This window comes from Streptomyces cyaneofuscatus (genome assembly GCF_042718795.1).
GTDB lineage: Bacteria > Actinomycetota > Actinomycetes > Streptomycetales > Streptomycetaceae > Streptomyces > Streptomyces cyaneofuscatus_A.
Genome location: NZ_JBHXOX010000016.1, coordinates 1 through 114967, shown reverse-complemented (window position 1 = coordinate 114967; position 114967 = coordinate 1). Strand labels below are relative to the sequence as shown.

105 protein-coding genes and 2 riboswitches (1 of these 107 cut by a window edge) are annotated in these 114967 nt (G+C 71.4%); of the genes, 69 read left to right on the top strand and 36 right to left on the bottom strand.

Annotated elements, in window-relative coordinates; translation table 11 throughout:
• Positions 1 to 1452 carry the 5' portion of a tetratricopeptide repeat protein gene (locus ACFWRT_RS19910; protein WP_380952571.1) on the bottom strand. 942 nt of this gene lie to the left of the window's left edge, so the window shows 1452 of its 2394 coding nt (coding positions 1–1452); its start codon is at positions 1450 to 1452; its stop codon lies beyond the left edge, outside the window.
• 217 nt (positions 1453 to 1669) lie between these two features.
• The gene (gene nadA, locus ACFWRT_RS19905; RefSeq protein ID WP_161267213.1) at positions 1670 to 2848 is read right to left on the bottom strand and encodes a quinolinate synthase NadA; all 1179 of its coding nucleotides are present in this window, start codon (positions 2846 to 2848) and stop codon (positions 1670 to 1672) included.
• 251 nt (positions 2849 to 3099) lie between these two features.
• Here nadA and ACFWRT_RS19900 point away from each other — a divergent pair, with 251 nt between their 5' ends.
• Complete coding sequence (locus ACFWRT_RS19900; protein WP_003969624.1) at positions 3100 to 3456, top strand: HesB/IscA family protein; 357 nt, start codon at positions 3100 to 3102, stop codon at positions 3454 to 3456.
• Between the two features lie 118 nt (positions 3457 to 3574).
• Here the strand turns inward: ACFWRT_RS19900 and ACFWRT_RS19895 are convergent, their stop codons facing one another.
• Entirely contained in the window at positions 3575 to 5011 is a 1437-nt protein-coding gene (locus tag ACFWRT_RS19895; protein WP_380952572.1) for a hypothetical protein, read from the bottom strand.
• Positions 5012 to 5167: 156 nt separating this feature from the next.
• Positions 5168 to 5401: a hypothetical protein gene (locus ACFWRT_RS19890; RefSeq protein ID WP_380952573.1), complete on the bottom strand. Its 234-nt coding sequence runs from the start codon at positions 5399 to 5401 to the stop codon at positions 5168 to 5170.
• 156 nt (positions 5402 to 5557) lie between these two features.
• Between ACFWRT_RS19890 and ACFWRT_RS19885 the strand changes: the two genes are divergently transcribed.
• Complete coding sequence (locus ACFWRT_RS19885; protein ID WP_380952574.1) at positions 5558 to 6532, top strand: carbohydrate kinase family protein; 975 nt, start codon at positions 5558 to 5560, stop codon at positions 6530 to 6532.
• Positions 6533 to 6535: 3 nt separating this feature from the next.
• Here ACFWRT_RS19885 and ACFWRT_RS19880 read toward each other — a convergent pair whose 3' ends face one another.
• Complete coding sequence (locus ACFWRT_RS19880; protein WP_380952575.1) at positions 6536 to 7918, bottom strand: cysteine desulfurase/sulfurtransferase TusA family protein; 1383 nt, start codon at positions 7916 to 7918, stop codon at positions 6536 to 6538.
• A gap of 273 nt (positions 7919 to 8191) precedes the next feature.
• Here ACFWRT_RS19880 and ctaC point away from each other — a divergent pair, with 273 nt between their 5' ends.
• The 4 genes from ctaC to ACFWRT_RS19860 all read left to right on the top strand — a co-directional run bounded on the left by ctaC (position 8192) and on the right by ACFWRT_RS19860 (position 12668).
• Positions 8192 to 9160, top strand: coding sequence for an aa3-type cytochrome oxidase subunit II (ctaC, locus tag ACFWRT_RS19875; protein ID WP_380952576.1), 969 nt, complete (start codon positions 8192 to 8194; stop codon positions 9158 to 9160).
• Complete coding sequence (gene ctaD, locus ACFWRT_RS19870) at positions 9157 to 10893, top strand: aa3-type cytochrome oxidase subunit I (protein WP_380952577.1); 1737 nt, start codon at positions 9157 to 9159, stop codon at positions 10891 to 10893. The genes ctaC and ctaD overlap by 4 nt, the downstream gene beginning before the upstream one ends.
• Positions 10890 to 11288 (top strand): cytochrome c oxidase subunit 4, encoded by a 399-nt coding sequence (locus ACFWRT_RS19865; protein ID WP_380952578.1) that lies wholly within the window; start codon positions 10890 to 10892, stop codon positions 11286 to 11288. Before ctaD ends, ACFWRT_RS19865 begins: the two co-directional genes overlap by 4 nt.
• A 126-nt stretch (positions 11289 to 11414) precedes the next feature.
• Positions 11415 to 12668 (top strand): L,D-transpeptidase, encoded by a 1254-nt coding sequence (locus ACFWRT_RS19860; RefSeq protein WP_380952579.1) that lies wholly within the window; start codon positions 11415 to 11417, stop codon positions 12666 to 12668.
• Between the two features lie 60 nt (positions 12669 to 12728).
• On the opposite strand, the gene ACFWRT_RS19855 is transcribed toward ACFWRT_RS19860, so the two are convergent.
• On the bottom strand, positions 12729 to 13130 hold the full coding sequence (locus ACFWRT_RS19855; RefSeq protein ID WP_326706264.1) for a DNA-binding transcriptional response regulator: 402 nt from the start codon (positions 13128 to 13130) through the stop codon (positions 12729 to 12731).
• A gap of 187 nt (positions 13131 to 13317) precedes the next feature.
• On the opposite strand from ACFWRT_RS19855, the gene ctaE reads away from it, so the two are divergent.
• From ctaE to ACFWRT_RS19825, 6 genes are all read left to right on the top strand, one after another.
• The gene (gene ctaE / locus ACFWRT_RS19850; protein ID WP_026241469.1) at positions 13318 to 13938 is read left to right on the top strand and encodes an aa3-type cytochrome oxidase subunit III; all 621 of its coding nucleotides are present in this window, start codon (positions 13318 to 13320) and stop codon (positions 13936 to 13938) included.
• 55 nt (positions 13939 to 13993) lie between these two features.
• Positions 13994 to 14803 carry a cytochrome bc1 complex diheme cytochrome c subunit gene (qcrC, locus tag ACFWRT_RS19845; RefSeq protein ID WP_380952580.1) on the top strand — a complete coding sequence of 270 codons (810 nt, stop codon included), beginning with the start codon at positions 13994 to 13996 and terminating at the stop codon, positions 14801 to 14803.
• Complete coding sequence (gene qcrA / locus ACFWRT_RS19840; protein ID WP_380952581.1) at positions 14800 to 15852, top strand: cytochrome bc1 complex Rieske iron-sulfur subunit; 1053 nt, start codon at positions 14800 to 14802, stop codon at positions 15850 to 15852. The genes qcrC and qcrA overlap by 4 nt, the downstream gene beginning before the upstream one ends.
• The gene (qcrB, locus tag ACFWRT_RS19835; protein WP_380952582.1) at positions 15849 to 17495 is read left to right on the top strand and encodes a cytochrome bc1 complex cytochrome b subunit; all 1647 of its coding nucleotides are present in this window, start codon (positions 15849 to 15851) and stop codon (positions 17493 to 17495) included. Before qcrA ends, qcrB begins: the two co-directional genes overlap by 4 nt.
• Before the next feature lie 123 nt (positions 17496 to 17618).
• A complete protein-coding gene (gene trpD, locus ACFWRT_RS19830; protein WP_380952583.1) occupies positions 17619 to 18683 on the top strand; it encodes an anthranilate phosphoribosyltransferase in 1065 nt (354 codons plus the stop codon).
• Positions 18684 to 18758: 75 nt separating this feature from the next.
• Positions 18759 to 18876: riboswitch (SAM riboswitch) on the top strand.
• A 208-nt stretch (positions 18877 to 19084) separates the two neighbouring features.
• On the top strand, positions 19085 to 20467 hold the full coding sequence (locus ACFWRT_RS19825; protein ID WP_380952584.1) for an aminotransferase class V-fold PLP-dependent enzyme: 1383 nt from the start codon (positions 19085 to 19087) through the stop codon (positions 20465 to 20467).
• A gap of 56 nt (positions 20468 to 20523) precedes the next feature.
• Here ACFWRT_RS19825 and ACFWRT_RS19820 read toward each other — a convergent pair whose 3' ends face one another.
• Together ACFWRT_RS19820 and ACFWRT_RS19815 are read right to left on the bottom strand one after the other, a co-directional pair.
• Positions 20524 to 20805, bottom strand: a complete 282-nt coding sequence (locus ACFWRT_RS19820; RefSeq protein ID WP_003969641.1) for an Lrp/AsnC family transcriptional regulator — start codon at positions 20803 to 20805, stop codon at positions 20524 to 20526.
• Positions 20802 to 21566, bottom strand: a complete 765-nt coding sequence (locus ACFWRT_RS19815) for a rhomboid family intramembrane serine protease (protein ID WP_380952585.1) — start codon at positions 21564 to 21566, stop codon at positions 20802 to 20804. Before ACFWRT_RS19815 ends, ACFWRT_RS19820 begins: the two co-directional genes overlap by 4 nt.
• 194 nt (positions 21567 to 21760) lie before the next feature.
• Here ACFWRT_RS19815 and ACFWRT_RS19810 point away from each other — a divergent pair, with 194 nt between their 5' ends.
• The 5 genes from ACFWRT_RS19810 to ACFWRT_RS19790 all read left to right on the top strand — a co-directional run bounded on the left by ACFWRT_RS19810 (position 21761) and on the right by ACFWRT_RS19790 (position 27322).
• Positions 21761 to 22003, top strand: a complete 243-nt coding sequence (locus ACFWRT_RS19810) for a hypothetical protein (protein WP_003969643.1) — start codon at positions 21761 to 21763, stop codon at positions 22001 to 22003.
• A 39-nt stretch (positions 22004 to 22042) separates the two neighbouring features.
• On the top strand, positions 22043 to 23404 hold the full coding sequence (locus ACFWRT_RS19805; RefSeq protein WP_380952586.1) for an NYN domain-containing protein: 1362 nt from the start codon (positions 22043 to 22045) through the stop codon (positions 23402 to 23404).
• 290 nt (positions 23405 to 23694) lie between these two features.
• Positions 23695 to 24729 carry a C40 family peptidase gene (locus ACFWRT_RS19800; protein ID WP_380952587.1) on the top strand — a complete coding sequence of 345 codons (1035 nt, stop codon included), beginning with the start codon at positions 23695 to 23697 and terminating at the stop codon, positions 24727 to 24729.
• Positions 24730 to 24971: 242 nt separating this feature from the next.
• Positions 24972 to 26000, top strand: a complete 1029-nt coding sequence (locus ACFWRT_RS19795; protein WP_380952588.1) for a C40 family peptidase — start codon at positions 24972 to 24974, stop codon at positions 25998 to 26000.
• A 56-nt stretch (positions 26001 to 26056) separates the two neighbouring features.
• Positions 26057 to 27322: a hypothetical protein gene (locus ACFWRT_RS19790; RefSeq protein WP_380952589.1), complete on the top strand. Its 1266-nt coding sequence runs from the start codon at positions 26057 to 26059 to the stop codon at positions 27320 to 27322.
• Here ACFWRT_RS19790 and ACFWRT_RS19785 read toward each other — a convergent pair.
• Positions 27298 to 28548: a glycosyltransferase 87 family protein gene (locus ACFWRT_RS19785; RefSeq protein WP_380952590.1), complete on the bottom strand. Its 1251-nt coding sequence runs from the start codon at positions 28546 to 28548 to the stop codon at positions 27298 to 27300. The two genes, ACFWRT_RS19790 and ACFWRT_RS19785, sit on opposite strands and share 25 nt — an antisense overlap.
• Before the next feature lie 120 nt (positions 28549 to 28668).
• Here ACFWRT_RS19785 and ACFWRT_RS19780 point away from each other — a divergent pair, with 120 nt between their 5' ends.
• Positions 28669 to 29811 carry a glycosyltransferase family 4 protein gene (locus ACFWRT_RS19780; RefSeq protein WP_380952591.1) on the top strand — a complete coding sequence of 381 codons (1143 nt, stop codon included), beginning with the start codon at positions 28669 to 28671 and terminating at the stop codon, positions 29809 to 29811.
• An 87-nt stretch (positions 29812 to 29898) separates the two neighbouring features.
• Here the strand turns inward: ACFWRT_RS19780 and ACFWRT_RS19775 are convergent, their stop codons facing one another.
• Positions 29899 to 31695 carry an AMP-dependent synthetase/ligase gene (locus tag ACFWRT_RS19775; protein ID WP_380952592.1) on the bottom strand — a complete coding sequence of 599 codons (1797 nt, stop codon included), beginning with the start codon at positions 31693 to 31695 and terminating at the stop codon, positions 29899 to 29901.
• 279 nt (positions 31696 to 31974) lie between these two features.
• Between ACFWRT_RS19775 and ACFWRT_RS19770 the strand changes: the two genes are divergently transcribed.
• From ACFWRT_RS19770 to ACFWRT_RS19745, 6 genes are all read left to right on the top strand, one after another.
• On the top strand, positions 31975 to 32784 hold the full coding sequence (locus tag ACFWRT_RS19770) for a metallophosphoesterase family protein (protein WP_380952593.1): 810 nt from the start codon (positions 31975 to 31977) through the stop codon (positions 32782 to 32784).
• Between the two features lie 109 nt (positions 32785 to 32893).
• Positions 32894 to 33343, top strand: coding sequence for an SRPBCC family protein (locus ACFWRT_RS19765; RefSeq protein WP_018511953.1), 450 nt, complete (start codon positions 32894 to 32896; stop codon positions 33341 to 33343).
• A gap of 5 nt (positions 33344 to 33348) precedes the next feature.
• A complete protein-coding gene (locus ACFWRT_RS19760; RefSeq protein ID WP_380952594.1) occupies positions 33349 to 34602 on the top strand; it encodes an ArsA family ATPase in 1254 nt (417 codons plus the stop codon).
• A 148-nt stretch (positions 34603 to 34750) separates the two neighbouring features.
• Positions 34751 to 35230 (top strand): DUF5304 domain-containing protein, encoded by a 480-nt coding sequence (locus tag ACFWRT_RS19755; protein WP_380952595.1) that lies wholly within the window; start codon positions 34751 to 34753, stop codon positions 35228 to 35230.
• A 134-nt stretch (positions 35231 to 35364) separates the two neighbouring features.
• Complete coding sequence (locus tag ACFWRT_RS19750) at positions 35365 to 36306, top strand: ROK family glucokinase (protein ID WP_352243953.1); 942 nt, start codon at positions 35365 to 35367, stop codon at positions 36304 to 36306.
• Positions 36307 to 36385: 79 nt separating this feature from the next.
• Positions 36386 to 37138 (top strand): endonuclease/exonuclease/phosphatase family protein, encoded by a 753-nt coding sequence (locus ACFWRT_RS19745; RefSeq protein ID WP_380952596.1) that lies wholly within the window; start codon positions 36386 to 36388, stop codon positions 37136 to 37138.
• A gap of 33 nt (positions 37139 to 37171) precedes the next feature.
• Here ACFWRT_RS19745 and ACFWRT_RS19740 read toward each other — a convergent pair whose 3' ends face one another.
• On the bottom strand, positions 37172 to 37888 hold the full coding sequence (locus ACFWRT_RS19740; RefSeq protein WP_380952597.1) for a hypothetical protein: 717 nt from the start codon (positions 37886 to 37888) through the stop codon (positions 37172 to 37174).
• Positions 37881 to 38660: an alpha/beta hydrolase gene (locus ACFWRT_RS19735; RefSeq protein ID WP_380952598.1), complete on the bottom strand. Its 780-nt coding sequence runs from the start codon at positions 38658 to 38660 to the stop codon at positions 37881 to 37883. The genes ACFWRT_RS19740 and ACFWRT_RS19735 overlap by 8 nt, the downstream gene beginning before the upstream one ends.
• Before the next feature lie 194 nt (positions 38661 to 38854).
• Here ACFWRT_RS19735 and ACFWRT_RS19730 point away from each other — a divergent pair, with 194 nt between their 5' ends.
• The 4 genes from ACFWRT_RS19730 to ACFWRT_RS19715 all read left to right on the top strand — a co-directional run bounded on the left by ACFWRT_RS19730 (position 38855) and on the right by ACFWRT_RS19715 (position 42802).
• Positions 38855 to 39628, top strand: coding sequence for a lysophospholipid acyltransferase family protein (locus ACFWRT_RS19730; RefSeq protein ID WP_380952599.1), 774 nt, complete (start codon positions 38855 to 38857; stop codon positions 39626 to 39628).
• 32 nt (positions 39629 to 39660) lie between these two features.
• Positions 39661 to 40911 (top strand): MacS family sensor histidine kinase, encoded by a 1251-nt coding sequence (macS, locus tag ACFWRT_RS19725; RefSeq protein WP_380952600.1) that lies wholly within the window; start codon positions 39661 to 39663, stop codon positions 40909 to 40911.
• A 152-nt stretch (positions 40912 to 41063) separates the two neighbouring features.
• Complete coding sequence (locus tag ACFWRT_RS19720; RefSeq protein WP_359368040.1) at positions 41064 to 41708, top strand: response regulator transcription factor; 645 nt, start codon at positions 41064 to 41066, stop codon at positions 41706 to 41708.
• 98 nt (positions 41709 to 41806) lie between these two features.
• Complete coding sequence (locus ACFWRT_RS19715) at positions 41807 to 42802, top strand: 2-hydroxyacid dehydrogenase (RefSeq protein ID WP_109977374.1); 996 nt, start codon at positions 41807 to 41809, stop codon at positions 42800 to 42802.
• Positions 42803 to 42832: 30 nt separating this feature from the next.
• Here ACFWRT_RS19715 and ACFWRT_RS19710 read toward each other — a convergent pair whose 3' ends face one another.
• Together ACFWRT_RS19710 and ACFWRT_RS19705 are read right to left on the bottom strand one after the other, a co-directional pair.
• A complete protein-coding gene (locus tag ACFWRT_RS19710) occupies positions 42833 to 44731 on the bottom strand; it encodes an anthranilate synthase family protein (protein WP_380952601.1) in 1899 nt (632 codons plus the stop codon).
• A 130-nt stretch (positions 44732 to 44861) separates the two neighbouring features.
• Positions 44862 to 44930, bottom strand: coding sequence for a trp operon leader peptide (locus tag ACFWRT_RS19705; protein WP_106429850.1), 69 nt, complete (start codon positions 44928 to 44930; stop codon positions 44862 to 44864).
• A gap of 102 nt (positions 44931 to 45032) precedes the next feature.
• Between ACFWRT_RS19705 and ACFWRT_RS19700 the strand changes: the two genes are divergently transcribed.
• Entirely contained in the window at positions 45033 to 46379 is a 1347-nt protein-coding gene (locus ACFWRT_RS19700) for a class II 3-deoxy-7-phosphoheptulonate synthase (RefSeq protein ID WP_026241475.1), read from the top strand.
• A gap of 177 nt (positions 46380 to 46556) precedes the next feature.
• Positions 46557 to 46889 (top strand): (2Fe-2S)-binding protein, encoded by a 333-nt coding sequence (locus ACFWRT_RS19695; protein WP_380952602.1) that lies wholly within the window; start codon positions 46557 to 46559, stop codon positions 46887 to 46889.
• Positions 46890 to 46911: 22 nt separating this feature from the next.
• Here the strand turns inward: ACFWRT_RS19695 and bfr are convergent, their stop codons facing one another.
• The gene (gene bfr, locus ACFWRT_RS19690) at positions 46912 to 47391 is read right to left on the bottom strand and encodes a bacterioferritin (RefSeq protein ID WP_018511967.1); all 480 of its coding nucleotides are present in this window, start codon (positions 47389 to 47391) and stop codon (positions 46912 to 46914) included.
• A 152-nt stretch (positions 47392 to 47543) separates the two neighbouring features.
• On the opposite strand from bfr, the gene ACFWRT_RS19685 reads away from it, so the two are divergent.
• Positions 47544 to 48176 carry a sulfite oxidase-like oxidoreductase gene (locus ACFWRT_RS19685; protein ID WP_380952603.1) on the top strand — a complete coding sequence of 211 codons (633 nt, stop codon included), beginning with the start codon at positions 47544 to 47546 and terminating at the stop codon, positions 48174 to 48176.
• Positions 48177 to 48189: 13 nt separating this feature from the next.
• Here ACFWRT_RS19685 and ACFWRT_RS19680 read toward each other — a convergent pair whose 3' ends face one another.
• The 5 genes from ACFWRT_RS19680 to thiO form a co-directional block, all read right to left on the bottom strand.
• Positions 48190 to 49056, bottom strand: a complete 867-nt coding sequence (locus ACFWRT_RS19680) for a deoxyribonuclease IV (protein WP_380952604.1) — start codon at positions 49054 to 49056, stop codon at positions 48190 to 48192.
• A 2-nt stretch (positions 49057 to 49058) separates the two neighbouring features.
• Positions 49059 to 50987, bottom strand: a complete 1929-nt coding sequence (pknB, locus tag ACFWRT_RS19675; protein WP_380952605.1) for a Stk1 family PASTA domain-containing Ser/Thr kinase — start codon at positions 50985 to 50987, stop codon at positions 49059 to 49061.
• A gap of 150 nt (positions 50988 to 51137) precedes the next feature.
• The gene (locus tag ACFWRT_RS19670; protein WP_380952621.1) at positions 51138 to 51878 is read right to left on the bottom strand and encodes a thiazole synthase; all 741 of its coding nucleotides are present in this window, start codon (positions 51876 to 51878) and stop codon (positions 51138 to 51140) included.
• Between the two features lie 56 nt (positions 51879 to 51934).
• Positions 51935 to 52156, bottom strand: a complete 222-nt coding sequence (gene thiS, locus ACFWRT_RS19665) for a sulfur carrier protein ThiS (protein WP_380952606.1) — start codon at positions 52154 to 52156, stop codon at positions 51935 to 51937.
• Positions 52153 to 53361 (bottom strand): glycine oxidase ThiO, encoded by a 1209-nt coding sequence (gene thiO, locus ACFWRT_RS19660; RefSeq protein ID WP_380952607.1) that lies wholly within the window; start codon positions 53359 to 53361, stop codon positions 52153 to 52155. Before thiO ends, thiS begins: the two co-directional genes overlap by 4 nt.
• A riboswitch (TPP riboswitch) is annotated at positions 53359 to 53471 on the bottom strand. It overlaps the preceding gene by 3 nt.
• A 52-nt stretch (positions 53472 to 53523) precedes the next feature.
• Here thiO and ACFWRT_RS19655 point away from each other — a divergent pair.
• The 6 genes from ACFWRT_RS19655 (at position 53524) to ACFWRT_RS19630 (ending at position 58368) form a co-directional block, all read left to right on the top strand.
• Positions 53524 to 53865 carry a hypothetical protein gene (locus ACFWRT_RS19655; RefSeq protein WP_380952608.1) on the top strand — a complete coding sequence of 114 codons (342 nt, stop codon included), beginning with the start codon at positions 53524 to 53526 and terminating at the stop codon, positions 53863 to 53865.
• Between the two features lie 29 nt (positions 53866 to 53894).
• Positions 53895 to 55139, top strand: coding sequence for an NAD(P)/FAD-dependent oxidoreductase (locus ACFWRT_RS19650; protein ID WP_380952609.1), 1245 nt, complete (start codon positions 53895 to 53897; stop codon positions 55137 to 55139).
• Between the two features lie 70 nt (positions 55140 to 55209).
• A complete protein-coding gene (locus ACFWRT_RS19645; RefSeq protein WP_326706291.1) occupies positions 55210 to 55575 on the top strand; it encodes an Rv2175c family DNA-binding protein in 366 nt (121 codons plus the stop codon).
• An 80-nt stretch (positions 55576 to 55655) separates the two neighbouring features.
• A complete protein-coding gene (gene thiE, locus ACFWRT_RS19640) occupies positions 55656 to 56306 on the top strand; it encodes a thiamine phosphate synthase (protein WP_380952610.1) in 651 nt (216 codons plus the stop codon).
• A 121-nt stretch (positions 56307 to 56427) separates the two neighbouring features.
• Positions 56428 to 57345, top strand: coding sequence for a methylenetetrahydrofolate reductase [NAD(P)H] (gene metF / locus ACFWRT_RS19635; protein WP_380952611.1), 918 nt, complete (start codon positions 56428 to 56430; stop codon positions 57343 to 57345).
• 48 nt (positions 57346 to 57393) lie between these two features.
• Positions 57394 to 58368 (top strand): SCO2102 family sporulation regulator, encoded by a 975-nt coding sequence (locus ACFWRT_RS19630; RefSeq protein ID WP_380952612.1) that lies wholly within the window; start codon positions 57394 to 57396, stop codon positions 58366 to 58368.
• A gap of 40 nt (positions 58369 to 58408) precedes the next feature.
• Here the strand turns inward: ACFWRT_RS19630 and ACFWRT_RS19625 are convergent, their stop codons facing one another.
• The 5 genes from ACFWRT_RS19625 to ACFWRT_RS19605 form a co-directional block, all read right to left on the bottom strand.
• A complete protein-coding gene (locus ACFWRT_RS19625; protein WP_380952613.1) occupies positions 58409 to 59911 on the bottom strand; it encodes a phytoene desaturase family protein in 1503 nt (500 codons plus the stop codon).
• Between the two features lie 64 nt (positions 59912 to 59975).
• Positions 59976 to 60593: a DUF4126 domain-containing protein gene (locus ACFWRT_RS19620; protein WP_380952614.1), complete on the bottom strand. Its 618-nt coding sequence runs from the start codon at positions 60591 to 60593 to the stop codon at positions 59976 to 59978.
• A gap of 364 nt (positions 60594 to 60957) precedes the next feature.
• A complete protein-coding gene (locus ACFWRT_RS19615; RefSeq protein WP_018511982.1) occupies positions 60958 to 61569 on the bottom strand; it encodes a TetR/AcrR family transcriptional regulator in 612 nt (203 codons plus the stop codon).
• Between the two features lie 29 nt (positions 61570 to 61598).
• Entirely contained in the window at positions 61599 to 63695 is a 2097-nt protein-coding gene (locus tag ACFWRT_RS19610) for a YhgE/Pip family protein (protein ID WP_380952615.1), read from the bottom strand.
• Positions 63667 to 64449, bottom strand: a complete 783-nt coding sequence (locus ACFWRT_RS19605; protein ID WP_380952616.1) for an ATP-binding cassette domain-containing protein — start codon at positions 64447 to 64449, stop codon at positions 63667 to 63669. Before ACFWRT_RS19605 ends, ACFWRT_RS19610 begins: the two co-directional genes overlap by 29 nt.
• Before the next feature lie 199 nt (positions 64450 to 64648).
• Here ACFWRT_RS19605 and ACFWRT_RS19600 point away from each other — a divergent pair, with 199 nt between their 5' ends.
• The 3 genes from ACFWRT_RS19600 (at position 64649) to ACFWRT_RS19590 (ending at position 66770) form a co-directional block, all read left to right on the top strand.
• Positions 64649 to 65176 (top strand): SAV_6107 family HEPN domain-containing protein, encoded by a 528-nt coding sequence (locus ACFWRT_RS19600; RefSeq protein ID WP_380952617.1) that lies wholly within the window; start codon positions 64649 to 64651, stop codon positions 65174 to 65176.
• 125 nt (positions 65177 to 65301) lie between these two features.
• A complete protein-coding gene (locus ACFWRT_RS19595; protein WP_380952618.1) occupies positions 65302 to 66060 on the top strand; it encodes a class I SAM-dependent methyltransferase in 759 nt (252 codons plus the stop codon).
• A 302-nt stretch (positions 66061 to 66362) separates the two neighbouring features.
• The gene (locus ACFWRT_RS19590) at positions 66363 to 66770 is read left to right on the top strand and encodes a DUF3040 domain-containing protein (RefSeq protein WP_380952619.1); all 408 of its coding nucleotides are present in this window, start codon (positions 66363 to 66365) and stop codon (positions 66768 to 66770) included.
• 223 nt (positions 66771 to 66993) lie between these two features.
• Here ACFWRT_RS19590 and ACFWRT_RS19585 read toward each other — a convergent pair whose 3' ends face one another.
• From ACFWRT_RS19585 to ACFWRT_RS19570, 4 genes are all read right to left on the bottom strand, one after another.
• Positions 66994 to 69414: a transglutaminase TgpA family protein gene (locus ACFWRT_RS19585; protein WP_380955666.1), complete on the bottom strand. Its 2421-nt coding sequence runs from the start codon at positions 69412 to 69414 to the stop codon at positions 66994 to 66996.
• Complete coding sequence (locus tag ACFWRT_RS19580) at positions 69411 to 70790, bottom strand: DUF58 domain-containing protein (RefSeq protein WP_380955664.1); 1380 nt, start codon at positions 70788 to 70790, stop codon at positions 69411 to 69413. Before ACFWRT_RS19580 ends, ACFWRT_RS19585 begins: the two co-directional genes overlap by 4 nt.
• A complete protein-coding gene (locus ACFWRT_RS19575; protein ID WP_380955667.1) occupies positions 70790 to 71845 on the bottom strand; it encodes an AAA family ATPase in 1056 nt (351 codons plus the stop codon). The genes ACFWRT_RS19580 and ACFWRT_RS19575 overlap by 1 nt, the downstream gene beginning before the upstream one ends.
• 209 nt (positions 71846 to 72054) lie before the next feature.
• Positions 72055 to 72618, bottom strand: a complete 564-nt coding sequence (locus ACFWRT_RS19570; protein ID WP_380955663.1) for a beta-class carbonic anhydrase — start codon at positions 72616 to 72618, stop codon at positions 72055 to 72057.
• Between the two features lie 435 nt (positions 72619 to 73053).
• On the opposite strand from ACFWRT_RS19570, the gene rsmH reads away from it, so the two are divergent.
• From rsmH to ACFWRT_RS19490, 16 genes are all read left to right on the top strand, one after another.
• Complete coding sequence (gene rsmH, locus ACFWRT_RS19565; RefSeq protein ID WP_380955662.1) at positions 73054 to 74019, top strand: 16S rRNA (cytosine(1402)-N(4))-methyltransferase RsmH; 966 nt, start codon at positions 73054 to 73056, stop codon at positions 74017 to 74019.
• 19 nt (positions 74020 to 74038) lie between these two features.
• Positions 74039 to 74680, top strand: coding sequence for a cell division protein FtsL (ftsL, locus tag ACFWRT_RS19560; protein WP_380955660.1), 642 nt, complete (start codon positions 74039 to 74041; stop codon positions 74678 to 74680).
• A gap of 4 nt (positions 74681 to 74684) precedes the next feature.
• The gene (locus ACFWRT_RS19555; protein ID WP_380955659.1) at positions 74685 to 76667 is read left to right on the top strand and encodes a peptidoglycan D,D-transpeptidase FtsI family protein; all 1983 of its coding nucleotides are present in this window, start codon (positions 74685 to 74687) and stop codon (positions 76665 to 76667) included.
• Positions 76668 to 76707: 40 nt separating this feature from the next.
• On the top strand, positions 76708 to 78426 hold the full coding sequence (locus ACFWRT_RS19550; RefSeq protein WP_380955658.1) for a UDP-N-acetylmuramoyl-L-alanyl-D-glutamate--2,6-diaminopimelate ligase: 1719 nt from the start codon (positions 76708 to 76710) through the stop codon (positions 78424 to 78426).
• 4 nt (positions 78427 to 78430) lie between these two features.
• Positions 78431 to 79852: a UDP-N-acetylmuramoyl-tripeptide--D-alanyl-D-alanine ligase gene (locus tag ACFWRT_RS19545; RefSeq protein WP_380955656.1), complete on the top strand. Its 1422-nt coding sequence runs from the start codon at positions 78431 to 78433 to the stop codon at positions 79850 to 79852.
• Positions 79849 to 80919 carry a phospho-N-acetylmuramoyl-pentapeptide-transferase gene (gene mraY / locus ACFWRT_RS19540; protein WP_380955654.1) on the top strand — a complete coding sequence of 357 codons (1071 nt, stop codon included), beginning with the start codon at positions 79849 to 79851 and terminating at the stop codon, positions 80917 to 80919. Before ACFWRT_RS19545 ends, mraY begins: the two co-directional genes overlap by 4 nt.
• Positions 80901 to 82343 (top strand): UDP-N-acetylmuramoyl-L-alanine--D-glutamate ligase, encoded by a 1443-nt coding sequence (murD, locus tag ACFWRT_RS19535; RefSeq protein WP_380955653.1) that lies wholly within the window; start codon positions 80901 to 80903, stop codon positions 82341 to 82343. Before mraY ends, murD begins: the two co-directional genes overlap by 19 nt.
• Before the next feature lie 61 nt (positions 82344 to 82404).
• Positions 82405 to 83733 carry a putative lipid II flippase FtsW gene (ftsW, locus tag ACFWRT_RS19530; protein WP_380955652.1) on the top strand — a complete coding sequence of 443 codons (1329 nt, stop codon included), beginning with the start codon at positions 82405 to 82407 and terminating at the stop codon, positions 83731 to 83733.
• A 6-nt stretch (positions 83734 to 83739) separates the two neighbouring features.
• Positions 83740 to 84834 carry an undecaprenyldiphospho-muramoylpentapeptide beta-N-acetylglucosaminyltransferase gene (murG, locus tag ACFWRT_RS19525; RefSeq protein WP_380955651.1) on the top strand — a complete coding sequence of 365 codons (1095 nt, stop codon included), beginning with the start codon at positions 83740 to 83742 and terminating at the stop codon, positions 84832 to 84834.
• Positions 84835 to 84883: 49 nt separating this feature from the next.
• Positions 84884 to 85678 carry a cell division protein FtsQ/DivIB gene (locus ACFWRT_RS19520; protein WP_380955650.1) on the top strand — a complete coding sequence of 265 codons (795 nt, stop codon included), beginning with the start codon at positions 84884 to 84886 and terminating at the stop codon, positions 85676 to 85678.
• A gap of 276 nt (positions 85679 to 85954) precedes the next feature.
• A complete protein-coding gene (ftsZ, locus tag ACFWRT_RS19515) occupies positions 85955 to 87178 on the top strand; it encodes a cell division protein FtsZ (RefSeq protein WP_380955649.1) in 1224 nt (407 codons plus the stop codon).
• On the top strand, positions 87175 to 87915 hold the full coding sequence (gene pgeF, locus ACFWRT_RS19510) for a peptidoglycan editing factor PgeF (RefSeq protein ID WP_380955648.1): 741 nt from the start codon (positions 87175 to 87177) through the stop codon (positions 87913 to 87915). Before ftsZ ends, pgeF begins: the two co-directional genes overlap by 4 nt.
• A 6-nt stretch (positions 87916 to 87921) precedes the next feature.
• The gene (locus ACFWRT_RS19505; protein ID WP_237325387.1) at positions 87922 to 88641 is read left to right on the top strand and encodes a YggS family pyridoxal phosphate-dependent enzyme; all 720 of its coding nucleotides are present in this window, start codon (positions 87922 to 87924) and stop codon (positions 88639 to 88641) included.
• 126 nt (positions 88642 to 88767) lie between these two features.
• Positions 88768 to 89391, top strand: a complete 624-nt coding sequence (locus ACFWRT_RS19500) for a cell division protein SepF (protein WP_380955647.1) — start codon at positions 88768 to 88770, stop codon at positions 89389 to 89391.
• Between the two features lie 90 nt (positions 89392 to 89481).
• Positions 89482 to 89766 (top strand): YggT family protein, encoded by a 285-nt coding sequence (locus tag ACFWRT_RS19495; protein WP_006123846.1) that lies wholly within the window; start codon positions 89482 to 89484, stop codon positions 89764 to 89766.
• A gap of 49 nt (positions 89767 to 89815) precedes the next feature.
• A complete protein-coding gene (locus ACFWRT_RS19490) occupies positions 89816 to 90961 on the top strand; it encodes a DivIVA domain-containing protein (RefSeq protein ID WP_380955646.1) in 1146 nt (381 codons plus the stop codon).
• A gap of 321 nt (positions 90962 to 91282) precedes the next feature.
• Here the strand turns inward: ACFWRT_RS19490 and ileS are convergent, their stop codons facing one another.
• Positions 91283 to 94426, bottom strand: coding sequence for an isoleucine--tRNA ligase (ileS, locus tag ACFWRT_RS19485; RefSeq protein WP_380955692.1), 3144 nt, complete (start codon positions 94424 to 94426; stop codon positions 91283 to 91285).
• Positions 94427 to 95002: 576 nt separating this feature from the next.
• On the opposite strand from ileS, the gene ACFWRT_RS19480 reads away from it, so the two are divergent.
• The 5 genes from ACFWRT_RS19480 (at position 95003) to ACFWRT_RS19460 (ending at position 99828) form a co-directional block, all read left to right on the top strand.
• On the top strand, positions 95003 to 95875 hold the full coding sequence (locus ACFWRT_RS19480) for a TraR/DksA family transcriptional regulator (protein ID WP_380955691.1): 873 nt from the start codon (positions 95003 to 95005) through the stop codon (positions 95873 to 95875).
• A gap of 58 nt (positions 95876 to 95933) precedes the next feature.
• A complete protein-coding gene (gene lspA, locus ACFWRT_RS19475; protein ID WP_380955690.1) occupies positions 95934 to 96524 on the top strand; it encodes a signal peptidase II in 591 nt (196 codons plus the stop codon).
• Positions 96525 to 96567: 43 nt separating this feature from the next.
• On the top strand, positions 96568 to 97509 hold the full coding sequence (locus ACFWRT_RS19470; RefSeq protein WP_380955689.1) for an RluA family pseudouridine synthase: 942 nt from the start codon (positions 96568 to 96570) through the stop codon (positions 97507 to 97509).
• Positions 97506 to 97991: a GNAT family N-acetyltransferase gene (locus ACFWRT_RS19465; protein WP_380955688.1), complete on the top strand. Its 486-nt coding sequence runs from the start codon at positions 97506 to 97508 to the stop codon at positions 97989 to 97991. The genes ACFWRT_RS19470 and ACFWRT_RS19465 overlap by 4 nt, the downstream gene beginning before the upstream one ends.
• Before the next feature lie 250 nt (positions 97992 to 98241).
• A complete protein-coding gene (locus ACFWRT_RS19460; protein ID WP_380955686.1) occupies positions 98242 to 99828 on the top strand; it encodes a Na+/H+ antiporter in 1587 nt (528 codons plus the stop codon).
• A 12-nt stretch (positions 99829 to 99840) separates the two neighbouring features.
• On the opposite strand, the gene ACFWRT_RS19455 is transcribed toward ACFWRT_RS19460, so the two are convergent.
• Positions 99841 to 100992: a mechanosensitive ion channel family protein gene (locus ACFWRT_RS19455; RefSeq protein WP_380955685.1), complete on the bottom strand. Its 1152-nt coding sequence runs from the start codon at positions 100990 to 100992 to the stop codon at positions 99841 to 99843.
• 37 nt (positions 100993 to 101029) lie between these two features.
• Between ACFWRT_RS19455 and ACFWRT_RS19450 the strand changes: the two genes are divergently transcribed.
• Positions 101030 to 101608: a dienelactone hydrolase family protein gene (locus ACFWRT_RS19450; RefSeq protein ID WP_109166157.1), complete on the top strand. Its 579-nt coding sequence runs from the start codon at positions 101030 to 101032 to the stop codon at positions 101606 to 101608.
• Between the two features lie 70 nt (positions 101609 to 101678).
• Here ACFWRT_RS19450 and ACFWRT_RS19445 read toward each other — a convergent pair whose 3' ends face one another.
• The 3 genes from ACFWRT_RS19445 to ACFWRT_RS19435 all read right to left on the bottom strand — a co-directional run bounded on the left by ACFWRT_RS19445 (position 101679) and on the right by ACFWRT_RS19435 (position 104698).
• Positions 101679 to 102494 carry a DsbA family protein gene (locus ACFWRT_RS19445; RefSeq protein ID WP_380955684.1) on the bottom strand — a complete coding sequence of 272 codons (816 nt, stop codon included), beginning with the start codon at positions 102492 to 102494 and terminating at the stop codon, positions 101679 to 101681.
• Positions 102495 to 102561: 67 nt separating this feature from the next.
• A complete protein-coding gene (locus tag ACFWRT_RS19440; protein WP_380955682.1) occupies positions 102562 to 103293 on the bottom strand; it encodes a hypothetical protein in 732 nt (243 codons plus the stop codon).
• A 79-nt stretch (positions 103294 to 103372) separates the two neighbouring features.
• On the bottom strand, positions 103373 to 104698 hold the full coding sequence (locus ACFWRT_RS19435) for a DUF2252 domain-containing protein (protein ID WP_380955680.1): 1326 nt from the start codon (positions 104696 to 104698) through the stop codon (positions 103373 to 103375).
• A gap of 203 nt (positions 104699 to 104901) precedes the next feature.
• Between ACFWRT_RS19435 and dnaE the strand changes: the two genes are divergently transcribed.
• On the top strand, positions 104902 to 108438 hold the full coding sequence (gene dnaE, locus ACFWRT_RS19430) for a DNA polymerase III subunit alpha (RefSeq protein ID WP_380955679.1): 3537 nt from the start codon (positions 104902 to 104904) through the stop codon (positions 108436 to 108438).
• Positions 108439 to 108521: 83 nt separating this feature from the next.
• Here the strand turns inward: dnaE and ACFWRT_RS19425 are convergent, their stop codons facing one another.
• Positions 108522 to 108701: a hypothetical protein gene (locus ACFWRT_RS19425; RefSeq protein ID WP_380955677.1), complete on the bottom strand. Its 180-nt coding sequence runs from the start codon at positions 108699 to 108701 to the stop codon at positions 108522 to 108524.
• Positions 108702 to 108992: 291 nt separating this feature from the next.
• On the opposite strand from ACFWRT_RS19425, the gene ACFWRT_RS19420 reads away from it, so the two are divergent.
• The 4 genes from ACFWRT_RS19420 to ACFWRT_RS19405 all read left to right on the top strand — a co-directional run bounded on the left by ACFWRT_RS19420 (position 108993) and on the right by ACFWRT_RS19405 (position 113192).
• Entirely contained in the window at positions 108993 to 110267 is a 1275-nt protein-coding gene (locus ACFWRT_RS19420; protein ID WP_380955675.1) for an NYN domain-containing protein, read from the top strand.
• Positions 110268 to 110420: 153 nt separating this feature from the next.
• Positions 110421 to 111404: an ABC transporter ATP-binding protein gene (locus tag ACFWRT_RS19415; protein ID WP_084753379.1), complete on the top strand. Its 984-nt coding sequence runs from the start codon at positions 110421 to 110423 to the stop codon at positions 111402 to 111404.
• 115 nt (positions 111405 to 111519) lie between these two features.
• Positions 111520 to 112365: an ABC transporter permease gene (locus ACFWRT_RS19410; RefSeq protein ID WP_380955673.1), complete on the top strand. Its 846-nt coding sequence runs from the start codon at positions 111520 to 111522 to the stop codon at positions 112363 to 112365.
• Between the two features lie 92 nt (positions 112366 to 112457).
• A complete protein-coding gene (locus ACFWRT_RS19405; protein ID WP_380955672.1) occupies positions 112458 to 113192 on the top strand; it encodes an ABC transporter permease in 735 nt (244 codons plus the stop codon).
• A gap of 391 nt (positions 113193 to 113583) precedes the next feature.
• Here ACFWRT_RS19405 and ACFWRT_RS19400 read toward each other — a convergent pair whose 3' ends face one another.
• Positions 113584 to 114009: a Rid family hydrolase gene (locus ACFWRT_RS19400; protein ID WP_380955671.1), complete on the bottom strand. Its 426-nt coding sequence runs from the start codon at positions 114007 to 114009 to the stop codon at positions 113584 to 113586.
• Positions 114010 to 114293: 284 nt separating this feature from the next.
• Here ACFWRT_RS19400 and ACFWRT_RS19395 point away from each other — a divergent pair, with 284 nt between their 5' ends.
• Together ACFWRT_RS19395 and ACFWRT_RS19390 are read left to right on the top strand one after the other, a co-directional pair.
• The gene (locus tag ACFWRT_RS19395) at positions 114294 to 114425 is read left to right on the top strand and encodes a hypothetical protein (protein ID WP_380955669.1); all 132 of its coding nucleotides are present in this window, start codon (positions 114294 to 114296) and stop codon (positions 114423 to 114425) included.
• Between the two features lie 166 nt (positions 114426 to 114591).
• A complete protein-coding gene (locus ACFWRT_RS19390) occupies positions 114592 to 114768 on the top strand; it encodes a hypothetical protein (protein WP_380955668.1) in 177 nt (58 codons plus the stop codon).
• Positions 114769 to 114967 lie beyond the last annotated feature (199 nt).

The following is a 114967-nucleotide window of genomic DNA, read 5'->3' as shown; positions in this document are numbered from 1 at the left end:
GCCCAGGCGCCGGGCGGTCGCCGGGTCGGTCTCCTCGAACTCCTTGACGGTCTCCTCGAACTCCTCGATCGCCGCCGTGTGCTCACCGGTACGGGCCAGCGCCCGGGCCAGGTCGTCCAGCGCCGAGACCAGGCCGGTGACCGAGGCGGCGTTGGTCCCCGGGTGCTCCAGCGCCAGGGACCGGTGGAGCGCCACCGCCTCCCAGAACGCCTCCACCGCCCCCTCCGCGTCGCCGTCCAACTCCACATACGTACCGAGCACCTGGAGGGACCCGGCCAGCTTCGCCAGGAAGGCATCCCCGAGCTCCCGCAACAGGTCGACGGCCTCCCGCACCGGCGGCAGCGCGCCCACCGGGTCCCCGGTGGCGGCCAGGCACCGGGCCCGCGTCAGCAGGGCGGCGGCGAGGCCGGGCCGGGACGCCTCGGGGTCCTGTGCGGCCGGCTCACGGTGCAGGGCCACGGCCTCCTCCGCCGCCCGCAGGCCCGCCGCCGGGTCGCCGGCCTTGCTCAGGTGACCGGCGAGGCCGTCGAGCGCCCTGGCCAGCTCCGGGCGGACGGCGTCCGGCCGTTGACCGGCGAGTTCGCGGAGGATGCCGCACGCCTCCTGTGCCGCCTCGACCGCCCCGGACACGTCGCTCACCGCCGCCCGGTGGCCGCCCAGCGCGTGGAGGGCGGCCGCCAGCCGGGGCCGGAACGCCTCCGGGTCCTCCGCGGCGAGGCTCCGGAGATGGCCGACCGCCTCCTCGGCCCGAGGTACCGCCTCCACCGGCTCTCCGGCTGCCGCCAGATGCCGGGCGTAGTTCAGCAGGTAGGCCACGAGCGCCGGTACGGATGCGTCCGGCCGCTCCTCCTCCACCAGCTCCCGCTGGAGCCGCACGGCCTGCTTCCCGAACGGCACGGGGGTCGTCCGGTCCCCGGTGTCGGCGATCCGGTCGCCCAGGGCGTCCATGGCCTCGGCCAGCTCCGCCTGGTAGCGGTCCGGGCGCTTCATGCCGAGGTCGGCGTACAGCTTCGCGGCCTCCTTCGCCGGAGGCAGGGCGGCTGTGTGGTCCCCGGTGGCGGCGATCCGGTTCGAGAGCTGGTGCAGGGCCCCGGCGAGTGTGGGTACGAAGCCGTCCTCGGGGTTCTCGGAGAGCGCCCGGTAGATCTCGACCGCCTCCCGGGCCGGGGCCACCGCCCCTTCCCGGTCCCCGGTCTCGGCCCGGAGCACGGAGAGGACGCCGAGAGCCTCGGCCAGCCCGGACCGACCGGCGGCGGCATCGCGCTCGACCGCGCCACGCCGACTCCGTACCTCCTCCTCAGCCTGCGTAAGGCCGCCCGCGCCGCCGGAATCGGCAGCTTCCGCCTGCGCAAGGCCACCAGCCCCGGTCGTCTCCGCAGCTTCCGCCTGCGCAACGCCCCCCGCCCCCCGCGCCTCGTCGCCCGCACCCGTCCCACGGTCCTCGTAACTCATGCCCGCCCCACCGTCCTCGCCGTCCTCGCCGTTCCATCCGGTCAGTCCCGCGCACGCCCAAGCCCACTGCGGTGAGTAGCAGCGTAGTTACGGGGAGGAGGGGTCGGAGGTCGTATGGAGAAGATTCAGCCTGCTCGCGGGCGCGCGAAAAGCCCCGGTATGCCACACCTGCGGCATACCGGGGCTTCCGGCGAAGGCGGATCAGGGGCGGTGCCCGTTACGGCAGCGCCAGCATCCGCTCCAGCGCGAGCTTCGCGTACTTCTCCGTCTCCGGGTCGACCTCGATCCGGTTCACCAGCTTGCCGTCGGCCAGCGACTCCAGCGTCCAGACCAGGTGCGGCAGGTCGATCCGATTCATCGTCGAGCAGAAGCAGACCGTCTTGTCGAGGAAGACGATCTCCTTGTCCTCCGAGGCGAAACGGTTCGCCAGGCGGCGGACCAGGTTCAGCTCCGTGCCGATGGCCCACTTCGAGCCGCGCGGAGCCGCCTCCAGGGCCTTGATGATGTACTCCGTCGAGCCGACGTAGTCCGCCGCCGCCACGACCTCGTGCTTGCACTCCGGGTGCACCAGCACGTTGACCCCGGGCATCCGGGCCCGTACATCCTCGACCGACTCGACCGAGAAGCGGCCGTGGACCGAGCAGTGGCCGCGCCACAGGATCATCTTCGCGTCCCGCAACTGCTCGGCGGTGAGGCCGCCGTTCGGCTTGTGCGGGTTGTAGAGGACGCAGTCCTCCAGGCTCATCCCCATGTCCCGCACCGCCGTGTTGCGGCCCAGGTGCTGGTCGGGAAGGAAGAGGATCTTCTCGCCTTGCTCGAAGGCCCACTCCAGGGCCCGTTTCGCGTTGGACGACGTACAGATCGTGCCGCCGTGCTTGCCGGTGAAGGCCTTGATGTCGGCGGAGGAGTTCATGTACGAGACGGGCACCACCTGGTCGGCGACCCCGGCCTCCGTCAGTACGTCCCAGCACTCGGCGACCTGCTCGGCCGTCGCCATGTCGGCCATCGAGCAGCCGGCGGCCAGGTCCGGCAGCACGACCGCCTGGGCGTCCGTGGTCAGGATGTCCGCGGACTCGGCCATGAAGTGCACGCCGCAGAAGACGATGTACTCCGCCTCCGGGCGCGCGGCCGCGTCCCGGGCGAGCTTGAACGAGTCGCCGGTCACGTCCGCGAACTGGATGACCTCGTCGCGCTGGTAGTGGTGGCCGAGGACGAAGACCCGGTCCCCGAGCTTCTCCTTGGCCGCGCGGGCGCGCGCGACCAGGTCCGGGTCGGAGGGGGAGGGGAGGTCGCCGGGGCACTCGACGCCCCGCTCGCTCCTCGGGTCGGCCTCGCGGCCGAGCAGCAGCAGCGCGAGGGGTGTCGGCTGTACGTCCAGGGGCTGGGCCGTGGTCACGTCACGCACCCTTTCTTCTCTGCGTTCTGCTCTGCGCTTCTGCGAACGCGCCTTTTCGTCTATTTGACGCTATCTATCATAGCTCCTTCGTGTCACTTTGACGATGCCGATAGCGTCGATGTGACGCATCCCCCGGGCGACCGGGTGTGCGAGCATGAAAAGGAACAGACAAGCGCTTGGCCCGGAATGAATCCGCGGCGCAGGCGGTTGAACCGTCGGCAAGCAGTCCGTACAACCCGGGAGAGAAGCAGATGTCCGTATCGGACGAGACCACCACCGTGAGCGACGGCATCCTCCTGTCCGACGCCGCCGCAGCCAAGGTCAAGGGCCTGCTGGAGCAGGAAGGCCGCGAGGACCTGGCACTGCGCGTCGCCGTCCAGCCCGGCGGTTGCTCCGGCCTGCGCTACCAGCTCTTCTTCGACGAGCGTTCGCTCGACGGCGATGTCGTCAAGGACTTCGACGGCGTCAAGGTCGTCACCGACCGGATGAGCGCCCCGTACCTGGGCGGCGCCTCCATCGACTTCGTCGACACCATCGAGAAGCAGGGCTTCACGATCGACAACCCGAACGCCACCGGCTCCTGCGCCTGCGGCGACTCGTTCAGCTAATCGCTGCGCGGATCCAGACGTACGAGGGCGGCCCCGGGATTCAGTCCCGGGGCCGCCCTCGTACGTCCTGCGCGGGAAACCGTCCTATGCGGAAAACCGTCCTGCGCCGGAAACCCGCTCAGCCGCGCGGCACCGTCGCCCCGCTCTCCGCGTCGATCACCGTCCGGTCGCCCAGCGGCTTCTCCAGCGTCACCGTCCGCTTCAGCTCCTTGGCGATCATGATGCAGGCGCCCTTCTTCTGCTTCCCCTCCGTGATGGTGATCCGCACCTGACCCGCGCTCTCCTCGGCGCTCGCCGCGTACGTGGAGCAGACGCCGCCCCAGAAGGTGACCTCAAGCGTCCGGCCGTCGGCCGCGTACGAGGTCGCCTTACGGTCGCCCGAGGGCGTCGGGGCCGTGGGCTTCTCGACGAACTCCGGCGCCACCGCGATCTGCGTGACCGTGCTCTCCGGCCCGCCCGTCCCCTGGCGGACATGGAACAGCCAGGACGGTACGAGGGTCTGCCGGCCGTCCACGTACTGGAGGGCCAGGCCGAACTCCGCGTGCTCGACCGTCTGCGTCACCGGCGCCCGCTTGCCGTTCGACGGCACGCACTGCGGGTCCGACGGCTTCGGCTCACCCTCCAGCGGTACGGGAGTGGCGCAGCCGCCGATGTCCCGGCTCGCGTCCCCCTTGGCCTTCCCCGCCTCGTTGAGCTGCTTCAACGCGGCCTCGGCGCCGACCACGGGATACGTGTCGCCCTTCTCCAGCGCCTTCAGCTGCCCGCTGCCCCCGGCCACCTTGCCGTCCGGGCCGACCTGCACCCCGGTCGACCAGCCGTACGTGGGCAGCCCGTCCACCTCGGGGTCCGCGTTCACCACGCGTACGTCGCCCATGAGCTGGCCCGCGTTCAGCGCGGCGTCGTCCTGGCCGACGGCCTTGAGCACCGGCACCGCGGCGGCCTTCGCCGCCTTCTCGCTCACCGGCTGCCCGTCGGCCTCCGGCGGGCTCTGGTTCGCGCACATCGTCCCCGGGTCGCAGGGCTTGGGGGGAGTGGAGCGGGCGAACGTCCAGGTGCCCGGGGCCTGCTTGGTGACCTTCAGGAGCGCGCCGGGCCCGTCCTCGTCACCGACCACCCAGGACGCGTCCACGGTTCGCGGGGTCCCCGGAATGCCGAGCGCCTCCGCCAGCCGGGCCACCTCCGCCGACGCCACCGTCCCCGTGGCGCGGTGGACCGCCGCCTCGTCGGGGCCGTCGGGGAGCTGGCCCGCCGCCCGGTAGACCACGGGCGGACCGTTCGGGTCCGGCTCACCCGGGGCGATGCCCGGGGGCGGTGTGCTCGGGTCGCCGGGCGTGGCCGGGGCCGCCTCGGCGGCGGAGTCCAGGGCCAGCACCGGGGCCTTGTCGCGGGAGGCGGAGCCGCTGTCCCCCGGGCTGTTGTCGCCGGAGGCGGTGGAGGCCCAGTAGGCGCCGCCGCCCCCGGCCAGCAGCACCGCCGCTGCCACCGAGGCCACCGCGAGCGGCGGACGCCGCCGCCGGGGGCCGGTCACGTCGTTGTCGGGTCGCTCGGTGCTCACCGGATCGCTCCTTCGACTGCGTTGCCGTCGCGTTCACTACCGCGTGCCCCCGGACGGGGACACCGGTGGGACGGAGCGGAGGAGCATGCGGTTCCCCGGTGACGGCCGATCGGCTCGGAGCCCGTACAGTTCCAGCCGAAAAACGCGCCGAAGTGGTCAGTCCCCGTACTCGCCCATCGCGTCGATCAGCCGCGCCGACGAAGGCGGCACCGTCACCCCGTGGATCAGGGACGGCTTCACCGGCGTGGTCACGGCCTTCTTCGGCGCGGCCCAGTGCGGGGCCATGCGCGCGCAGTCCCCGCGCAGCTCGGCCAGGCTCACTTCGGACTCGCGCGATGCGGTGGACTCTCGCGATGCGGTGGACGCGCGCGCTGCGGTGTGGTTCGACATATCCGCACCGTAACCACGGTCTCGCTCAGGTAGAAAGCCCTACTATCGGGTAGTTTTCCCTTTTCCCGCCCGGAGGGCTCACCCGGTAGCGTGAACTGTCACGCCGTCCCGGAGGGCGCACCTCGGCCCTTCGCCTTCCGCAGGAGAAGCCTCCCCGTGCGTATCGCAGTCACCGGCTCCATCGCCACCGATCACCTCATGACCTTCCCCGGCCGCTTCGCCGACCAGCTGGTCGCGGATCAGCTGCACACGGTCTCCCTCTCCTTCCTGGTCGACAACCTCGATGTGCGCCGGGGCGGTGTCGCCGCCAACATCTGCTTCGGCATGGGCCTGCTCGGCACCAAGCCGATCCTCGTGGGCGCGGCGGGCTCCGACTTCGACGAGTACCGTGCCTGGCTCGACCGGCACGGCGTCGAGACCGGGTCGGTCCGGATCTCCGAGGTCCTGCACACCGCCCGCTTCGTCTGCACCACCGACTCCGACCACAACCAGATCGGCTCCTTCTACACGGGCGCGATGAGCGAGGCCCGCCTCATCGAGCTGAAGAACGTCGCCGACCGCGTGGGCGGCCTCGACCTGGTCTCGATCGGCGCGGACGACCCGGAGGCGATGCTCCGCCACACGGAGGAGTGCCGCTCCCGGAACATCCCGTTCGCCGCGGACTTCTCGCAGCAGATCGCGCGGATGAACGGCGACGAGATCCGCATCCTGCTGGACGGCGCCACGTACCTCTTCGCCAACGAGTACGAGAAGGGGCTCATCGAGTCCAAGACCGGCTGGAGCGACGAGGAGATCCTCTCCAAGGTCGGCCACCGGGTCACCACGCTCGGCTCGCGCGGTGTCCGGATCGAGAAGGCCGGCGAGCCGGTCATCGAGGTCGGCTGCCCCGAGGAGGACGCCAAGGCCGACCCGACCGGCGTCGGCGACGCCTTCCGGGCCGGGTTCCTCTCCGGTCTCGCCTGGGGCGTCGGCCTGGAGCGCGCCGCCCAGGTCGGCTGCATGCTCGCCACCCTGGTGATCGAGACGGTCGGCACCCAGGAGTACACCCTGCGCCGCACCAACTTCATGGACCGCTTCACCAAGGCGTACGGCCACGATGCCGCGGCCGAGGTCCAGCAGCACCTCGTCTAGCACTCAGGAGAGCCGGCGGACCACATAGGCCGAACCCCGGTCCGCCGGCTCCTCGCCCACGTACTCCTGCTCCCGCATCTCGCACCAGGCGGGGATGTCCAGCCGCGCCGCCTCGTCGTCGGCGAGTACCGTCACGGTGGCGCCCACCGGTACCTCCCCGATCACCTTTGCGAGTTCGATCACCGGGATCGGGCAGCGCCGCCCGAGCGCGTCCACCACCAGAGAGCGGGCCGGAGGAGGGGAGAGAGGCGCCGACACGGGCGCGCCGAGCCGTTCCCGTACCTCCGCGACCACCCCGGGCACCACCTCCAGGAAGCGGTCCACATCCGCCTCCGCCGTACCCAGCGGGAGCGAGATCCGGACGTTCCCCTCCGACAGCACGCCCATCGCCTTCAGTACATGGCTCGGCTCCAGTGTGCTGCTCGTGCAGGACGAACCGGACGATACGGAGAAACCGTGCCGGTCCAGCTCATGCAGCAGGGTCTCCCCGTCGACATAGAGACAGGAGAAGGTGACCAGATGCGGCAGCCGCAGCTCCGGATCGCCGACCACCTCCACATCGCCGACCCGCTCGGCCACCGACGACCGGATCCGGCCGACCAGCGCCCGCAGCCGCACCGCCTCGGCCGCCGCCTCGTCCCGTACCGCGCGCAGCGAGGCAGCCGCCGCCACGATCGCCGGCAGGTTCTCGAACCCCGGCGCCCGGCCCGACTCCCGCTCCCCGGCCGGTCCCTGCGGGGCGAACCGTACCCCCTTGCGTACCGCCAGCAGCCCCACCCCGGCCGGCCCGCCCCACTTGTGCGCGCTCGCCGTGAGCAGCGACCAGCCGCCCGCCACCGGCCCCCACCCCAGCGACTGGGCGGCGTCCACCAGCAGCGGCACCCCCGCCTCGGCGCAGAGCGCGGCCACCTCCGCCACCGGCTGCTCGGTCCCCACCTCGTGGTTGGCCGACTGGAGGCAGGCCAGCGCGGTGTCGGGGCGCAGCGCTCCGGCGTACGCCGCCGGGTCCACCGCCCCCGACCGCCCCACCGGCACCTCGGTGAAGGAGCCGCCCGCCGCCTCGTGGGCCGCCGCCGCATGGAGCACCGAGGAGTGCTCGACGGCCGAGAGGGCCAGATGGCGGCCGACACGCCGACGCCCCGAAAGAGCTCCGGCAATTCCCGCGTGCACCGCGGTCGTCCCCGAAGAGGTGAAGACCAGCTCGTCCGGACGGCAGCCGACGGCATCCGCGGCGGCCTCCCGGGCGGCGTCCAGCAGCAGCCGGGCGCGGCGCCCCTCCCGGTACAGGCGGGCGGGATCGGCCCAGCCCTCGTCCAGCGCGGCAAGCAGCGCCTGGCGTGCGACGGGGTGCAGGGGGGCGGCGGAGGCGGCGTCGAAGTAGGGCACGCCGCCACGCTAGCCCGCACCGGTCCCCGCCCCGCCGCCCGCCTGTCCGCCCCGGCCGGGAGAGAGGGCGTCAGATGGCCGCCGGAGGCCCGGATTCCACCCCTTCGGGGAGTCGGGCGGCGCGTTGGGCACCCTCCCCGCGCGACCCCAAATAGCGTCCAGTAGGGTTTGGTCCGCATAAACATCCAAACCCCTGCCCGCGACAGGGACGGCGACCGACCAGTAGAGACGGGCGCGCCGACCGTGCGGGCGAGACTCTCGGGAAGGCGCTACGTGAGTCCCAACGGCTCCGACCGCTCGTCGCGGCGCCCGATGCGGCGGAAGCTGCCGCAGGTGCTGACTGCGGGCCTGGTCCTGGCGACGGCCTCCGGTTGTTCATACAACTGGGAGGATTTTCCCCGCCTCGGTATGCCCACCCCGGTGACGGAAGAGGCCCCTCGGATCCTCTCCCTCTGGCAAGGCTCGTGGGCGGCAGCGCTCGTCACGGGTGTCCTTGTCTGGGGGCTGATCCTCTGGAGCGTCTTCTTCCACCGGCGTAGCCGCACCAAGGTGGAGGTACCTCCGCAGACCAGGTACAACATGCCCATCGAGGCGTTGTACACAGTGGTTCCCCTCATCATCGTCTCGGTGCTCTTCTACTTCACCGCGCGTGATGAGTCGAAGCTCCTCGAACTCTCCGACAAGCCGGCCCACACCATCAACGTGGTCGGCTACCAGTGGAGCTGGGGCTTCAACTACATCGAGAAGGTGGAAGGCCAGCCCGCTGCGGGCAACGAGATCCCCAAGGAGCTCGACGCCATCCCCCAGAAGTTCCAGGACGACTTCCCGAAGGACGCCACCGGCGTCTACGACGCGGGCATCCCCGGGACGCGCAACCCCCAGAACGGCAACCCGGGCCCGACCCTGTGGCTGCCGAAGGGGGAGAAGGTCCGTTTCGTCCTCACTTCGCGTGACGTCATCCACTCCTTCTGGGTGGTGCCGTTCCTCATGAAGCAGGACGTCATCCCGGGCCACACCAACGTCTTCGAGGTGACTCCCAACCGGGAAGGCACCTTCATGGGCAAGTGCGCCGAGCTCTGCGGCGTCGACCACTCCCGGATGCTCTTCAACGTCAAGGTCGTCTCCCCGGAGCGGTACCAGCAGCACCTCAAGGAGCTGGCTGAGAAGGGTCAGACGGGCTACATGCCGGCAGGCATCGAGCAGACCGACCCGGCCAGGAATTCGGAGAAGAAGCAACTGTGAGCATCCTCAACGAACCTCAGGGTGCGGCACCGGCAGACGACTCGTACGAGGACGAGCTGCCCGTGCGCCGCAAGCAGCCGGGAAACGTCGTCGTCAAGTGGATGACCACCACGGACCACAAGACGATCGGCTCGCTCTACCTGATCACGTCGTTCGCCTTCTTCATCATCGGCGGACTCATGGCGCTCTTCATGCGCGCCGAGCTCGCTCGTCCCGGCACGCAGATCATGTCGAACGAGCAGTTCAACCAGGCGTTCACGATGCACGGCACGATCATGCTGCTGATGTTCGCGACGCCGCTGTTCGCCGGATTCGCGAACTGGATCATGCCGCTCCAGATCGGCGCGCCCGATGTGGCGTTCCCGCGGCTGAACATGTTCGCGTACTGGCTGTACCTCTTCGGCTCGCTCATCGCGGTGGCCGGCTTCCTCACGCCGCAGGGCGCCGCCGACTTCGGCTGGTTCGCCTACGCGCCGCTGAACGACGCCGTCCGCTCGCCGGGCATCGGCGCCGACATGTGGATCATGGGTCTGGCCTTCTCCGGCTTCGGCACGATCCTCGGCTCGGTCAACTTCATCACCACGATCATCTGCATGCGCGCCCCCGGCATGACGATGTTCCGCATGCCGATCTTCACCTGGAACGTCCTGCTGACCGGTGTCCTGGTCCTGCTGGCCTTCCCGGTTCTCGCCGCCGCGCTCTTCGCGCTGGAGGCGGATCGTAAATTCGGTGCGCATGTCTTCGATTCCGCCAATGGCGGCGCGTTGCTGTGGCAACACCTCTTCTGGTTCTTCGGACACCCAGAGGTGTACATCATCGCCCTGCCGTTCTTCGGAATCATTTCCGAGGTCATTCCGGTATTCAGTCGCAAGCCGATGTTCGGCTACATCGGGCTGATCGCCGCGACGATCGCCATCGCCGGTCTTTCGGTGACGGTGTGGGCGCACCACATGTATGTGACGGGCGGCGTGCTGTTGCCGTTCTTCTCCTTCATGACCTTCCTGATCGCGGTGCCAACCGGTGTGAAGTTCTTCAACTGGATCGGCACGATGTGGAAGGGGTCGTTGTCCTTCGAGACACCGATGCTCTGGGCCGTCGGCTTCCTGATCACCTTCACCTTCGGTGGTCTGACCGGCGTCATCCTGGCCTCGCCCCCGATGGACTTCCACGTCTCCGACTCGTACTTCGTCGTCGCGCACTTCCACTACGTCATCTTCGGCACCGTGGTCTTCGCGATGTTCTCCGGCTTCCACTTCTGGTGGCCGAAGTTCACCGGCAAGATGCTGGACGAGCGGCTCGGGAAGATCACCTTCTGGACGCTGTTCGTCGGCTTCCACGGCACCTTCCTGGTGCAGCACTGGCTCGGTGCCGAGGGAATGCCGCGTCGCTACGCGGACTACCTCGCCGCCGACGGCTTCACCGCGCTGAACACGATCTCCACGATCGCGTCCTTCGTGCTCGGCCTGTCGATGCTGCCGTTCTTCTACAACGTCTGGAAGACCGCCAAGTACGGCAAGAAGATCGAGGTCGACGACCCCTGGGGTTACGGCCGCTCGCTGGAGTGGGCGACCTCCTGCCCGCCCCCGCGGCACAACTTCATCACCCTGCCGCGGATCCGTTCCGAATCCCCGGCGTTCGACCTGCACCACCCGGAGATCGCGGCGCTCGAACAGCTTGAGCACCACTCCGAGTCGGACAAGGCCCTCGCCGGCGGCAAGGAGGCAGGCAAGTGAAGATCCAGGGACAGCTGTTCATCTGGCTGAGTGTCTTCATCCTCATCATGGCCGGCGTCTACGGCGTGTGGTCGAAGGAGCCGGTCGGCACCACGGCGCTCTTCCTCGCCTTCGGCCTCTCGATCATGATCGGCTTCTACCTGGCCTTCACGGCCAACCGGGTCGACGCCATGGCCCAGGACAACAAGGAAGCCGACGTCGCCGACGAGGCGGGCGAGCTGGGGTTCTTCTCCCCGCACAGCTGGCAGCCGCTCGCCCTGGCCATCGGTGGCGCCTTCGCCTTCATGGGCGTCGTCTTCGGCTGGTGGCTGATGTACTTCTCGGCTCCGCTGCTCCTGATCGGCCTCTTCGGCTGGGTCTTCGAGTACTACCGGGGTGAGAACCGCACCCAGTGACACCCTTCCGAGGGTGACACCGCACTACCCCACAAGGGGCCCGCGTCGCAGGAAGCGACACGGGCCCCTCGCTCGTTCGGAGTCATTGAACGCGCTGGATCGGATGAATCTTCTTAGCGTGATGACATGAACCACACGCCGCGCATCCGCACCGTAGTGAGCTGCACCCTGCTGGTCGTGACCCTTGGCGCGGGTGCGACCGCCTGTGGCGAGCCCGACGGACACCCGCTGTCGACGAAGCCGTACGACGCGGGCGACCAGGTCTCCTTCAACGGCCCCTCCAAGAACGAGAAGGCCGACCCCGACAAGCCCCTGGAAGTCACCGTCAAGGGTGACGACGGCCGCATCACCGACGTCAGCGCCGTGGACACGGGCGGCCGCCACCTGGCGGGCGAGCTCTCCGCCGACGGCAGGAGATGGCGCTCCACGTCCCCGCTGGCCGCCGGCACCGGATACACCGTCAGGGTCTCCACCGAGAACGGCGACGGCGCCCCCGGCACCCGTACGCTCTCCTTCGACACCTCCTCGCCCAAGAAGCTGCTGAAGGTCGCCTTCGGCCCGCAGGCGGGCACCTACGGCGTCGGACAGCCCATCACGGCGGAACTCAGCGCTCCGGTCACCGACAAGGCCTCCCGCGCCACCGTCGAGCGCGCCCTGAAGGTCCGCTCCACCCCGGCCTCCACCGGCTCCTGGTACTGGGTCGACGACAAGAAGCTGCACTACCGGCCCCAGGAGTTCTGGCCCGCCAACGCCACCATCGAGGTCCGTTCCAACCTCACCGGCATCAAGGTGACCAACGCCCTGTACGGAGCCGAGGCCAAGCCCCTGAAGATCACCACCGGCGACCGGGTCGAGGCACTCACCGACGCCTCGACCCACACCATGACGGTCCTGCGCAACGGAGAAGTGATCAACACCATTCCGGTCACCACCGGCAAGCCCGGCTTCTCCACCCGCAACGGCGTCAAGGTGGTCCTCGCCAAGGAGCAGTTCGTCCGGATGCGCGGGGAGTCCATCGGCATCGCGGCCGGCTCCTCGGAGTCGTACGACCTGCCGGTCTACTGGGCCACCCGGGTGACCTGGAGCGGCGAGTACGTCCACGCCGCGCCGTGGTCCGTCGGCTCCCAGGGCAGCGCCAACGTCAGCCACGGCTGCACCGGCATGAGCACGAGCAACGCCGAGTGGTTCTTCGACACCGTGCGCCAGGGCGACATCGTGAAGGTCGTCGGCAGCGCGGGGGAGACCATGACCCCGTTCGACAACGGGTTCGGCGAGTGGAACCTCTCCTGGGCGAAGTGGCAGAAGGGCAGCGCCCTCAACGAAGGGGTGCCGGACAGCCCGCAGACGCTCCAGGCCGCCCGCCTGCGCCCGCATGTCTGACCGGACACAGCAGGAGCGCCCCGCACGGCGGGGCGCTCCTCACGGGCTGACAGGGCCCTCTCAGGCCTCCACGGCGAGCCGGGCGCGCAGGAGGGCCGCCAGCGCGTCGGCGAACTCCACCGGGTCCACCGGCAGCGTCACCGCGGCCTCCGCCCGGCTCCAGGTGGCCAGCCACGCGTCCTGCGGGCGGCCGATCAGCAGGAGGACCGGGGGGCAGTGGAAGATCTCGTCCTTGATCTGACGGCAGACGCCCATACCGCCGATGGGGGCCGTCTCGCCGTCCAGGACGCAGACGTCGACCCCGCCGCCGTCCAGCGCCGCCAGGACGGCCGGAAGCGTCGCGCACTCCAGGAACTTCACCGGTGGCACGTCGGCGGCAGGCCTGCGACCGGCTGCCAGCTTCACCTGCTCGCGGATGTTGGCGTCGTCGCTGTAGACCAGGACCGTGGCGGTCGCCTGCATTGTTCCTCCGTGACATCTGTGTCTTCGGGGCTCTCGGGGCATGAACCGATGCGCGGATCGTACTCCGGTCCACCGGCCGTCAGCACCGGTAAGGACACCGATTCGATGGGCCGTTCGGGCAGGACACACGGGACTGACACACCGAACGGCACCCCCCGGAGTGAGGGCGGGATAAGCGACCGACATAATGTCGGTCGTGGCGACAGCAACGACAGTAGAAACCGGGCACGCGCACCCGTCGGTCAATCGGCCGAACCTCACCAGCGTCGGAACCATCATCTGGTTGGCGTCCGAGCTGATGTTCTTCGCGGCCCTCTTCGCGATGTACTTCACCCTTCGATCGGTGATGGGACCCGATTACTGGAAGGAGATGGCCGGGCATCTGAACTTCCCGTTCTCGGCCACGAACACCACGATCCTGGTGCTCTCCTCACTCACCTGCCAGCTCGGCGTCTTCGCCGCCGAGCGGGGCGATGTGAAGAAGCTCCGCACCTGGTTCATCGTGACGTTCGTGATGGGCTCGATCTTCGTCGGCGGCCAGGTCCTGGAGTACGTGGAACTGGTCAAGGAGGCGGGGCTCTCCCTGTCGTCCGACCCGTACGGCTCGGTGTTCTACCTGACCACCGGCTTCCACGGACTGCACGTGACAGGCGGGCTCATCGCCTTCCTGCTGGTCCTCGGCAGGACGTACGCGGCCAAGAGGTTCACCCATGACCAGGCCACCGCGGCCATCGTCGTGTCCTACTACTGGCACTTCGTCGACGTGGTGTGGATCGGCCTGTTCGCAACGATCTACATGATCAAGTAACCGGGCTCGCACCCACCCACCATCGACGCAGAAGATCCTGACACCGGGGTAATCCGTGAAAAAGCTCTCCGCACGACGACGCCATCCGCTGGCGGCGGTCGTCGTACTACTCCTCGCGCTGGCGGCCACCGGGGGGCTGTACGCCGCGTTCGCGCCTGCGGGCAAGGCGCAGGCCGATGAAACCGCCCAGTCCCTCGCCATCGACGAGGGCAAGAAGCTCTACACCGTAGGCTGCGCAAGCTGCCACGGAACCGGCGGTCAGGGCACCACCGACGGGCCGTCCCTCGTGGGCGTGGGCTCCGCCGCCGTCGACTTCCAGGTCGGTACGGGCCGTATGCCCGCGCAGCAGCCGGGCGCCCAGGTACCGAAGAAGAAGGTCATCTACACCCAGGCGGAGATCGACCAGCTCGCGGCGTACATCGCGTCGCTCGGCGCCGGTCCGATCACGCCGACCGACAAGCAGGTCGACCCGGCCGGCGCGGACGTCGCCAAGGGTGGCGAACTGTTCCGCAACAACTGCGCCCAGTGCCACAACTTCACGGGCAAGGGCGGTGCCCTGACCAAGGGCAAGTACGCCCCGGACCTCGAAGGCGTGAGCCCGAAGCACATCTACGAGGCCATGCAGACCGGCCCGCAGTCCATGCCCTCCTTCCCCGACACGACGATGCCGGAGCAGGAGAAGAAGGACATCATCGCGTACATCCAGACCGTGAACAGTTCTGAGTCGGAGAGCCCCGGTGGCCTCGCCCTCGGCGGTCTGGGTCCGGTCAGCGAGGGCCTGTTCGCCTGGATCTTCGGACTGGGTGCGCTCGTCGCAGTTGCCATTTGGGTCGCGGCCCACACCGCTAAGGCCAAGAAGTCATGAGTAGCCAACAGATTCCAGAAGACAACCTGCCCGTAGTGCAGGAGACCGCGCACGGCGCGGTGGAGGTCAAGGACGACCCGTTCGCCGACCCTGGTCTGCCGGCCCACAAGCCGCGCATCCAGGACCTCGACGAACGCGCCGCGAACCGCTCCGAGCGGGCCGTCGCGTTCATGTTCGTCCTCTCGATGCTGTCGACGGTGGGCTTCATCGCCGCCTACGTCATCTTCCCGGTGGACAAGATCGTCTTCATCTGGCCCTTCGGCCATGTGAGCGCGCTCAACTTCTCCCTGGGACTGACGCTCGGCTTCGCGCTCTTCTTCATCGGAGCGGGCGCCGTCCACTGGGCGCGCACCCTGATGTCCGACGTCGAGGTCGCCGCCGAACGGCACCCGATCGAGGCGCCTGCCGAGGTCAAGGCCCAGGTCATGGCCGACTTCAAGGCCGGTGCCGAGGAGTCCGCGATCGGCCGGCGCAAGCTCATCCGCACCACCATGTTCGGCGCGCTGGCCCTGGTGCCGCTCGCCGGTGTGGTGCTGCTGCGCGACCTCGGTCCGCTCCCGGAGAAGAAGCTCCGGACCACCCTGTGGGCCAAGGGCAAGCTGCTCGTCAACATGAACACGGGCGAGCCGCTGCGTCCCGAGCACGTCGCCGTGGGGTCGCTGACCTTCGCCAAGCCCGAGGGTCTTGAGGACGAGGCGCACGACTTCCTGTCGCAGATCGCCAAGGCCGCCCTGATGATCGTCCGCATCGAGCCGGACGACATCAAGGACAAGCGCCAGCGCGACTGGGCCCACGAGGGCATCGTCGCGTTCTCCAAGATCTGCACCCACGTCGGCTGCCCGATCAGCCTGTACGAGCAGCAGACACACCACGTGCTCTGCCCGTGCCACCAGTCCACCTTCGACCTCTCCGACGGCGCTCGCGTCATCTTCGGTCCGGCCGGCCACGCGCTTCCGCAGCTGCGGATCGGCGTGAACAGCGAGGGCAACCTCGAGGCGCTCGGTGACTTCGACGAGCCCGTCGGCCCCTCGTTCTGGGAGCGCGGATGAGTACTGCGACAACCAACCCGCCCGCCGACCAGGCGGGAGCGCGCAAGGCACCCGCGGGCGAGCGGGTCGCCGACTGGGCGGACGGCCGGCTGGGCATCTACGGCCTGGCCAAGGCCAACATGCGCAAGATCTTCCCGGACCACTGGTCCTTCATGCTCGGTGAGGTCGCGCTCTACAGCTTCATCATCATCATCCTCACGGGTGTGTATCTGACGCTGTTCTTCCAGCCGAGCATGAACGAGATCGTCTACCACGGTCCGTACGAGCCCATGCAGGGCATCCGGATGTCGGAGGCCTACGCCTCCACGCTGAAGATCAGCTTCGAGGTCCGCGGTGGTCTGCTCGTCCGGCAGATCCACCACTGGGGCGCGCTGATCTTCCTGGCCGCCATGTTCGTGCACATGTGCCGGGTCTTCTTCACGGGTGCCTTCCGCAAGCCGCGCGAGGTCAACTGGGTCTTCGGCTTCCTGCTCTTCGTACTGGGCATGTTCACCGGCTTCACCGGCTACTCCCTCCCGGACGACCTGCTCTCCGGTACGGGTGTCCGCTTCACCCAGGGCGCGATCCTGTCCGTGCCGATCGTCGGTACGTACATCTCGATGTTCCTGTTCGGCGGCGAGTTCCCCGGCCACGACTTCGTGGCCCGGTTCTACTCGATCCACATCCTGCTGCTGCCGGGCATCATGCTCGGGCTGCTGGTGGCCCACCTGATCCTGGTCTTCTACCACAAGCACACGCAGTTCGCGGGTCCCGGCCGGACCAACAAGAACGTGGTCGGCATGCCGCTGCTGCCGGTGTACATGGCGAAGGCCGGAGGGTTCTTCTTCCTGGTCTTCGGCATCATCGCGATCATCTCGGCCATCGCCACGATCAACCCGATCTGGGCGCTCGGCCCGTACCGCCCGGACCAGGTGTCCACCGGCGCCCAGCCCGACTGGTACATGGGCTTCGCCGAGGGTCTGGTCCGTGTCATGCCGGGCTGGGAGATCAACTTCTGGGGCCACACGCTCAACCTGGGCGTGTTCATCCCGCTGGTCCTCTTCGGCCTGGTGCTCTCGCTGCCCGCGGTGTACCCGTTCGTCGAGTCCTGGATCACCGGGGACAAGCGCGAGCACCACATCCTGGACCGCCCGCGCAACGCCCCGACCCGTACGGCGCTCGGCGTCGCCTGGATCACGGCGTACTTCATCGGCCTCGTCGGCGGTGGTAACGACCTGTGGGCCACGCACTTCCATCTGTCGCTGAACGCCATCTCCTGGTTCGTCCGGATCTTCTTCTTCCTCGGACCGGTCATCGCGTTCATCGTCACGAAGCGGATCTGCCTGGGCCTCCAGCGCCGCGACCGGGACAAGGTGCTGCACGGTCGCGAGACCGGCATCATCAAGCGCCTGCCGCACGGTGAGTTCGTCGAGATCCACGAGCCGCTCTCCCCGGCGCAGCTGCACACGCTCACCGCGCACGAGCAGTACAAGCCGGTCGAGCTCGGCCCCGAGGTCGACGAGAACGGCGTCAAGCGCAAGATCTCCCCGGTCCAGAAGCTGCGCGCGAAGCTCAGCAAGGGCTACTACGGCGAGAACAACCAGATCGCCAAGCCCACCGCGCAGGAGTACAAGGAGATCAGCGAGGGCCACGGCCACCACTGATCGTCCGACCTGTTCGCCACCGTGAGAGCCCCGTCCATCCGATGGACGGGGCTCTTCGCGGTCCCGGCGGCTGGATAGGGTGGAGCCGTATCTCTTCCGGCTGTGGACCCCCTGGAGCGGACCATGAACGTTGTGACCCCGAGCGGCGGCGACAGCGTGGCGGACCGTTCCTGGCCCGGCCTGCTGAACCCCCTGCTGCGCGGCGAGAACCTCTCCACCGAGGAGACCGCCTGGGCGATGGACCGCATCATGAGCGGCGAGGCTACCGACGCGCAGATCGCCGGCTTCGCGGTCGCGCTGCGGGCCAAGGGCGAGACCGTCGAGGAGGTCACCGGTCTGGTGCGCGCGATGTACGCGCACGCCAACACCATCCACGTGCCCGGCCGCACCGTCGACATCGTCGGCACCGGCGGCGACCTCGCCAAGACGGTCAACATCTCCACCATGTCCGCGATCGTCATCGCCGGGACCGGCGCCAAGGTCGTCAAGCACGGCAACCGGGCCGCCTCCTCCGCGAGCGGCTCCTCCGACGTACTGGAGAAGCTCGGCGTCAACCTGGAGCTGACCCCGCAGCGGGTGGTCGAGGTCGCCGAGGCGGCGGGCATCACCTTCTGCTTCGCCGTGAAGTTCCACCCCGCCCTGCGGTACGCGGCCAAGGCCCGCCGGGAGCTCGGCGCGCAGACCACGTTCAACATCCTGGGCCCCCTCACCAACCCGGCCCAGGTGCGCTCCCAGGCCATCGGCGTGGCCGACGCCAAGATGGCGCCCATCGTCGCAGGCGTCCTCGCGGAACGCGGCAACTCGGCCCTCGTCTTCCGCGGCGACGACGGGCTCGACGAGCTGACCACCACGGCCACCTCGCGGGTCTGGGTGGTCCGCGACGGCACGGTCCGCGAGGAGCCCTTCGACCCGCGCGACGTCGGCCTCCCGCTGGTCCCCGTCGAGGCGCTGCGCGGCGCCGACGCCTCGTACAACGCCGATGTGGCCCGCCGGCTGCTGGACGGGGAGACCGGCGCGGTACGGGAGGCGGTGCTGCTCAACTCGGCGGCGGCGCTGGTCGCCCTCGACCCGGGGCCCGGCACGCTGACCGAGCAGATCGCCGCGAAGATCCAGGTGGCCGCCGAAGCCGTCGACTCCGGTGCGGCGAAGCACGCGCTGGAGCGGTGGGTGGCGGCCAGCAACGCCTGAGATCGGCCAGGGGCGCAGTCCGGATGCCGGACTGCGCCCTTGCGTGTACGCATACATATGGCAAGATGCTGCGCAGGTCATGAGTGACAGCGACTACGGCCCCGGCCCGCTGTCCGGCAACCCTCCGTCCGTGGCGGGGTGCCCCGGGTGAAGACCAGGCCGTAGGCAGCGAGGTCTGCGGCAAGCGCGGGCCCCTCGGCGTCCAGTGGACGCCAGCCCCCGGGGTCCTGGTCCCTAGGGAGCCTTCTGTGAGCAAGCGAATGCGTTAGGGCTCGTCCCAGGGCTTCTTCACGCCCTGAGCTGGACCGCCCTTCTTCAGCGCACCTTCTTTTCCTTCCCTCTCCTGCGCTGCCGCGTACCCGCCGGCGCTGGATTTCGCCTGCCTGTTACGGGAGTTCGCCATGTCTGTCTCCACCGCTGCCATCGACCCGTCGGTTTGTGCCCCGCTGCCCGTTCTGGGGCAGGATGTCACCGTTCCGCTCGTCACCGGCGGTGAAGTCACCTACGCCGCACTCGACTACGCCGCCAGCGCCCCGGCCCTCCAGCGGGTCTGGGACGACGTCGCCGCGTACGCCCCGTACTACGGCAGCGTCCACCGCGGGGCCGGATACCTCTCCCAGCTCTCCACCGACCTCTTCGAGAACAGCCGCCGCACCGTCGCGGAGTTCCTCGGCTGCCGCGCGGATGACCAGGTCGTCTTCACCCGCTCCACCACCGACTCGCTCAACCTGCTGGCCGCCGCGATCCCGGCGGACTGCCAGGTCTTCGTGTACGAGACCGAGCACCACGCCTCCCTGCTGCCCTGGCGCGACGCCCAGGTCACCTACCTCAACGCGCCCCGCACCCCCGGCCAGGCGGTGGAGAGCCTGGAGCGCGCGCTGGCCGAGCGCGACCCCTACGGCCCGGCGCTGGTCTGCGTCACCGGCGCCTCCAACGTGACCGGCGAGCTGTGGCCGGTGAAGGAGCTGGCCGCCGCCGCCCACGCGCACGGGGCCCGGATCGTCCTCGACGCCGCGCAGCTCGCCCCGCACCACCCGGTGGACATCGCCGAACTGGACGTCGACTGGGTCGCGTTCTCCGGCCACAAGCTCTACGCGCCCTTCGGCTCCGGGGTCCTCGCCGGCCGTGCCGACTGGCTCCAGGCGGCCGAGCCGTACCTCGCCGGCGGCGGCGCCTCCCGCAAGGTCGCCCGGCGCGCCGACGGCGGCGTGGACGTCGACTGGCACACCACGGCCGCCCGCCACGAGGCCGGTTCGCCCAACGTCATCGGCGTCTACTCCATCGCCTCCGCCTGCAAGGCCCTCACCGAGGCGGGCTTCGACAGCCTGGTCGCCCGGGAGCAGGAGCTGGTGAGCCGCGTACGCGAAGGGCTCGCCCAGGTCCCCGAGGTCCAGGTGCTCTCGCTCTTCGGCGACGACGCGCCCCGGGTCGGCGTCATCTCCTTCGTGGTGCGCGGCTGGAACAGCTCGCACTTCGCCGCCGCGCTCTCCGCCGAGTACGGCATCGGCGTCCGCGACGGCCTCTTCTGCGCCCACCCGCTCGTGCGCACCCTCCTCGGCAGCGACCCGCAGGACCCGGGCGAGTGCGGCGCCCCCGAGGCCGAGCCGGGCGAGCGGTCGCTCAACGCGATCCGGGTCAGCTTCGGCGCCGGTACGCCGGACGAGCACATCGAGCGGTTCCTGCGCGCGGTCGGCGAGCTGGTCCGCGAGGGCGCCCAGTGGAAGTACCGCACCGAGGACGGCCGTTGCGTCCCGGACCGGGGCACGGCCGCCCGTACGGTCTGAAACACGTCGGCCGGGAACAGGCGCGCCGCCTGTCCCCGGCCGACGTACGTCGGAAGCTACGCGTCCAGGCCGATGGCGAACGCCGCTTCCAGGTCGTGCTGGGAGTACGTACGGAACGCCACATGCGTGTCCGTGCCCTCGACGCCCGGGATCTTGCTGATCCGGCCGGGGATGACATCGGCGAGGTCGTCGTGGCGGGCGACCCGGACCATGGCGATCAGGTCGTAGGTGCCGGTGACGGAGAAGACCTCGCTGACACTGTCCAGCGCGGCGATGGCCTCGGCGATCTCCGGAATCCGGTCCACGCTGGTCTTGATGAGCACGATCGCGGTGATCACGGCTGTCTGTCTCCCTCGGTCGCCGTGGCTGGAACCTTCACCTTAGCCCCACCCCGATACCGCACCCAGGCGTAGAGGAACCCGGCCGCGAACCCCGCCACATGCGCCAGATACGCCACCCCCGGCCCCGCCCCCGCCGCCTGGGCGGCCGCCCACTGGAGCCCGAACCAGAAGACCAGCACGATCCAGGCCGGGAAGCGCAGCGGCAGGAAGAAGAGGAACGGGAACAGGCTGGTCACCCGGGCCTTCGGGAACAGGTACAGGAACGCGCCGAGCACCGCCGAGATCGCGCCCGAAGCGCCGACCAGCGTCTGCTCCGAGTCCGCGTGCACCGCCGCGTAGCAGACCAGCGCCAGGTAGCCGCACCCCACGTAGAAGAGCGCGAACTGCACCCGGCCCATCCGTTCCTCGGCCATCGCCCCGAACACGTACAGGAAGAGCAGGTTGCCCAGCAGGTGCAGCCAGCTTCCGTGCACGAACAGCGCGGTGAACGGAGTGAGCAGGGCGCGCGCCGAGCCCTCCCACAGTTCGGCCGGAATCACCCCCCACCGCTCGAAGTACCCGGCCTGCGCGGCGAGCAGCGCGTCCTGGCTGCCGTAGGAGGCGCCGCCGAACCCGGAGAGCGGGCTGATCAGGAAGATCGCGCAGCACAGGGCGATCAGCCCGTACGTCACCGGCGCCCCGCCCACCGTCGCGCCCGCAGCGCTCTCCCGGACCTTCCCGGCCCTGGCCCGCCAGTCGAACCGCCGTAGGTCGATCATGTGCAGAGCATGACGTACCGGGGGAGACCGGGACGGAGCGCCTCGCCGTGCCGATGCCTATACGCGAGGCCGTAGGGTTACGCCAGGACTTCCGCAGTTCGACGGCGCACCGCGAGATCCTTGACGTAGACAGGTGGAGTCGCGGCGGCACGCCCGGCGCGGACTCCTGGAGACGACGAAAGAGGACGCAGACGATGACGACGGTTCCCCTGCCGACGGACTCGACCCGCTGGCGCTGCACCCTGTGCGGCAATCTCACGCGCTTCGACGTGACGCGGTCCTCCAAGGTCGTGGAGTACGTGCACCTCGACCTGGCCGGTGAGTCCAGTGTCGAGGAGCGGGAGGTGGTCAGTGAGACCATCGAGTCGGTCCGCTGTCGTTGGTGCAACGCGGTGGACCAGATCGAACTGGTGGACAGGCCGGGTGCCGCCTCCTGAGGGAGCGCGCCTGCAGACATATCTATGGGGTGACGGACGGTGGATCAGCCGACCAGCGGCGCCGAACCGGCCGACGCGGCCGACGGCGGTGCAGAGGCGCTCGACCGCCCGCTGCCCGAAGGCGTACGGCGGCGGGTCATCGCCCTGGTCGCGGACGCCTTCGGCGGCCTGACCGTCGCCGAACTGCCCGCCCAGTTGCGGCAGTATGCCCGGTTCACCCCGACCCGGCGGGCCAAGTTCGCCGGGAACGCGATGGCCGCCGCCCTGGAGGGCGACCCGCTGTTCCGGCAGCGCATCGGTGAGCGGCTGAGCCTGGCCCAGCCGGAGCTGGCCGGTGCGCTGGAGGCGGGGTCGCCGCCCGCGGCCGCCGACCCCGTGGATGTGGCCGCCGCCGCCTATGTGCTGCGCCCGGTGGGCTGGGTCAAGCTGGTCGAGGCGGCCGGCGAGGAGGTCCAGCGCGCCGACGCGGAGCGGGTGGACGAGGAGACCCGGCGCGAACTGGTCCAGTTGCGCGAGGAGCTGGAGCGGGCGCGCGCCCACACCCGCAGCGAGACCGAGCGGCTCCGCGCCGAGTTGGACGCGGCCCGCAAGGAGTCCGAGTCGCTCCACCGCAAGCTCCGCTCCGCGCAGAGCGAGGTCAAGCGCGGCGAGGCCGCCCTGCGCCGCTCCACCGCCGAGGCGGAGACCCAGCGCGCCGAGGCGGCCGCCCAGCTCTCCGCCGCCGAGAGCGAGTCGCGCCGGCTCAAGCACCGGCTCGGCGAGGCCGAGGCGGCCGTGGAGGCGGGCCGCAGAGCCTCCCGTGAGGGGCGCTCGATGGAGGACATGCGGCTGCGGCTGCTCCTGGACACCGTGCTGGACGCGGCGTCGGGGCTCCGGCGCGAGCTGGCCCTACCTCCGGTGACGGCCCGCCCGGCCGACAGCGTGGACGCGGTGGAGCCGGGCCGGATGTCGCCCAAGGACATCGCCGCCAGAGCGCTTTCGGACACCGATCCGGCGCTGCTCGACCAACTGCTGGCGCTCCCGCAGGCGCACCTCATCGTGGACGGCTACAACGTCACCAAGACCGGCTATCCCCAGATGCCGCTGGAGAAGCAGCGGTTGCGGCTGCTGGGCGGTCTCTCGGTCCTCGCCGCGCAGACCGGCGCCGAGATGACCTGTGTCTTCGACGGCGCCGAGCTGGCCGCCCCGGTGCTGCTCGCGCCGCCGCGCGGGGTCCGGGTGCTGTTCAGCAAGGCGGGGGTCACCGCGGACGAGCTGATCCGTCAACTGGCCCGCGCGGAACCGCCGGGCAGGCCTGTCGTGGTCGTCTCCACCGACCGTGAGGTGGCGGACGGGGTGGCCAAGGCCGGTGCCCGGCCCGTCGCGTCCGTCTTGCTCCTGAAGCGCCTTTCGCGCGTCTAGGGCACAGTTGTACGACATGTGTGGCATGCCGGATTTTTGGGAACGTACCGTCAAGTCACCGCTACACGTGGTGGAGTGGGAGTAAAGAAGTGCCGGATGTGACAAGAAAAATCCTGTGAGGATTTGAACTGATCACAAGATGGTCACTAGGTTTAGCCCTCGAACCTTCGCACGGTTGATCACCCATCGGGGGTGGCGGCGAAGGAACCGCCGAATCCGTGAGTGCACGGAGCCGGGGATTCTTTCCCCCAGCCCGGTAGGCGGCTCTGAGGAAGAAGGAGCTCGCCTTCGTGGCGTCCCACCGTCGTCCCAAGCAGCCGAGCCGCACCCGCGTGACCGTGCTCACCGCGACCGCCGCCGCGGCCGTGGCCCTGACCTCCCAGGCCGCCCACGCCGACCCCAAGCCGACCAAGAACGAGGTCAAGGCGGAGGTCGACAAGCTCTACCACGAGGCCGAGGCCGCCACCGAGAAGTACAACGGGGCCAAGGAGCAGCAGGACAAGCTCAAGAAGCAGGTCGACGCGCTCCAGGACAAGGTCGCCCGCGGTCAGGACGAGCTCAACACCCTGCGCGGCGAGCTGGGTTCGATCGCCACCGCGCAGTACCGCTCCGGCGGCATCGACCCCTCGGTCGCCCTCTTCCTCGCCTCGGACCCGGACAGCTTCCTCGACCAGGCCTCCGCGCTCGACCAGTTGACGGTCAAGCAGACGGAGTCGCTGCAGGAGATCCAGGCCAAGCAGCGCACCCTCGCCCAGCAGCGCAAGGAAGCCCAGGACAAGCTCGGCGACCTCGCCGACGTCCGCAAGGCGCTCGGCGAGAACAAGAAGAAGTACCAGGGCAAGCTGGCCGACGCGCAGCGCCTCCTCAACAGCCTGACCGCCGCCGAGCGCGCGAAGATCCAGGAGGAGGAGGCGGCGAAGGACCGCGCCAGCCGCGCCACCAGCGAGCGGGTCGAACTCGGCAACGAGGCCCCCGCGTCGGGCCGTGGAGCCGCCGCCCTCAGCGCCGCCGCCACCCAGCTCGGCAAGCCCTATGTCTCCGGCGGCTCGGGCCCCAACTCCTACGACTGCTCCGGGCTGACCCAGTGGGCCTTCGCCCAGGCCGGTGTCGGCATCTCCCGGACCACGTACACCCAGCAGAACGACGGCACGAAGATCGGCCGCAGCCAGCTCCGCCCCGGCGACCTGGTCTTCTTCAACGGCCTGTCGCACGTCGGCTTCTACGCCGGCAACAACCAGATCCTGCACGCCCCGAAGCCGGGCACCGTCGTCCGCTACGAGTCGATGGACTACATGGGCACCTTCCAGTTCGGCGTCCGCATCTGACGCCACACCGCCCCGGAGCGACGCCCGAACGAGGGAATCGCCCCGGCCCGCAACTACGCCCTGCCCCGCCCGGAGACCGAGGTCACCGGCGGGGCAGCGCCGTTTCGACGCCCCTTCCGCCACCGGCGAGGTCTTTGGACGCCCGGTAGTCGTCCGATTACTGTCTGGCTGCTGCGCGGCTCCCGGTACGGACCCGCGCGTTCCTGCGTCAACTGCGTCAGCGGAAGGAAGTGCGGCTTCCTGTGGTGTCCCATCGCCGTCCCACCCAGTCCGGCCTCCATCGGGGCGTCCGCGTCACGGTCGTCTCGGCGGCCGCCGCCACCGCGGCCGCGACCCTGACCGGGGCGCCCGCGAGCGCCGACCCGAAGGACACCCGCGCGAGCGCCAAGGCGGCCGTCGACCGGCTTTACGGCGAGGCCGAGAAGGCCACCGAGCTCTACAACGAGGCCGGGGAGCGGGTGGAGCGGCTGCGCGGCGAGGCGGACCGGGCGCAGGACGCGGCGGCCCGTGGCCAGGAGTCCATCAACCGGATGCGCAACGCGCTGGGCGCGATGGCGGGCGCCCAGTACCGCACCGGCTCCATCGACCCCGCGCTCGCCCTGCTGCTCTCCTCCGACCCGGACACCTACCTGGAGCGGGCCGCCGCCCTCGACCGGGCCGGCGTACGCCAGGCGCTGACCCTGGACAAGCTCCGCCACGCCCAGCGCGGCGTCGCCCAGAGACGCGCCGAGGCCTCCCGCGCCCTCACCGAGCTGGAGGTCGACCGGGCCGCCGTCACCCGCCACAAACGGGCCGTCGAGGCCAAGCTGCGCCAGGCCCGGCAGCTCCTGAACTCGCTGCCCGCCCAGGACCGCGCCTCCTTCGACCGGGTCTCCCGCTCCGGCCGCGACGCCGCCCCCGACCTCTCCGGCGTCGCCCCCGGCTCGGCTCGCGGGATGTCCGCCGTCGCCGCCGTACGCCAGGCGCTCGGCAAGCCGTACGTGTGGGGCGCCAACGGGCCCTCCGGCTTCGACTGTTCCGGCCTCATGCAGTGGGCCTACGCCCAGGCCGGGGTGAGCCTGCCCCGCACCTCGCAGGCGCAGCGGTACGCGGGCCGCATGGTGCCGCTCTCCCAGGCCCAGCCCGGCGACCTGGTCGCCTACCGCGCCGACGCCAGCCACATCGGGATGTACGTGGGCAACGGCCAGGTCATCCACGCCCCCTACCCGGGCGCCGCGATCCGCTACGACCCCGTCGGGATGATGCCCGTCTCCTCGGTGACCCGGATCTGACGCTTCCCGGCCACCGGGCCGGGCCGCCGCCCGCCACGGACCGTACGATCGGCAGGGTGGCCGGTCGAGGACGTGACGCGCGAGGGAGACGCCCTCGGCTCCCTCGGCGTGCGGCGGGCCTCGTGCTCGCCGCCCTGCTGACCGCCTCCGCCTGTGTGGCCCCGGCGGGCCGGCCGGACACCGCCACCACCCTCACCGTCCGCGAGATCGACGCCACCCTGGAGCGCCGCGCCGCCGCCGTCCTCGCCCGGGACCCGGCGGGCTACCTGGACGCGCTCGCCCCCGACGCCGCGAAGCTGCGGGCCGCCCAGCGCACGGAACTGGCCAACCTCGCCGACGTACCCCTGAAGTCCTGGTCGTACGAGGTGAAGGGCATCACCGAGGAGGACGGCGACTGGGCCACCGCCGAGGTGGAGCTGCGCTACCGGATCGACGGGTACGACACCGCGCCCGTCGCCGCCCGCCGCACCCTGGAGCTGATGCGGGACGGCGAGAAGTGGTACGTCAGCGCCGACCGGCCCGCCAAGGGCGCCTCCGACCAGCTCTGGCACCAGGGGGAGGTGGAGGTCGTCCGGGGCGCCCACAGCCTCGTCCTGGGCGTCGGACGGCCGCAGGAGGAGCTGCGCCAGATCGCGGACACCGTGGACCTCGCCGTACCGGCCGTGTCCGGTGCCTGGCCGCAGCCGTGGGCGCGCCGGGTGGTCGTCCTCGTCCCGGACTCCGTGGAGTCCATGGCGGGGCTGCTCGGCTCCCGGGAGACCAGCTACCGGGGGATCGCCGCCGTCACCACCGGCGAGGCCGGCACCACCGGCAAGCTCCCCGCCCTCGCGGACCGGGTGATCGTCAACCCGCAGGCGTACGCCTCACTCGGCAGCTTCGGCCAGCGCGTCGTCCTGACCCATGAGACGACCCATGTCGCCACCCGGACCAGCACCTCCACGGCCACCCCCGTCTGGCTCTCCGAGGGCTTCGCCGACTGGGCCGCCTACCGGGGCGAGGACCGCACCCCCGACCTCATCGCCCCGGAGCTGACGGGCGCGGTCCGGGCCGGTGACGTACCCGCCGGACTCCCCGTCGACCAGGACTTCGGCTTCGACGGCGACCCCGGCGGGCTCGCCCGGGCCTACGAGAGCGCCTGGATGGCCTGTGAGCTCATCGCGGAGCGGTGGGGCGACGAGAAGCTCACCGCCTTCTACGCGGCGGTGGGCGCCCATCCCGGGCGGGACGGGGCGGTGGAGCAGGCGCTGGGGTCGGTCCTCAACACGACGCCCGAGGAGTTCACCGCCGCCTGGCGCGACTACCTGAGCGCCCGGCTCGGCTGATCCCCGCGGACCGGGGCCGCTTTTTCGGACCGGCCCCCCGGCACCGTCTCCCGCCACAGCCGCCGCGCGGCGATCAGGGAGGCGGCCACCAGCAGCCCGTTCCGTACGAAGAGGAGCGCCACGCCCCACGCGTCGCTCGCCACCACCTCGGTGAAGTACAGCGGGAACTCCAGCACCGTCACCCCGGCCGCGACCAGCACCAGCACGGCGGGCCGCACCATCCCGCCGTTCCGGAAGGCGAGGCAGACCGCCGCGAGACCGACCAGCCACACCACGTACTGCGGACTGATCACCCGGCTCGTCGTGGTGAACAGCAGCACCGCCGTGAACGCGGCCTGCGCCGGGGTGTGGGCGGCGAAGTGACGGGCCCGCAGCCGCCACACCAGCAGCCAGCCCAGCGCGAGCACGGCCAGCCCCAGCACCAGCGTCGAGGCCAGCCCCACGTGCGGGCCGAGGAACTCCATGGAGCCGTAGTGCAGCGCCACCCGCCCCTCCCAGCCGGCGTGCCGGGCGAGGTGGAAGTACAGCGCCCACAGCGACTCGATCTCCAGGCCCCGGTCCCGCTGGAAGGCGAGGAACGCGTACGCCCCCGGCATCCACAGCGCGAACCCCACGCCGAGACCGGCCGCCGTCATCGCCGCCGCCGACCAGGCCGCCCGGGTCGGCCGCCCCCGCCGGACCCCGACCAGCACCAGCGCCGGCCACACCTTCAGCAGCGCCCCGAACGCGGCCAGCGCCCCCAGCACCTTCGGGTGGCGCACCCCCGCCAGCAGCGCCGCCACCGCGACCGCCGTCACCATCAGGTCGTAGCGGGCGTACACGGTCGGCCCCAGCAGCGGCACCCCCGCGACCCACACCCACGCGCCCGCCGCCGTTATCCCCGGCCGCCGGCCCGCGTACAGCAGCAGCCCGAACACCAGCGCGTCGCAGAGCAGCACAAGGGCGTAGAAGGCGCTCGCGTACTCCCAGAAGGGCAGCAGGGCGGGGGAGAGGATCGCGAGGGCGGCACCGGGCGGGTACTGCCAGGTGACGTCGTCCAGCGGGTACGTGCCCGTCAGCAGGGTCTCGTACCAGCCCCGGTAGATCACCGACACGTCCACCGTGACATCGAGGCCGCCCGGGGTGAACACCCCGGTCACCCAGAGCAGCAGCGCCGCCCGGGTCAGCGCCCAGGCCGCGCACGGCAGGAGCCCCGCGCCCCTGAATCTGTGCCCCGTCATCCGCATGTCCGCCGCGTCATCATCGCCGCCGCCCTGGATCGTCTCCGGCTCCCGTCCGGCGGCCCATGATGCCGGGGGGTGAGGGCGTGGGCCGTGAAGCGCGGCCGTTCGGTACTGTCAGCCGCGATGGACAAGACCTTGATCGTGACCAACGACTTCCCGCCCCGCCCCGGTGGCATCCAGGCGTTCCTGCACAACATGGCGCTGCGCCTGGACCCCGACCGGGTCGTCGTCTACGCCTCCACCTGGAAACGCGGCGAGGAGGGTACGGCGGCCACCGCCGCCTTCGACGCCGAGCAGCCGTTCACCGTGGTGCGCGACCGGACGACGATGCTGCTGCCGACCCCGCGCGTCACCCGGCGGGCCACCGACCTGCTGCGCGAACACGGCTGCACCTCCGTCTGGTTCGGCGCCGCCGCCCCGCTCGGCCTGATGGGACCGGCGCTGCGCCGCGCGGGCGCCCGGCGGCTGGTGGCCACCACCCACGGCCACGAGGCCGGCTGGGCTCAGCTTCCCGCCTCCCGGCAACTGCTGCGCCGCATCGGGGAAGGCACGGACACGATCACCTATCTGGGGGAGTACACCCGCTCCCGGATCGCCGCCGCCCTCACCCCGGACGCGGCCGCCCGCATGGTGCAACTGCCCCCGGGCGTGGACGAGAAGACCTTCCACCCGGCCTCCGGCGGCGACCAGGTCCGGGCCCGCCTCGGCCTCTCCGACCGGCCCGTCGTCGTCTGCGTCTCGCGCCTGGTGCCGCGCAAGGGCCAGGACACGCTGATCCTCGCCATGCCGGCGATCCTGGCGCAGATCCCGGACGCGGTGCTGCTGATCGTCGGCGGCGGCCCGTACGCCAAGGACCTCCAGCGGCTCGCGGTGGAGACCGGGGTGGCGGACTCGGTGCGGTTCACCGGGCCCGTGCCGTGGGCGGAGCTGCCCGCGCACTACGGGGCCGGGGACGTCTTCGCCATGCCGTGCCGGACCCGGCGGCGGGGGCTGGACGTGGAGGGGCTCGGGATCGTCTACCTGGAGGCCTCCGCGACCGGGCTGCCGGTGGTGGCCGGGGACTCGGGCGGCGCGCCGGACGCGGTGCTCGACGGCGAGACCGGGTGGGTGGTGCGCGGCGGCAGCCCCGAGGAGTCGGCGGACCGGATCGTGACGCTGCTCGGCGACCCGGAGCTGCGGCGGCGGATGGGGGAGCGGGGCCGGGCCTGGGTCGAGGAGAAGTGGCGCTGGGACCTGCTGGCGGAGAAGCTCAAGACCCTGCTGTGAGTGGTTGGGACCTTGTGGTGAGTACGCAGGAGGGGCCCGCGCCTGACGATTCGGCTGCGGGCCCCTCCTGCGTACGCGTGACACCGCTCAGGCGCGGTAGATCGACTCCACCTCGTCCGCGAAGTCCTTCGCCACCACGTTCCGCTTCAGCTTCAGCGACGGCGTGATGTGGCCCGCCTCCTCGGTGAACTGGGCGGGCAGGATCCGGAACTTGCGTACGGACTCGGCCTTGGAGACCGCCGCGTTCCCGTCGTCCACCGCCCGCTGCACCTCGGCCAGCAGCTCCGGGTCCTCGCGCAGCGACAGGGCCGTCGAACCGGCCGGCTTGCCGTGCTCCTCGGCCCAGCGGCCCAGGAAGTCCTCGTCCAGGGTGACCAGCGCGCCGACGAACGGGCGGCCGTCGCCGACGACCATGCACTCGGCGACCAGGGCGTGGGCGCGGATGCGGTCCTCGATCACCGCCGGGGCGACGTTCTTGCCGCCCGCCGTGACGATGATCTCCTTCTTGCGGCCGGTGATCGCGAGGTAGCCGTCCTCGTCGAGCGTGCCGATGTCCCCGGTGTGGAACCAGCCGTCGGCCAGCGCCTCGGCGGTGGCCGACTCGTTCTTCCAGTACCCGGTGAACAGGTGCTCGCCGTGGAGCAGCACCTCGCCGTCGTCCGCGATCCGGACCACCGAGCCGGGCAGCGGCTGGCCGACCGTGCCGATCTTCTGCCGGTCCCACGGGTTGAACGCGGTCGCCGCGCAGCTCTCGGTGAGGCCGTAGCCCTCCAGGACCGTGAAGCCGATGCCCCGGTAGAAGTGGCCGAGCCGCTCACCGAGCGGGGCGCCGCCGGAGATGGCGAACTCGCCCTTGCCGCCGAGGACGTTGCGCAGCTTGCCGAAGACCAGCTTGTCGAAGAGCTTGTGCTTGAGCTTCAGCCCGAGCGAGGGGCCCTGCGGGGTGGAGAGCGCCCGGCTGTAGGCGATCGCCGTGTCGGCGGCCCGGTCGAAGATCTTTCCCTTGCCGTCCGCCTGCGCCTTGGCGCGCGCCGCGTTGTAGACCTTCTCGAAGACGCGCGGCACACCGAGGATCAGCGTCGGCCGGAACGAGGCCAGCTCATCGGTGAGGTTCTTGATGTCGGGGACGCAGCCGAGCCGGATCGGGGCCATCACCGAGGCCACCTCGACCATCCGGCCGAAGACGTGCGCGGCGGGCAGGAACAGCAGCACCGAGCACTCGCCGGTACGGAACAGCGGCTTCAGCCGTTCCACCACGTTGCCGCACTCCGCGAAGAAGCTGCGGTGGGTGAGCACACAGCCCTTGGGGCGGCCGGTGGTGCCGGAGGTGTAGACGATGGTCGCCGGGTCGTCCGCCTTGGCGCTGACCATCCGCAGGTCCATGGTCTCGTCCGAGACCTCGGCACCCGCCTCGCCCAGGGCCTTCACCGCGCCCGCCTCGATCTGCCAGACGTGCGCGAGATCCGGCAGCCCCTCCCGTACGGAGGCCACCGCCGCCGCGTGCGCGTCGCTCTCCACGAACACCGCCACCGCGCCGGAGTCGCTGAGGATCCACTGCACCTGCTCGGCGGAGCTGGTCTCGTACACCGGCACGGTCACCGCGCCCGCGCTCCAGATCGCGAAGTCCAGCAGCACCCACTCGTACCGGGTGCGGGACATCAGGGCGACCCGGTCGCCGGGCTGCACGCCCGAGGCGATCAGGCCTTTGGCGGCGGCTCTCACCTCGGCCAGGAACTCGGTGGCGGTGACATCGGCCCACGCACCGGCCACCTTGCGGCTCATCACCGCGACGTCGGGATGCTGAGCGGCGTTGCGGCGGATGAGATCCGTCAGATTGCCGTCCGTCGGGACCTCGTACAGGGCCGGAAGGCTGAACTCGCGCAAGACTGCTGCTCCTCATCGGGCTCCGGTGCCACGGCTCTGTGTGACGCACCGGCTGCGGTCCAAGAATGGCAGGTGCTCAGTGGGGTGAGCACGACTGGACTGCCCGGACGTTACCCACCGGTACTAGGTTCCCGATAGGGGGTTCCGGCCAGATGTCTTATGCATCACACATATAAATGGCCCTTTCGCGCACAGTAGTCCACCGGCGCGAGGACTCGAAAGTAACCGCAGGTCCGGCCGGTCTACCCGCGCCTGGACGGGCGCTTTAGGGTGATTGGCATGCGAGGCAGCGAAGCGGACGGGCCGGAGCCGGGCGCACGGCGCTCCACCCGGATCCACGTGGTCAGCGATGTGCACGGCAACACCGAGGCCCTGGCCCGCGCCGGGGACGGCGCCGACGCCCTCATCTGCCTCGGTGACCTGGTGCTCTTCCTCGACTACGCCGACCACTCGCGCGGCATCTTCCCCGACCTGTTCGGCCAGGAGAACGCGAGCCGCATCGTCGCGCTGCGTACCGCCCGCCGCTACGAGGAGGCCCGCGCCTTCGGCCGTGAGCTGTGGGCGGGCCGCGACCGCAACACCGAGATCATCGGCGCCGTACGCAGGCAGTACGCCGAACTCTTCGCCGCCTTCCCCACCCCGACGTACGCCACCTACGGCAACGTCGACGTCCCCCGCCTGTGGCCCGAGTACGCCCTCCCCGGCACCACCGTGCTGGACGGCGAGCGGGTGGAGATCGGCGGCCGGGTCTTCGGGTTCGTCGGCGGCGGCCTGAAGACCCCGATGAACACCCCGTACGAGATCAGCGACGAGGAGTACGCCGCCAAGGTCGAGGCGCTCGGCCCGGTCGACGTGCTCTGCTCGCACATCCCGCCCGAGGTCCCGGAGCTGACGTACGACACCGTCGCCCGCCGCTTCGAACGCGGCTCCACCGCCCTGCTGGAAGCCATCCTGACCACCCGCCCCCGATACGCGCTTTTCGGCCATGTTCACCAGCCGTTGGTCCGCCGGATGCGGATCGGTACCACCGAGTGCGTCAACGTCGGCCACTTCGCCTCCACCGGGACGCCCTGGGCGCTGACCTGGTGACCGGAAGGGCCCGGGCCGTGGACCGGAGCGCGGCGGGCACGCGATAGCCTGCACAGCGGCAGGCTCCTGCCGAAAGCGACCGGTAACACCGCACTGGAGGGCCACGGCGATGGCTGAACACACCAGCTCGAGCATCACGATCGAGGCGGCACCGGCCGACGTCATGAGCGTGATCGCCGACTTCGCCCGCTACCCCGAGTGGACCGGCGAGGTGAAGGAGGCCGAGGTCCTGGCGACAGACGACCAGGGCCGCGCCGAGCAGGTCCGCCTCGTCCTGGACGCCGGAGCCATCAAGGACGACCACGTCCTCAAGTACACCTGGCTGGGCGACAAGGAAGTGAGCTGGACCCTGGTCAAGTCCCAGATGCTGCGCTCCCTGGACGGCACGTACGCCCTCGCGTCGATGGCCGGCGGCGTGCGCACCGAGGTCACCTACAAGCTCGCCGTCGACGTCAAGATCCCGCTCCTGGGCATGATCAAGCGCAAGGCCGAGAAGGTCATCATCGACCGCGCGCTCGCCGGTCTGAAGAAGCGCGTCGAATCCTTCCCGCAGGGCTGAGAGCGATGCGTACGGTCCTGGTCAGCGGCCCCGGCGGCGCGGGCCGTACCACGCTCGCCGTGGCGACCGCCCTGGCCGCCGCCGCGAGCGGCCGCCGCACCCTCCTGGTCTCCGCCGAGCCCATACCGGGCTTCCCCGCCGGCCCGGAACCCACCGCCGTCACCGACCGCCTCGACCACGCCCGGATCGACTCCGGCGCCCACTTCCGCGCCGAACTCACCGAACTCCAGGAGCGCGCGTCGAGCGTCCTGGACCTGGTCGGGGCCGGGCGCCTGGACGGCGAGGAGCTCACCGAACTCCCCGGCTCCCCGCAGCTCGCCCTCCTCCACACCCTGCACCGGGCCGCCGCCGGTGACTGGTCCACCGCCGGATACGACACCCTCGTCGTCGACCTCCCGCCGCTCGACCAGGCCCTCGCCCTGCTGGCCCTCCCCGAGCAGCTCCGCCGCTACCTGCGCCGGCTGCTGCCCGCCGAACGCCAGGCCGCCCGCGCCCTGCGCCCGGTCCTCGCCCAGCTCGCCGGGGTCCCGATGCCCGCGCAGTGGCTGTACGAGGCCGCCGCCCGCAAGGACGAGGAGCTGGCCGCCGTACAAGCCCTGGTCGAAGACGGCTCCACCACGCTCCGCCTGGTCGCCGAGCCCGGGCCCGCCGCCGAGGACGCCCTGCGCACCGCCCGCACCGGCCTCGCCCTGTACGGGCTCCGTGCCGACCTGCTGGTGGCCAACCGGGTGCTGCCGCGCCACTCCTCCGACCCGTGGTTCGCCGATCTCGCCGCCCAGCAGGAGAAGTGCCTGGGCCACTGGCACGAGGAGTGGGCCCCGCACGTCCCGGTCCACGAGGCCGCGCACCTGGGCCGCGACCCCCGGACCGCCGACGACCTGGCCGCGCTCGCCGTCCCCGCGCCGGACGAGCGCGAGCCGGGCCGGGCGGAGGACCCGTGGTGGATCGAGGCGGAGCCGGGGGAGGAGGAGCCCGGGGAGCAGGGGGCTGGGGAAGGGGGGCCTGGGGAGGAGGGGCCTGGGGAGGAGGGCCGCCCGGCCGTGCTGGCCTGGTGCCTGCCGCTGCCCGGCGCGGTGAAGCAGGACCTGCGCCTGGTCCGCCGCGGCGAGGAACTGCTCCTGACCGTGGGCCCGTTCCACCGGATCATCAAGGTCGCCTCGGCCCTGCGCCGCTGCACCGTCTCGGGCGCGGCCCTGACCGACGGCGTCCTGCGGGTCCGCTTCACACCGGACCCGGCGCTCTGGCCGCGCACCCCGTGATCCTTCTGCCACGCACCCCGTGATCCTTTGGCCGCGTACGTCCCGGTTCCTGAACGGGCCGCGGCCATTCGGGTAACGTCGGAGGTACGAACCACCAGCCCCGCCGGCCGCCCGTCGGCGGCCGGCACCCGCGTCGCAGGAGTCCGCCATGAGTGAAGCCACCGATCGTCCCGTCGACGGCGACGCGTGGGCCGACGCCTGCGCCGAGGACCTCGCGGGGGAGAAGGCCCGCCGCCGCGCGCAGTACGGGCCGCAGCCCGGCTCGGCCGCCGAGGAGCTGCGCAAGCTGGTCGACGCCGTCGCCGACAAGGTCTCCTCGCTCCAGTCGCCGCTGCTCGGCGCCGCCGCCCAGGGCGCGGTCCAGCAGGCCATCCGGCAGGCGAAGTCCGCCGTGGAGCCAGTCATCGAGCGCAACCCGCAGGTCTTCGACCACCTCGCCGCCGCGGGCAACGAGCTGCTCGCCGCCTACCGCTCGGCGGTGGAGGGCCAGGAGAGCCGCTGGACCCGCACGGCGGCCGATCCCACCAAGCCCGCCTCCACGGAGAAGGCCGCCGACGACCCGTCCGACCCCCGCGACGAAGGCCGCGGCGAAGGCCCCGCCGGCACCGAACGCATCGACCTGGACTGAATCGGCCCGGACCGAGCGGACGCACCACCCGGCGGCCCGCTCCACATCGGCCGGGACCGACCGGTCCCGGCCAGGCCGGGCGCTGCCTCGGGTACGGTTGGCCCTAGCGGGGCTCGACCGAAACTGAGGGATTCATGGGACTCACCATCGGCGTCGATATCGGCGGCACGAAGATCGCGGCTGGAGTGGTCGACGAAGAGGGCCGGATCCTCTCGACGTTCAAGGTGGCGACGCCCCCGACGGCCGAAGGCATCGTCGACGCGATCTGCGCGGCGGTGGCCGGCGCGAGCGAGGGCCACGAGGTGGAGGCCGTCGGCATCGGTGCCGCCGGTTACGTCGACGACAAGCGCGCCACCGTGCTCTTCGCGCCCAACATCAACTGGCGCCACGAACCGCTCAAGGACAAGGTCGAGCAGCGCGTCGGCCTGCCCGTCGTCGTCGAGAACGACGCCAACGCCGCCGCCTGGGGCGAGTACCGCTTCGGCGCCGGCCAGGGCCACGACGACGTCATCTGCATCACGCTCGGCACCGGCCTCGGCGGCGGCATCATCATCGGCAACAAGCTCCGCCGCGGACGCTTCGGCGTGGCCGCCGAGTTCGGCCACATCCGGGTCGTCCCGGACGGCCTGCTCTGCGGCTGCGGCAGCCAGGGCTGCTGGGAGCAGTACGCCTCAGGACGCGCCCTCGTGCGGTACGCGAAGCAGCGCGCCAACGCCACCCCCGAGAACGCCGCCATACTGCTGGGCCTCGGCGACGGCTCGGTGGACGGCATCGAGGGCAAGCACATCAGCGAGGCCGCCCGCCAGGGCGACCCGGTCGCCGTCGACTCCTTCCGCGAGCTGGCCCGTTGGGCCGGCGCCGGACTGGCCGACCTCGCCTCGCTGTTCGACCCGTCCGCGTTCATCGTCGGCGGCGGCGTCTCGGACGAGGGCGAGCTCGTCCTCGGCCCGATCCGCAAGTCGTTCCGGCGCTGGCTGATCGGCGGCGAGTGGCGCCCGCACGCCCAGGTGCTCGCCGCCCAACTCGGCGGCAAGGCAGGCCTCGTGGGCGCGGCCGACCTGGCCCGCCAGGGCTGAGCCCACTCCCGTACGACGCACACGGCGCCCGTCGCCGCCCTCCGGGGCAGCGGCGGGCGTCCGTCGTATCGTGGCCCGCATGGTCCTGACGCCCCTGCCCGACTCCCGTACCGAGCCGGACGGTTCAGCCGTGATCCGGGTGCTGAGCTACAACGTCCGGTCGATGCACGACGACACCGCGGCGCTGGCCCGGGTCATCCGCGCCTGCGCCCCCGACCTCGTCCTCGTCCAGGAGGCGCCGCGCTTCTTCCGCTGGCGCAAGGCGGCCGCGCGGCTGGCGAAGAGCAGCGGCCTGGTGGTCCTCAGCGGCGGCGCCACGGCAGCCGGACCGCTGCTGCTGTGCTCGCTGCGGGCGGCCGTCGAGCGCACCGAGGACGTCCTGCTGCCCCTCACCCCGGGCCTGCACCGCAGGGGCTTCGCCACCGCCGTCGTCAGGATCGGCGGGGCCCGGCTCGGGGTGCTGAGCTGCCACCTGAGCCTTCAGCGCGAGGAGCGCCTCGCCCAGGCGGGCCTGCTGCTGGAGCGGCTCGCGGCCATGGGCGTGGACCATGCCGTGGCGGGCGGTGACCTCAACGACGTACCGACCGGGAAGGCGTTCCAGCACCTGGCCGGGCCCCTTCAGGACTGCCGGGCCGTCGCCCCCTGGGGCGGCGAGCTCACGTTCCCGCCCGACGAGCCCCGTAAGCGCATCGACGCGGTCTTCGCGACCCCGGGCATCGAGGTGCTCGGCTGCGGGGTCCCGGACGGGCTTCCCGGGGTGAGCGAGGACGACCTGAGGGCGGCCACGGACCATTTGCCGGTCCTGGCCGCCCTCAGAGTCCCCGCCGGGTGACGGTCATAGGACGAGTCCCCGCCGGCTGATCCGTCACACGACCGCGCCGCGCCCCGGGTCCCCGTAGGTGTCGTCATCGTCGTCATGCGGCATCCGGGCCACCAGCGTGGCGAAGCCGCCGAGGAAGCCGCCGATACAGATCGTGGTGAGCCACCACGTCATGGGCCACTGCAGCAGCACCGCCAGCAGCATCAGGACCGGCCCGCCGATCACCGCGAGCCAGGCGAACTTCGCCGTGGTGTCGGCCTCCGGCAGCGGCGGCGGCTCCGGGGGCACGAAGTGGCCCTCCTCACCGTCGTCCGGCACGTCGATGCCGTCGTCCTTGGACTCGGGCAGCTCGTAGTCGCGGGGACCGGCGACACCGGGCGCGAAGACGACGGAGCTGCCGAGCGGCTTCTTCTCCGGCGGCTTCGGCGGTGTCTTGCCCGACCCCTTGTCCGCCGGGTCACCGGCCCGGCCGTTGTCCGGCCCCACCACGTTGCGCTGGTCGTCCTCCAGCAGGGCGAGATCCTCGATCGACTTGAAGGGCTTGGCGCCCGGCGGGTCCGGCGGCTCCTCCCCGTACCCCGCGACGATCGCGGCCCAGGCCGCGTCCTCGTCGATCACCCGCTCCTCGTCCGCCCGCTTCTCCGGCTCGGCCCCTTCCGGGACAGCCGGTTTCGTCGTCCCCTCCGGGACGGCGGCGCTCTCCGTGGGGCGCGGTTCGCGCTCCTCGTCGCTGCCTGTGCGTTCCGCGTCGTGCTCAGCCACCGGACGTGCTCCCCTTCATCCCGACGCTCGGTGCGAGACGGCCGATGAACCGGTAGCTCTCATCGAAGATCCGCTCCGCATCATGGTCCAACGTCGCCACGTGGTAGCTCTGTTCCAACAGGATCTCCTCGACGTCCGTGGAGGAGATCCGGCTCAGGATCCGCGCGCTGTCCGCGGGCGGTACGACATGGTCCTGCGGGCTGTGCAGCAGCACCACCGGCTGGGTCACCTGCGGTAGCTCGCCGTCGACCAGCCGGAAGAACTTCCGCACCGAGTGGGCGGCGTGCAGCGGCACCTTGGTGTAGCCCACCTCGTGCGAACCCGGCAGGGCGATGTCGTCGGCCAGCCCCTTCGTCGTACGGACCAGGTGGCGGGCGAGGGGCAGCGCGTACGCCGAGAGGCCGTGCACCTTGTTGGCCGGGTTGACCAGCACCAGACCGCTGATCGCGTCCCCGTGCCTGGCCGCCAGCCGCAGGGAGAGCGCGCCGCCCATGGAGAGGCCGAAGACGAAGACCCGCTCGCACTTCTCGCGCAGCACCCGCAGCTCGCGGTCCACCTCCGCGTACCAGTCCTGCCAACCGGTGACCGCCATGTCCTCCCAGCGGGTGCCGTGGCCGGGCAGCAGCGGCAGGGAGACGGTGAGCCCGCGCTCGGCGAGGTAATCGGCCCAGGGGCGCAGGGACTGCGGCGAGCCGGTGAAGCCATGACAGAGGAGGACGCCGACCTCTCCGCCCTCGTGGCGGAACGGCTCGGCTCCAGGGAGGACCGGCACCGGGGTCTCCTGTTCGTGAGGTGAGGCGGGGACGGGGGCGCGCACCGGGGGCGTGCTTGACGGATGACTTCACCGTACGCGACCGGACCGACACCGACCAGGGCCGTCACGGACCCCCGCGCACGCCCCGGGGCACGGACCCCGCGTACGCCCCGGGATAAGGTCTGAGCCACAGCACACAGGAGGCAGAGCAGTTGATCTACGGCGCAATGAAGTTCTCCATCGGCGGGTCCCTGAAGGTCGCCTTCCGGCCGTGGGTGGAGGGCCTGGAGAACATCCCCGAGCGGGGGCCGGCGATCCTCGCGAGCAACCATCTCTCCTTCTCGGACTCGTTCTTCCTCCCCGCTGTCCTGGACCGCAAGGTCACGTTCATCGCCAAGGCCGAGTACTTCACGGCCCCCGGGGTGAAGGGCAAGCTCACCGCCGCCTTCTTCAAGGGCGTCGGCCAGCTCCCCGTCGACCGCTCCGGAGCCCGCGGCGCCGGTGAGGCCGCGATCAAGGCGGGCATCCAGGTCGTCGAGAGCGGCGGCCTCTTCGGCATCTACCCCGAGGGCACCCGCTCGCCCGACGGCCGCCTCTACCGCGGCAAGCCCGGCGGCCTGGCCCGGGTGGCGCTGGCCACCGGCGCCCCCGTCATCCCGGTCGCGATGATCGACACCGAGAAGATCCAGCCGCCCGGCCAGGTGATGCCCAAGCTGATGCGCCCAGGCATCAAGATCGGCAAGCCGCTGGACTTCAGCCGCTACCAGGGGATGGACGGCGACCGCTTCATCCTGCGCTCGGTGACGGACGAGGTCATGTACGAGATCATGAAGCTCTCCGGCCAGGAGTACGTGGACATCTACGCCACCGCCGCCAAGCGCCAGATCGCCGACGAGGCGAAGGCGAAGGCGGAGGAGGCCAAGCGGGAGCGGAAGCAGGCACAGGCGGCCGGCGACGAGGACGGAACGGAACGGTCCGGCGCGTAACGGCGTCGTAGACCGTCGGGGGGTGGGGCCAGATGGCCAAGGGTGAGCGGGTCGTACGGATGTCGGTCGAGCAGCCGCTGTGGCGCGCGCTGACGGGGTATCGCGTCCTGACGATGGTCTACGCGGTGCTGCTCGCGATCTTCGGGAAGGACAACTTCGGCCAGCAGAGGTTCGAGCGGCCCTGGGTGGCCTTCGCCTACCTCGCGTTCCTCGCCGTGTGGACGCTCGCCACCCTGCCCAAGGTCCGCTCGGCCGCGAGCTGCACCAAACGCTTCCTCGGCGCGGACCTCGTCGTCGCCCTGACCGGGATCATGCTCACCCCGGTCGCCGACGTGCACTCCCACACCTTCGACGGCCCGACGCTGCCCTCGATCTGGACGGCCGGAGCGGTCCTCGCCTTCGCCATCAAGGGCGGCTGGCGGTGGGCGGCCTTCGCCTCCACCTTCGTCGCCGCCGCCAACATCATCCAGCGCGGCGACCCCAGCCGGGACACCTTCCACAACGTCCTGCTGGTCTGGGTCGCCTCCATCGCCATCGGGTACGTCGTCGAGGTCGCCCGCGCCAGTGAACGCACGCTGGCCCGCGCCCTGGAGATCGAGGCGGCGACCCGCGAACGCGAGCGCCTGGCCCGCGACATCCACGACAGCGTCCTCCAGGTCCTGGCGATGGTGCAGCGCCGGGGCACCGCGATCGGCGGTGAGGCGGCCGAGCTGGGCCGGATGGCCGGGGAGCAGGAGGTCGCCCTGCGCACCCTGGTCTCCAGCGGCCTGGTCCCGCCCACCCGGGTCTCCGAGGACGCCGCCGAGGGAGCCGTCGTCCGCACGGTCGACGTGGACGAGGAGAGTCCGGACGGCGGCGGGGCCACCTGCGACCTGCGCGCCCTGCTCGCCCCGCACGCCGGCTCCCGTACGAGCTTCGCGGAGCCCGGCGCCCCTGTGGTGCTGCCGGCGGAGGCCGCCCGCGAGCTGGCCGCCGCTGTCAGTGCCGCCCTGGACAATGTGCGGGTGCACGCCGGGGAAGGGGCCCAGGCGTGGATCCTGGTCGAGGACGAGCCCGGCGAGGTCATCGTCACCGTCCGGGACGACGGCCCCGGCATCCCGGAGGGCCGCCTCGCCCAGGCGGAGGGGGAGGGGCGGATGGGGGTCGCGCTCTCCATCCGCGGCCGGCTGCGCGATCTCGGCGGCACGGCCGAGGTGATCTCGGTGCCGGGGCAGGGCACCGAGGTCGAGTTGAAGGTTCCGAAAGCACAGGTTTCCCGGGGGAAGGCAGGATCGGCCCGATGAGCACGCAGAACGCACCACAGGACGCGGCGGCACAGGACGTACCGCAGGACGCGGCGGCACAGGACGTACCGCAGGACGCGGCGACGCAGGGCGTACCGCAGAACGCACCGCGGCAGGACGGCGTGGAGGCCACCGACCGGCCGATCAAGGTCATGGTGGTCGACGACCACCCCATGTGGCGCGACGCCGTCGCCCGCGACCTCGCGGAGTCCGGCTTCGACGTCGTCGCGACCGCCGGCGACGGCCCGCAGGCGGTCCGCCGCGCCAAGGCGGTCAACCCGGACGTCCTGGTCCTCGACCTGAACCTGCCCGGCATGCCCGGCGTCCAGGTCTGCAAGGAGCTGGTCCCCTCCCACCCCGGACTGCGCGTCCTGGTCCTCTCCGCGAGCGGCGAGCACGCCGACGTCCTGGAAGCGGTGAAGTCCGGCGCCACCGGCTATCTCCTGAAGTCCGCCTCCACCCAGGAGCTGACCGACGCCGTCCGCTCCACCGCCGACGGCGACCCGGTCTTCACCCCGGGCCTCGCGGGCCTGGTCCTCGGCGAGTACCGCAGGCTCGCCTCCGACCCCGTACCCGCCGCGTCCAACGAGCCCAAGGCCCCGCAGCTCACCGACCGGGAGACCGAGGTGCTGCGGCTGGTCGCCAAGGGCCTCTCGTACAAGCAGATCGCCGAACGCCTGGTCATCTCGCACCGCACCGTCCAGAACCACGTGCAGAACACCCTGGGCAAGCTCCAGCTGCACAACCGGGTGGAGCTCGTGCGGTACGCGATCGAGCGCGGCCTCGACGACGTCTGACCGGACCCGCACCCGGGACCTGTGGCCGGGACCTCCGGCCGGATGAGCGGGCCGTCCGGCCACGGGCGCGCCCGGCGGCCGAGCCGTATATTCGCGCTATGGAGATCCTGGCGTTCGGTGTGCAGTCAGACGAGAAGCCCCTGATCGAGAAGGCCTTCGCCGGGCTGCACGAGGTCCGCTGCCTGGACGTCTTCCTCAACCGGGACACCGCCCCCATCGCGGCCGGGTACGAGATCATCTCCACCAGTGTCAACGCCGACCTCGGCTCCCCGGTGCTCCAGACCCTCGCGACCGGCGGCACGCAGATGATCGCCCAGCGCTCCACCGGCTTCAACAACATCGATCTGGACGTCGCCGAGCGGCTCGCCCTGCGCGTCGCCCGGGTCTCGTACTACTCGCCGTACTCGGTCGCCGAATTCGCCTGGACCCTGGCCATGGCGGTCAACCGGCGCGTCATCCGGGCCGCGAGCCGCACCCGCGACTTCGACTTCCGCCTCGACGGGCTGCTCGGCCGCGACATGCACGGCCGGACCGTCGGCGTCGTCGGCACCGGCAAGATCGGTGAGGCGTTCACCCGGATCGCCCACGGCTTCGGGATGAAACTGCTCGGCTGGGACGTCGTCGAGAACCCGGCCTGCCTGGAGCTGGGCATGGAGTACGTGGAGAAGGAGCGGCTCTTCGCCGAGGCCGACCTGGTCAGCCTCCACGTCCCGCTGCTCCCCGCCACCCAGCACATCATCAACGAGGCCGCCCTGAAGTCGATGAAGGACGACGCGATCCTCGTCAACTCCAGCCGCGGCGGCCTCATCGACACCGCCGCGCTGGTCACGGAGTTGCGGGCCGGCCGCTTCCTCGGGGTCGGGCTCGATGTGTACGAGGCGGAAGCCGGGCTGTTCTTCCTGGACAAGTCCCTGGAGGGCGTCGACGACGACACCCTGGCCCGGCTGGTGACCTTCCCGAACGTCATCGTCACCTCCCACCAGGCGTACTACACCGAGGACGCGGTGGGCCAGATCATCGACGCGACCGTACAGAACGTCACCGACTACCTGGCCCGCCGCCACAGCGAGAACGTGCTCGTGCCGCGTATGTGAACCCTCCGCGGCCGTGAGCCCGCCAGAAGCTCAGCTCAGCACCGGCAGCCCCGCCAGCAGCTCCGTCACGATCGCGGCCCCCCGCACGGTCAGCACCGACTCCGGGTGGAACTGCACCGAGGCGAAGCCGGGCCCGCGCAGCGCGTGCAGCTCGCCGCTCTCCTCGTCGCGGCTCACCTCGATCCCGTGCGCGGCCAGCTCGGCGGCGGCCGGACCGTCGCACCGCGCGGTGAAGCTGTTGTAGAAGCCGACCGTCTCCGGCCGCCCGAACAGCTCGATCCTGGTCTGCGCCCCCTGGTACGGCACCGCCTTGCGCACGATCTCCATGCCCAGCTCGGCCGCGATCAGCTCGTGCCCGAGGCAGACGCCCAGCAGCCCGTACCGGTGCTCCCGGACCAGCTCGGCCGCCAGCTCCCGCAGCAGCCGCATCTTCGGGTCCGCGAGATCCCCCGGGTTCCCGGGGCCGGGTCCCAGCACGACCGGCCCGGCATGCGCCCGCACCACCTCACGCAGCCCCGGCTCGTCGAACCGCCGCACCGACACCTCCAGCCCGGACGAGCGCAGCAGGTGGGCCAGCATCGCGGTGAACGTGTCCTCGCCGTCCACCACCAGCGCGTGCCCGGACAGCTCCCGGGTCCGCTCCTGCATCCGCAGCCAGAACGGGGCGAGCCCGCCCCGCCGGTCGTCCAGCGCCGCCTGCACCCGGGGGTCGGCGGCCAGCAGCGGACGCCCCGCCTCCGCTTCCGGCCGCCCCGGCCGCACCCCGAGGGCGGCGAGCACCCCTGCGGCCTTGGCGTGCGTCTCGGCGACCTCGCTCTCCGGGTCGGAGTGGCGTACGAGGGTGGCGCCGACCGGGACCTTCAGCGAGCCGTCCGGGGCGATGTCGGCGGTCCGGATCAGGATCGGCGAGTCCAGCGTCTGCGCCCCGTTGGCGTCCCGGCCCAGCAGGGCCAGCGCGCCCGCGTAGTAGCCGCGCCCGCCCTGCTCGTACCGCTCGATGACCCGGCAGGCGTTCTGCACCGGGGAGCCGGTGACGGTGGCCGCGAACATGGTCTCGCGCAGGACGTCCCGTACATCCAGGGAGGAGCGGCCCCGCAGCTCGTACTCCGTGTGGGCGAGGTGGGCCATCTCCTTGAGCCGGGGTCCGACGACCACCCCGCCCATGTCGCCCACCGTGCACATCATCTTCAGCTCCTCGTCGACCACCATGGACAGTTCCTCGCTCTCCTTGCGGTCTCCGAGGAAGGCCAGCAGGCTTCTCGCGGTGGGCCCCTCGGCCGGGTAGCGGTAGGTCCCGCTGATCGGGTTCATCACGACGGTCCCGCCGGACATCCGCACATGCACCTCAGGACTGGCACCGACCAGCACGCGCTCCCCGGTGTGCACGACGAACGTCCAGTACGCGCCCCGCTCACCCGCAAGCAGCCGCCGGAACAGCGCCAGCGCGTCGGCCCGCCCGAACCCCGGGATCTCACCCCGGAACGTCCGCCGGATCACGAAGTTCGCGCCCTCGCCCTGCCCGATCTCGTCCCGGATCACCCGCCGCACGATCTCCGCGTACTCCCCGTCCGGCACATCGAAGCCCCGGTCCTGCACCGTCACGTCATGCGCGGGCAGCGCGGCCAGCACCTCCGCGAGTTCCAGCTCGTGACTCTCCTCCGCGACCAGCACGCTCAGCGGCGTCCCGTCGTCCCGCACGTCGAAGCCGCGCTCGGCGATCTGCCGGAACGGCACCAGGGCCAGCGCGGCCCGCTCGCCCACCGGCAGATCGGCCAGCTTCTCCGCCTCCCGTACCTCCCCGATCAGCACTTCCACGTGATCGTGGTCACGGCCGGGCGTACGCCGGCGCAGCAGGGCGAAGGGCGGCGCGTCGTCGGCCAGCAGCCGGCGGACGAGGTCGGAGGCGGTGCGGGGCGCGGTACGGGACATGGGAGCGGGTTCCTTCCGGACGGTCCGTACGAGGAGCCTCGTACGGGATTCACGGGGGAGAGGAACGGCTCCGGAACGCAAGGAAGGCCGCCCCTCGGGCGGCCTTCGCGGTGTGTGTCAGCGCGATGATTCAGCGGGCCGCCGGATGAGCGGTCCACCACCAGTTCTGGATCGAGATCTGGATCTGTTGCGTCGACATGCTGCGACCCTAGCGGACGTTCCGGGCATCGGAGCGGGTGTCTCAACCTTTGAGCGCTCGGATGGACGCCCTCCGCGACCCCGTAATGTTGTCCATGTGACCGTGAACGCCAATACCTCCGTCGCCGGTGGCAACACCTGGCGAGACCTTCCCGCGGCGCAGCAGCCCGAGTACCCCGACTCCGAGGCCCTGCGCGATGTACTCGCGGACCTCGCGTCGTATCCGCCGCTCGTCTTCGCGGGCGAGTGCGACCAGCTGCGCGCCCGCCTGGGAGCCGTCGCCAAGGGCGAGGCGTTCCTGCTGCAGGGCGGCGACTGCGCCGAGGCCTTCGACGCCGTGTCCGCCGAGCACATCCGGGCCAAGCTGAAGACGCTGCTCCAGATGAGCGCCGTCCTGACCTACGCCGCCTCCGTGCCGGTCGTCAAGGTCGGCCGGATCGCGGGCCAGTACTCCAAGCCGCGCTCCAAGTCGACCGAGACCCGCGACGGCGTGACCCTGCCGACCTACCGCGGCGACTCGGTGAACGGCTTCGCCTTCACCGAGGAGGCCCGGATCCCGGACCCGGCCCGGCTGAAGCAGATGTACCACGCCTCCAGCTCCACGCTGAACCTGGTGCGCGCCTTCACCACCGGCGGTTACGCCGACCTGCGCCAGGTCCACGCCTGGAACCAGGACTTCGTGAAGTCGTCCCCCGCCGGCCAGCGCTACGAGGCCCTGGCCCGCGAGATCGACAACGCGCTGAACTTCATGAAGGCGTGCGGCACCGACCCGGCCGAGTTCAAGGCGGTCGAGTTCTACGCCTCGCACGAGGCGCTGCTGCTGGACTACGAGACGGCGCTGACCCGCACCGACTCGCGTACCGGCGAGCTGTACGACACCTCCGGCCACATGGTCTGGATCGGTGAGCGCACCCGGCAGATGGACGGCGCGCACATCGAGTTCGCCTCCAAGGTCCGCAACCCGATCGGCATCAAGCTCGGCCCGACGACCACCGTCGACGAGGCCCTCGGCTACGTCGACCGCCTGGACCCCGAGCGCGAGCCCGGCCGGCTGACCTTCATCGTCCGCATGGGCGCCGACAAGGTCCGCGACAAGCTCCCCGAGCTGGTCGAGAAGGTCACCGCGTCCGGTGCCACCGTGGCGTGGGTGACCGACCCGATGCACGGCAACACCTTCGAGGCCGCCTCCGGCCACAAGACGCGCCGCTTCGACGACGTCCTGGACGAGGTCAAGGGCTTCTTCGAGGTCCACAAGGGCCTCGGCACCCACCCGGGCGGCATCCACGTGGAGCTGACCGGCGACGACGTCACCGAATGCGTGGGCGGCGGCCACGAGATCTTCGTGGACGACCTGCACCAGCGCTACGAGACGGCCTGCGACCCGCGGCTCAACCGCAGCCAGTCCCTCGACCTGGCCTTCCTCGTCGCCGAGATGTACCGCGACCAGTAAGCGGTCCCTGGTGGGGGTTCCCGCCGGACGCACCTGTGGGGCACGGATCCATGTGATCCGTGCCCCACAGTTCGTTCCCGGACTTTTGCGCGCCTCGCCGGACGGGTAAGGTTAGGTTAGCCTCACCGACGAAGACGGGGACGGCACCAGCGACCGGCCCGCAGGGAGGTGAACCGCATGTACGTCTGCTCCTGCTTCGGCATCACCGAGGCGCAGGTCAAGAAGCATGCGGACGCCGGAGCCTGCACCCCGCGCCAGATCGCCTCGGCCTGCAAGGCCGGCACGGACTGCGGTGGCTGTGTGCGCCGCATCCAGGCCCTGCTGGGACGCGACTGCTCGCGCCGCGACCTCGCGGGCCAGCAGCGGGAGCCCGTGGCGGCGTCCGTCACGCACCCGGTTCCGGCAGCGGCGTCGGTCGCCCACCCGGCCCCGGTCGCCCACCCGGTCCCGGGGTCGGCACCGCTCGCTCACCCGGCCCCCGTCCCTGCGTCGGCACCGCTCGCCGCCTGACGACACCTCGTAGTGCGTCGGCTCAGCTCTCCGGCTGCTCGATCAGCTGCGCGATGTAGAGCGGCTCACCGAGCTTCTCCACCAGCTCCAGCTGGGTGTCGAGATAGTCGATGTGGTGCTCCTCGTCCTCCAGGATCGACTCGAAGATGTTCGCCGAGGTGATGTCCCCCTTGGCTCGCATCAGCTCGATCCCGCGCTTGAGGCGGTCGATCGCCTCCACCTCGACCTGGCGGTCCGCCTGGAACATCTCGGTGACCGTCTGGCCCACCCGGACGTGGAAGAGCCGCTGGTAGTTGGGCAGCCCGTCCAGGAACAGGATCCGGTCCGTGAGGATCTCGGCGTGCTTCATCTCGTCGAAGGACTCGGCCCGGGTGTACTTGGCGAGCTTGGTCCACCCGAAGTTGTCCTGCATCTTCGCGTGCAGGAAGTACTGGTTGATAGCGGTCAGTTCGGCGGTCAGCTGTTCATTGAGAAACTCAAGGACCTCGGGGTCGCCCTGCATCGCAGAGGCTCCTTCCAAACGTGATCGACAAGGTGGCCGCATCCTCGCACCGCACTCACCGGCCGTCCAGTAAGTGCACGCTTAGTACGAGTTGACCCCATGGCGGTCTGCCCTGGTCATGACCACCCCTGCCTGTCTGTCACCATGGAGACATGGGTCAGCCGGAAAGCCGGGAAAACCGCGAATCAGAGCAGTCCGAGCTTCCGCCGGGACAGCGCCTGCAGCGCGGATGGCCGGTCACCCACTACGGGCCCGTTCCCAAGTTCAAACCGGAGCGCTGGGAGTTCCGGGTCTTCGGGGCCACCGCCGACGGCGACAAGCACTGCTGGAACCACCAGGACTTCTCGGCGCTGCCGTTCTCCTCCGTCGTCGCCGATCTGCACTGCGTGACGAAGTTCAGCATGATCGGCGCCGAGTGGGGCGGCGTCCTCGCCCGTACGGTGCTCGACCTGGCACCACCGGCGCCCGACGTCACCCATGTGATGGTCTGGGCCGAGTACGGCTTCTCCTCGAACCTGCGGCTGGACGACTTCGCCTCCGACCGCACCCTCTTCGCCACCCACAAGGACGGCGAGCTGCTCACCGCCGAGCACGGCTTCCCGCTCCGCCTCGTCGTCCCGCACCTGTACGCCTGGAAGGGCCCGAAATGGGTCCGGGGCGTGGAGTACATGACGACCGACCGGCGTGGATTCTGGGAGGAGCGGGGCTACCACAACATCGGCGACCCGTGGAGCGAGCAGCGCTACTCCTACCAGGAGGAGCCCGGGGACGGCCCCGAACTCTAGGGCCGCTCGACTTCTAAGGTCTCGCGACGGGCTTCCGCAGCTCCTTCAGCCGGGCCACGTCCGCCGCGTGCCCCTCCTTGCCGCCGGGCGTCTCGATGATCAGCGGTACGCCCTCGGTCGCCGGGTGCGTGAACAGCTCCCGGAAGGGCTCGGCGCCGATGTGGCCGGAGCCGATGTTCTCGTGCCGGTCCTTGTGGGCGCCCACGACGTCCTTGGAGTCGTTGGCGTGGATCAGCTTCAGCCGCCCCTCGCCGACCGTCTCCACCAGCAGATCGAGTGTCTGCCGCATCCCGGACGGGCCGGCCAGATCGTGCCCCGCCGCGTAGATGTGGCAGGTGTCCAGGCAGATGCCCAGCTTGGGGTGGGCGTCCAGCGCCTCGAAGTACGGCCCGAAGTCCCACGTACGGGAGCAGAGCGAGGAGCCCTGGCCCGCCGTGGACTCCAGCAGCAGATACGGGTCGTCGTCGTGGGTCAGCTCGTCCAGCAGCGGCCGCAGGTGCTCCCGCACCTGGGCCAGCGCCTCGGAGCGGGGCCGCCCGCCCGTCGCCGAGCCGGTGTGCACCACCACGCCCAGCGCGCCTATCTCCCGGGCCCGCCGCAGTGAGTGGCGCAGCGACTCCACGGACTTCTCGACCGTCGCCTCGGTGTGCGAGCCGAAGTTGATCAGATACGGGGCGTGGACGTACGCCGGCATCGACGCGGCCGCGCACTCCGAGCGGAACAGCTCGTCCTGCGCCGGGTTCCCGGTCGGTGTCGCCCAGCCGCGCGGGTTGGCCACGAAGACCTGCACGGCCTCGGCCGCCAGCTCACGTGCGTACTCCAGACCGACCTTGGCGAGGCCGCCGGCCACGGGGACGTGTCCGCCCACAGGGTTGCGCATGTCTAGAGCCCCTTGGTCCTGATCGTGATGGTGGAGCCTTCGGGAGCCTGCTCGCCGCCGTCCACGGACTGGCGCGCGATCGTGTCGCTGAAGGAGAGGAACGGCCGGTCGACCTTCACCTCGAAGCCCGCCTCCTCCAGGGTGGCCCGGGCCTCGTCGACGTCCCGCCCGGTGACGTCGGGGACGTCCAGCATCCGGGGGCCCTTGGAGACGGTCAGCTCGACCGTGTCGCCCTCCGCCGCCTCGGTGCCCGCGCCGGGGGACTGCTCGGCGATGTCCCCGTCGGCCTCGGCGGAGTGGACCCGGCCGGGCAGCACCTCCACCTTCAGCCCCTCGCCCTCCAACTCGGCGGTGGCGTCCTCGGCCGAGAGGCCGGTGACGTCCGGTACGTCGACGGGACTGCCCTTGCTGACGACCAGGGCCACGGCCGTGTCAGGGTTCCGGTCGGTGCCCGCGCGGGGCTCCGTACGGATCACCTCACCGCGCGCCACCTCCTCGCTGAACTCCCTGGTCACCATGCCGGGGACCAGGCCCACCTTCTTCAGGGAGCGCCGGGCGTCCGCGAGGGAGGAGCCCGCGACATCGGGGACCCGGACGATCTCCGGACCGCGCGAGACGACGAGCTTCACCGAGCCGTTGCCCCGGATCCGGTCGCCGGACGCGGGGTCGCTGCCGACCACCGAGCCCCGCTCGACGGTGTCGCTGAAGACCCGCTCCACGCCCTTCAGGCCGAGCCCCTCGTCCGAGAGCCGCTGCTCCGCCACCTTCTGGGTCTGGCCGAGCAGCGAGGGGACCTGGGTGAACTGTCCCGAGTTGATGTACCAGACGCCCGCCCCGACGCCGAGTGTCAGCAGGACGGCGGTGATGATCGTGATCAGCTTGCGGTGCGGTCCGCCGAACGGGCCGCGCCGGGCGGCCCGGCGCCGGGGCGGGGCGACCGGCGGCGGCATCTCCAGCCGGCTGGTGCGGTGCACGCCGCCCCCGGCCCCGTCCACCGGAAGGGCCCGCGGGATCACGCTCGTACGGTCCTGAGCGCCGTCGTGCGTGTCCGACAGCGCCTGCGGCGGTACGGCGTCCAGCTCGGCCTCGGTCAGCCCGGCACGGGCCTCCCGGGCCTCGGCCAGCAGCAGGACCGCGTCGTACGGGCGTACCTCGGGATTGCGGGCGGTCGCGCTCGCCACCAGGCTGTCCAGCGCGACGGGGAGCCCCGGCACGAGGGCGGACGGGGCCGGGACGTCGGTGTTGAGGTGCTGGTAGATGACCTGGGCGGCATGCTCACCGGTATGCGGCTTGGCGCCGGTCAGCATCTCGTACAGCACGACCCCGCAGGCGTACACGTCACTGCGGGTGTCGGCGGTGCCGTACTCGATCTGCTCGGGCGCCAGATACGACACCGTGCCCAGCAGCGAACCGGTGGTGTCGGTGGCCGTGCCGACCGCCCTGACCAGTCCGAAGTCGGCGACCTTCACCCGGCCGTCGTCCCCTATCAGGACGTTCTCCGGCTTCATGTCGCGGTGTACGAACCCGGCCCGGTGCGCGGCGCCGAGCGCGGCGAGGACCGGCTCCAGGATGTCCAGCGCGGCCCGGGGCTGGAGGGCACCGCGCTCACGCAGCACGTCGCGCAGGGTGCAGCCCGCCACATACTCCATCGCGAGGTAGACGTACGCGCCCTGGGCGCCCTGGTCGAAGACCGCGACGACGTTGGGGTGGGCGAGCCGGGCCACCGACTTGGCCTCGCGGATGAACCGCTCGACGAAGGCGACGTCGACGGCGAGCGCCGGGTGCATCACCTTGAGGGCGAGCACCCGGTCCAGGCGGGTGTCCACGGCCCGGTAGACCGTGGCCATCCCGCCGACGGCGATGCGCGCCTCAATGCGATACCGGCCGTCGAGCAGTTGCCCGACGAGAGGGTCCTGGAGGGTCGTGTCCACCTTGAGAGTCTACGAGCCGCCACCGACACCCCGGACGGGACGGGCACTCCCGGGGCCGTTCCCTTACCGACCTGTGACGTGCGATTCAAGCCCCTCCGGCGTTTGAGGAGCGGGGGTTCGGGGGCAGCGCCCCCGACCACGAAACGTCGCTCAGAACGCCGGCCGCTCCGGATCCAGCACCGCCCGCCCGTCCACCGGCGACGAAGCCTCGGCGAAGTGGCGGCGCGGGATCCGCCCCGCCCGGTACGCCAGCCGCCCCCCGTCCACCGCATGCCGCATCGCCGCGGCCATCAGCTCCGGCTCCTGCGCCCGGGTCACCGCCGAGGCGAGCATCACCGCCGCGCACCCCAGCTCCATCGCCAGCGCCGCGTCCGACGCCGTCCCGGCCCCCGCGTCCAGGATCACCGGCACCCCGGCCCGCTCCACGATCAGCTCGAAGTTGTGCGGGTTGCGGATGCCGAGCCCGGAGCCGATGGGGGAGCCGAGCGGCATGATCGCCGCGCACCCCACATCCTCCAGCTTCCGGGCCAGGACCGGGTCGTCACTCGTGTACGGCAGCACGGTGAACCCGTCGTCGACCAGGATCTCCGCAGCGTCCAGCAGCTCGATCGGGTCCGGCAGCAGCGTCCGCTCGTCGGCCACCACCTCCAGCTTGACCCAGTCGGTGCCGAGCGCCTCCCGGGCCAGCCGCGCGGTCAGCACCGCCTCACCGGCAGTGAAGCAGCCCGCCGTGTTCGGCAGCACCTGGATGGAGAGCCGCTCCAGCACGGAGAGAACGGAGCCCTGCACGGTCGGGTCGAGCCGGCGCATGGCGACGGTGGTCAGCTCGGTGCCGGAGGCGATCAGCGACCGCTCCAGCACCTCCAGGCTCGGTGCCCCGCCGGTGCCCATGATCAGCCGGGAGCCGAAGGTGGCCGGTCCCAGGGTGAAGACGTCGTCGGACACCGTCAGCCTCCCTGCACGGCGGTCAGGACCTCGACGCGGTCGCCCTCGCCGAGCGTGGTGGCGGCCCACTGCCCGCGCGGCACGACGCACTCGTTGACGGCGGCGGCGACGCCGGAGGGCGCGGTGGTCAGGGTGGCGACGAGGCGGTCCAGCGCGGTGTCCGCGTCGAGGACGCGCGGCTCCCCGTTGACCGATACCGATACGGGCGGGCTCAGCGTGCTCATACGGGCTGCTCCTGGAGTACGGGGGCGGCGCCGGCGGACGTGAACCGGCCCGGCGTGAAGGGGCGGGCCACCTCGGGCAGCTCGCCGGTGGTCAGCGCCTCGGCCAGCGCGTCGCCGGTGACGGGCGTCAGCAGGACGCCGTTGCGGTGGTGCCCGGTGGCGAGGAGGAGGCCGGGCAGCGCGGTCGGGCCGAGCAGCGGGGCGTTGTCGGGGGAGGCTGGGCGCAGCCCGGCCCGGGTCTCGGTGAGCGGCAGCTCGGTGATGCCGGGCACCAGCTCGTGGGCGTCGCGCAGCAGCTCGTAGACCCCGCCGGCGGTGACCGTGGTGTCCCAGCCCATCTCCTCGCTGGTGGCGCCGACGACCAGCTCGCCGTTCTCACGCGGTACGAGATAGAGGTGGCCGCCCCGGACGACGGCGCGCACGGTCCGGCTGAGGAAGGGGGCGTACGCCGGTGGCACGGTGAGCCGCAGGACCTGGCCCTTGACCGGGCGGACCGGCGGCACGACCTCCTCCGGCAGCCCCGCGAGCCGCCCGCTGAGGCTGCCCGCCGCCAGGACGACCTGGTCGGCCCCGACCTCCGTACCATCACCGAGCAGCGCTCCGGCCGCCCGGCCCCCGCTGACGGTGAGCCGCTCGGCGGAAGCCCTGCGGAACACCACCCCCGCCCGCTCGCACGCGGCCAGCAGCGCGGCGGCGAGCCGGCGTGGATCCACCTGGTGGTCACCGTCCACCCGCAGCCCACCCCGTACGCCCGGCGCGAGCATCGGCTCCAGCCGGCGGCACTCACGGCCGCTCAGCCAGACCGACTCCAGGCCCGAACGCTCCTGCAGCGCGTGCAGTTCGCGCAGATGGGCCCGGTCGTCGGAGTCCAGCGCGACGGCCAGCGTCCCGCAGGTACGGAAGCCGGTCTCCCGGCCGCTCGCCGCCTCCAGCTCCGCGACGAACTCCGGATAGCGCGCGGCGGAGGCGAGGTTGAGGCCGAGGAGCATCTCCTCGCCGTAGTGCAGTTCGGTGACGGCGGCCAGCATGCCCGCCGCGACCTGGGCGGCGCCGCCGCCCGGACCGGGATCGGCCACGGTGACGATCAGCCCGCGCTGGGCCGCCCGCCACGCCGTGACCAGGCCGATGACGCCGCCCCCGATGACGAGGACATCGGACCCCGATGTCTCCCCCGGACTTCCGGAGGTCTTCCCCGAGACGCGCATGGGTGTCCAGCCCCTCCCTTCGCCGGCATGACCCGGATCAGGTTCTTACGGTCGGAGGCGCTCCAGCCTCCCTCTCAGCCCGGTGCGTCCGGGCTCCCGCGAGTGTTCTACCTTTGCCAGCCTAAACCCACCCGCCTTCCGCCCGGCAAGGGAGCAGCCACCGTGGCCCGTTCGCTCGACGGACTCGTCCTCTCACCCGTCGCCGACCAGGCCCCCGGCCAGGTCGGCACCCGTACCCGCTTCACGTACCACGAGCGGGAGGGCACGATCTGGGCCGATTACGCAGGCGGTGACGTGGTCCGCGGCCATCTCGTCGGCACCCGCGAGGGGGACGCCCTCGACTTCCGCTACGTCCAGCTCAAGCAGGACGGAACGACCTCTTCCGGACACTGCCGCTCCACCGTCACCGACCTCCCGGACGGCCGGGTGCGGCTGGAGGAGCGCTGGGAATGGGAGTCACAGGAAGGCAGCGGGACGAGCGTGGTGGAGGAAGTCACCCATTGACGTCGCGTCAGCTGAATAGAGTGGTACACGTGAGCGAGCAGACGGAACACCACGCGGCGCGAGAGCGCACAAGGAACGTCGTGATCGTCGGAGCGGGCATGGCGGGCGTGCAGACCGCCGTCGCCCTGCGGGAAGCCGGCTTCACCGGCCCCGTCACCCTGATCGGCGCCGAACCCCACCAGCCCTACGACCGGCCGCCGCTGTCCAAGGCGGTGCTCCTGGGCAAGGCCGAGGACTCCGCCTTCGACGTCGACTTCGAGGCGCTGGACATCACGCTGCGCCTCGGCCTGGACGTCACCGCCCTGCGCGCCGCCGACCACGTCCTGGACACGGCGGACGGCCCTGTCCCCTACGACGTCCTGGTCCTGGCGACCGGCGCCGAGCCCATCGCCCTGCCCGGCACCGAGGGCGTCCCCGGAGTCCATCTGCTGCGCACCCTGGACGACGCCGCCCGGTTGCGGCCGGTCCTGGAGGAGCAGCACGACGTGGTCGTCGTCGGGGCGGGGTGGATCGGCGCCGAGTTCGCCACCGCCGCCCGCGCCGCCGGCTGCGCGGTCACCGTCGTGGAGGCCGCCGCCCGCCCGCTGGCCGGAACCATGCCCGCAGAGGTCGCCGCACCGATGGCCGACTGGTACGCGGAGAGCGGCGCCGAACTCCTCACCGACGCCCGGGTCGAGCGCGTCGAAGAGGGCACGGTGACCCTCGCGGACGGCCGGACGCTGCCCGCCGGGGCCGTGGTCGTCGGCATCGGCGCCCGCCCCGCCACCGGCTGGCTCGCCGGATCCGGGATCGAACGCGGCCCGGACGGCTCGGTCACCGCCGACAGCGCGCTGCGCACCTCGCTGCCCGATGTGTACGCGGTCGGCGACTGCGCCTCCTTCCCCTCCGCCCGCTACGGCGAACGCCTGCTGATCCACCACTGGGACAACGCCCTCCAGGGCCCGCGCACCGCCGCCGCCGCGATCCTCGCCGCCGAGAGCGGTGAGCCGCTCCCGGTCCACGACCCCGTCCCGTACTTCTGGTCCGAGCAGTTCGGCCGCTTCGTGCAGTACGCCGGCCACCACGCCCACGCCGACACCCTCCTCTGGCGCGGCGACGGCGCCGAGGCCACCTGGTCGGTGTGCTGGATGAAGGCCGGGGCCCTGGTCGCCGTCCTCGCGGTGGGCCGCCCGCGCGACCTCGCCCAGGGCCGCAAGCTCATCGAATCGGGGGCCGCCCTCGACCCCGAGCGGGTCGCCGACCCCGCCGTACCGCTGAAGTCCACCGCCCTGTGACCCCCCGGGCCGACCCCCGTACGGTCGGCCCGGCTACCGGCTGTCAGTGCGGGATGGCACGCTTGTCCTTGTGACCGAGATTGACGCAAAGACCGATGCTCTCGTCCCCGCCTGGCTCCACCTCCCCGACATCGCGGAAAAGCTCGATGTCGAGGTGACGCGTGTACGGCAGTTGGTCAAGGAGGGCCAGCTCATCGCCGTACGCCGTGGTGAGAAGCGCACGCTTCAGGTGCCCGCCGCCTTCATCGACGGCGACAAGGTGGTCAAGGGCCTCTCCGGCACCCTGACCCTCCTGAGGGACGACGGCTACTCCGACGAAGAGATGCTGGAGTGGCTCTTCACTCCCGACCCGACCCTGCCCGGCACCCCCGCCCAGGCGCTGAGCGAGAATCGCGGTACGGAGGTGAAGCGCCGAGCCCAGGCGCTCGCCGTCTGACCGACACGACCGGAAGCGGCGTACGGGCCCCGCGCTGAGCGCGGGCCCGTGCCCCGCCACGACCACGGGGGGACTCCACCATGCCCACGCCTCGCGAGCAGTTGTCCGACGCCCGGCTCTACCTCTGCACGGACGCCCGCAAGCGCCAGGGTGACCTCCCGGCCTTCCTGGACGCCGTGCTCTCCAGCGGCGTCGACATCGTCCAGCTCCGGGACAAGGGCCTGGAGGCCGCCGAGGAGCTGGAGCACCTCGCGGTCCTCGCCGAAGCCTGCCGGCGCCACGGCACGCTCCTCGCCGTCAACGACCGCGCCGACGTCGCCCACGCCATCGGCGCCGACGTCCTGCACCTGGGCCAGGGTGACCTGCCCGTGCCCGCCGCCCGCGCGATCATCGGCTCCGACCGGCTGATCGGCCGCTCCACGCACGCCGAGTCCGAGGTCGACGCCGCCGTCGCCCAGGACGGCGTGGACTACTTCTGCACCGGCCCCTGCTGGCCCACCCCCACCAAGCCAGGCCGGCACGCCCCGGGCCTCGGCCTCGTGCGGTACGCCGCCTCCCTGGCGCAGCCGCGCCCCTGGTTCGCGATCGGCGGGATCGACGCGGGCAACCTGGACGAGGTGCTGGAGGCGGGCGCCCGCCGCATCGTCGTCGTCCGGGCGATCACCGCGGCGGACGACCCGGCGGCCGCCACCGCCGAGCTGGCGAAGCGGGTCCGGGCACACACCCTCTGATCAGCTCCTACGAGGTCTCCGATCCACCTCCGTCCCAAGGGGTGGACGGCAAACCGGCAAAACGAGACAATCTCGGCCGCTCTGGTTGGGGGAGTGTCCACCCCCTGGTTAACCTCGCCCTATGGCCCTTGGGACAGCTTCCACCAGGACGGACCACGCACGCACGGTGCGTGACCTTCTCGCGACCGGCAAGACCTCGTACTCCTTCGAGTTCTGGGCGCCCAAGACCGAGAAGGGCGAGCGCAACCTCTGGAACGCGCTGCGCCGGATCGAGGCGGTGCGCCCGAGCTTCGTCTCGGTGACCTACGGGGCCGGCGGCTCCACCCGGGCCGGAACCGTGCGGGCGACCCAGCAGATCGCCGCCGACTCCACACTCACCCCGGTCGCCCACCTCACCGCGGTCAGCCACTCGGTCGCCGAGCTGCGCAACATGATCGGCCAGTACGCCGACGCCGGGATCAGGAACATCCTCGCGGTCCGCGGCGACCCGCCCGGCGACCCCATGGGGGAGTGGGTCGAGCACCCGCAGGGCGTGAAGTACGCGGCCGACCTCGTCCGCCTCATCAAGGAGTCCGGCGACTTCTGCGTGGGCGTCGCCGCGTTCCCCGAGATGCACCCGCGCTCCTCCGACTGGGAGACCGACATCGGGCATTTCGTCGACAAGTGCCGGGCCGGGGCCGACTACGCGATCACCCAGATGTTCTTCCGCCCGGAGGACTATCTCCGGATGCGTGACCGGGTGGTCGCGGCCGGTTGCGATACGCCGGTGATTCCCGAGGTCATGCCGCTCACGAGTGTGAAGCAACTGGAAAGATTCTCCCAGCTCAGCAACGCGACCGTCCCGGAGCCGCTGAAAGAGCGGATCCTCGCGGTCAAGGACGATCCGGCCGCTGTACGCTCCATCGGTATCGAGTTCGCAACGGAGTTCTGCGCGAATCTGCTGTCCGAGGGTGTGCCCGGGCTGCACTTCATCACGCTCAACAACTCGACGGCAACGCTCGAAATCTACGAGAATCTCGGACTGCACAAGCAGTCGTGACCGGCCGTACCCGCCCCCGAGCGGCTGCGGCCGCAGGAGGGGGCGGGCGTGGGCTGGACGGTCCTCTACATCGCATTCGGCTTGGTGGCACTGTGGCTGCTCGGTGAGGTGCTGCTGCAGTACAAGGCGCGGCTGCGCTGGCGGCTCCTCGCCTTCGGCGGCTTCCTCGGCGTCGTCATGGGGGTCCTGCTCGCCTCCGTCCCGGTCATCGTCGTCGGCACCCTCGCCTTCGCCACCGGCCAGACCTATGTGACGCTCTCCTTCCGGCGCGGCTTCTCCACCGGCTGGGCCATAGGCGGCAGCCCGGGCGAGAGCCGCCGTCGCCGGGGCGGCGGCGAGCGCGCGGCAGCCAAGGAGCCCACGCTGGAGGTCTCCGGCCTGGAGGTCACGGACCCCGCCGCCGAACCGGCCTTCGACTCCTTCGGCCACAACGCCGGGGCCCCGGCCACCGCGTCCGACGACCCCACCTCCGTCACCTCGGTGTACGAGCCGCAGCCGCTGCCCGAGGACACCGGCCAGTACGGCGTGTACAGCGACTCGGGCTACGGGCCGAACGGCGCCGACGGCCAGGACCAGCACGGGTACGAGCCGGACCCGGCGGGCCAGGGCCAGCCGCAGTTCGCCGCGTACGACCCGTACACCGGCTACGACCCGCAGCAGGCCCAGGACACCTACACGGGCCCGTACGACTACGGGACGACCGGCCGGCAGAGCTACGCCGCCTACTCCGACCCGTACATCGGCACCACCAACGGGACGGCCCCCTACGCCGGTTACGACGCCTACGGGAACGGCGGCACCGGCTACGACAGCCAGGGCGGCCAGCAGGGTTACGCCGACCCCTACGCCCAGAGCTACGGCACGGACGCGTACACGACGGACACCCCGCCCGGCGGCGTCTGGGTCCCGCAGCAGCGCGACGCCGAGCAGTACCCGCCGATGCCCCCCGAGCAGCCCGCCCCGTACGGCCAGGGCAACGGCAACGGCTACGACACCGGCCAGAACGAGCAGTACCGCTACTGAGCCGGGCCGCCACGGGCGGGCGGGCGCGCCCCCGCGGCCCCTACTGCGAGCCGCGGAATCCGTCGCCCTCCACCACGAGCCCGGCCACCAGCGTCCCCGACATCCCGGCGTGTGCGAGCCCGCCGCCCGGGTGCGACCAGCCGCCCGCCAGATAGAGCCCCGGCAGCCGGGTGAGGTTGCCGGGGTGCAGATACGCGCCCCGCGCCCCGGCCAGCGCCGGCGGCGGCACCGCACCGCCCTCGGCCCCCGTCTGCGCCTCGGTCTCCGCCGGCGTACGGACCTCCGTGTGCAGGATCCGCTCCCGCAGCCCGGGCACGGCCGCCCCCGCCCGCTCCACCAGCACGTCCGCGAACCGCTGCCGCACCGCCGGGTCCGTCCACTCCACCGCGCCCTGCGGGGCCACCACCGCGCTCAGCGTCACCGCCTCGTGCGCGTCGTCCGGGCGGGTCGCCGGGTCGTCGGGGCGCAGCACCGTCACCGTCGGGTGCGCGGCGACCCGGCCCCCGAACACCGCCTCCTGCTCCGCCGCCGCGTCGGCGCTGTGCACCACCGTCCGGTGTACGGCGTCCGCCTCCCGGCCTCCGCGCAGCGACAGCAGCACCACGAACCGCCCCGGAACCGAGCCCGCCCGGACCGTCACATCGTCCGCGCCCCACATCTGCCCGCCCGGCACCAGCCCCGCGTGCGGCCGCACCCCCAGCACCACCCGGTCCGCCTCGGCCACCTCACCGCCCGCCAGCTCCACGCCCGCCGCCCGGCCGTCCTTCTCCACCACCCGGACCACGTCGGCCCCGAAGACGAACTCCACCCGCCGGGCCACACACCGCTCGTACACCGCCCGGGCCAGCTCCCGCATCCCGCCCATCACGTACCAGCTCCCGAAGGTCTGCTCCATGTACGGCAGCAGCGCGGCGCTCGCGGGGGCGGTGCGCGGGTCGAGGCCGTACGACAGGGCGTACCCGTCGAGCAGGGCGGCCAGCCGTGCGTCCGCCAGCTCCCAGGCGCCGATCTCCGCCACGGTGGCCGCCTGCCGGGTGCGCAGCAACCGCCGCTGCTTCAGGGCGGGATACGGGTCGCGGCCCAGCACCTGGTGGTCCGCCCGCAGCGGCTCCTCCAGCAGCGGCCGCCGCGACCGGTCCCAGGCGTCCCGGGCCCGCTCCAGGAACCCGGTCCACCGCTCCCCGGCACCGGCTCCGAGCGCCGCGTCCAGGGCGGAGGCCACTCCGGCGCGGGAGGCGTTGGGCAGGCACACCGCCGTGCCGTCGGCGAAGAGGTGACGGCCGGCCGGGTCGACCTGGGTCAGCGTGACGCACTGCTCCAGGGACTCCTTGCCGGTCTTGACGAAGAGGTCCCGCTGGACGGCGGGCAGATGCAGCAGCCCGGCTCCGGTGTCGAAGACGAAGCCCTCGTGCTCATGGCGGCCGAGCGAGCCGCCGTAGCTCGCGGACCGCTCGTACACCGTCACCTTGTCGCCCGCGACGGCCAGCCGGGCGGCCGCCGCCATGGCGCCCGTCCCGGCGCCGATCACCGCAATTCGTGCCATGCCGGTGACTTTATCGACCGCCACCGACACCTCGGCCGGGAGGCCGGGCCCCACCGCGTCCGGCTCAGCCGGGCGGCCAGGACCCTTCCGCGCCGGCCAGCCGTTTCTCCTCGCGGCGCTGGGCCCGGCGGCGCAGGAAGCGGCGGATCCGCGAGGCCAGGAAGATCACTATGACGATCCCGAGCACCAGCAGCACCGCGGCGATGATCGCCGCCGCCACCGGGTTGAATATGGCGAACGTGACGACCCCGGCGACCCCGAGGTCCTCGGCGATGCTCACCACGATGTTGCTGAAGGGCTCCGGGGAGGTGTTGACCGCCATCCTGGTGCCGGCCTTCACCAGATGGCTCATCAGCGCCGTCGACCCGCCGATCGCACCGGCCGCCAGCTCCGGCAGCGAACCGCTCTCCCCGGCGAGCAGCGCGGCGATCACCGCCCCCGCCACCGGGCGGATCACGGTGTGCGCGGTGTCCCAGACCGAGTCCACGTAAGGGATCTTGTCGGCCACCACCTCGCAGAGGAAGAGCACACCGGCCACGATCAGGACGTCGGTGCGCTGTAACGCGGCGGGCACCTCGTCGGAGACGCCGGTCGCGCCGAAGACGCCGAGCAACAGGACCACCGCATAGGCGTTGATCCCGCTCGCCCAGCCACTTGTGAACACCAGGGGGATTACGGACACGGGGGAGATCGTAACGACCCGGTCCGACAACGGGCTGGGGTCGGGTGCGCAGCCCTGAGTACCCGTACTCAGGGAGCGAGATGAGTAGGTGCGCGGATAGGCCCGGACCTGCGGGGACGGAAGAGTGGTGACCACGGAAGGGGCGCGGCGCCCGGACCGCCGACACGGGGCGGCGGACCGGGCGCGGCCCCTGACGGAACGGGGGTGCACGACGTCAGGACCCGGGGGCCACGGGGGACATACGGGGTCACGGGGGACGGGTCGGACGGATGCACGGAAGACGCCGGCCCGGTGGGGTTCGCAGGGGGATGCGAACTGCGCCGGCCGGCGTCTTCGTGTTGTACGGGGCTGTGCCCTCAGGGTCTCAGTGCCCGCTGACCCGCCCGTGCAGCAGCAGGGACAGCGCCGAGTGGACCTCGTCGATCGACCGCTCCGGCTGGAACGCCTGCCAGTCCAGCGCCGCCACCAGAACCATCCCGACCAGCGCCGCGGCCGTCAGCGGGATGTCGATCTCCTCGCTCAGCTCACCGCTGCGCACCGCCTCGCGGAGCACGTCCTCCACCACCGCGACGGCCTCCTGCCGCACCACCAGCAGCGTGGACTGCCAGGCGCGGTTGGTGCGCCAGAGCTCGGCCACGTACAGCTGGGTGAAGGCCGGGTAGCGGTCGATGAAGGCCAGGCCGGCCCGGATCATCGCGTCCAGTGCCTCGACCCGGGTGCCGCCGCGCTCCTCCGACTCCTCGGCGGCGGCCCGCAGTGAGGCGGTGAGCAGCCCGACGCCGTGCCGGAGCAGCTCCTCGAACAGTTCGGTCTTGCTCTTGAAGTTGTAATAGACCGTGCCCTTGGCGACCCCGGCCCGCTCGGCGATCTCGTCGACGGTGGTGGCGGAGAAGCCCTGCTCGGCGATGAGGGTCACCGCCGCCTCGTAGAGCCTCTGCCGGGTGGCCTGGCGGCGCGTGGTGCCACTGCTTTCCATGAGGCCGATTCTCCCAGCTTCCGGTGCGCTCACAGGCTCAGCTCCGGGTGCAGCCGGCTCAGGCTCCACACCTGCTTGCGGCGGGCGGTCCAGGCGGTGAGGGCGAGGGCGCCGACGGTGAAGGCGGCCAGCACCGCGCAGCCCAGCCAGACCGGGCCGAGGGGGCCGCCGGTGATGAGCCTGCGCAGCCCCTCGACGACGTACGTCATGGGCAGGTACGGGTGGATCGCGCCGAAGAAGCCGGGGCTGGTCTGGACGGGGTACGTACCCCCGGCCGAGGTCAGTTGGAGCGTCAGCACGACCAGCACCAGGATGCGTCCCGCCGCGCCGAAGCAGGCGTTGAGCCACTGCACGATCGCGCCGAAGCAGCAGGTCACCAGGGCCAGGAAGGCGATCGTCCCGGCCGAGCGCGCCATCTCCAGACCGAGGCCCCAGTGCAGGACGGCCATCAGGGCGCCGACCTGGAGGATGCCGATGGCGGCGACCGGCAGCCAGCCGGCGAAGGCGATCCGCCAGGCGGAGGCGCCGGTGGAGAGCGCCCGCTTGTTGAGCGGTTGGATGATCATGTAAGCGACCATCGCGCCGACCCAGAGGGAGAGCGGGATGAAGTACGGGGCGAAGCCGGTGCCGTAGTTGGGTGCCGCGTGAAGGGACTTGGAGGCCAGCTTCACCGGGTCGGCCATGACGTCGGTCCGGGCGTCGCGGTCCTTCTTCCCGTAGTCCGGGATCTTCTCCGCGCCGTCGTGCAGTCCCTGGGCGAGCTCGGTCGAGCCGTCGCCGAGCCGGAACAGCCCGCCGTCGAGGTTCTCGGCCCCCGTCTTGAGCTTGCCCATGCCGGTGTCCAGATCGGCCGAGCCGGTACGGGCGTTGCCGAGGCCGGTGTGCAGCGCGACCGCGCCCTTGGCGACCTTCTGGGCGCCGGTGTTGAGGGCGTTGACGTCCTTGACGGCCTTCTCCAGGTCGGACTCCAGGGTCGGCGCGCGCTTCGCCAGGTTCTCGGCCTGCTCCTGGAAGGCGGCCAGGTGGCTGCTGAGCGCCTTCAGCTCACCGTTCTGGCTGCTGACCAGCTTGCTCACGTCGGCGGCCGTCGTGGCGGCGTCGGAGGCCGCCTCGCCGGCCTTCTTCAACGCGGGGCAGGACGCCGTGTCGGGCTCGTCCGCCTCCTCGCACCGGGTGCGGTACACCTCGCCGAGTTCGTCGGCGGCGGTGCGGGCGTCGGCGGCCGCCCCCGGGGCGGCGGCCACCAGCTTGCCGAGGTCCTCGCGCGCGGTCTTCGCCCCGTCGGCGGCCAGGCGGGCGGCGTCTCCGACGCTCTTCCCGTTCTCCTTGAAGAACGTGAAGAAGGGGCGGGCCCGGCCGGCGGCGCTGTTGACCTTGTCGGCCAGGGCCTGGGTGCCGTCGGCCACCTGACGGGCACCGGAGGCGACTTCGCCCGCACCGGTGTTCAACTTGACGATCCCGTCGGAGAGCCGCTCGCTGCCCGCCTTGGAGTCCTTGAGGCCGTCCGCGAGGTCCTTGGAGCCCTTCCTCGCCTTCGATATCCCGCCCTTGAGCTCGTCGGCGCCCTTGGCCGCGTCGGCCGTCTTGTCGTGCAGATCGGAGAAGTTGACGAAGATGCGGTCCAGGAAGCCCCTTGAGGCGTTGGTGGAGGCGGCGTTGCGCACCTCGCCGAAGACGGTCTTGGAGATCTGCCCGACGATGTAGTTGTTGGCGTCGTTCGTCCGCACCTGGAGCGCGCCCGTCTCGGGGGAGTTCCCGCCGCTGGACGCGATCTTCTTACTGAAGTCGGCCGGCATCGTCAGCGAGAGGTAGTACGTCCCGTCCTCGACGCCCTTCTCCGCCTCCGCGGAACTCACCTCATGCCACGCGAACACCTTGGAGTCGAGGAGCTTGTCGCTGATCTCGTCCCCCGCCTCGACGCGCTTGCCGTCGTTCGTAGCCCCCTTGTCGTTGTCGACCAGGGCGACGGGCAGCTTGTCGAGATTCCCGTACGGGTCCCAGAACGAGAACAGGTACAGGGCGCCGTAGAGCAGCGGCAGGAGCAGCAGGGCGACCAGTGCGGCGGCCGGCAGCTTCCCCCTGCGGAACCGCCTCAGCTCAAGCGCGGCCAGTTTCGGCGATCGCATCGGCGCTCTCCTCCTTTTCGGTCTCTTCGGTGGTGGGTGCGGCCGGGGCCTCTTCGGCGGCGGGCGTGGTGCGGACGACCTGGGCGTCCTCGGGGGCCTCGCTGCACACGGCGAGCACGGTGGTGCCGGAATCGGCCACGGACCGCAGCAGCGCCCAGGCGTCGGCGCGTTCGGCGGGGGCGAGCTTCAGGTCGGCGTCGTCCAGCGCGAGCAGCCGCGGGGTGCCGATGAGCGCCAGGGCGACGGAGAGCCGCAGCGCTTCGAGCCGCTCCAGGTCCCGTACGGAGGTCCGCTCGGCCTTCGGCAGGGTGGCGGGGTCGAGCCCCGCGGCTTCGAGGGCCGTGTCGATCCGGGCCCGGGCGGTGGCCCGGCGCTCGGCGCGCGGGCGGAGCAGGGTGCGCAGGGAGGCCCCGTAACGGCCCTGGAGCAGGGCCCGTTCGCGCAGGTGCTCGGCGACGGTGAAGGCGGGGTCCAGCTCGCTGACGCCGGGCACCGGGCCGAGGGCCGCGATCCTGCGGACGGCGGCCGCCTTGCGGGGCAGTTCGAGTCCGCCGGTCCGCGCGCTGCCCTCGGTGGCGCGCATGCGGCCGGTCAGAGCGAGCAGAAGGCAGGTGCGCCCGGAGCCGGAGGGCCCCTCGACGGCGACGAGCGCCCCCGGCGGCGCGCTGAACCCCACGTGGCGGAAGACCCAGCCGCGCGGCCCCTTGAGTCCGAAGTCCTCGGCGCCGACTGCGGCGCCGTGCGGGCTCTCCACAGACCCTCCCCTGATCTCGTCCGTGATCCGTCCCGGCCGCTCTCGATTTGAACTGACCAGTCAGTTCAAAAAGTTATCCCGAACTCGCGCTCGAAGCAAAACGGCAGGTCAGGGAAGGTTTCTGACCGATTGTCAGTGGTAACCGCAACCATGGACACATACGGCCACGGAGCCGTCACACGACGACAGGAGGTTCGTCATGGCCAGCTCGTCCGCAGCCGCCGCCCCGCGGCGCCGCGCAGGCAGCCCTGCACCCTCACTGACCGGTCCCGCCGACGATGTGCACCCCGTGCTGCGCCGCACCACGGCACCGCCCGCCGCCCTCGACCTGCTCGCCAAGGCCCGCACCGGCCTGGACGAGGCCGCCGTGCTCCACGAACCGAACGAGCGCTACGCCACCGCCCACCTCGCGGCCCTGCGCACGGCGGCCGCCGTGCTGGCAGCCCGTGGCCGCCCCGAGACGAACAAGCGCAACCGCGACCGCATCCGGAGCGTGTGGGAGGTCCTCCCGGAGACAGCCCCGGAGCTGACCGACTGGAGCGACCTCTTCGCCTCCGGAGCGCCCCGCCGGGCCCGCGCGGAGGCGGGCATGCCCGGCGCCGCCGACGACCGGGACGCGGACGACCTGCTGCGGGACGCCGCCCAGTTCCTGCGCCTGGTGGAGCGGCTGCTGGTCCTCCAGCCGGTGCTCCCGCAGCCGAGGACGGGGAGGCCGGCCACGGGGTGAGACGGGCCGGTGCCGGATGACCGGGACGGCGGTGCGAGGCCATAGGGTGGGCAACGCTCACATCACCACCTGCACTGTTCACGCTCCGCCGTCCCAGGCGGCACCGTGCCGAGGAGTCATCTGCCGTGTCGGACCAGCTGCGCCCCCGCGCCTCCCTCCGTACCGCCGTGGTCTGGGAGGTCCTGAAGGACGCTCTGGACCGTCAGGTCAAGGCGGCCGGCCGGGACGCCCTGGATGTCCTGGACACCGGCGGCGGCACCGGCAACTTCGCGGTGCCCGCCGCCCGGCTCGGCCACCACGTCACCGTCGTCGACCCCAGCCCCAACGCGCTCTTCGCGCTGGAGCGCCGCGCCGCCGAGGCCGGGGTCGCCGACCGCGTCCGGGGCGTCCAGGGCGACATCCTCGGCCTGTTCGACGTCGTGGAGCGCGGCGGCTTCGACGCGGTGCTCTGCCACGGCGTCCTGGAGTACGTCGACGACCCCGCCGAGGGCGTACGGAACGCGGTGGCGGCCCTGCGCCCCTCCGGCGCCCTCAGCCTGCTCGCCGCGGGCCTGGGCGGGGCCGTCCTGGCCCGCGCGCTGGCCGGCCACTTCACCGAGGCCCGGCAGGCACTCACCGACCCGGCGGGCCGCTGGGGCGAGGGCGACCCGGTGCCCCGCCGCTTCACCGCCGAGCAGCTCACCGAGCTGGTCTCGGGCGCCGGCCTGGAGGTCGGCGCCGTGCACGGGGTGCGGGTCTTCGCCGACCTCGTACCGGGCGTCCTGGTGGACACCGAGCCCGGCGCCGTGGACGCGCTCCTCAAGCTCGAAGCCGCCGTCGCGGAGCTGCCGGCCTTCCACTCCGTCGCGACCCAGCTGCACGTTCTCGGCGAGAAGCGCCCCTGAACCAGCCGCCCGGACCGGCCCCCGGAAGCCCCCGCGAGGGCCGGTACGGGGCTGATCAGCAACGAAGCTGCGCACGGAGTCGGACTCGGGACCCCCGTAGCGGGCCGGAGCCCCGTATGATCGGGTGACACCATCCGGCATGACGGATCGGTCGTCGGGGAATCTACGCCTCAGCAGCCGAGCCGACACAGCGGTCCGGACTGGCTGAACGCTAGAGGGCGGGTTTCACGGGGGCGAATCCCTGCCTATCCTGGAAGGGCCGCATACCGGTCGCCCCCGCGGCCGACGACGAGGAGGATCCCGTGCCGCTCTCGGAGCACGAGCAGCGCATGCTCGAGCAGATGGAGCGAGCGCTGTACGCCGAAGATCCCAAGTTCGCGACAGCGCTCGAGGGAAGCGGGCTGCGTACGTACACCCGTAAAAGGGTCTACCAGGCGGTCGCTGGCTTCCTGGTGGGTATCGCGCTCCTCATGGCCGGAATGGTCGCCCAGCAGATCTGGATCAGCGTGGTGGGGTTCCTCGTCATGCTCGGCTGTGCCGTGCTCGCGGTCACCGGATGGCGCAAGGCGCCGAAGCCCGGTGAACAACAGCAGCAGGCCGCCGCGGACGGCGGGGACGGCGGCTCGCGCCGACGACCCAGACAACGCCGGTCGGTGATGAACCGCATCGAGCAGCGGTGGCAGCGCCGCCGCGACGAGCAGGGCCAGTAAGAATCTTCCGGTCCGGCCCCGAAGCTCATGGCGGGGCGGGGCGGGCCGGGTCGTGCTCGGGCACGACGCACGACACTGATGGCTGAGGGGCGGCCGCATTTCTGCGGCCGCCCCTCAGCCGTTGTCGCATGAATTCTGTGCGACGGACGGACGGGTGCACGGGCGGGCCGACGGAGCGGGGCGGGCCAGGATCACGCGGTCCTGGCCAGGCCCCGCCCCCGCTTCAGCCGTGCTGGCGTGACAGCCTGCGCCACCGGGCCGTCCAGCGGCCCCGCCCCGGACGGTCCGTCCACCGCTGGACGAGCGCCGCCCACCGGTCCGAGACCGCCCACACCACCCGGACGGCCGATCGGGGTGCCAGCCTCGCCCGCAGCCGTGCGCCCCGGCCGGCGTTGGCCTCCAGCCCCGCCCGTACCGCCAGCGCGTCCTCGGTCAGACCGGCCGCCGGGCGCGGCTCGGGGGCGTACAGCACTTGTTCCACCGCGCCCGCGATCCGGTGCACGGCCTCGGCCGCCATGGTGTCGAGCCCGCCCAGCCGCACGATCCGGGCCGCCGCCTTCCGGGGCGTCAGCGACTCGTCCGGCGCGATGCCGTGGTCCCAGGCGCAGTCGGTGATCTCCTGCCAGGCGGCCAGCACCCTGGCCGCCGCGTCCGCGGGCGTACGCCCCCCGGAACCGAGCCGCCGGTTTCTCACCCGGATCCGCCAGAGCAGCGGCAGCAGGGGCAGCAGCAGGACCAGGAGCGCACCGAGGACGACCAGCGCGACCGTGCCGGCCGGGGTGCCCTCGTCGGTCGGGGACGTCGGACCGGGCGCGGCGGACAGACCGCACTCACCCTGTCGGCGCATCTGCGGCGAGCAGCTTTCCGGGGCGGACGGGACCGCCGACGGGGCGGTGGAGGCACCGGCCGACGGCTCCGCCGGAGCGGTCGCACCGCCGGTGGGGGCCTCCGGCAGGGTGTACGCCGGGGCCGACCCCCGGCTGGGGGTGGGCTCGAAGCGGGTCCATCCGACGCCCTCGAAGTACAGCTCGGGCCAGGCGTGCGCGTCCCGCAGCCCGACCGAGTACGAGCCGTCGCTCTGGACGGCGCCCGGGGTGAAGCCCACCGCGACCCGGGCCGGGATGTCGAGAGTCCGGGCCATCGCGGCCATCGTGAACGAGAAGTGGATGCAGAATCCCTCCTTGTCCCGGAGGAACCGCGCTATGGCCGAGGAACCCGTCCCCGAACTGACCGAGGTGTTGTACGTGAAGCCGCCCTCGGAAGCGAACCAGCTCTGCAGCTTCACGGCCCGCTCGTAGGCGTTGGCCGAGCCTTCGGTGATCTTCTCGGCCTCCTCCGCCACCACGTCCGGCAGCGAGTCGGGAACCTGGGTGTACTCGCTGCGCAGCTTCTGCGGCGGCGGCCCGGCCGCCGCGAGCTGCGCCGCCGTCGGCTCGACGATCAGGCTGGACGCCTCGTACTGCGCGCCGCCGGTGTTCTGCCCGTCGTCGCCGATGAGCGTGCGGCCCTCCGGCTCGTACCGCCAGCGGCCCTCGATCGCCACCTCGCTCGCCGGGTAGGGGAGCGGCAGATAGTTCTGCTGGTACGAGGGCGAGGAGGAGATGTTCGTCCGGATCTCGGTGACGGCGACGTCCCGGCCCAGACCGGGGGGCTGCGGGAGGCGGTCCGGCACATCCGTCAGACGGCGGGTCGAGGAGCGCCACTCGCTGCCGTTGAACTCGTCCAGGGAGATGATCCGCAGATAGAGGTCGCGTGGGTCCTCGGCGTTGGTGCGGTACGTCATCACCTCCCGGTTGTCCGGCTGGTTGAGGTTGTCCTTGAGCGACACCAGCGGGTTCACCGCGGTGATGGTGCCGCCACCGCTGCCCTTGCCGTTTCCGCCGCCCCGGCCGCCCAGCAGACCGCTGTCCAGGGCGGGCAGGGCGAGCGGGACCACCAGGGCGATGCCCAGCGCCAGCACTCCGATGCGCCGTCCGGTACGGACCGGTGCGGACGCACCGCCGCCCCGGCCGGACAGGCCGTCCGACAGGCCTCCCGGCGACCGGTTGGCACCGCCGAAGACCCGCCCCCACTGGGAGAGCCGGTCGCGGCCCTCCGCCAGCAGGAGCAGCAGATAGCCGCAGGCCGCCAGCAGGAACCAGAGCCACCCCGTCCCGCCGTCACCGAGTCCGGCGGCGACCGAGTACAGGGCGAGCAGCGGCAGTCCGGCCGGGGCCGCGCTGCGGAAGGTCACCGCCAGGGCGTCCACCGCCAGCCCGATCAGCACCACCCCGCCGACCACCATCAGCCGGATGCCTTCGGTCATCGGGGCCGGGATGGCGTACGTACCGATGTCCTCGCCGCCCGCCACCAGCAGCTCACCGAGGCGTACGACGGCCTGCGGGCCGGGGAGCACGCCGAACACGGCCTGGTCCCGCGCGAAGACCACGGTCAGCAGCAGCAGGGTCACCAGCGTCTGGGAGGCGATCGTCAGCGACCGGGCCAGCGGAACCCGGCGGGCGAGCGCGCCCACCCCGCCCTGGACCCCGAGCAGCAGGGCCGCCTGCACGAGCCAGCCGGACCCCTCCACCAGCGGGAGCAGGGCCCCCGACGCCAGGAGTGTCGCCGCAAAGGCGCACAGCGCCAGCCGGGCCCGCCCGCTCATGACCATCCCCCCGGGAAACCTGTCGAACCGCCGTTGCCGGCGGACTGGGTGTCGGTGCGCATCTGGCCCGCGAGCTGCCACAGCGCCGGCAGCTCGGCCCCGGGCGGTACGGGCACCACGATCCAGCCCGCCTCGCGCAACTGCCGCAGCCGCTCCTCGGCCCGCTCGGGCGCGCCGAGGAGCATCTCCATGCCGCCGGACCAGAGGGCGCTGTCCAGGACGAAGGCGACCGCCGCGCCGGTGCGCTGCCGCATCCGGGCCGCGACCGAGGTCTGCTCCTCGTCGAGATCGCCGAAGAACGCGATCAGCAGCCCTTCGTTGCCGCCACGCAGCACGTCGTGGGCGCGCGAGAGCCCGCCGCCGTCGGAGTGGTCGACGACCGCGAGCGTGTCCAGCATCAGGCCCGCCGAGTCGGCCGACTCCTGGGTCGAGCCCGCGAAGCCGTCGGAGCCGCCCCCGGGCACCGCGTTCCCGTCGTCCGTGAGCAGCCGTACGGCGAAGCCGCGCTCCAGCATGTGCACCAGGGCGGAGGCCGCCCCCGAGACCGCCCACTCGAACGCCGAGTCGGGCCCGGCGCCCGTGTACCCGACCTGCCGCGTGTCCAGCAGCACCGTGCAGCGGGCGCGCTGCGGCTGTTCCTCGCGGCGGACCATCAGCTCGCCGTAGCGGGCGGTGGAGCGCCAGTGGACCCGGCGCAGGTCGTCGCCGTGCCGGTAGCCGCGCGGGATGATGTCGTCCTCGCCGGCCAGCGCGAGTGAACGCTGCCGCCCGTCGCCGTACCCCGAGGCCTCGCCCGCGAGCCGCAGAGCGGGCAGCGGGACGGTGCGCGGGATGACGACGAGCGTGTCGTACGCGCTGAAGGAGCGGGTCAGCTCGCACATCCCGAACGGGTCGCTGAGCCGCAGTTGCAGAGGGCCCAGCGGGTAGCGGCCTCGCAGGTCGGAACGGACCCGGTAGGACACCTCGCGCCGGCCGCCGCCCTCCACCCGGTCCAGCACGAAGCGGGGCCGCGGCCCGAGCACGTACGGCACGCGGTCCTGGAGCATCAGCAGCCCCGTGGGGAGCCGGGACACATTGTCCATGCGCAGGTGCACCCGGGCCTCCGAGGCCGTGGGCACCCGGGACGGCGTCAGCCGCCGGGTCCCCGTCACCCGGTAGCGGGTGCGGTAGAGCACGATCACGCAGACCAGGGGCAGCACCGCCAGCAGCAGCCCGACGCGCAGCAGGTCGGCCTGGCCCAGGACATAGGCGCAGACGGCGGCGGCCACCCCGGCGGCGAGGAAGGAGCGCCCCCGCGTGGTGAGCCCGCCGAAAGCCGCGCGCAGTCCGCCCTTGCTGGAGCCGTCCTGCACGGCGCCGGGCTCGCCGGCCGTCATCACAGCCGCCGGGTGCCGGGCTGCTGCTGACCGTAGAACGGGCGGCCCGGGTCGTGCGCCCCCTGGGGCGGAGGCACGGGGCCGCCACCGGCCGAGGTCGGGACCGGGGTGCGCTGGATGATCTCCAGCACCACCTGCTCCGCCGTCCGGCGGTTCAGTTGGGCCTGGGCGGTGGGCAGCAGCCGGTGGGCGAGCACGGGCGCGGCCAGGGCCTGGACGTCGTCGGGGAGGGCGTAGTCGCGGCCGCTGAGGGCCGCCGAGGCCTTCGCGGCGCGCAGCAGGTGCAGCGTCGCGCGGGGCGAGGCGCCGAGTCTGAGGTCCGGGTGGCTGCGGGTGGCCCCGACCAGCTCCACCGCGTACCGCCGGACGGCGTCGGCGACGTGCACCGTACGGACCGCGTCGATCAGCTTCACGATGTCGTGGGCGTGCGCCACCGGCTGGAGGTCGTCCAGCGGGGAGACGCCCCCGTGCACGTCGAGCATCTGCAGCTCGGCCTCCGGGCTCGGATAGCCGATGGAGACCCGGGCCATGAAGCGGTCGCGCTGGGCCTCGGGCAGCGGGTAGGTGCCCTCCATCTCCACCGGGTTCTGGGTGGCCACCACCATGAAGGGGTCGGGGAGCTCGTACGTCTTGCCGTCGATGGTGACCTGGCGCTCCTCCATCGACTCCAGCAGCGCCGACTGCGTCTTCGGCGAGGCGCGGTTGATCTCGTCGCCGATCACGATCTGGGCGAAGATCGCACCGGGCTTGAACTCGAAGTCGCGCCGCTGCTGGTCGAAGATCGACACACCGGTGATGTCCGACGGCAGCAGGTCCGGCGTGAACTGGATGCGCCGCACCGAACAGTCGATGGACCGCGCCAGCGCCTTGGCCAGCATCGTCTTGCCGACCCCGGGCACATCCTCGATGAGGAGATGCCCCTCCGCGAGCAGCACGGTCAGCGAAAGCCGTACGACCTCAGGCTTGCCCTCGATCACACCCTCCACCGACCTGCGCACCCGCTCCGCTGTGGTGGTCAGATCCGTGAGGCTCGCTCGATCGTCATAGGTCGTCACCCGGCCCTCCTCGTCCCTTTTGCGCATGGGCCACGGCGTACGTACCCGCCCGGCCCACCCCGAAATACGGACGCTCCTCCGGAAGGCCCGGTGGAGGTCACCCACGCATTCTTGTTGCCGTTACCGCTTCGTGTCACTTGCCTGTGGATAAGTGGGTGCGATTTGTCAGTCTCTGCCGTGTTTCAGGGGTGAGCCGGGCGGGCGGGGAATCAGGAAGCGGGCTGGATCTCGCGGAGCAGACCCGTGGTCACGTCGAAGACGAAACCGCGGATGTCGTCGGTGTGCAGGAGGAACGGCGAGGTGCGCACCCGCTGCATCGACTGACGTACGTCCTGGTCGGCGTCCGTGTAGGCCTCGACCGCCCAGACCGGCCGCTGGCCGACCTCGCGCTCCAGGTCCTGCCGGAACTCCTCGGTGATCGATTCGAGGCCGCAGCCCGTGTGGTGGATGAGGACGATGCTGCGGGTGCCGAGCGCCCGCTGGCTGATGGTGAGTGAGCGGATCACGTCGTCGGTGACGACACCGCCCGCGTTACGGATGGTGTGGCAGTCGCCGAGTTCGAGACCCAGCGCGGCGTGGAGGTCGAGACGGGCGTCCATGCAGGCGACGATGGCGACCTGGAGGACCGGCTTGGCGTCCATGCCGGGGTCGCGGAAGCCCTTGGCGTACGTGGAGTTCGCCTCGACCAGCTGATCGGTGACCTGGCCCCCCTCGCGGACCGCCGCGGCGGTGGACGTCATGGACTCGGCGGGGGAGTGAGCAGAAGTCGACATGGCTACGACGTTAGCCTTCCCACCTGGCCCGGGTGGGCTGTGAGAGCGGACAAAGAACGTCAACGCGTCTTGTTGTGAGCTAACCCACAAGCACCAGGAAACGCGCCCGTTCGGGTGGCGTCGCCGCATCCGGACGGGTGGGACGACTCGCTGCCCGGTTCGTTGATCGCGAATCGATCGAATGGCAGGGTGGACTAAAGTAACGCGAAGTCACCACCCTGAACCCGTACCACCACCACTCGACACACCCCGCACACCCGCACCTCCCGCATATTCCGTTTTTCCCCCGTGATGTGCGGCGTACGTGCGGCCCGGCCCTCTCCCGCTCCCGGTCGGCCGACGCCCCTTCCCCGGCGCCGGCGGACCTCCCCTTCGGAGCGGGCGGGGACCAGGACGTATGTACCGGCCGCGCGGGACAGAGCCTGAGAGGGCGCATTGAGCCAGACCCGACACGTCCCGGTGATGCTCCAGAGGTGTCTGGACCTGTTGGCCCCGGCTCTCCAGGACCCGGCCCACCCCGAGCCCGTGGTCGTCGACTGCACCCTCGGCCTCGGCGGCCACAGCGAGGCGCTCCTCGAAGCCTTCCCCACCGCCCGGCTGATCGCGCTGGACCGGGACAAGGAGGCCCTGCGGCTCTCCGGTGAACGGCTCGCCCGCTTCGGCGACCGCGCCACCCTCGTCCACGCCGTCTACGACGAACTCCCCGAGGTCCTCGCCCGGCTCGGCGTTCCCACGGTCCAGGGCATCCTGTTCGACCTCGGGGTCTCCTCGATGCAGCTCGACGAGGCCGACCGCGGCTTCGCGTACGCCCAGGACGCCCCGCTCGACATGCGGATGGACCAGACGACCGGGATCGGCGCCGCCGAGGTTCTCAACACCTACCCGCCCGGCGAACTCGTGCGGATCCTGCGCGCGTACGGCGAGGAGAAGCAGGCCAAGCGGATCGTCTCCGCCGTCGTGCGCGAGCGCGAGAAGGAGCCGTTCAGCAACAGCGCCCGGCTCGTCGAGCTGATCCGCGACTCCCTGCCGCAGGCCGCCAAGCGCACCGGCGGCAACCCGGCCAAGCGGACCTTCCAGGCCCTGCGCATCGAGGTCAACGGCGAGCTCAGCGTTCTGGAGCAGGCCATCCCGGCGGCCGTGGCGAGCCTCGCCGTCGGCGGCCGGATCGCCGTGCTCGCGTACCACTCGCTGGAGGACCGGCTGGTGAAGCAGGTCTTCGCCGCCGGCGCCGCCAACACCGCGCCGCCCGGCCTGCCCGTCGTCCCCGAGCGCTACCAGCCCCGCCTGAAACTGCTCACCCGGGGCGCCGAACTGCCCACCGAGGAGGAGGTCGCCGAGAACCGGCGCGCCGCCCCCGCCCGGCTCCGCGGCGCCCAGCGCATCCGGGAGGACGAGCGATGAGCACCACGGGGGGCACGCGGTGAGCAGGCCGGCCGCATCGCTGAAGGGGCGCGCCGGACGGCTCGCCCGGCTGATGCCCACCGCGTCCCCCAGCAGCGCGGCCCGTACCCCGTTCGTCCTGCTGGTCGTGCTCCTCCTGGGCGGCGGGCTGATCACCCTGCTGCTGCTGAACTCCGCGCTCAACGAAGGATCGTTCAGGCTCAGCAAGCTCAAGCGGGACACCACCGAGCTCACCGACGAGCAGCAGGCCCTCCAGCGCGACGTCGACAGCTACTCCCAGCCCGACGCCCTGGAGCGCCGCGCCCGGGAACTCGGCATGGTCCCCGGCGGCAGCCCCGCCTTCCTGAACCCGGACGGCACGGTCCGCGGAGTCCCCAGGGAGGCCACCGCCCCGCCGCCCAGCCCCAGTCCGAGCCCCACCCCGAGCGCCGAGCCGACCCCCGAGGGCGGCGCGCAGGCGGACGGCACGGAGCCCGCCGCCCCGGCCGCCCCCTCCGGCTCCGCAAGCCCCTCACCGGGCGCAGCCGCCGAGGCCGAAACCCAGGGCGCCCCCGCAGAGCCCGAGCCCCAAGGCGCCCAGGCCGACCCCGCCGGGCCTCAAGACGCCCCGGCCCCCGAGAGCACCCCGGCGACCCCGCCCCCGACCACCCCCGGCAGGTGACGCAGTGCCGCCCAAGGAACCGCCGCGCCGCCGCGTACCCGGCCCGGCCCGCCCCCGTAACGGGGCCAACGGCCGCTCCGGCGCACGCCCCCCGGCCCGCGTCCCCCGCCCCGCCCCACGGCGCACCACCGCACGCGGGCGCGCGCCCCGCACCCTGCGCCTCGGCTCCCCGCGCCCCCGGCTCCGGCTGGTCAGCCTCGGGCTGACGCTGATCATGCTGCTCTTCGTGGCCCGGCTGCTCCAGGTCCAGGCCGTCGACGCCACCGCGTACGCGGCCAAGGCCGAGAAGAACCGCTACCTGGAGTACACGGTCGCCGCCGAGCGCGGCGAGATCACCGACCGCAGGGGCGTCGCGCTCGCCACCAGCGTGGACGCGCACAACATCACGGCCGACCCGAAGATGTTCACGCCCGAGGACAGCAAGGCCCCCGACGCGCCGCAGCAGGCCGCCGCGCTGCTCGCCCCGATCCTCGGCAAGGACGTCGACGAGCTGGTCAAGAAGCTCTCGACCCCCAAGAGCCGCTACACCGTGCTCGCGTACCGGCAGACCCCCCAGGTCTGGAAGCAGATCAAGGACCTCAAGGCCGTCTTCGCCGAGAAGGCCTCCGAGGACAAGCTGAACGGCGGCACGGGCGCCAACGTCCTGGCCGGGGTCCTCCAGGAGCCCACCACCAAGCGGGTCTACCCCAACGGGGACCTCGCCGCCGGGATACTGGGATTCGTCAGCGCCGACGGCAAGGGCGGCGGCGGACTCGAATCGCAGCTGGACCAGGAGCTCGCGGGCGAGGACGGCAAGATCCGCTACGCCCAGTCCGGCGGGCGCCGGGTCCCCACGGCGGGCGGCAGCGAGGACCCGGCCGTGCCCGGCTCCGACATCGAGCTGACCATCGACCGCGACATCCAGTGGGCCGCTCAGAAGGCCATCAGCGACCAGGTCGAGAAGTCCAAGGCCGACCGCGGCTACGTCATCGTGCAGAACACCCGGACCGGCGAGCTGCTGGCCATGGCCAACTCACCGGGCTACGACCCCAACGACCTCTCCCAGGCCACCTCGGCCTCCCTCGGCAACGCGGCCCTCCAGGACGTGTACGAGCCCGGCTCCACCAGCAAGGTCATGTCGATGGCCGCCGTACTGGAGGAGAAGGCCGCCACGCCCGGCACCCATGTCACCGTCCCCAACCGGCTGCACCGCGGCGACCGGCTCTTCAAGGACGACATCGACCACCCCACCTGGTACCTCACGCTCAACGGGGTCCTCGCCAAGTCCAGCAACATCGGCACGATCCTGGCGACCGGTCAGCTCGGCAAGACCCAGGCCGAGTCGAACAAGGTGCTCTACGACTACCTGCGCAAGTTCGGCCTCGGCAAGAAGACCGGCCTCGGCTACCCCGGCGAGTCGCCCGGTCTCCTCGCCCACCCCAAGGACTGGTCGACCTCACAGCAGTACACGATCCCCTTCGGCCAGGGCCTCTCCATGAACGCCGTCCAGGCCGCCTCGGTCTACTCCACGGTCGCCAACGGCGGGGTCCGGATCGACCCCACCCTCGTACGCGGCACCAAGGGCGCCGACGGCCGCTTCACCGCCGCCGACGCCCCCGAGGAGACCCGGGTGGTCAGCGAGAAGACCGCCAAGACCCTGGCGACCATGCTGGAATCCGTCGTCGGCGACCAGGAGGGCACCGGCACCAAGGCCGCCATCCCCGGATACCGGGTCGCGGGCAAGACCGGCACCGCCAACCGGGTCGACCCGGTCCGCGGCGTCTACAAGGGGTACACCGCCTCCTTCGCCGGCTTCGCCCCGGCCGACGATCCGCAGATCACCGTCTACTGCGCGATCCAGAACCCCACCAAGGGAAGCTACTTCGGCGGCCAGATCTGCGGCCCGATCTACAAGCAGGTCATGGAGTTCGCGCTCAAGACCCTCCAGGTCGCACCGTCCGGCAACAAGCCGCCCCGGCTGCCGGTGTCCTTCAAACCCGGCGAGTGAACACGGGGATGCGCGAGCATCTCCTCCAAGGGAACCCTCAGTGACAACCATCACCCCCGATCCCGGGAACCGGAACGAGAACTTCCCGGGACCCGGTCCCTCGCTTCGCGAGAGCCCGCACCGGCCCGGTACGCTCACCGCCGTGCCCCACGCTGATCAGTCCCAAACCTCTCAGAAGGACGCGCCTGTGACCTACCCGGGAGCGCCCCGACCGGACCGGCTCCGGCCCACCCCCCTCGGCGAGCTGGCCGACCGGCTCGGCGTCGACGCGGCCGGGGACGGCGAAGTCACCGGCATCACCCACGACTCGCGGGCCGTGCGCCCCGGAGACGTGTACGCGGCCCTGCCCGGCGCCCGTATGCACGGCGCCGACTTCGCCGCCCAGGCCGCGGGCCTCGGTGCCGTCGCCGTCCTCACCGACCCGACGGGCGCCGAACGCGCCGCCGCCACCGGCCTGCCGGTCCTGGTCGCCGAGGACCCACGCGGCGTCATGGGCGAACTGGCCGCCGACATCTACGGGCGGCCCGGCATCGGCCTCCTCCAGATCGGCATCACCGGAACCTCCGGCAAGACCACCACCGCGTACCTGGTCGAGGGCGGACTGCGCGCCGCGGGCCGCGCCACCGGGCTCATCGGCACCGTCGAGATGCGCATCGGCGACGAGCGCATCAAGTCCGAGCGCACCACCCCCGAGGCCACCGACCTCCAGGCCCTGTTCGCCGTCATGCGCGAACGCGGCGTCGAGGCCGTCGCGATGGAGGTCTCCAGCCACGCCCTCGTGCTCGGCCGGGTCGACGGCTGCGTCTTCGACGTCGCCGTCTTCAACAACCTCAGCCCGGAGCACATGGAGTTCCACTCCGGCATGGAGGACTACTTCCAGGCCAAGGCCCAGCTCTTCACCCCCGAGCGCAGCCACCGCGGCGTCGTGAACTTCGACGACGAGTACGGCCGCCGGCTCATCGACGAGTCCGGCGTCCCGGTCACCACCTTCTCCACCGAGGGCCACCCGGACGCCGACTGGCACGCCGAGGACGTCCAGGTCGGCCCGCAGGACAGCACCTTCACCGCCGTCGGCCCCAAGGGCGAGCGGATCGCCGCCCGCGCCCCGCTGCCCGGCCCGTTCAACGTCGCCAACACCCTCGCCGCGATCGTCACGCTGGCCGTCGCGGGCGTCGACCCGCAGATCGCCGCCGACGGCATCGCCGCCGTCCCCGGGGTCCCGGGCCGGCTGGAGCGGGTGGACGCCGGACAGCCGTACCTCGCCGTCGTCGACTACGCGCACAAGACCGACGCCGTCGAGTCCGTGCTCCGCTCCCTGCAGAAGGTCACCGAGGGCCGGGTGCACATCGTCCTCGGCTGCGGCGGCGACCGCGACACCACCAAACGCGGCCCGATGGGCGCCGCCGCGGCCCGCCTCGCCCACACCGCCGTACTGACCTCCGACAACCCCCGCTCCGAGGACCCCCTCGCGATCCTCGCCGCGATGCTCTCCGGCGCCGCCGAGGTCCCCGTCCACGAACGCGGTGACGTCCTGGTCGACGCCGACCGGGCCTCGGCCATCGCCGCCGCCGTCGCACGCGCCGAACCGGGCGACACCGTCCTCGTCGCGGGCAAGGGCCACGAGCAGGGCCAGGACATCCACGGAGTCGTACGCCCCTTCGACGACCGCAAGGTCCTGCACGACGCCATCGAGCGGTCCCTGGGGCGCACCGGCGCCGCCGACCGTGCCCCGCACCACGAGAACAACAGTCAGGGATGACCAAGTGATCACCCTTTCCCTCGCCGAGATCGCGGACATCGTCGGCGGGCAGCCGCACGACATACCGGACCCGGCAGTCACCGTCACCGGCCCCGTCGTCATCGACTCCCGCGAGGTCGCACCCGGCAGCCTGTTCGCCGCGTTCGCCGGCGAGCGCGTGGACGGCCACGACTACGCGCAGCGCGCCGTCGAGGCGGGCGCGGCAGCCGTCCTGGCCGCCCGCCCCGTCGGCGTTCCGGCGATCGTCGTGGACGACGTCGTCGGCGCCCTCGGCGCGCTCGCCCGTACCGTCGTCGAACGCCTCGGCACCACCGTCGTCGCGCTCACCGGCTCCGCGGGCAAGACGTCCACCAAGGACCTGATCGCGCAGCTCCTCCAGCGCCACGGCCCGACCGTCTGGACGCCCGGCTCCCTCAACAACGAGATCGGCCTGCCGCTCACCGCCCTGAGCGCCACCTCCGAGACCCAGCACCTGGTCCTGGAGATGGGCGCCCGCGGCATCGGCCACATCCGCTACCTCACCGAGCTCACCCCGCCCCGCATCGGCCTGGTCCTCAACGTCGGCTCCGCCCACCTCGGCGAGTTCGGCAGCCGCGAGGCGATCGCCCAGGCCAAGGGCGAGATGGTCGAGGGCCTGCCCGAGGACGGCTGTGCCGTACTCAACGCCGACGACCCTCTCGTACGCGCGATGGCTTCGCGCACCAAGGCCCGCGTCCTGCTCTTCGGAGAAGCCCCGGAAGCGGACGTACGGGGCGAGAAGGTCCGGATGACCGCCGACGGGCGGCCCGCGTTCGAGCTCCACACACCCACCGGGTGCAGCGACGTGACCTTGCGCCTGTACGGTGAGCACCACGTGTCGAACGCGCTCGCCGCGGCCGCCGTCGCCCATGAGTTGGGCATGTCCGTGACCGGGATCGCCGATGCGCTCTCGGAGGCGGGCACCCTCTCCCGCTGGCGCATGGAGGTCACCGAGCGCGGGGACGGTGTGACGGTTGTCAACGACGCCTACAACGCGAACCCCGAATCCATGAGAGCCGCACTGCGTGCGCTGGCTGCCATGGGCCAGGCCCGAGCGGCCGACGGGGGACGCACCTGGGCGGTGCTCGGTCAGATGGCCGAGCTCGGTGACGCGTCGCTCGCCGAGCACGACGCGGTCGGACGGCTCGCCGTCCGGCTCAACGTCAGCAAGCTCGTCGCTGTCGGGGGGAGAGAAGCCTCCTGGCTGCAACTGGGCGCATACAACGAGGGTTCGTGGGGTGAGGAGTCGGTGCACGTGTCCGACGCACAGGCGGCCGTCGACCTGTTGCGCAGTGAACTGCGCCCGGGAGACGTCGTGCTGGTGAAGGCGTCCCGGTCGGTCGGCCTGGAGAAGGTCGCCCAGGCACTGCTGGAGAACGCGACCGAGGGCGAGGTCGCCGGCCGATGAGGCAGATCCTCTTCGCGGGGGCCATCGGGCTCTTCCTGACCCTGGTCGGGACCCCGCTGCTGATCAAGCTGCTGGCCCGCAAGGGATACGGGCAGTTCATCCGGGACGACGGCCCGCGCACGCACGGCAGCAAGAAGGGCACGCCCACGATGGGCGGCATCGCCTTCATCCTGGCGACGATCATCGCGTACGTCCTGGCGAAGGTGATCACCGGCGAGGACATCCGGTACTCCGGCATCCTCGTGCTGTTCCTGATGGCCGGGATGGGCCTCGTCGGCTTCCTCGACGACTACATCAAGATCGTCAAGCAGCGTTCGCTGGGTCTGCGGGCCAAGGCGAAGATGGCCGGCCAGCTGATCGTCGGTATCGCCTTCGCGGTGCTCTCGCTCCAGTTCGCCGACTCCCGGGGCAACACCCCCGCCTCCACCCGGCTCTCCTTCGTGGAGGACTTCGGCTGGTCGATCGGCCCGGTGCTGTTCTGCGTCTGGGCGCTGTTCATGATCCTCGCCATGTCCAACGGCGTGAACCTCACGGACGGCCTGGACGGTCTGGCCACCGGCGCCTCGGTGATGGTCTTCGGCGCCTACACCTTCATCGGCCTCTGGCAGTTCCAGGAGTCCTGCGCCTTCGCGGACAACCTGACCAACCCCAGCGCCTGTTTCGAGGTACGGGACCCACTCGACCTCGCCGTCGTCGCCTCCGCGCTGATGGGCGCCTGCTTCGGCTTCCTGTGGTGGAACACCTCGCCCGCCAAGATCTTCATGGGTGACACCGGCTCGCTCGCCCTCGGCGGCGCGCTGGCGGGCCTCGCGATCCTGTCCCGCACCGAGTTCCTGCTCGCCATCCTCGGCGGCCTCTTCGTGATGATCACCATGTCCGTGGTCATCCAGGTCGGCTCGTTCAAGATGACCGGCAAGCGGGTCTTCCGGATGGCACCGCTCCAGCACCACTTCGAACTCAAGGGGTGGTCCGAAGTCCTGGTCGTGGTCCGCTTCTGGATCATCCAGGGCATGTGCGTGATCGTCGGCCTCGGCCTCTTCTACGCGGGATGGGCAGCCAAGAAGTGAGCACCGTGGACTGGCAGGGCAAGCACGTCACCGTCGCCGGACTCGGCGTCAGCGGCATCCCCGCGGCCCGTGCCCTGCACGAGCGCGGCGCGCTCGTCACCGTCGTCAACGACGGCGACGACGAGCGCGCCCGCGCGCAGGCCGCCGAACTGGAGGCGCTCGGCATCACCGTGCGCCTCGGCGACGGCGCCACCCTGCCGCCGTCCACGGAACTCGTCGTCACCGCCCCCGGCTGGCAGCCGGACAAGCCGCTCTTCCTGGCTGCCGCCGAGGCGGGCGTCGACATCTGGGGCGACGTCGAGCTGGCCTGGCGGCTGCGCGGCGACAACGGGCGCAAGGCCGCCCCCTGGCTCGCCGTCACCGGCACCAACGGCAAGACCACCACCGTACGGATGCTGGCCTCGATCCTGGAGGCCGCGGGCCTGCGCACGGCGGCGGTCGGCAACATCGGCGTATCGCTGCTGGACGCGGTGCTCGGCGAGCAGGAGTACGACGTCCTCGCCGTCGAGCTCTCCAGCTACCAGCTGCACTGGGCGCCCTCCCTGCGCGCCCACTCCGCCGCGGTCCTCAACCTCGCCCCGGACCACCTCGACTGGCACGGCTCGATGGAGGCGTACGCCGCCGACAAGGGCCGCGTCTACGAGGGCAACACGGTCGCCTGCGTCTACAACGCGGCCGACCCCGCCACCGAGGACCTCGTCCGCGAGGCCGACGTCGAGGAGGGCTGCCGCGCCATCGGCTTCACCCTCGGCGCCCCCGGCCCTTCCCAGCTCGGCGTGGTCGACGGCATCCTCGTGGACCGGGCCTTCGTGAAGAACCGCCAGAAGCAGGCGCAGGAGCTCGCCGAGGTCTCCGACGTGAACCCGCCGGCCCCGCACAACATCGCCAACGCGCTGGCCGCCGCCGCCCTCGCCCGCGCCTTCGGCGTGGAACCGGCCGCCGTCCGCGACGGGCTGCGGAACTTCCGCCCGGACGCCCACCGCATCGAACACGTCGCGGACATCGACGAGGTCGCGTACGTCGACGACTCCAAGGCCACCAACACCCACGCCACCGAGGCCTCGCTCGCCGCCTACGACTCCATCGTCTGGATCGCCGGCGGCCTCGCCAAGGGCGCCACCTTCGACGAGCTGGTCACCGGCGCGGCGAAGCGGCTGCGCGGAGTCGTGCTGATGGGCGCCGACCGCGCGCTGATCCACGAAGCCCTGACGCGACACGCCCCGGAAGTCCCGGTCGTCGACCTCGACCGGACCGACACTGGGGCGATGTCCGAGGCGGTGGAGCACGCCGCCCGGCTCGCGCGGCCGGGCGATACGGTACTGCTGGCCCCGGCCTGCGCCTCGATGGACATGTTCACCAACTACATCAAGCGGGGCGAGGCGTTCGCGGACGCGGTCCGCGCACGTGCCGAGACGAGCGCCTGACCGACCGGGCTCCGCGCCGGGGCCGCGCCCTGGGGCACGAGCAGTGGAGGGGACAGCGACAATGCCGGCCGAGAAGAGCTCCGCCGTACGCAGCCGACGGCCGGCGCCGCCCCGGAGCGCGGGACGCGGCTCCCCGGCCCCCCGCGCCCCGCGCGGCGGCGTACGGCGCCTCTACGAACAGGCACGCCGGGCCTGGGACCGCCCTCTGACCGCCTACTACGTGATCCTCGGCTCCAGCCTCCTGATCACCGTGCTGGGCCTGGTGATGGTCTACTCCGCCTCGATGATCCAGGCGTTGAACATCGACAAGTCGTCGACGTACTTCTTCGGCAAGCAGTTCGTCGCCGCCGTCATCGGGGGCGCGCTGATGATGATCGCCTCCCGGATGCCGGTGAAGCTCCACCGCGGGCTGGCCTACCCGATGCTCATGGTCACCGTCTTCCTGATGATCCTGGTCCAGGTGCCGGGAATAGGGATGTCGGTCAACGGCAACCAGAACTGGATCTACCTCGGCGGCCCGTTCCAACTCCAGCCCAGCGAGTTCGGCAAGCTCGCCCTGATCCTCTGGGGCGCCGACCTGCTCGCCCGCAAGCAGGACAAGCGGTTGCTGACGCAGTGGAAGCACATGCTGGTCCCGCTCGTCCCGGTCGCCTTCATGCTGCTCGGGCTGATCATGCTGGGCGGCGACATGGGGACCGCGATCATTCTCACGGCGATCCTCTTCGGCCTGCTCTGGCTGGCCGGCGCCCCCACCCGGCTCTTCGCCGGGGTGCTCGGATCCGCCGCCGTCCTCGCGGTCCTGCTGATCTGGACCAGCCCCAACCGGATGTCCCGGCTCTCCTGCATGGGCATCATCGGCGAACCCGACCCGGACGACGGCTGCTGGCAGGCCGCCCACGGAATCTACGCTCTGGCCTCCGGCGGATGGTTCGGTTCCGGGCTGGGTGCGAGTGTGGAAAAATGGGGTCAACTCCCGGAACCCCACACCGACTTCATCTTCGCGATCACCGGTGAGGAACTGGGTCTGGCGGGGACGCTGTCCGTGCTCGCCCTCTTCGCGGCTCTAGGCTATGCGGGTATCCGCGTGGCCGGACGCACGGAGGACCCCTTCGTCAGGTATGCCGCGGGAGGCGTGACCACCTGGATCATGGCCCAGGCCGTGATCAACATCGGTGCGGTGCTCGGCCTGTTGCCGATCGCCGGTGTCCCGCTCCCGCTGTTCTCCTACGGAGGGTCCGCCCTGCTGCCGACGATGTTCGCGGTCGGGCTCATGATCGCCTTCGCGCGGAACGATCCCGCCGCGAAGGCGGCCCTGGCCATGCGGAGGCCCGGGGTGAGATGGAAGACGATGAGACGGCGCGTCACGAAGCGTCCGTCCGGAGAGCGGTGAATTTCGGTGCATGTCGTACTCGCCGGCGGGGGGACCGCCGGACACATCGAGCCCGCGCTTGCCCTCGCAGACGCCCTGCGCAGGCAGGACCCGACCGTGGGAATCACTGCCCTCGGCACGGAACGCGGCCTGGAGACCAGGCTCGTACCCGAGCGGGGGTACGAGCTCGCCCTCATCCCCGCCGTACCGCTGCCCCGTAAGCCCACCCCCGAGCTGATCACCGTCCCGGGCCGGCTGCGCGGCACCATCAAGGCGGCTGAGCAGATCCTGGAGCGCACCAAGGCGGACTGCGTGGTCGGCTTCGGCGGTTACGTGGCGCTGCCCGGCTACCTCGCCGCCAAGCGCGCCGGCGTGCCGATCGTCGTCCACGAGGCCAACGCCCGTCCGGGCCTCGCCAACAAGATCGGCTCCCGGTACGCCCACGGGGTCGCCGTCTCCACCCCGGACAGCAAGCTGCGCGACGCCCGCTACATCGGCATCCCGCTGCGCCGCACCATCGCCACCCTGGACCGCGCCCGGGTCCGCCCGGAGGCCCGCGCCGCCTTCAGCCTCGACCCCAACCTGCCCACGCTGCTGGTCTCCGGCGGCTCGCAGGGCGCCCGCCACCTCAACGAGGTGGTCCAGCGGGTCGCGCCGCTGCTCCAGCGCTCCGGGATCCAGATCCTCCATGTGGTCGGCCCGAAGAACGAATTGCCGCGGATCGACAACATGCCCGGGATGCCGCCGTACATCCCGGTACCGTACGTGGACCGGATGGACCTCGCGTACGCCGCGGCCGACATGATGCTCTGCCGCGCGGGCGCGATGACCGTCGCCGAACTCTCCGCCGTCGGGCTCCCCGCCGCCTACGTCCCGCTGCCCATCGGCAACGGCGAACAGCGGCTCAACGCCCAGCCGGTGGTCAACGCCGGCGGCGGCCTGCTGGTGGACGACGCGGCGCTGACCCCCGAGTGGGTGCAGGGCAACGTCCTGCCGGTGCTGTCGGACCCCCACCGGCTGTACGAAATGTCCCGCGCCGCGGCCGAGTTCGGCCGGCGCGACGCCGACGACCTGCTCGTCGGCATGGTGTACGAAGCGATTGCCTCCCGCCGCCAGGCGTGAGGCGGTGCGGACCCGGGGCGGGCGCCCCGGGTCCGGCGAAGGAGCGAGCGTGGCCGGACCGACGACCGCCCAGCGCGGCCCAGCGGAGCGAGCGGACACCCCCGCCCGCCCGCCGCACATCGGCCCCGAGGGGCGCCGGCTGAGCCGCCGCACGCTGCTGATCCTGATCGGCGTCGCGGCGGCCCTGCTCACCGCGTTCGTCATCTGGGTGCTGTACGGCTCCTCCTGGCTCCGTGTCGAACGCGTGACCACCACTGGCACGGAGGTGCTGACCCGCGAAGAGGTGGAAGCGGTTGCCGCCGCACCGCTCGGGTCGCCGCTGATCTCCGTGGACACCGGCGCGATGGAAGGCCGGTTGCTCCAGAAGTTGCCACGTATCGACTCCGTGGATGTCGTGCGGTCCTGGCCGCACCGCATCAGCCTTAAAGTGACGGAACGCAAGCCGGTCCTTCTGGTGGAAAAGGGTGCGAAGTTCGTCGAAGTCGACGGAACGGGCTTCCGATTCGCCACGGTGGACCGGGCACCCGAGGGGGTGCCCCTGCTGGAGCTGAAGCCGGAACGGTCCGCGAGTCTGCGCAGGTTCGGCAGTGACGGTCTGTCGGCGGAAGCCGTCCTGGTCGCGGGCGAGCTGCCGAGGCGTCTCGCGAAGGAGGTCGAGGCGGTGCGGATCACCTCGTACGACGGGATCTCCTTGCGGCTCACCCGTGGCCGGACGGTGATCTGGGGCAGTAGTGAGGACGGGCCGGCGAAGGCGGATGTTCTCACCGCTCTCATGAAGGCGGAGCCCAAAGCGGGACAGTTCGACGTGAGTGCCCCCAGCGCCCCTGCGGTATCGGGGAGTTGACGTGCATTTGTGCTGGCCAGCCCCCTGGTTGGTCAGCGCTACGGGTGATCACATAGGGTGAAAAGAAAAACGGGAGGTTCGGCGTGTTCGTTGAACGTGCGCCACTTGTCGACTTAGTGTCCTGTTCGGAAGAGTCCAGGAAGCAGACACACTGTTAACCCTAAAGTTGAACGTTAGGGTTTGGGTCGGCATTCGGACCGTCCCCATCGACATCAGTCGTCGCCGCGGGTCACCCGCAGAGCGACGACACGTAACTCGAGGCGAGAGGCCTTCGACGTGGCAGCACCGCAGAACTACCTCGCAGTCATCAAGGTCATCGGTGTCGGCGGCGGTGGTGTCAATGCCATCAACCGAATGATCGAGGTCGGTCTCAAGGGCGTCGAGTTCATCGCGATCAACACGGACGCACAAGCCCTGTTGATGAGCGACGCCGACGTCAAGCTCGACGTCGGCCGCGAACTCACCCGGGGCCTCGGCGCCGGGGCGAACCCGGCCGTCGGTCGCAAGGCGGCAGAGGACCACCGTGAGGAGATCGAGGAGGTCCTCAAGGGGGCCGACATGGTCTTCGTCACCGCCGGAGAGGGCGGCGGCACCGGCACCGGCGGCGCACCCGTCGTCGCCAACATCGCGCGCTCGCTCGGCGCCCTGACGATCGGCGTGGTCACCCGCCCGTTCACCTTCGAGGGCCGGCGACGCGCGAACCAGGCGGAGGACGGCATCGCCGAGCTCCGCGAAGAGGTCGACACCCTCATCGTCATCCCCAACGACCGCCTGCTGTCCATCTCGGACCGCCAGGTCAGCGTGCTCGACGCCTTCAAGTCGGCCGACCAGGTCCTGCTCTCGGGTGTCCAGGGCATCACCGACCTGATCACCACGCCGGGCCTGATCAACCTCGACTTCGCCGACGTCAAGTCGGTCATGTCCGAGGCCGGATCGGCGCTCATGGGCATCGGCTCGGCGCGCGGCGACGACCGCGCGGTCGCGGCGGCGGAGATGGCGATCTCCTCGCCGCTCCTGGAGGCGTCCATCGACGGCGCCCGCGGTGTCCTGCTCTCCATCTCCGGCGGCAGCGACCTCGGTCTCTTCGAGATCAACGAGGCCGCCCAACTGGTGAGCGAGGCGGCACACCCCGAGGCCAACATCATCTTCGGCGCCGTCATCGACGACGCCCTCGGCGACGAAGTCCGGGTCACTGTGATCGCGGCCGGATTCGACGGCGGACAGCCGCCGGCCCGGCGCGAGAGCACCCTCGGCGCCAACACGAACAAGAGGGAGGAGCCGGCCGCCCCGGCCAGGCCCTCCGCCGAGAGCGCGCGCCCGTCGGGCGGACTCGGTTCCGTACCGCCGCGCGAGGAGAGCCCGGCCCCGGCCGAGCCCGCCCCCGCGTCGGTTTCGAGCGAGAGCCCGCTGTCACAGGCCTCTCCGCCGCACGTCCCGCCGGCCCGTCCCTACCAGGACACCCAGGCCGAAGAGCTGGACGTACCGGACTTCTTGAAGTGATAGGTCAGCACCAGGCGGAACCCGTCACGGGCAGCGCTCACTTCGCCTTCACCGACCGGTGGGGCGGAGTGAGCGCCGCTCCGTACGGTGAGCTCAACCTCGGCGGCGCGGTCGGTGACGACCCCGCCGCCGTCGGCGCGAACCGCGAGCGCGCGGCCCGCCGGCTCGGCCTCGACCCGGCCTCGGTCGTCTGGATGAACCAGGTGCACGGCCGGGACGTGGCGGTGGTCGACGGACCCTGGGGCGCGGACGCGGAGATTCCGGCCGTGGACGCGGTGGTGACCACGCGGCGCGGACTGGCGCTCGCCGTCCTCACCGCCGACTGCACCCCCGTCCTCCTCGTCGACCCGGTCGCCCAGGTCGCCGGAGCGGCGCACGCCGGGCGGCCGGGGCTGGTCGCCGGAGTCGTCCCCGCGGTGGTCGAGGCGATGACCGCGCTGGGTGCACGCCCGTCCCGGATCACCGCGCACACCGGCCCGGCCGTCTGCGGACGGTGCTACGAGGTGCCCGAGGAGATGCGGGCCGAGGTCGCCGAGGCGGTCCCCGGCACCTGGTCCGAGACCAGTTGGGGAACCCCGGCGGTCGACGTCACCGGCGGGGTCCACGCCCAGCTCGCCGCTCTCGGGGTGGGTGACCTGCACCGTTCGCCGGTCTGCACCCGTGAATCGGGCGATCACTTCTCGTACCGCCGCGACCGCACCACCGGGCGGCTCGCCGGATATGTCTGGTTGGACTGATAGGGCATGACGGACCGTAAGGCTCAACTCGCGGCGAATCTCGCACAGGTGGAGGAAAGGATCACCTCCGCCTGTGCGGCGGCCGGCCGCAAGCGCGAGGAGGTGACCCTGATCGTGGTCACCAAGACCTACCCCGCGAGCGATGTCCGCATGCTGCATGAACTGGGTGTGCGCCATGTCGCCGAGAATCGTGACCAGGACGCGGCGCCGAAAGCCACCGCTTGTGCGGATCTTTCCCTGACATGGCACTTTGTCGGACAATTGCAGACGAACAAGGTTCGTTCTGTGACGAGTTATGCCGATGTCGTGCAGTCGGTCGACCGGATCAAGCTGGTCACCGCCCTCTCGGCCGCCGCGGTCCGCGCGGAGCGCGAGCTCGGCTGTCTGATCCAGGTGGCCCTGGACGCGGAGAGCGGCGAGCGCGGCGAGCGCGGTGGCGTCGCGCCCGACGGGATCGAGGAGTTGGCGGCCGCGGTCGACGCGGCGGAGGGTCTGCGGCTGGAGGGTCTGATGACCGTGGCGCCGCTGGCCGGACCGTTTGCCGGCAGGCAACGGGCCGCGTTCGACCGGCTGATGGAATTCGCCACCCGCCTGCGCGCCGGTCATCCGGCTGCCACCATGGTCTCCGCAGGTATGAGTGCGGACCTGGAGGACGCGGTGGCGGCCGGAGCGACACATGTACGCGTCGGTACGGCGGTACTCGGAGTCCGACCCGGGCTCGGGTAACGTCGCGAAGCAAGTCGGACCACAGCAGAAAATATGGTCATTCCCCAGCACGGCGGGGCGGACCACCGTGGATCGCGGGCACTTGGTGACGAATGCCGATCCACCACAGAGCGGAGGACTCGGAGCATGGCCGGCGCGATGCGCAAGATGGCGGTCTACCTCGGCCTCGTGGAGGACGATGGGTACGACGGCCCGGGGTTCGACCCCGATGACGAATTCGAGCCTGAGCCGGAGCCCGATCGGCGACGGCATCAGCCCCCGCACCAGGTGGAACGCGAACGCGAGCGGGAGCGCGAAAGGGATGAACCGGTACGAGTGGTACAGCCGCCCGCCCAACGCGAGCCGGTTCAGCTCCCCGCGGAAAGCGTGCGACCCGCCCGGATCGCACCCGTGGCATCCATCACACCTGAACGCCCGAACATGGAGAAGAACGCACCGGTGATCATGCCCAAGGTCGTGTCCGAGCGGGAGCCGTACCGCATCACCACGCTGCATCCCAGGACCTACAACGAGGCCCGTACCATCGGGGAACACTTCCGTGAGGGCACTCCGGTGATCATGAATCTCACGGAGATGGACGATACGGACGCGAAGCGACTTGTCGACTTTGCCGCAGGACTCGTCTTCGGGCTCCATGGCAGCATTGAACGCGTGACGCAGAAGGTGTTCCTGTTGTCGCCTGCTAACGTCGATGTCACGGCGGAGGACAAGGCCCGCATCGCAGAGGGCGGATTCTTCAACCAGAGCTGAGAACACGACACCGGGAACGACCCGGCCGCGAGGCCGGTGCCGGCCGAGAGGCCGGAGCTAAGAGAGCCAGGGGAGAGGGAAGCGCGAGACATGGGCGTCGCACTGGATGTGGTCTATATCGCGCTGATGTGTTTCCTCATCGTGCTGATCTTCCGGCTGGTCATGGACTACGTCTTCCAGTTCGCACGTTCATGGCAACCCGGCAAGGCGATGGTGGTCGTACTTGAGGCCACCTACACTGTCACCGATCCACCGCTCAAGCTTCTGCGGCGGTTCATTCCGCCGCTGCGTCTCGGGGGCGTGGCACTCGACCTGTCCTTCTTCGTTCTGATGATCATCGTCTACATCCTGATCAGCGTTGTGGTCAGGTTGTGAGCGACACGGTCTTGCCGACTGCCGACGACTACGTAGAGGTGAAGAAGAGATGCCGTTGACCCCCGAGGACGTGCGGAACAAGCAGTTCACGACCGTCCGCCTCCGAGAAGGCTATGACGAGGACGAGGTCGATGCCTTTCTCGACGAGGTCGAATCGGAGCTGACCCGTCTGCTCCGTGAGAACGAGGACCTGCGCGCCAAGCTGGCCGCCGCGACGCGTGCCGCCGCGCAGAACCAGCAGCAACAGCAGCAGGGTATGCGCAAGCCCCCGGAGCAGCAGGACCGCCCGGGCGCTCCCGTGCCCGCCGCCATATCTGGACCTCCGCAGCAGCAGCAGCCCCCGCAGATGGGTCCGCCCCAGCTGCCCGGTGGCGCGCCGCAGCTGCCTGCCGGCCCCAGCGGTCACGGCCCCCAGGGCGGCCACGGCGGCCCCCAGGGCCAGGGCCCGATGCAGGGCGGTCCCATGGGTGGCCCGATGGGCGGCCCCATGGGTCAGCACCCCCAGCAGCAGCAGATGCAGCAAATGCAGCAGATGCAGCAGCCGCCGATGCAGCAGCAGGGGCAGGGCCCCGGTGGCGACAGCGCCGCCCGTGTCCTCTCGCTCGCGCAGCAGACCGCCGACCAGGCGATCGCGGAGGCCCGTTCCGAGGCCAACAAGATCGTCGGCGAGGCGCGCAGCCGTGCCGAGGGTCTGGAGCGCGACGCGCGCGCCAAGGCCGACGCCCTGGAGCGGGACGCGCAGGAGAAGCACCGCGTGGCGATGGGCTCGCTGGAGTCGGCCCGCGCGACGCTGGAGCGCAAGGTCGAGGACCTGCGGGGCTTCGAGCGCGAGTACCGCACGCGGCTGAAGTCCTACCTGGAGAGCCAGCTGCGTCAGCTGGAGACCCAGTCGGACGACTCGCTCGCTCCGCCGCGGACGCCGGCGGCGGCCTCGCTGCCGCCGTCCCCCTCGCTGGCTCCGGCCGGTGCGGGTGCGATGGGTCACTCCATGGGCAGCTCCAACCACGGTGGCCACGGTGGCCAGCAGATGGGTGGCGGCCCGTCCATGGGCGGTGCGCCGTCCTACGGTGGCCAGCAGCAGATGTCGCCCGCGATGACGCAGCCGATGGCGCCGGTTCGGCCTCAGGCGCCGCAGCCGATGCAGCAGGCGCCGTCGCCGATGCGTGGGTTCCTGATCGACGAGGACGACAACTGAGCGGATCGCGCTCGCTGAGCGCGTAGCCGTCGGCAGTCGAAGGGCCGGGCCCCGGGATTCTCCCCGGGGCCCGGCCCTTTGCCGTGGGCGGCGCCGCCGTTGCGGGGTGCGGGTGGGGCGCCTGCGGCGGGCCTGTTCCCCTACCCGCCCCTTCCCGAGACCGGGGCTCTGCCCCGGACCCCGCTCCTCAATCGCCGGAGGGGCTGCAGAACTCAGCCTCGCCGGCGTTTGAGGCGCGGGGGTTCGGGGGCGGAGCCCCTGAGGGGGTACGGCGGAGGGCCCGGCCGGAACGTGTCCGGCCGGGCCCTCCGCCGTACGGACCTACTGCTTGCGCAGGCGGAACGTCAGTGCCAGGCCCTCGTCCTCGAACGCCGCGCCGTACGTGTCGTCTGCCTCGCCCTCCGCATAGTCCAGGGCCAGGACCTCCTCGGAGATCAGGGGGGCGTGCTCCGTGAGGGCCTCCGCCGTCGCCGGGGACGTCGTCGTCCAGCGGACGGCGATGCGGTCCGCCACGTCCAGGCCGCTGTTCTTGCGGGCCTCCTGGATCAGGCGGATCGCGTCACGGGCCAGGCCCGCGCGGCGCAGCTCCGGGGTGATCTCCAGGTCCAGGGCCACCGTCGCGCCCGCGTCCGAGGCGACCGACCAGCCCTCGCGCGGGGTCTCCGTGATGATGACCTCATCGGGGGCGAGGGTGATCTGCTCGCCCTCCACCTCCACCGACGCCGTGCCCTCGCGCAGGGCGAGGGAGAGCGCCGCCGCGTCCGCGTTCGCGACCGCCTTGGCCACCGCCTGCACGCCCTTGCCGAACCGCTTGCCCAGCGCCCGGAAGTTCGCCTTCGCCGTCGTGTCGACCAGCGAGCCGCCGACCTCCGAGAGCGTGGCGAGCGATGTGACGTTCAGCTCCTCCGTGATCTGCGCCCGCAGGTCCGGAGCAAGCGACTCGAAGCCGCTCGCCGCCACCAGCGCCCGCGACAGCGGCTGCCGCGTCTTCACGCCCGACTCCGCGCGCGTCGCCCGGCCCAGCTCCACCAGGCGGCGCACCAGCGCCATCTGGGAGGAGAGGGTCGGGTTGATCGCCGCCAGATCCGCCTTGGGCCAGGTGGACAGGTGCACCGACTCCGGGGCGTCCGGGGTCACCGGCGCGATCAGGTCCTGCCAGACCCGCTCGGTGATGAACGGGACCAGCGGGGCCATCAGCCGGGTCACCGTCTCGACGACCTCGTGCAGCGTGCGCAGCGCCGCCTTGTCGCCCTGCCAGAAGCGGCGGCGCGAGCGGCGTACGTACCAGTTGGAGAGGTCGTCCACGAACGCCGAGAGCAGCTTGCCGGCGCGCTGGGTGTCGTAACTCTCCATCGCGACCGTCATCTGGTCGACCAACGCGTTGAGTTCGCTGAGCAGCCAGCGGTCCAGGACCGTGCGGTCCGCCGGGGCCGGGTCGGCCGCCGACGGGGCCCAGCCCGACGTGCGCGCGTACAGGGCCTGGAAGGCGACCGTGTTCCAGTAGGTGAGGAGCGTCTTGCGGACGACCTCCTGGATCGTGCCGTGGCCCACCCGGCGCGCCGCCCACGGGGAGCCGCCCGCCGCCATGAACCACCGCACCGCGTCCGCCCCGTGCTGGTCCATCAGCGGGATCGGCTGGAGGATGTTGCCCAGGTGCTTGGACATCTTGCGGCCGTCCTCGGCGAGGATGTGGCCCAGGCAGACCACGTTCTCGTAGGACGACTTGTCGAAGACCAGGGTGCCTACCGCCATCAGCGTGTAGAACCAGCCGCGGGTCTGGTCGATGGCCTCCGAGATGAACTGCGCCGGGTAGCGGCTCTCGAAGACTTCCTTGTTCTTGTACGGGTAGCCCCACTGCGCGAACGGCATCGAACCCGAGTCGTACCAGGCGTCGATGACCTCCGGGACGCGGTACGCCTCCAGTTGGCAGTTCTCGTGCGTGCAGGTGAAGGTGATCTCGTCGATGAACGGGCGGTGGGGGTCCAGGGATGACTGGTCCGTGCCCGTCAGCTCCGTCAGTTCCGCTCGCGAGCCCACGCACGTCAGGTGGTTGTCCTCGCAGCGCCAGATCGGTAGCGGCGTGCCCCAGTAGCGGTTACGGGAGAGCGCCCAGTCGACGTTGTTGTTCAGCCAGTCGCCGAAGCGGCCGTTCTTGACCGAGTCCGGGTACCAGTTGGTCTTCTCGTTCTCCTGGAGGAGACGGTCCTTGATCGCCGTCGTCCTGATGTACCAGGACGGCTGCGCGTAGTAGAGCAGTGCCGTGTGGCAGCGCCAGCAGTGCGGGTAGCTGTGCTCGTACGGGACGTGGCGGTAGAGCTTGCCCCGCGCGTCCAGGTCCGCGGTGAGCGCCTCGTCGGCCTTCTTGAAGAAGACGCCGCCGACCAGGGGCAGGTCTTCCTCGAACGTGCCGTCGGGGCGGACCGGGTTGACCACCGGCAGGCCGTACGCACGGCAGACCAGGAGGTCGTCGGCGCCGAACGCGGGGGACTGGTGGACCAGACCCGTACCGTCCTCGGTCGTGACGTACTCGGCGTTGACCACGTAGTGGGCTTCCGCCGGGAAGTCGATCAGGGCGAAGGGGCGCTCGTAGGTCCAGCGCTCCATCTCCGCGCCGGTGAACGACTGGCCGGTCACTTCCCAGCCCTCGCCGAGCGCCTTCTCCACCAGCGGTTCGGCGACGACGAGCTTCTCCTCGCCGTCCGTCGCGACGACGTACCTGACCTCGGGGTGCGCGGCGACCGCCGTGTTGGAGACCAGGGTCCACGGGGTCGTCGTCCAGACCAGGAGCGCCGCCTCGCCGGCCAGCGGACCCGAGGTGAGGGGGAAGCGGACGAAGACCGAGGGGTCGACGACCGTCTCGTACCCCTGCGCCAGCTCGTGGTCGGAGAGGCCGGTGCCGCAGCGCGGGCACCAGGGGGCGACGCGGTGGTCCTGGACCAGCAGGTCCTTGTTGAAGATCTCCTTCAGCGACCACCACACGGAGTCCACGTACTCCGGGTCCATCGTGCGGTACGCGTCGTCCAGGTCGACCCAGTACCCCATACGGGTCGTGAGCTCGGCGAAGGCGTCGGTGTGCCGGGTCACGGACTCACGGCACTTGGCGTTGAACTCGGCGATGCCGAACGCCTCGATGTCCTTCTTGCCGTTGAAGCCCAGCTCCTTTTCCACCGCGAGCTCGACCGGCAGGCCGTGACAGTCCCAGCCGGCCTTGCGGCCCACGTGGTAGCCCTGCATGGTGCGGAAGCGCGGGAAGACGTCCTTGAAGACGCGGGCCTCGATGTGGTGGGCGCCGGGCATGCCGTTGGCGGTGGGCGGGCCCTCGTAGAAGACCCACTCCGGGCGGCCCTCGGACCGGTCGAGGCTCTTGGCGAACACCCTGTTCTCTTGCCAGAAGTCGAGAACGGCGTGTTCCAGCGCGGGCAGGTCGACCTGGGCGGGTACCTGGCGGTACTGCGGCGATGTCATGTGCGGCTTCCTCCGGCGGACGTATTCCACTTCCGTCGGAGGGACGAGAGCGTCCGGCGCTCCCGCGGTACCACCCTCCTTGGCCCCGGGCGTGCGCCCGTGGCCCCCTCATTGGGGTCGCGATGCCGGGTCTAGTGGCCTCGGCGCCCGTGGGCGGGGCCCATGGTCCGAGGCGTTCTTCCGGCGGCTCCGGGGTGATCTTCACGACGCGCTCGCCCCCGGGCTCCCACCGTCCCCGGGTCGCTGCTGGCTGCGTACGGCGCTACTCGTCCCGTCCATGCCTTTCGCTGGGCCCAGTGTACGGGCCCGGACGGCTGACGGCCGACCGGTTTAACCCGGGGCCCGGGCATGACCCGAATGGCCAGTCGGGGGCGTACGGAGTCGGCGGCGGGGTGCGAGGGCGGCCAGGGGCTGGATTACCGGGCGGGGAGCTGGGAACAACCGATGCAGGCGCGCCACGACCGGGTACGGGGAGGGGCGGAAGGGCGGCGTGCCCCGTTGCCGCGAGGCTGGGGTCGATTTATCGTCCCAGCACGATTCGCGTGCAAGATCACAATATGTGAAGGGGCCGCGGCCATGGTGGCGAAGAAGACGGCGGAAGAGACCGCGGCCGGGCACAAGGCCGTCGGGAAGCCACCGGCCGACGAGACGTCCCAGGACGGGACGGCTGCGGGGAAGGCGCCCTCGGAGGAGGCGCCCGTGAAGAAGGCGCCCTCCAAGAAGGCTGCTGCGAAGAAGGCGGCCGCCAAGAAGACCGTCGCGAAGAAAGCGCCTGCCAAGAAGGCGGCGGCGAAGAAGACCGCCGCCGAGAAGAGCAAGAAGAGCACGACGAGTCCCACGAGCACCACGAAGAGCACCGCGAAGAAGAGCGCGGGCAAGAAGGCTTCGAAGGCGGTCGCAGAGACGGCCGCACAGACGGCCACGGGGGCGGCGCAGGCCGCCGAGGAGACGGGAGCCCACACGGTGGTAGCCAAGAAGAGCGCGAGTCGCCCCGCAGCCGGTACGGACGAGGCGGCCGTGCCGCCCGCCCGTGGAGCCGCCGCGACCGCTCCCGGCGAACTGGCGGTACGGCCCGGGGAGGACCCCTGGACGCCCGAGGAGGTCACCGAGGCACGCACGCTGCTGACCAGCGAGATCATGCGACTGCGCAGCGAGCTGGAGGCCTCGGGGGCGGCGCTCGCCGGGCTGATGCGGGACTCCGGTGACGGCGCGGGCGACGACGAGGCCGACACGGGCACCAAGAACATCACGCGGGAACACGAGCTGTCGCTCGCCGCCCACGCCCAGGAGACGCTGGAGCAGACCGAGCGGGCGCTCGCCCGGCTGGAGGCGGGGACCTACGGGCTCTGCGAGGTCTGCGGCAAACCGATCGGCAAGGCACGGATGCAGGCATTTCCCCGCGCCACCCTCTGCGTCGAGGACAAGCAGAAGCAGGAGCGGCGCGGCTGACCCGTACAGGTGTGTCGTACCCTCGTCCTCAGTCAGGCACCTAGGTTGAGGGACTCACGTGGCAGAGGCGGAGCGCATCATCGGTACGCCGGACAATCCCGAGGCCGAGCACCCGGACGAAGGCGGCTCCACGGCCGCCGACGCCGCGGTGAACGCGGGCACCGGCAAGCGCAAGATCCTGGCGCTCGTCGGCGTCGCGGTCGTCGCCTACCTGCTGGACCTGGTCTCCAAGCTGATCGTGGTCGCCAAGCTGGAGCACCAGCCGCCGATCGACATCATCGGTGACTGGCTCCAGTTCCGGGCGCTGCGCAACCCGGGTGCCGCGTTCGGGTTCGGCGAGGCGTTCACGGTGATCTTCACCATCATCGCCGCCGGCGTGATCGTGGTCGTCATCCGGCTGGCTCGCAAGCTCTACAGCCTGCCCTGGGCCGTCGCCCTGGGGCTCCTCCTGGGCGGTGCGCTCGGCAACCTCACCGACCGCATCTTCCGGGCGCCCGGTGTGTTCGAAGGGGCGGTGGTCGACTTCATCGCCCCCAAGCACTTCGCCGTCTTCAACCTCGCCGACTCCGCCATCGTCTGCGGCGGCATCCTCATCGTGATCCTGTCCTTCAAGGGTCTGGACCCCGACGGGACCGTCCACAAGGACTGACCGGGCTGCGCGGGGAGTCTCCGGCGCAAGGCATACTCGACTGGTGAGTACGCACCCCGAGATCCGCACCCTGCCCGTACCGGACGGCCTGGAAGGCGAGCGTGTCGACGCCGCCATCTCCCGGATGTTCGGTTTCTCCCGCACCAAGGCCGCCGAGCTGGCCGCCGCCGGGAAGGTCCAGGTGGACGGTTCGGTGGCCGGCAAGTCCGAGCGCGTGCACGGCGGCGCCTGGCTGGAGGTCGAGATGCCGGGCGCGCCCGCCCCGGTCCAGATCGTCGCCGAGCCCGTCGAGGGCATGGAGATCGTCCACGACGACGACGACATCGTGGTCATCATGAAGCCGGTCGGCGTCGCGGCCCACCCCAGCCCCGGCTGGACCGGCACCACCGTCATCGGCGGCCTCGCCGCCGCCGGGTACCGGATCTCCACGTCCGGCGCCGCCGAGCGCCAGGGCATCGTGCACCGCCTCGACGTCGGCACCTCCGGCCTGATGGTCGTCGCCAAGTCCGAGCGCGCGTACACCCTGCTCAAGGCCCAGTTCCGCGACCGGGTCGTCGACAAGAAGTACCACGCGCTCGTCCAGGGCCACCCGGACCCGATGAGCGGCACCATCGACGCCCCCATCGGGCGCCACCCCAACCACGACTACAAGTGGGCCGTCACCGCCGAGGGCAAGCCGTCGGTGACCCACTACGACCTGATCGAGGCGTACCGCGCCGCCAGCCTCCTGGACATCAAGCTGGAGACCGGCCGCACCCACCAGATCCGGGTCCACATGTCCGCCCACCGCCACCCCTGCGTCGGCGACCTGACGTACGGCGCCGACCCGACGCTGGCCAAGCGGCTCGGGCTGACCCGGCAGTGGCTGCACGCGGTGCGGCTGGGCTTCGAGCACCCGAACGACGGCTCCTGGGTGGAGTTCTCCAGCACCTACCCGGCCGACCTCCAGCACGCCCTCGACACCATCGCCGCGGAGAGCCAGTGACCGCCGTACCACCCCCGTACACCGTCCGCAGGGCCGTCGAGGAGAGCGACCTCGCCGCCTGCTTCCAGGTGCGCAAGGAGGTCTTCGTGGGCGAGCAGAACGTGCCCGAGGAGATCGAGTACGACGCCTACGACCCGACCGCCGTGCACGTCCTCGCCGTGGCGGCCGACGGCACCGCCCTCGGTACGGGGCGGCTGCTGCACGGCGCCGACGCGGCCGGGAAGACCGGCGGCGACCTCACCGTCGGCTCGCTCGGCCGGCTCGCGGTCACCCGGCAGGCGCGCGGCCTCGGCGTCGGCGCGGCCCTGGTGCGCGCCATCGAGGACGAGGCGGCCCGGCTCGGCCTGACCGCCGTGGACCTGCACGCCCAGACCCACGCCCTCGGCTTCTACGAGCGGCTCGGATACGTCGCGTACGGTCCCGAGTTCCCGGACGCGGGCATTCCGCACCGGGCGATGCGCCGCGACACCGCGTCCGCCTGATCGAGACCGCGTCTACTTGATCGAGACCGTGTCCACTTGATCGGGACCGGGTCCGCCTGAGCCCGCCGCGCGGGGGGTCTCGGCCGTTCCGTGAACCGTGCGTGGCAGGGTGGAGGCCCTGCCCCGCCGTTGCCCGGCCGGGCTCCTGACGGCCGCTCACCCCGGCCGGACCCGCGGGCACGGCCGAGCCGTGACCTGGACGTCGGCCCGGTGAGCGGCCCGGAACCGTACGCTCCGGAAGGCACCTCCCGTGGATCAGATGGCCCTGCTGCTCCTGCTGCTGCTCGGAGCGGTGGTCACGGTGCCCCTCGGCGCCCGGCTGGGGCTGCCCGCACCGGTCCTGATGACGCTGGCCGGGGTCGCGATGGCGTTCGCGCCCTTCGTGCCGAACGTCGACATCCCGCCCGAGATCATCCTCCCGGCCCTGCTGCCGCCGCTGCTCTACGCCTCCGTGCAGCGCACCTCCTGGCGCCAGTTCGCCGCCAACAAACGCCCGATCTTCCTGCTGGCCGTCGCCCTGGTCTTCGTCACCACGGCCGCCGTCGCCGCGGTCGCCAACTCCGTCGTGCCCGGCCTGCCGATCGCCGCCGCCGTCGCGCTGGGCGCGCTCGTCGCCCCGCCCGACCCGGTCGCCGCGACCGCCGTGGCGGGCTCGGTCGGGCTGCCCCGCCGGCTGGTGTCGATCCTGGAGGGGGAGGGGCTCTTCAACGACGTCACCGCCATCGTGCTCTACCACGTGGCCATCGCCGCGGCGGTGAGCGGCACCTTCTCCGTGCCCGAGGCCTTCGGGCAGCTGATCCTCTCCGCCGTGGTCGCGATCGCCGTCGGCCTCGCGCTCGGCTGGCTCACCAACAAGCTGATGGGCCTGCTGGGCGACGCCACCCTCCAGGTCGGCCTGACCCTGCTGGTGCCCTTCGCCGCCTACGTCCTCGCCGAGGAGCTGATGGGCTCCGGCGTGCTCGCCGTCCTGACCATCGCGCTCTACCTCGCCGAGCACACCGCCGACGCCGACGACGTGCTCGGGCGGCTCACCGGGCGTACCTTCTGGGAGATCGTCGACACCCTCGTCACCGGCGTGGCCTTCGGGCTGATCGGCCTGGAGCTGCACAGCGTGTTCGGCACCTCCGACGGGCGCGAGTTCCAGATGCTCGGCTGGGGGCTCGTGATCGTCGCGGTCGTCGTCGGCGTACGGCTGGCCTGGCTGCTGCCCGCGACCTGGCTCGCCAAGAAGCTCCACACCCGGCGGGACGTCAGCGAGGAGATCCCCACGAGCTGGCGGGAGACCGTCGTCATGTGGTGGGCCGGGATGCGCGGGGTGGCCTCCGTCGCGCTGGCGCTCGCCATCCCGCTGGAGACTGACGACGGACAGCCCTTCCCCGGCCGCGACGAGATCATCTTCATCGCCTTCTGCGTGATCATGGCCACCCTCGTACTCCAGGGCCTCACCCTGCCGTGGCTGGTCCGCAAGCTCCGGGTGCGCGCCGACGCCGAGGTCGAGGAGGCCCTGGAGCGGGACCTCGCCGTGCGCGCCGCCAAGGCCGCCAAGCGCCGGCTCAAGGAGATCCAGGAGGTCGAGGAGTTCCCGGACGAGGTCGTGGAGCGGCTCCAGAAGGCCGCGTACGACATCGGCGCCCGGATCAACCCGGAGATCGTCGACGAGGAGCGGCGCGAGGCGTACGCCAAGCGGGCCGAGCGGTTCAAGGCGGTCAGCCGGGTCCAGCGCGAGATGCTGTCGGCCGCCCGCCACGAGGTGCTCTCGGCGCGCAACGAGGCAGGCTCCGACCCGGAGGTCGTGGACCGGGTGCTGCGCTACCTGGACTTCCGCTCGCTGCGCTGAACCCGGCGGTTCTCAGCCGCGACCCGTCCGGGGCGCCTTGGCGCCGTCCAGGTCGTGGCCGGGGCCGGACCCGTTGCGGCCGGGCCGGGGCCGCGCGCCCGTCAGCTCCGCCCACTGCTCGCCCGGCGGCAGGGCCGCGGGGGAGCTGGCGATCCGCGGCAGCGCGTACGGGTGGTGGTCGCGCAGCCAGCCGATCAACTGCTCGCGCACCGCGCACCGGACCGTCCAGATGTCGTCCGCGTCCTTCGCCGTGACCACCGCCCGCACCTGGATGGTGGACGGCGTCGTGTCGGTGACGGCGAGGGACCAGTCCCGGCCGTCCCAGGCGGCGATGTCGCCGAGGATGTCCCGCAGCTTCTTGCGCATGGCGGCCACCGGAGCCGCGTGGTCCAGGTGGAAGAAGACCGTGCCGGTCATCTGGACCCCGCCGCGCGACCAGTTCTCGAACGGCTTGCTCGTGAAGTACGAGACCGGCATCGTGATCCGCCGCTCGTCCCAGGTCCGTACCGCCAGGAACGTCAGCGTGATCTCCTCGATCGTGCCCCACTCGCCGTCCACCACCACGGTGTCACCGAGCCGGACCATGTCGCCGAACGCGATCTGGAGCCCCGCGAAGAGGTTGCCGAGGGTCGACTGGGCGGCCACACCGGCGACGATGCCGAGCACACCGGCCGAGGCCAGCATCGAGGTGCCGACCCCGCGCATCGCCGGGAACGTCAGCAGCATCGCCGCGATGGCGACCACCATCACGACCGCGATGACGACGCGCTGGATCAGCGTCACCTGCGTACGGACCCGGCGAACCCGGGCAGGATCGCGGGTGGCTGTCGCGTACCGGGCGTAGCTGGCCTCGACGACCGTCGCGGCGGCCCGGACCACCAGCCAGGCCGTGGCACCGATCAGCACCAGGGAGAGGGCCTGGCCGATGCCGACCCGGTGCTCCCACACCCAGGGGATCTTCGTCTGGCGGTAGGAGCCGCGCAGCAGCGCGGTGATGATCACCACCTGCAACGGTGGCCGGCAGCGCCGCAGCAGACCCCACAGCGGGGTCTCGTGGTGGCGGCTGTCGGCCCTGCGCAGCAGCCGGTCGACCAGCCAGCCGACGAGCAGGGTGATCACCACGGAGCCGCCGATGACTATCAGCGGGCGCAGCACGTTCTCCATCTCCTGGTCCTCCAAGCTATGAGGCGCCAATGGCACCATGGGCCTCATGAACATCATGCTTTTCCACTCGACGTACGGGCTCACGCCCGCAGTGCACGCCGCGGCCGCACGTCTGAGGGACGCGGGCCATGAGGTGCGCGTGCCCGATCTTTTCGAGGGGCACACCTTCGACACGGTGGAGGAGGGCATGGCCTTCAAGGAGGAGGTCGGCAAGGAGGAGCTGCTGAAGCGCGCGGTGCTCGCCGCGGCCCCCTACTCCGACCAGGGGCTGGTCTACGCCGGTTTCTCCCTCGGCGCCGCGACCGCGCAGACCCTGGCGCTCGGCGACGCGAAGGCGCGCGGGCTGCTGCTCCTCCACGGCACCTCGGACATCGCCGAGAACGCCACAGTGGACGAGCTTCCGGTCCAACTGCACGTCGCGGACCCGGACCCCTTCGAGTCCCACGACTGGCTGAACAGCTGGTACCTCCAGATGCAGCGCACCGGCGCGGACGTGGAGATCTACCGCTACCCCGGGGCCGGCCACCTGTTCACCGACCCCGACCTCCACGACTACGACCAGGCGGCCGCCGAGCAGACCTGGAAGGTCGCGCTCGGCTTCCTGGCCACGCTGTAGAGCTGTTCCGGCGGACCGGGCGGGCGTACGGAGGAGGTCGGCCCGCCCGGTCCGGGGTCACCCGGAGGCGTTACGCCTTCAGCGCCTTGTCCACCGCCGCCGTGAAGTCGGCCGCCGTCATCGGGGCGTTGTCGCTGCCCTCGGCCGTGACCTTCTTGCCGTCCATCTTCAGCGTCGGCGTGCCCTCCACGCCGCTCTTGCCGAACGCGTCGGACATCTTCATCGCCCAGGCGTCGTACGTGCCGTCCTCGACGTCCTTCTGGAAGGCCTTGTTCCCCTTCAGCGCGTCCACCGAGTCGGCGACCTCGATGAGGTAGCTGTCCTTGGCGAACTTGTCCGCGCTCTCCTCCGGGTGGAACTTCGCGGAGTACAGCGCGGCCTTGTAGTCCATGAACGCCTCGGGGCTCACGTTCAGCGCGGCGCCGAGCGCGCTCAGGGCGTTCTTGGAGCCCTCACCGTTGTCGGTGTTGTCGATGAAGGTCGCACCGACGTACTTGACCTTGTACTTGCCGGCCTCGACGTCCTTCGCGACGGTCTCGCCGACGCCCTGCTCGAACGTGGCGCAGACCGGGCAGCGGGAGTCCTCGTACAGCTCCAGGGTCTTCTTGGCGCCGGACTTGCCGATCACCACGGTGGTCCCGTCGGTGCCGGAGGTGTTCTTCGGCGCGCTGACGCTCTTCGCGTCGGCGGCGGCCTCCCAGGCGTCCGGCTTGTTCAGCTGCGTCACGCCGTAGCTGATACCGCCGACGACGGCGAGGGCCGCGACGATCGAGACGCCGACGACGAGCTGCTTGCGGGTCCTGTCCTTCTTGGCCTGGGCCTCGCGCTCGGCGCGCAGCCGGTCACGGGCCGCTGCCTTGTTCTGCTGGGTGTTGCGCTTGCTCATGGTGGTGTTCTCCGTGGATGCGTGGGGAGGGGGGAAAGGGTGCTGCTCGGCGTCGGCCGTCCTGCCTTCAGGCAGCGGTGGCGTACGCGGTGAGCGGCGGCCCCCTCCGTCCCACGGAGTGCACGAGGAAGCGGGCCGGGGAGAGCGGGTGCACGCGCCCGGCGGCGCGGGGGAGACGAGGCGCGGACCGGACGGTCCCACGCACCACGGCGACCGCGGTGAGCAGCGGCCGGAACGCCATCAGCGCCGCCGTGCGCACCAGCCCCGCGAGCGCGGCCTCGCCGCGCCGCAGCCAGGCGGCCGCGAGCAGCCCGACACCCACATGGGCGGCGAGCAGCAGCCACGGCACGGCCGGACCCGGCTGCGCCAGCAGGGCCGCCGCGCGGTCGCCCGCACCGGTCATCCCGGCGAGCGGGGTGCCCACCGCGCCGACGCCCGCGATCCGCGCCCCGGTCGCGCCGACCTCGCCGCCCCCGCAGAGCACGTCGAAGCCGACCGAGCGCAGCGGACCCGCGATGGGCCCGCCGGCCGCCCCGTAACAGAGGTGCTGGCCGGTGGTGAAGAGCGTGTCGGCCGCCAGCTCCAGCGGGACCAGCAGCCCCGCGATGGCGCCGAAGCCGCGCTCCCGGCCTGCCAGCGCGTACGCCACGCCGAAGACCACCGCCGCGAGGAGTGCGACGGCGGTCAGCGGCAGCGGGACCCCGGAGAGCAGCACATGGGACGCCGTGGACAGGGTGACGACGAGCGCGGCGAACAGCGCCGCGCGCACCACCCTGAGCTGCGTACCTGAAATGTCCATCGCCGGAAAGTGTGTCATGTGCGGAGGTAAGCGGACCTTAAAAGAAGCTGAGAGTCACAGCACGGCCGGATGGTGACGCCTACAGGCCCGGGATCCGGCCGTTGCGGAAGAGGTCCACGAAGATCTGGTGGTCCGCGCGGGCGCGGGCCCCGTAGCTGTGGGCGAAGTCGACCAGCAGCTCGCCGAACCCCTCCTCGTCGGCCGCGATGGCCGCGTCGATCGCCCGCTCCGTGGAGAACGGCACCAACGAGTGGCCGCTCTCGTCGTCCGCCGCCGCGTGCATGGTGGCCGTCGCCCGGCCGAGGTCCGCGACGACCGCCGCGATCTCGTCCACCTCGTCGATCTCGGACCAGTCCAGATCGACCGCGTACGGCGAGACCTCGGCGACCAACTGGCCGGCGCCGTCCAGCTCGGTCCAGCCCAGCCACGGGTCCGCGTGCGCCTGGAGCGCGCGCTGCGAGATCACCGTGCGGTGCCCCTCGTGCTGGAAGTAGTCCCGCACGGCGGCGTCCGTGATGTGCTGGGAGACCGCCGGGGTCTGCGCCTGCTTGAGGTAGATCACCACATCGTTCTCCAGGGCGTCGCTGTTGCCCTCCAGGAGGATGTTGTACGAGGGCAGCCCGGCCGATCCGATGCCGATGCCCCGGCGGCCCACCACGTCCTTGACCCGGTAGGAGTCCGGGCGGGTCAGGCTCGACTCCGGCAGCGTCTCCAGATAGCCGTCGAACGCGGCCAGCACCTTGTACCGCGTGGCGGCGTCCAGGTCGATCGCGCCGCCGCCGTCCGCGAAGCGGCGCTCGAAGTCCCGGATCACCGTCATCGAGTCCAGCAGCGAGAACCGGGTCAGCGAGCGGGCGACGCGCAGCGCGTCCAGCAGCGGGCCCTGAGCGGTGTCCAGCGTGAAGGGCGGCACCTCGTCGTTCTTCGCGCCCGTCGCCAGCGCGTGGATCCGCTCCCGGTAGGCGGCGGCGAAGATCCGGACCAGGTCGGTGATCTGCTCGTCGGACAGCGCCTTCGCGTACCCGATGAGCGCCACGGAGGCGGCGAACCGCTTCAGGTCCCAGGTGAAGGGGCCCACGTACGCCTCGTCGAAGTCGTTGACGTTGAAGACGAGGCGGCCGTTGGCGTCCATGTAGGTGCCGAAATTCTCCGCGTGGAGATCACCGTGGATCCAGACCCGGCCCGTGCGCTCGTCCAGATACGGACCGCCGCGCTGCTCGCGCTCCAGGTCGGTGTAGAACAGGCAGGCCGTGCCCCGGTAGAAGGCGAAGGCCGAGCCCGCCATCTTGCGGAACTTGACCCGGAAAGCGGCCGGATCGGCGGCCAGCAGCTCCCCGAAGGCGGTGTCGAAAACGGCGAGAATCTGCTCCCCGCGCTGCGCTGCGCCGGTCTGCGTTTCCGACATCTCTTGCTGCCTCCTGCTGTCGTTGGCGTGCCTGCCCGGGAACCCGGTGCGTGTGACGGAGTGCATGACAAAACGGACACCCGTCCCGCTCTCTCCAACGCTCGGCGGAAGCCGGGAGTGCCCGTCGTCCGGGTCCGTCACGTCGTAGACTTCCACGCTGTCCCCCCGTCCGTCATCGCCCGACTTCCCGGAGGCCCGACGCCGTGACCAAGCCGCCCTTCACGCACCTGCACGTTCACACCCAGTACTCGCTGCTGGACGGTGCGGCGCGGCTCAAGGACATGTTCGAGGCGTGCAACGAGATGGGCATGTCGCACATCGCGATGACCGACCACGGCAACCTGCACGGCGCCTACGACTTCTTCCACTCGGCGACCAAGGCCGGGGTCACGCCGATCATCGGCATCGAGGCGTACGTCGCCCCGGAGTCGCGCAAGCACAAGCGCAAGGTGCAGTGGGGACAGCCGCACCAGAAGCGCGACGATGTGTCCGGATCCGGTGGTTACACCCACAAGACGATCTGGGCCTCGAACAGCACCGGGCTGCACAACCTCTTCCGGCTCTCCTCCGACGCGTACGCCGAGGGCTGGCTCCAGAAGTGGCCGCGCATGGACAAGGAGACCATCTCCCAGTGGTCCGAGGGGCTCATCGCCTCCACCGGCTGCCCCTCCGGCGAGGTCCAGACCCGGCTGCGGCTCGGCCAGTTCGACGAGGCGGTGCAGGCGGCCTCCGACTACAAGGACATCTTCGGGGCGGACAAGTACTTCCTGGAGCTGATGGACCACGGCATCGAGATCGAGCGCCGGGTCCGTGACGGGCTGCTGGAGATCGGCAAGAAGCTCGACATCCCGCCGCTGGTCACCAACGACTCCCATTACACGTACGCCCACGAGGCGACCGCCCACGACGCCCTGCTCTGCATCCAGACCGGCAAGAACCTCTCCGACCCGGACCGATTCCGCTTCGACGGCACCGGCTACTACCTCAAGACGACGGACGAGATGTACGCCGTCGACTCCTCCGACGCCTGGCAGCAGGGGTGCGCCAACACCCTTCTGGTCGCCCAGCAGATCGACACCGCCGGCATGTTCGAGGCGAAGAACCTCATGCCGAAGTTCGAGATCCCGGACGGCTTCACGGAGATCACCTGGTTCCAGGAGGAGGTCCGGACCGGCATGGCCCGCCGCTTCCCGAACGGTGTCCCCGACGACCGGCAGAAGCAGGTCGAGTACGAGATGGACATCATCATCCAGATGGGGTTCCCGGGGTACTTCCTGGTCGTCGCGGACTTCATCATGTGGGCCAAGAACAACGGCATCGCGGTGGGCCCCGGCCGTGGTTCGGCGGCCGGTTCGATCGTGTCGTACGCCATGGGCATCACCGACCTCGACCCGATCGAGCACGGGCTGATCTTCGAGCGGTTCCTCAACCCCGAGCGCGTCTCCATGCCCGATGTAGACATCGACTTCGACGAGCGCCGGCGCGTCGAGGTGATCCGGTACGTGACGGAGAAGTACGGCGCCGACAAGGTCGCCATGATCGGCACCTACGGCAAGATCAAGGCGAAGAACGCCATCAAGGACTCGGCCCGCGTGCTGGGCTACCCGTACGCGATGGGCGACCGCCTCACCAAGGCGATGCCCGCCGACGTCCTCGGCAAGGGCATCGACCTCAACGGCATCACCGACCCCAAGCACCCGCGCTACAGCGAGGCGGGCGAGATCCGGGGGATGTACGAGAACGAGCCGGACGTCAAGAAGGTCATCGACACGGCAAAGGGCGTCGAGGGCCTGGTCCGGCAGATGGGCGTGCACGCCGCCGGCGTCATCATGTCCAGCGAGCCGATCGTCGACCACGCCCCCGTCTGGGTCCGGCACACCGACGGCGTCACCATCACGCAGTGGGACTACCCGCAGTGCGAGTCGCTCGGCCTGCTGAAGATGGACTTCCTCGGCCTGCGCAACCTGACGATCATGGACGACGCCATCAAGATGGTGAAGTCCAACAAGGGCATCGACCTGGAGATGCTCTCCCTGCCGCTGGACGACCCCAAGACGTACGAACTGCTCTGCCGCGGTGACACGCTCGGCGTCTTCCAGTTCGACGGCGGGCCGATGCGCTCCCTGCTCCGCCAGATGCAGCCCGACAACTTCGAGGACATCTCCGCCGTCTCGGCCCTCTACCGGCCGGGCCCGATGGGCATGAACTCGCACACGAACTACGCGGAGCGCAAGAACGGCCGCCAGGAGATCACCCCGATCCACCCGGAGCTGGAGGAGCCCCTCAAGGAGGTCCTCGGCCTCACCTACGGCCTGATCGTCTACCAGGAGCAGGTCCAGAAGGCCGCCCAGATCGTCGCCGGGTACTCGCTCGGCGAGGCCGACATCCTGCGCCGCGTGATGGGCAAGAAGAAGCCCGAGGAGCTGGCGAAGAACTTCGTGCTCTTCGAGGCCGGCGCCAAGGAGAAGGGGTTCTCCGACGCGGCGATCAAGGCGCTGTGGGACGTCCTGGTGCCGTTCGCCGGGTACGCGTTCAACAAGGCGCACTCCTCTGCGTACGGCCTGGTCACCTACTGGACCGCCTACCTCAAGGCGAACTACCCCGCCGAGTACATGGCCGCCCTGCTGACCTCGGTCAAGGACGACAAGGACAAGTCCGCGGTCTACCTCAACGAGTGCCGCCGCATGCGTATCAAGGTGCTCCCGCCGAACGTCAACGAGTCGCTGTCCAACTTCGCCGCCCAGGGCGACGACGTGATCCTCTTCGGCCTGACCGCCATCCGCAACGTCGGCCAGAACGTCGTGGACTCGATCATCCGGTCCCGCAAGGCGAAGGGGAAGTACAGTTCCTTCCCCGACTTCCTGGACAAGGTGGAGGCGGTCGTCTGCAACAAGCGCACCGTCGAATCGCTGATCAAGGCCGGCGCCTTCGACGAGATGGGCCACACCCGCAAGGGCCTCGTCGCCCACCACGAGCCGATGATCGACAACGTGGTCCAGGTCAAGCGCAAGGAGGCCGAGGGGCAGTTCGACCTCTTCGGCGGCGGCGAGGAGGAGAGCGGCGAGCCGGGCTTCGGGCTCGACGTGGAGTTCTCCGACGTCGAGTGGGAGAAGGCCTACCTGCTGGCCCAGGAGCGGGAGATGCTCGGCCTGTACGTCTCCGACCACCCGCTCTTCGGCCTGGAGCACGTGCTGTCCGACAAGGCCGACTCCTCGATCTCCCAGCTCATGGGCGGGGACTACGGGGACGGCGCCATCGTCACCGTCGGCGGCATCATCTCCGGCCTCCAGCGCAAGATGACCAAGCAGGGCAACGCCTGGGCCATCGCCACCGTGGAGGACCTGGCCGGCTCCATCGAATGCATGTTCTTCCCCGCCACCTACCAGCTCGTCTCCACCCAGCTCGTCGAGGACACCGTCGTCTTCGTCAAGGGAAGGCTCGACAAGCGCGAGGACGTGCCCCGGCTGGTCGCCATGGAGATGCAGGTCCCGGATATTTCCAACGCCGGGACCAACGCGCCCGTCGTCCTCACGATCCCCACCGTGAAGATCACCCCGCCCATGGTCACCCGGCTCGGCGAGGTGCTCAGCCACCACCGGGGCGACACCGAGGTGCGCATCAAGCTCCAGGGCCCCCGCAAGACGACCGTCCTGCGCCTGGACCGGCACCGGGTCAAGGCCGACTCGGCCCTCTTCGGCGATCTGAAGGTGCTGCTCGGGCCGTCCTGCCTGGCCGGCTGAGCCGTCGCGTAGAGACAAGAGAGGCGTCCCGCACCGTGCGGGACGCCCCTCTCGTGGTTGACCGACCGCGAGCCGCCGACGCGTCAGTTGTGACCGAAGCGCCGCTGGTGCTTGCGCGCCACGTCGGACGGGCTGCCCTGGGACTGCGTCTGCGGCTGGGTCTGCGACTCGAACGCCGTCGACTTGGCCTGCTCGGCGCTACGCTCCGACGCGGACGCGCGATCGTGCTGGCTGCCCTGCTTGCGGTTCTTGTTCTTGGCCATGGTGAATGCCTCCTGTGGGGAATCCTGGGGGGCCAGGACCATCGTCAGATTCACATAGCGCCGCAAACCGTGCATGTTGGATCATTACCGTGCGTAGCGGTATCCGCAGTGAGGGCCGTTCCGACTCTCCGCCCCAGACCTTTTCCAGCCCTTTCCCGATTCGCCACGCCGATGATCGAGTTCCGGCCGTTAACCCTTGTGCGGTCGGGCAGACTCGAAGGAAACCCTGGGTAAGCGGACCCGGTCATCGAGGGACGGGCCGCTGAACCGTTCCCGAACTCCTGGAAGAGGGTGGAACGCGTGGACCGTTGCGTCGTCCTGGTGGACGCCGGCTACTTGCTGGGCGCAGCCGCGAGCCTGCTGGCCGGAGAGCCCGCCCGTTCCCGCATCACCGTCGACCACGCGGCCCTCATCCAGGGGCTGCGCGAGCGGGCCGAGGCCGATACGCAGCAGCCGCTGCTGCGGATCTACTGGTTCGACGGCGCCCCCGACCGGGTGCCCCAGCCCGAGCACCGAAGGCTCCGGGTGATGCCCCGGGTGACCGTACGGCTGGGAGCCCTGACCCGCAGCGACGGACGCTGGGCGCAGAAGGGCGTGGACGCCGCCATGCACGCCGAGCTCACCGAGCTGGCCAGGAACCGGGCCTGCTCGGACGTGGTCCTGGTGACCGGTGACGGCGACCTGCTGCCCGGCCTGATGTCCGCCAAGGAGCACGGGGTCGCCGTCCACCTCTGGGCCGTCCAGGCCGCCGACGGCGACTACAACCAGTCCGAGGACCTCGTCGCCGAGGCGGACGAGCGCCGCGTCCTCGACCGGGCCTGGATCACCAAGGCCGTCCGTGCCAAGGACACCGGCGGCACCTGCCCGCCGCCGCCCGCCCCGCGCCCCGAGATCGCCGCCATCCTCTCCGCGCCGCTGCCCGAGGCCGCCCTCGCCGCCTCCGCCGAGCGGGCCTCCGAAGCGGCCCAGGCGGCCCAGGCCGCCGTCGCCCGCAACGACCCCGACGCGCCCGCCGGGACCGCCCCCTCCGGGACCCCGGCCACCCCCGGCCACAAGGGCGTCCCCACCCCCAAGGACCTCGCCGCCCTCCGCGCCCACTCCACCCACCCCGACCGGACCGCCGCCCAGCACGCGGCCCCGGCCAACGCCACCCTGCGCTGGTCCTCCGACAAGGGCTGGGTCGAGCGCGGCGGCCCCCTCGGCGAACCCGCCGAGACCGCCTCCCTGCCGACCCTCGCCCAGGTCACCAGCGCCGAACAGCGCTGGGCCGACCGGGAGGAGGACATCACCACCGTCGGCGGCGACCCCTTCGAGGTCGGCCAGGTCTTCGCCCGGCGCTGGATGGAGCGGCTCCCGGAGACCGTCCACCTCCAGAAGCTCTCCACCATGTACCCGCGCATCCCGCACCGCATCGACGGTGAACTCCTGCGGTACGCGGCCCGCTTCGGGCTCCTCGCCCACAAGGACGACCAGATCGACGAGCACGACCGCTATGCGATCCGGGCCGGGTTCTGGCGCGAGATCGACGTGCGGGCGGCGGCGGAGCACGTGCCCGCCGGGGAGTAGGCGCGTACGCGGGGTGCGCGACGCGTGTCTCCCGCGGATCGTGCCGGGCTCCGCGACGCGTGGTGGCCCCGGACGCGAACCGGGGCATGTGACCCCGTACCCTCGTACCTCGTGAGTACGGGCACAGCACAGGCGCAGAGCGACACCGGCACCGTGTGCGCGGTGCGTGACCTCGTCAAGACCTATCCCGCCGTCCGGGGCCGCCGCGGCGCGCCCGCCACCCCCGAGGTGCGGGCCACCGACGGGATCAGCCTCGATGTCGAGCGCGGCGAGATCTTCGGGCTCCTCGGCCCCAACGGCGCCGGCAAGTCCACGCTGGTCCGCCAGCTCACCGGGCTGATGCGCCCCGACTCCGGCTCCGTCGAGGTCCTCGGCCACGATCTCGTACGCCACCCCGAGCGGGCCTCCCGGCTGATCGGCTACCTCGGGCAGGAGTCCACCGCCCTCGACGAGCTGACGGTCTCCCTGGCCGCCGAGACCACCGGCCGGCTGCGCGGCCTCCACGTCCGCGAGGCCCGCGCCGAACGCGACGCCGTACTGGAGGAGCTCGGCCTGACCGAGCTGGCCGGGCGGCCCCTGAAGAAGCTCTCCGGCGGACAGCGCAGGCTCGCCTGCTTCGCCGCCACGCTCGTCGGGGACCGGCCGGTGCTGGTCCTGGACGAGCCGACGACCGGCATGGACCCGGTGGCCCGGCGGGCCGTCTGGGCCGCCGTCGACCGCCGCCGGGCCGAACGCGGCGCGACCGTCCTGCTGGTCACCCACAACGTCATCGAGGCCGAGACCGTCCTCGACCGGGTCGCCGTCCTGGAACGCGGCCGGGTCATCGCCTGCGACACCCCCTCCGGGCTCAAGGAGAAGGTCGCCGGCGAGGTCCGCGTCGAGCTCATGTGGCGCGAGCGGGCCCCGCTGGACGTCCCGGAGGTCGCGGCGCTGCGCCCGTCCGCCCAGGAGTCCGGGCGGCGCTGGGTGCTGCGGCTCGGCCCCGACGAGGCCCGGGCCGCGGTCGCCGCGGTGACGGGCGGCGCGGCCTTCGCCGCACTCGACGATTTCACCCTGGCCACACCCAGCCTGGAAGATGTGTACCTGGCGCTCGGGGGAGACGCGGCCAATGCGAGCAAAGGGCTGGTGAAGGCGTGAGGAACCGGGGACGCGGGGCGCGGGCGCTGAACGGTGCGCGGGCGCTGTGCGTAATGCGGTACGTGGTGGTGGGCGCGGTGGATGCGCCGGACGGGTGTAAGGGGAGCGGCCTCAGGTGACGAGCATCATTCCGGCCAGGACCGCCCCTTCGCGCGTCCGGCCCCTGCCCCGCCCCACCGGCCCCGGCGCCGCCGCGCGGACCGTGCCCGCCCCGCTCGCGCCGCGCGCCCGGCTGCTGCCCTCGCTGGCCGCCGTCTACCGCGCCCAGCTCTCCCGGGCGCGGGTCGCCCGGATCCCGCTGCTCTTCGTGGCGACCTTCCAGTCCGTCGGGATCATGGTCCTGATGCGGGGCGTCGTCGACGGCGGGGCCGAGGCGCGTGCGGTGGTCGCCGGCTCCAGCGTGCTGGTCGTGGCGTTCGTCGCGCTCAACCTGCTCGCGCAGTACTTCGGCCAGTTGCGGGCGGGCGGTGGGCTCGACCACTACGCCACCCTCCCGGTGCCGCCGGCCGCGGTGGTGCTGGGGGCGGCGGCCGCGTACGCCTCGTTCACCGTGCCCGGCACGGTCTTCACAGCGATCACCGGGAGCGTGCTCTTCCAGCTCCCGATGACCCATCTCTGGGTCCTGGTCGCCGTCATCCCGCTCTCCGGCGCCGCCTTGGCCGGTCTGGGGGCGGCTCTCGGGCTGCTCGCCCCGCGCCAGGAGCTGGCCACGCTGCTGGGCCAGCTCGGCATGTCCGCCGCCCTGCTGCTCGGGGTGCTGCCGGCCGACCGGCTGCCGGAGCCGGTGGGGTGGGCGCGGGACCTGCTGCCCTCGACGTACGGGGTCGAGGCGCTGGCCCGCTCCTTCGACGCCTCGCCCGACTGGGGCATGATCGGCCTCTTCCTCGCGGTGTGCGCGGTGGTGGGGGTGCTGTCGCTGGCGGTGGCCACGTGGGCGTACCGGCGGGCGGCGGTGCGGTAGGGCGGTCGGCGGTCGGTACGTCGGTGGCTCGCCGTACGTCGGTGGCTCGCCCCGTACGCACGGGTGCGGCAGCCGGTGAGGCGCCGCACAGGGTGGCCTGGCACGATGGCACGGTGACCGCACCTCTGACGCCGCCTCACCAGCCGAACCCCCACGATCCGTGGCAGGGCCCGCCCTCGGGCTCCCACCTCGCGCCCGCGTACGACGCGTCCGAAGACCCGGACACGGCGACGGAGCTCCGGCAGGCCGCCGTGGTCACCGTGCTCGTGGCGCTCGCCGGCATCGCGCTCGGGCTGCTGTGGCTGTGGCTGGCGCCCCGCGTCCCCCTGGTCTCCGACGGCAGCGCCGTCTTCCTGGAGAACAGCGAGGGCGAGGAGGCGATCGGGGCGGACGGAACGTTCGTCCTGTTGGCGGCCGTGTTCGGCGTGCTGTCGGCGGCCGCCGTCGCCTGGCGGCTGCGGCGGGGCGGTGTCCTCGTGGTGGTGGGACTCGCGCTGGGCGGGGTGCTCGGCTCGCTGCTGGCCTGGCGGGTGGGGATCTGGCTGGGGCCGTCCTCCGACGTGGTGGCCCGCGCGCGGGAGGCCGGCAAGGGGGTCGTCTTCGACGCGCCGCTGGAGCTGCACGCGGTGGTGGTGGCGGTGCTGGTGTGGCCGTTCGTGGCGCTGGCCCTGCATGTCCTGCTGACGGCGGCGTTCGGGGCGCGGGAGCCTGAGCCGGCTTGGGTGGGGGAGGGGTGGACGTCTTACTACGGGGAGCCGGGGGCGGGTGGGGCTGTGCCGCCCGGTGGGCCTGGTGCGCCGCCTGCTGGGGGGCCCGGGGGCTCGTAGGGCGCCTGCGGCGGGCTGTTCCCCTACCCGCCCCTTCCCGAAACCGGGGCTGCGCCCCCCGCCCCCTTTTGTCCTCAAGCGCCGGACGGGCTGGATGTGCCGCCCGGCGGATCCGGGGCGTCTCTCTCGGTTCATGCTGAGGCGGCATCCCGCTCTGCTTCTGTGCGGGTGATGATGTTCGCTTGCGCGGACACCGGGCGGTGGAGCCCCGTAGTCCAGGACGACGTAGAGGGCCTGGCCTTCACCTTGGGTGCTGGTGAGCGCGGTAGCGATGCCGTTCTGCCTGATCGTGGTCGGCGTCCGGTCCCTCATCGGCGGAGCGGCCCCGCGGCGGGGGCCGCTCCGGACGGCGGTCACCTGATGGGTGAGCGAAGGGTGACCGGTTGAGGTGTCAGTTGCCGGAGCCGGCGATTGCGGTGACGCGGATCTCCACGCGCATGGCGGCAAGGCCGAGGACGGTGACGCCGGTTTCGGTCCAGATCGGCGCGCGGCCATCCAGGCGGAGGCGGAATTGCTCGGCCATGATGCGGTTGACGTCCTCGCTGATGACCTCTTCCCCGGGGGCGACCTTGTGGTACGAGTTGACGTGGATGACGTCCCCCCAGGCGGCGCCGACCGTGGCGAGCGCGCGCCCCACGTTCTCGAAGGCCTGGACGATCTCCTCCTCCAGCGAGTCCGGGATGTTCAGATCGTCGTCCACACCTGCCTGGCCGGAGATCTCGACCCGGTCCCCGACGCGGACGGCGCTGCTGTAGCCGAGGGCGTCGTGAAGCTTCTCGCCATGGCCTGGAACGATGCCGAAAGTGACCGTGTCCATGATGCTCCTGCTTCCTCTCTCCAGGGCCGCGCGTTGCCCTGATATGACTTCACGCGTAAAGTTAATTTATCAAGAGTTGACTTCAAGCGCAAAGTGATGGAGGAGTCTTCCCGAGGAACGGGCAAACCCAGGAGGAGGGTTCGTGAGCGACAGGGTCGAGGGTGAGGGTGGCGAGGGGCCGCGCTGGCTCAACGGTCAGGAGAAGGCGCTGGGTCGTCCGAAGCCCTGACCCGGCCGACGGGCGTTACACCCTCGCCGAACTCACCGCCGCAGGCGTCGACATCGTGGACCGGGCGGCTCCCACGCATCTACGTGCCGTACGCGGTCTCGTCCTGGACTCCCTCAGCACCGCCGACCAGAAGGCCCTCACCCGGATCGCGGAGAAGATACACATCGTCCCCGACGACTTCGCCTGAGGCCCCTCCGGACTCGGCCCTGAGTTCCGGTGCGGCCGGCGACCGCACGGTCATCGTGAGTGTGACCGCCGAAACCCCTGGGCCGTCGAGGCCCTCGGCCCGACTGCTCCCGTCCTGGGAGCCCGGAGGGTTCTTGGGCGGGCCGTGTGAGGGGGAGCATCGCGGGGTGACGCCGGTCGGCGTATGCCCGTACGGGCTGATCCTTCGCGCCGCTGCTTCGCTCTCGTTCCTCGACGCCACGCTGCGGGGCGCTCCGGCTGACCTGCCCGCCGTCCTCGCGGCCCATGGGGAGGTGACGGTCCACCGGCCGAAGCCGCCCGCCGCACCGCAGGGAACTCGCTGATCGTCGGCCGGGGAACCCGATGATCGTCGGTGTACCGGTGTACCGGTGTACCGGTGCGCCGGCAGGTCGTCGGAGCGTGCGCTCTCGCCCTGCGTTTTCGCCCTGGGGTTGAGCGGCTTCCGGCTGCTCAGCAGGTGAGTCCGGAGCCCGGTGCCACGTCGAGGATGCCGGTGATGCGTTCGTACCGTTGCACGCGCGC

Coding starts and splice junctions, on each gene's coding strand:
- ACFWRT_RS19900 (WP_003969624.1), top strand. CDS start 3,100: ATGTCCGTATCGGACGAGACCACCACCGTGAGCGACGGCATCCTCCTG.
- ACFWRT_RS19890 (WP_380952573.1), bottom strand. CDS start 5,401: ATGTCGAACCACACCGCAGCGCGCGCGTCCACCGCATCGCGAGAGTCC.
- ACFWRT_RS19860 (WP_380952579.1), top strand. CDS start 11,415: ATGAACCACACGCCGCGCATCCGCACCGTAGTGAGCTGCACCCTGCTG.
- ACFWRT_RS19855 (WP_326706264.1), bottom strand. CDS start 13,130: ATGCAGGCGACCGCCACGGTCCTGGTCTACAGCGACGACGCCAACATC.
- ctaE (WP_026241469.1), top strand. CDS start 13,318: ATGTCGGTCGTGGCGACAGCAACGACAGTAGAAACCGGGCACGCGCAC.
- qcrA (WP_380952581.1), top strand. CDS start 14,800: ATGAGTAGCCAACAGATTCCAGAAGACAACCTGCCCGTAGTGCAGGAG.
- qcrB (WP_380952582.1), top strand. CDS start 15,849: ATGAGTACTGCGACAACCAACCCGCCCGCCGACCAGGCGGGAGCGCGC.
- trpD (WP_380952583.1), top strand. CDS start 17,619: ATGAACGTTGTGACCCCGAGCGGCGGCGACAGCGTGGCGGACCGTTCC.
- ACFWRT_RS19825 (WP_380952584.1), top strand. CDS start 19,085: ATGTCTGTCTCCACCGCTGCCATCGACCCGTCGGTTTGTGCCCCGCTG.
- ACFWRT_RS19815 (WP_380952585.1), bottom strand. CDS start 21,566: ATGATCGACCTACGGCGGTTCGACTGGCGGGCCAGGGCCGGGAAGGTC.
- ACFWRT_RS19810 (WP_003969643.1), top strand. CDS start 21,761: ATGACGACGGTTCCCCTGCCGACGGACTCGACCCGCTGGCGCTGCACC.
- ACFWRT_RS19785 (WP_380952590.1), bottom strand. CDS start 28,548: ATGCGGATGACGGGGCACAGATTCAGGGGCGCGGGGCTCCTGCCGTGC.
- ACFWRT_RS19780 (WP_380952591.1), top strand. CDS start 28,669: ATGGACAAGACCTTGATCGTGACCAACGACTTCCCGCCCCGCCCCGGT.
- ACFWRT_RS19770 (WP_380952593.1), top strand. CDS start 31,975: ATGCGAGGCAGCGAAGCGGACGGGCCGGAGCCGGGCGCACGGCGCTCC.
- ACFWRT_RS19765 (WP_018511953.1), top strand. CDS start 32,894: ATGGCTGAACACACCAGCTCGAGCATCACGATCGAGGCGGCACCGGCC.
- ACFWRT_RS19760 (WP_380952594.1), top strand. CDS start 33,349: ATGCGTACGGTCCTGGTCAGCGGCCCCGGCGGCGCGGGCCGTACCACG.
- ACFWRT_RS19755 (WP_380952595.1), top strand. CDS start 34,751: ATGAGTGAAGCCACCGATCGTCCCGTCGACGGCGACGCGTGGGCCGAC.
- ACFWRT_RS19750 (WP_352243953.1), top strand. CDS start 35,365: ATGGGACTCACCATCGGCGTCGATATCGGCGGCACGAAGATCGCGGCT.
- ACFWRT_RS19745 (WP_380952596.1), top strand. CDS start 36,386: ATGGTCCTGACGCCCCTGCCCGACTCCCGTACCGAGCCGGACGGTTCA.
- macS (WP_380952600.1), top strand. CDS start 39,661: ATGGCCAAGGGTGAGCGGGTCGTACGGATGTCGGTCGAGCAGCCGCTG.
- ACFWRT_RS19720 (WP_359368040.1), top strand. CDS start 41,064: ATGGTGGTCGACGACCACCCCATGTGGCGCGACGCCGTCGCCCGCGAC.
- ACFWRT_RS19715 (WP_109977374.1), top strand. CDS start 41,807: ATGGAGATCCTGGCGTTCGGTGTGCAGTCAGACGAGAAGCCCCTGATC.
- ACFWRT_RS19710 (WP_380952601.1), bottom strand. CDS start 44,731: ATGTCCCGTACCGCGCCCCGCACCGCCTCCGACCTCGTCCGCCGGCTG.
- ACFWRT_RS19695 (WP_380952602.1), top strand. CDS start 46,557: ATGTACGTCTGCTCCTGCTTCGGCATCACCGAGGCGCAGGTCAAGAAG.
- bfr (WP_018511967.1), bottom strand. CDS start 47,391: ATGCAGGGCGACCCCGAGGTCCTTGAGTTTCTCAATGAACAGCTGACC.
- ACFWRT_RS19685 (WP_380952603.1), top strand. CDS start 47,544: ATGGGTCAGCCGGAAAGCCGGGAAAACCGCGAATCAGAGCAGTCCGAG.
- ACFWRT_RS19680 (WP_380952604.1), bottom strand. CDS start 49,056: ATGCGCAACCCTGTGGGCGGACACGTCCCCGTGGCCGGCGGCCTCGCC.
- ACFWRT_RS19670 (WP_380952621.1), bottom strand. CDS start 51,878: ATGGGCACCGGCGGGGCACCGAGCCTGGAGGTGCTGGAGCGGTCGCTG.
- thiS (WP_380952606.1), bottom strand. CDS start 52,156: ATGAGCACGCTGAGCCCGCCCGTATCGGTATCGGTCAACGGGGAGCCG.
- thiO (WP_380952607.1), bottom strand. CDS start 53,361: ATGCGCGTCTCGGGGAAGACCTCCGGAAGTCCGGGGGAGACATCGGGG.
- thiE (WP_380952610.1), top strand. CDS start 55,656: ATGCCCACGCCTCGCGAGCAGTTGTCCGACGCCCGGCTCTACCTCTGC.
- metF (WP_380952611.1), top strand. CDS start 56,428: ATGGCCCTTGGGACAGCTTCCACCAGGACGGACCACGCACGCACGGTG.
- ACFWRT_RS19625 (WP_380952613.1), bottom strand. CDS start 59,911: ATGGCACGAATTGCGGTGATCGGCGCCGGGACGGGCGCCATGGCGGCG.
- ACFWRT_RS19615 (WP_018511982.1), bottom strand. CDS start 61,569: ATGGAAAGCAGTGGCACCACGCGCCGCCAGGCCACCCGGCAGAGGCTC.
- ACFWRT_RS19610 (WP_380952615.1), bottom strand. CDS start 63,695: ATGCGATCGCCGAAACTGGCCGCGCTTGAGCTGAGGCGGTTCCGCAGG.
- ACFWRT_RS19600 (WP_380952617.1), top strand. CDS start 64,649: ATGGCCAGCTCGTCCGCAGCCGCCGCCCCGCGGCGCCGCGCAGGCAGC.
- ACFWRT_RS19585 (WP_380955666.1), bottom strand. CDS start 69,414: ATGAGCGGGCGGGCCCGGCTGGCGCTGTGCGCCTTTGCGGCGACACTC.
- ACFWRT_RS19580 (WP_380955664.1), bottom strand. CDS start 70,790: ATGACGGCCGGCGAGCCCGGCGCCGTGCAGGACGGCTCCAGCAAGGGC.
- ACFWRT_RS19570 (WP_380955663.1), bottom strand. CDS start 72,618: ATGTCGACTTCTGCTCACTCCCCCGCCGAGTCCATGACGTCCACCGCC.
- mraY (WP_380955654.1), top strand. CDS start 79,849: ATGAGGCAGATCCTCTTCGCGGGGGCCATCGGGCTCTTCCTGACCCTG.
- murD (WP_380955653.1), top strand. CDS start 80,901: ATGGGCAGCCAAGAAGTGAGCACCGTGGACTGGCAGGGCAAGCACGTC.
- ftsW (WP_380955652.1), top strand. CDS start 82,405: ATGCCGGCCGAGAAGAGCTCCGCCGTACGCAGCCGACGGCCGGCGCCG.
- ACFWRT_RS19505 (WP_237325387.1), top strand. CDS start 87,922: ATGACGGACCGTAAGGCTCAACTCGCGGCGAATCTCGCACAGGTGGAG.
- ACFWRT_RS19500 (WP_380955647.1), top strand. CDS start 88,768: ATGGCCGGCGCGATGCGCAAGATGGCGGTCTACCTCGGCCTCGTGGAG.
- ACFWRT_RS19495 (WP_006123846.1), top strand. CDS start 89,482: ATGGGCGTCGCACTGGATGTGGTCTATATCGCGCTGATGTGTTTCCTC.
- ACFWRT_RS19490 (WP_380955646.1), top strand. CDS start 89,816: ATGCCGTTGACCCCCGAGGACGTGCGGAACAAGCAGTTCACGACCGTC.
- ileS (WP_380955692.1), bottom strand. CDS start 94,426: ATGACATCGCCGCAGTACCGCCAGGTACCCGCCCAGGTCGACCTGCCC.
- ACFWRT_RS19480 (WP_380955691.1), top strand. CDS start 95,003: ATGGTGGCGAAGAAGACGGCGGAAGAGACCGCGGCCGGGCACAAGGCC.
- ACFWRT_RS19455 (WP_380955685.1), bottom strand. CDS start 100,992: ATGGAGAACGTGCTGCGCCCGCTGATAGTCATCGGCGGCTCCGTGGTG.
- ACFWRT_RS19450 (WP_109166157.1), top strand. CDS start 101,030: ATGGGCCTCATGAACATCATGCTTTTCCACTCGACGTACGGGCTCACG.
- ACFWRT_RS19445 (WP_380955684.1), bottom strand. CDS start 102,494: ATGAGCAAGCGCAACACCCAGCAGAACAAGGCAGCGGCCCGTGACCGG.
- ACFWRT_RS19440 (WP_380955682.1), bottom strand. CDS start 103,293: ATGGACATTTCAGGTACGCAGCTCAGGGTGGTGCGCGCGGCGCTGTTC.
- ACFWRT_RS19435 (WP_380955680.1), bottom strand. CDS start 104,698: ATGTCGGAAACGCAGACCGGCGCAGCGCAGCGCGGGGAGCAGATTCTC.
- ACFWRT_RS19425 (WP_380955677.1), bottom strand. CDS start 108,701: ATGGCCAAGAACAAGAACCGCAAGCAGGGCAGCCAGCACGATCGCGCG.
- ACFWRT_RS19400 (WP_380955671.1), bottom strand. CDS start 114,009: ATGGACACGGTCACTTTCGGCATCGTTCCAGGCCATGGCGAGAAGCTT.